At 71.5% G+C, this 113,659-nt stretch carries 101 protein-coding genes and 1 riboswitch (2 of these 102 only partly in view); of the genes, 30 read left to right on the top strand and 71 right to left on the bottom strand.

All coding sequences use genetic code 11. The annotated features are described in order from the left end of the window. The 4 genes from ACIQK6_RS17360 to eccD all read right to left on the bottom strand — a co-directional run. On the bottom strand, nt 1–1,022 hold the 5' portion of the coding sequence (locus ACIQK6_RS17360) for a pitrilysin family protein (protein ID WP_329098762.1). It extends 358 nt beyond the left edge of the window; 1,022 of the gene's 1,380 nt are visible here — the first part of the coding sequence; its start codon is at nt 1,020–1,022; its stop codon lies beyond the left edge, outside the window. Continuing rightward, entirely contained in the window at nt 1,019–3,241 is a 2,223-nt protein-coding gene (locus ACIQK6_RS17355) for a polyribonucleotide nucleotidyltransferase (protein WP_329107595.1), read from the bottom strand. The genes ACIQK6_RS17360 and ACIQK6_RS17355 overlap by 4 nt, the downstream gene beginning before the upstream one ends. A 304-nt stretch (nt 3,242–3,545) precedes the next feature. Next, complete coding sequence (gene rpsO / locus ACIQK6_RS17350; RefSeq protein ID WP_030011220.1) at nt 3,546–3,833, bottom strand: 30S ribosomal protein S15; 288 nt, start codon at nt 3,831–3,833, stop codon at nt 3,546–3,548. 185 nt (nt 3,834–4,018) lie between these two features. After that, on the bottom strand, nt 4,019–5,527 hold the full coding sequence (gene eccD, locus ACIQK6_RS17345) for a type VII secretion integral membrane protein EccD (RefSeq protein ID WP_402695022.1): 1,509 nt from the start codon (nt 5,525–5,527) through the stop codon (nt 4,019–4,021). A gap of 197 nt (nt 5,528–5,724) precedes the next feature. Between eccD and eccCa the strand changes: the two genes are divergently transcribed. Both eccCa and ACIQK6_RS17335 read left to right on the top strand, forming a co-directional pair. Further along, nucleotides 5,725–9,681 carry a type VII secretion protein EccCa gene (gene eccCa, locus ACIQK6_RS17340; RefSeq protein ID WP_329098764.1) on the top strand — a complete coding sequence of 1,319 codons (3,957 nt, stop codon included), beginning with the start codon at nt 5,725–5,727 and terminating at the stop codon, nt 9,679–9,681. A gap of 166 nt (nt 9,682–9,847) precedes the next feature. Continuing rightward, complete coding sequence (locus ACIQK6_RS17335) at nt 9,848–10,096, top strand: DUF397 domain-containing protein (protein WP_329098765.1); 249 nt, start codon at nt 9,848–9,850, stop codon at nt 10,094–10,096. 81 nt (nt 10,097–10,177) lie between these two features. Here ACIQK6_RS17335 and ACIQK6_RS17330 read toward each other — a convergent pair whose 3' ends face one another. From ACIQK6_RS17330 to eccB, 4 genes are all read right to left on the bottom strand, one after another. After that, the gene (locus tag ACIQK6_RS17330; protein WP_030009524.1) at nt 10,178–10,483 is read right to left on the bottom strand and encodes a WXG100 family type VII secretion target; all 306 of its coding nucleotides are present in this window, start codon (nt 10,481–10,483) and stop codon (nt 10,178–10,180) included. Nucleotides 10,484–10,527: 44 nt separating this feature from the next. Continuing rightward, nucleotides 10,528–10,866, bottom strand: a complete 339-nt coding sequence (locus tag ACIQK6_RS17325; RefSeq protein WP_329098766.1) for a WXG100 family type VII secretion target — start codon at nt 10,864–10,866, stop codon at nt 10,528–10,530. Nucleotides 10,867–11,078: 212 nt separating this feature from the next. Next, nucleotides 11,079–12,365: a type VII secretion-associated serine protease mycosin gene (gene mycP / locus ACIQK6_RS17320; RefSeq protein ID WP_329098767.1), complete on the bottom strand. Its 1,287-nt coding sequence runs from the start codon at nt 12,363–12,365 to the stop codon at nt 11,079–11,081. Nucleotides 12,366–12,376: 11 nt separating this feature from the next. Further along, nucleotides 12,377–13,954, bottom strand: a complete 1,578-nt coding sequence (gene eccB / locus ACIQK6_RS17315; protein ID WP_329098768.1) for a type VII secretion protein EccB — start codon at nt 13,952–13,954, stop codon at nt 12,377–12,379. Nucleotides 13,955–14,212: 258 nt separating this feature from the next. Here eccB and eccE point away from each other — a divergent pair, with 258 nt between their 5' ends. The 3 genes from eccE to ACIQK6_RS17300 all read left to right on the top strand — a co-directional run bounded on the left by eccE (nt 14,213) and on the right by ACIQK6_RS17300 (nt 18,681). After that, nucleotides 14,213–15,487 carry a type VII secretion protein EccE gene (gene eccE, locus ACIQK6_RS17310; RefSeq protein WP_329098769.1) on the top strand — a complete coding sequence of 425 codons (1,275 nt, stop codon included), beginning with the start codon at nt 14,213–14,215 and terminating at the stop codon, nt 15,485–15,487. Further along, nucleotides 15,484–16,182 (top strand): hypothetical protein, encoded by a 699-nt coding sequence (locus ACIQK6_RS17305; protein ID WP_329098770.1) that lies wholly within the window; start codon nt 15,484–15,486, stop codon nt 16,180–16,182. The genes eccE and ACIQK6_RS17305 overlap by 4 nt, the downstream gene beginning before the upstream one ends. 105 nt (nt 16,183–16,287) lie before the next feature. After that, nucleotides 16,288–18,681 carry an SCO5717 family growth-regulating ATPase gene (locus ACIQK6_RS17300; protein ID WP_329098771.1) on the top strand — a complete coding sequence of 798 codons (2,394 nt, stop codon included), beginning with the start codon at nt 16,288–16,290 and terminating at the stop codon, nt 18,679–18,681. 63 nt (nt 18,682–18,744) lie between these two features. Here the strand turns inward: ACIQK6_RS17300 and ACIQK6_RS17295 are convergent, their stop codons facing one another. From ACIQK6_RS17295 to rimP, 10 genes are all read right to left on the bottom strand, one after another. Next, nucleotides 18,745–19,701, bottom strand: a complete 957-nt coding sequence (locus ACIQK6_RS17295) for a bifunctional riboflavin kinase/FAD synthetase (protein WP_327382977.1) — start codon at nt 19,699–19,701, stop codon at nt 18,745–18,747. 126 nt (nt 19,702–19,827) lie between these two features. Then, a complete protein-coding gene (locus ACIQK6_RS17290; protein WP_402695021.1) occupies nt 19,828–20,307 on the bottom strand; it encodes a hypothetical protein in 480 nt (159 codons plus the stop codon). A 58-nt stretch (nt 20,308–20,365) separates the two neighbouring features. Continuing rightward, on the bottom strand, nt 20,366–23,473 hold the full coding sequence (locus ACIQK6_RS17285; RefSeq protein ID WP_402695020.1) for a serine protease: 3,108 nt from the start codon (nt 23,471–23,473) through the stop codon (nt 20,366–20,368). A 243-nt stretch (nt 23,474–23,716) separates the two neighbouring features. After that, the gene (gene truB, locus ACIQK6_RS17280; protein WP_202199460.1) at nt 23,717–24,625 is read right to left on the bottom strand and encodes a tRNA pseudouridine(55) synthase TruB; all 909 of its coding nucleotides are present in this window, start codon (nt 24,623–24,625) and stop codon (nt 23,717–23,719) included. After that, entirely contained in the window at nt 24,622–25,074 is a 453-nt protein-coding gene (gene rbfA, locus ACIQK6_RS17275) for a 30S ribosome-binding factor RbfA (RefSeq protein WP_030161465.1), read from the bottom strand. Before rbfA ends, truB begins: the two co-directional genes overlap by 4 nt. Before the next feature lie 28 nt (nt 25,075–25,102). Beyond that, on the bottom strand, nt 25,103–25,396 hold the full coding sequence (locus tag ACIQK6_RS17270) for a DUF503 domain-containing protein (RefSeq protein WP_150259788.1): 294 nt from the start codon (nt 25,394–25,396) through the stop codon (nt 25,103–25,105). Between the two features lie 160 nt (nt 25,397–25,556). Beyond that, complete coding sequence (gene infB, locus ACIQK6_RS17265; RefSeq protein ID WP_329098774.1) at nt 25,557–28,676, bottom strand: translation initiation factor IF-2; 3,120 nt, start codon at nt 28,674–28,676, stop codon at nt 25,557–25,559. 149 nt (nt 28,677–28,825) lie between these two features. Then, nucleotides 28,826–29,113 carry a YlxR family protein gene (locus ACIQK6_RS17260; RefSeq protein WP_329098775.1) on the bottom strand — a complete coding sequence of 96 codons (288 nt, stop codon included), beginning with the start codon at nt 29,111–29,113 and terminating at the stop codon, nt 28,826–28,828. 145 nt (nt 29,114–29,258) lie between these two features. Next, complete coding sequence (nusA, locus tag ACIQK6_RS17255) at nt 29,259–30,269, bottom strand: transcription termination factor NusA (RefSeq protein ID WP_329098776.1); 1,011 nt, start codon at nt 30,267–30,269, stop codon at nt 29,259–29,261. A gap of 2 nt (nt 30,270–30,271) precedes the next feature. Continuing rightward, a complete protein-coding gene (rimP, locus tag ACIQK6_RS17250) occupies nt 30,272–30,784 on the bottom strand; it encodes a ribosome maturation factor RimP (protein ID WP_402695019.1) in 513 nt (170 codons plus the stop codon). 167 nt (nt 30,785–30,951) lie between these two features. Between rimP and ACIQK6_RS17245 the strand changes: the two genes are divergently transcribed. Genes ACIQK6_RS17245 through ACIQK6_RS17230 form a run of 4 tightly spaced genes read left to right on the top strand, consistent with a single transcriptional unit; the run spans nt 30,952 to nt 33,915 of the window. Continuing rightward, the gene (locus ACIQK6_RS17245) at nt 30,952–31,494 is read left to right on the top strand and encodes a hypothetical protein (protein ID WP_329098777.1); all 543 of its coding nucleotides are present in this window, start codon (nt 30,952–30,954) and stop codon (nt 31,492–31,494) included. Next, nucleotides 31,491–31,958: a ferritin-like domain-containing protein gene (locus tag ACIQK6_RS17240; protein ID WP_402695018.1), complete on the top strand. Its 468-nt coding sequence runs from the start codon at nt 31,491–31,493 to the stop codon at nt 31,956–31,958. The genes ACIQK6_RS17245 and ACIQK6_RS17240 overlap by 4 nt, the downstream gene beginning before the upstream one ends. 16 nt (nt 31,959–31,974) lie before the next feature. After that, nucleotides 31,975–32,877 carry an aminoglycoside phosphotransferase family protein gene (locus ACIQK6_RS17235; protein ID WP_402695017.1) on the top strand — a complete coding sequence of 301 codons (903 nt, stop codon included), beginning with the start codon at nt 31,975–31,977 and terminating at the stop codon, nt 32,875–32,877. Between the two features lie 42 nt (nt 32,878–32,919). Next, entirely contained in the window at nt 32,920–33,915 is a 996-nt protein-coding gene (locus ACIQK6_RS17230) for a slipin family protein (RefSeq protein ID WP_402695016.1), read from the top strand. 176 nt (nt 33,916–34,091) lie between these two features. Here the strand turns inward: ACIQK6_RS17230 and ACIQK6_RS17225 are convergent, their stop codons facing one another. The 11 genes from ACIQK6_RS17225 to ACIQK6_RS17175 form a co-directional block, all read right to left on the bottom strand. Continuing rightward, nucleotides 34,092–35,789, bottom strand: coding sequence for a proline--tRNA ligase (locus tag ACIQK6_RS17225; protein ID WP_329098781.1), 1,698 nt, complete (start codon nt 35,787–35,789; stop codon nt 34,092–34,094). A 42-nt stretch (nt 35,790–35,831) separates the two neighbouring features. Continuing rightward, nucleotides 35,832–36,374, bottom strand: a complete 543-nt coding sequence (locus tag ACIQK6_RS17220; RefSeq protein WP_329098782.1) for a GNAT family N-acetyltransferase — start codon at nt 36,372–36,374, stop codon at nt 35,832–35,834. Between the two features lie 87 nt (nt 36,375–36,461). Further along, on the bottom strand, nt 36,462–37,304 hold the full coding sequence (locus ACIQK6_RS17215; RefSeq protein WP_329107597.1) for a GNAT family N-acetyltransferase: 843 nt from the start codon (nt 37,302–37,304) through the stop codon (nt 36,462–36,464). 159 nt (nt 37,305–37,463) lie between these two features. Next, on the bottom strand, nt 37,464–38,621 hold the full coding sequence (gene ispG / locus ACIQK6_RS17210; protein ID WP_030651122.1) for a flavodoxin-dependent (E)-4-hydroxy-3-methylbut-2-enyl-diphosphate synthase: 1,158 nt from the start codon (nt 38,619–38,621) through the stop codon (nt 37,464–37,466). 175 nt (nt 38,622–38,796) lie between these two features. Then, a complete protein-coding gene (locus ACIQK6_RS17205; protein ID WP_329098783.1) occupies nt 38,797–40,098 on the bottom strand; it encodes a site-2 protease family protein in 1,302 nt (433 codons plus the stop codon). Beyond that, nucleotides 40,095–41,348, bottom strand: a complete 1,254-nt coding sequence (dxr, locus tag ACIQK6_RS17200; RefSeq protein WP_328788498.1) for a 1-deoxy-D-xylulose-5-phosphate reductoisomerase — start codon at nt 41,346–41,348, stop codon at nt 40,095–40,097. Before dxr ends, ACIQK6_RS17205 begins: the two co-directional genes overlap by 4 nt. Nucleotides 41,349–41,368: 20 nt before the next feature. Then, nucleotides 41,369–42,694, bottom strand: a complete 1,326-nt coding sequence (locus ACIQK6_RS17195; RefSeq protein ID WP_402695015.1) for a hypothetical protein — start codon at nt 42,692–42,694, stop codon at nt 41,369–41,371. An 89-nt stretch (nt 42,695–42,783) separates the two neighbouring features. Further along, nucleotides 42,784–44,718 (bottom strand): acyl-CoA dehydrogenase family protein, encoded by a 1,935-nt coding sequence (locus ACIQK6_RS17190; RefSeq protein WP_329098785.1) that lies wholly within the window; start codon nt 44,716–44,718, stop codon nt 42,784–42,786. A gap of 342 nt (nt 44,719–45,060) precedes the next feature. After that, the gene (locus ACIQK6_RS17185; protein WP_402695014.1) at nt 45,061–46,506 is read right to left on the bottom strand and encodes an aldehyde dehydrogenase family protein; all 1,446 of its coding nucleotides are present in this window, start codon (nt 46,504–46,506) and stop codon (nt 45,061–45,063) included. Between the two features lie 157 nt (nt 46,507–46,663). Beyond that, nucleotides 46,664–48,250, bottom strand: coding sequence for a PucR family transcriptional regulator (locus ACIQK6_RS17180; protein WP_329098787.1), 1,587 nt, complete (start codon nt 48,248–48,250; stop codon nt 46,664–46,666). A gap of 135 nt (nt 48,251–48,385) precedes the next feature. Continuing rightward, the gene (locus ACIQK6_RS17175) at nt 48,386–50,749 is read right to left on the bottom strand and encodes an ATP/GTP-binding protein (protein WP_402695013.1); all 2,364 of its coding nucleotides are present in this window, start codon (nt 50,747–50,749) and stop codon (nt 48,386–48,388) included. A gap of 252 nt (nt 50,750–51,001) precedes the next feature. On the opposite strand from ACIQK6_RS17175, the gene gabT reads away from it, so the two are divergent. Then, nucleotides 51,002–52,348: a 4-aminobutyrate--2-oxoglutarate transaminase gene (gene gabT / locus ACIQK6_RS17170; protein WP_030012869.1), complete on the top strand. Its 1,347-nt coding sequence runs from the start codon at nt 51,002–51,004 to the stop codon at nt 52,346–52,348. 142 nt (nt 52,349–52,490) lie between these two features. After that, a complete protein-coding gene (locus ACIQK6_RS17165) occupies nt 52,491–53,309 on the top strand; it encodes a phosphatase PAP2 family protein (RefSeq protein ID WP_402695012.1) in 819 nt (272 codons plus the stop codon). Here the strand turns inward: ACIQK6_RS17165 and ACIQK6_RS17160 are convergent. The 8 genes from ACIQK6_RS17160 to ACIQK6_RS17125 all read right to left on the bottom strand — a co-directional run bounded on the left by ACIQK6_RS17160 (nt 53,294) and on the right by ACIQK6_RS17125 (nt 63,093). Then, nucleotides 53,294–55,087 carry a chitinase gene (locus ACIQK6_RS17160; protein WP_402695030.1) on the bottom strand — a complete coding sequence of 598 codons (1,794 nt, stop codon included), beginning with the start codon at nt 55,085–55,087 and terminating at the stop codon, nt 53,294–53,296. The genes ACIQK6_RS17165 and ACIQK6_RS17160 overlap by 16 nt on opposite strands. A gap of 45 nt (nt 55,088–55,132) precedes the next feature. Then, a complete protein-coding gene (locus ACIQK6_RS17155; RefSeq protein WP_402695011.1) occupies nt 55,133–55,633 on the bottom strand; it encodes a hypothetical protein in 501 nt (166 codons plus the stop codon). A gap of 151 nt (nt 55,634–55,784) precedes the next feature. Further along, nucleotides 55,785–57,203 (bottom strand): FAD-dependent oxidoreductase, encoded by a 1,419-nt coding sequence (locus ACIQK6_RS17150; protein WP_329098792.1) that lies wholly within the window; start codon nt 57,201–57,203, stop codon nt 55,785–55,787. Nucleotides 57,204–57,245: 42 nt separating this feature from the next. Continuing rightward, nucleotides 57,246–58,052 carry an ABC transporter permease gene (locus ACIQK6_RS17145; RefSeq protein WP_030718627.1) on the bottom strand — a complete coding sequence of 269 codons (807 nt, stop codon included), beginning with the start codon at nt 58,050–58,052 and terminating at the stop codon, nt 57,246–57,248. Further along, a complete protein-coding gene (locus ACIQK6_RS17140; protein WP_329098793.1) occupies nt 58,052–58,981 on the bottom strand; it encodes an ABC transporter permease in 930 nt (309 codons plus the stop codon). The genes ACIQK6_RS17145 and ACIQK6_RS17140 overlap by 1 nt, the downstream gene beginning before the upstream one ends. After that, on the bottom strand, nt 58,978–60,126 hold the full coding sequence (locus ACIQK6_RS17135; RefSeq protein WP_329098794.1) for an ABC transporter ATP-binding protein: 1,149 nt from the start codon (nt 60,124–60,126) through the stop codon (nt 58,978–58,980). Before ACIQK6_RS17135 ends, ACIQK6_RS17140 begins: the two co-directional genes overlap by 4 nt. Before the next feature lie 129 nt (nt 60,127–60,255). After that, entirely contained in the window at nt 60,256–61,506 is a 1,251-nt protein-coding gene (locus tag ACIQK6_RS17130) for a spermidine/putrescine ABC transporter substrate-binding protein (protein WP_329098795.1), read from the bottom strand. 69 nt (nt 61,507–61,575) lie between these two features. Beyond that, nucleotides 61,576–63,093: a gamma-aminobutyraldehyde dehydrogenase gene (locus tag ACIQK6_RS17125; RefSeq protein WP_329098796.1), complete on the bottom strand. Its 1,518-nt coding sequence runs from the start codon at nt 63,091–63,093 to the stop codon at nt 61,576–61,578. A gap of 194 nt (nt 63,094–63,287) precedes the next feature. On the opposite strand from ACIQK6_RS17125, the gene ACIQK6_RS17120 reads away from it, so the two are divergent. Beyond that, nucleotides 63,288–63,842 (top strand): NADAR family protein, encoded by a 555-nt coding sequence (locus tag ACIQK6_RS17120; RefSeq protein ID WP_329098797.1) that lies wholly within the window; start codon nt 63,288–63,290, stop codon nt 63,840–63,842. A 515-nt stretch (nt 63,843–64,357) separates the two neighbouring features. Then, nucleotides 64,358–65,947 carry a TROVE domain-containing protein gene (locus ACIQK6_RS17115; protein WP_329098798.1) on the top strand — a complete coding sequence of 530 codons (1,590 nt, stop codon included), beginning with the start codon at nt 64,358–64,360 and terminating at the stop codon, nt 65,945–65,947. A 9-nt stretch (nt 65,948–65,956) separates the two neighbouring features. Here ACIQK6_RS17115 and ACIQK6_RS17110 read toward each other — a convergent pair whose 3' ends face one another. Further along, complete coding sequence (locus ACIQK6_RS17110; protein ID WP_329098799.1) at nt 65,957–66,682, bottom strand: DUF4190 domain-containing protein; 726 nt, start codon at nt 66,680–66,682, stop codon at nt 65,957–65,959. A 110-nt stretch (nt 66,683–66,792) separates the two neighbouring features. Between ACIQK6_RS17110 and ACIQK6_RS17105 the strand changes: the two genes are divergently transcribed. The 5 genes from ACIQK6_RS17105 to ACIQK6_RS17085 all read left to right on the top strand — a co-directional run bounded on the left by ACIQK6_RS17105 (nt 66,793) and on the right by ACIQK6_RS17085 (nt 71,721). Next, complete coding sequence (locus ACIQK6_RS17105; protein ID WP_329098800.1) at nt 66,793–67,818, top strand: adenosine deaminase; 1,026 nt, start codon at nt 66,793–66,795, stop codon at nt 67,816–67,818. A gap of 36 nt (nt 67,819–67,854) precedes the next feature. Continuing rightward, nucleotides 67,855–68,544, top strand: a complete 690-nt coding sequence (locus ACIQK6_RS17100; protein ID WP_329098801.1) for a glycerophosphodiester phosphodiesterase — start codon at nt 67,855–67,857, stop codon at nt 68,542–68,544. 86 nt (nt 68,545–68,630) lie between these two features. Then, entirely contained in the window at nt 68,631–69,707 is a 1,077-nt protein-coding gene (locus tag ACIQK6_RS17095) for a histidine kinase (protein WP_329107600.1), read from the top strand. Then, nucleotides 69,704–70,372, top strand: a complete 669-nt coding sequence (locus ACIQK6_RS17090; RefSeq protein WP_329098802.1) for a response regulator transcription factor — start codon at nt 69,704–69,706, stop codon at nt 70,370–70,372. The genes ACIQK6_RS17095 and ACIQK6_RS17090 overlap by 4 nt, the downstream gene beginning before the upstream one ends. Before the next feature lie 149 nt (nt 70,373–70,521). Beyond that, nucleotides 70,522–71,721, top strand: a complete 1,200-nt coding sequence (locus tag ACIQK6_RS17085; RefSeq protein ID WP_329098803.1) for a serine hydrolase domain-containing protein — start codon at nt 70,522–70,524, stop codon at nt 71,719–71,721. Between the two features lie 3 nt (nt 71,722–71,724). On the opposite strand, the gene ACIQK6_RS17080 is transcribed toward ACIQK6_RS17085, so the two are convergent. The 3 genes from ACIQK6_RS17080 to ACIQK6_RS17070 form a co-directional block, all read right to left on the bottom strand. Next, nucleotides 71,725–72,189, bottom strand: coding sequence for a hypothetical protein (locus ACIQK6_RS17080; protein WP_329098804.1), 465 nt, complete (start codon nt 72,187–72,189; stop codon nt 71,725–71,727). 79 nt (nt 72,190–72,268) lie between these two features. Continuing rightward, nucleotides 72,269–73,447 carry a spermidine/putrescine ABC transporter substrate-binding protein gene (locus ACIQK6_RS17075; RefSeq protein WP_329098805.1) on the bottom strand — a complete coding sequence of 393 codons (1,179 nt, stop codon included), beginning with the start codon at nt 73,445–73,447 and terminating at the stop codon, nt 72,269–72,271. A gap of 92 nt (nt 73,448–73,539) precedes the next feature. After that, nucleotides 73,540–74,979, bottom strand: coding sequence for a gamma-aminobutyraldehyde dehydrogenase (locus ACIQK6_RS17070; RefSeq protein WP_329098806.1), 1,440 nt, complete (start codon nt 74,977–74,979; stop codon nt 73,540–73,542). A gap of 168 nt (nt 74,980–75,147) precedes the next feature. On the opposite strand from ACIQK6_RS17070, the gene ACIQK6_RS17065 reads away from it, so the two are divergent. The 10 genes from ACIQK6_RS17065 (at nt 75,148) to ACIQK6_RS17020 (ending at nt 84,988) form a co-directional block, all read left to right on the top strand. Beyond that, the gene (locus ACIQK6_RS17065) at nt 75,148–75,651 is read left to right on the top strand and encodes an Lrp/AsnC family transcriptional regulator (protein ID WP_007266859.1); all 504 of its coding nucleotides are present in this window, start codon (nt 75,148–75,150) and stop codon (nt 75,649–75,651) included. A gap of 3 nt (nt 75,652–75,654) precedes the next feature. Then, complete coding sequence (locus ACIQK6_RS17060; RefSeq protein WP_030008595.1) at nt 75,655–77,016, top strand: aspartate aminotransferase family protein; 1,362 nt, start codon at nt 75,655–75,657, stop codon at nt 77,014–77,016. Nucleotides 77,017–77,201: 185 nt separating this feature from the next. Next, nucleotides 77,202–77,987, top strand: coding sequence for an ABC transporter ATP-binding protein (locus ACIQK6_RS17055; RefSeq protein ID WP_402695010.1), 786 nt, complete (start codon nt 77,202–77,204; stop codon nt 77,985–77,987). Next, nucleotides 77,969–79,042: a hypothetical protein gene (locus ACIQK6_RS17050; RefSeq protein WP_329098808.1), complete on the top strand. Its 1,074-nt coding sequence runs from the start codon at nt 77,969–77,971 to the stop codon at nt 79,040–79,042. Before ACIQK6_RS17055 ends, ACIQK6_RS17050 begins: the two co-directional genes overlap by 19 nt. A 26-nt stretch (nt 79,043–79,068) precedes the next feature. Beyond that, nucleotides 79,069–80,160, top strand: coding sequence for an LOG family protein (locus ACIQK6_RS17045; protein WP_402695009.1), 1,092 nt, complete (start codon nt 79,069–79,071; stop codon nt 80,158–80,160). Between the two features lie 80 nt (nt 80,161–80,240). Next, a complete protein-coding gene (locus ACIQK6_RS17040; RefSeq protein WP_329098810.1) occupies nt 80,241–81,146 on the top strand; it encodes a hypothetical protein in 906 nt (301 codons plus the stop codon). A 100-nt stretch (nt 81,147–81,246) separates the two neighbouring features. Continuing rightward, nucleotides 81,247–81,888 (top strand): hypothetical protein, encoded by a 642-nt coding sequence (locus tag ACIQK6_RS17035; RefSeq protein WP_329098811.1) that lies wholly within the window; start codon nt 81,247–81,249, stop codon nt 81,886–81,888. Nucleotides 81,889–82,010: 122 nt separating this feature from the next. Then, nucleotides 82,011–82,274 carry a ferredoxin gene (locus ACIQK6_RS17030; RefSeq protein ID WP_030016402.1) on the top strand — a complete coding sequence of 88 codons (264 nt, stop codon included), beginning with the start codon at nt 82,011–82,013 and terminating at the stop codon, nt 82,272–82,274. Beyond that, on the top strand, nt 82,271–83,674 hold the full coding sequence (locus ACIQK6_RS17025) for an NAD(P)/FAD-dependent oxidoreductase (RefSeq protein ID WP_402695008.1): 1,404 nt from the start codon (nt 82,271–82,273) through the stop codon (nt 83,672–83,674). The genes ACIQK6_RS17030 and ACIQK6_RS17025 overlap by 4 nt, the downstream gene beginning before the upstream one ends. Nucleotides 83,675–83,740: 66 nt before the next feature. Further along, a complete protein-coding gene (locus ACIQK6_RS17020; RefSeq protein ID WP_329098813.1) occupies nt 83,741–84,988 on the top strand; it encodes a cytochrome P450 in 1,248 nt (415 codons plus the stop codon). Between the two features lie 177 nt (nt 84,989–85,165). On the opposite strand, the gene ACIQK6_RS17015 is transcribed toward ACIQK6_RS17020, so the two are convergent. From ACIQK6_RS17015 to rpsB, 10 genes are all read right to left on the bottom strand, one after another. Next, nucleotides 85,166–85,462, bottom strand: a complete 297-nt coding sequence (locus tag ACIQK6_RS17015; RefSeq protein ID WP_329098814.1) for a hypothetical protein — start codon at nt 85,460–85,462, stop codon at nt 85,166–85,168. A gap of 157 nt (nt 85,463–85,619) precedes the next feature. Next, complete coding sequence (locus tag ACIQK6_RS17010; protein WP_329098815.1) at nt 85,620–86,660, bottom strand: ABC transporter ATP-binding protein; 1,041 nt, start codon at nt 86,658–86,660, stop codon at nt 85,620–85,622. After that, nucleotides 86,660–88,276 carry an iron ABC transporter permease gene (locus ACIQK6_RS17005; RefSeq protein WP_329107602.1) on the bottom strand — a complete coding sequence of 539 codons (1,617 nt, stop codon included), beginning with the start codon at nt 88,274–88,276 and terminating at the stop codon, nt 86,660–86,662. The genes ACIQK6_RS17010 and ACIQK6_RS17005 overlap by 1 nt, the downstream gene beginning before the upstream one ends. Before the next feature lie 95 nt (nt 88,277–88,371). After that, entirely contained in the window at nt 88,372–89,472 is a 1,101-nt protein-coding gene (locus ACIQK6_RS17000) for a thiamine ABC transporter substrate-binding protein (protein WP_329098816.1), read from the bottom strand. Nucleotides 89,473–89,557: 85 nt separating this feature from the next. Then, nucleotides 89,558–89,667, bottom strand: a riboswitch (TPP riboswitch). A 58-nt stretch (nt 89,668–89,725) separates the two neighbouring features. Continuing rightward, complete coding sequence (gene rlmN / locus ACIQK6_RS16995; protein WP_329098817.1) at nt 89,726–90,838, bottom strand: 23S rRNA (adenine(2503)-C(2))-methyltransferase RlmN; 1,113 nt, start codon at nt 90,836–90,838, stop codon at nt 89,726–89,728. 93 nt (nt 90,839–90,931) lie between these two features. After that, a complete protein-coding gene (locus ACIQK6_RS16990; RefSeq protein ID WP_329098818.1) occupies nt 90,932–92,008 on the bottom strand; it encodes a phosphatidate cytidylyltransferase in 1,077 nt (358 codons plus the stop codon). Further along, on the bottom strand, nt 92,008–92,565 hold the full coding sequence (gene frr / locus ACIQK6_RS16985) for a ribosome recycling factor (protein WP_030016386.1): 558 nt from the start codon (nt 92,563–92,565) through the stop codon (nt 92,008–92,010). The genes ACIQK6_RS16990 and frr overlap by 1 nt, the downstream gene beginning before the upstream one ends. A 94-nt stretch (nt 92,566–92,659) precedes the next feature. Beyond that, a complete protein-coding gene (gene pyrH, locus ACIQK6_RS16980) occupies nt 92,660–93,439 on the bottom strand; it encodes a UMP kinase (RefSeq protein ID WP_329098819.1) in 780 nt (259 codons plus the stop codon). 162 nt (nt 93,440–93,601) lie between these two features. Continuing rightward, entirely contained in the window at nt 93,602–94,438 is an 837-nt protein-coding gene (gene tsf / locus ACIQK6_RS16975; RefSeq protein WP_030016382.1) for a translation elongation factor Ts, read from the bottom strand. Nucleotides 94,439–94,573: 135 nt separating this feature from the next. After that, the gene (gene rpsB, locus ACIQK6_RS16970) at nt 94,574–95,458 is read right to left on the bottom strand and encodes a 30S ribosomal protein S2 (RefSeq protein WP_329098820.1); all 885 of its coding nucleotides are present in this window, start codon (nt 95,456–95,458) and stop codon (nt 94,574–94,576) included. A gap of 249 nt (nt 95,459–95,707) precedes the next feature. On the opposite strand from rpsB, the gene ACIQK6_RS16965 reads away from it, so the two are divergent. Beyond that, complete coding sequence (locus ACIQK6_RS16965; protein ID WP_329098821.1) at nt 95,708–96,175, top strand: M23 family metallopeptidase; 468 nt, start codon at nt 95,708–95,710, stop codon at nt 96,173–96,175. Between the two features lie 36 nt (nt 96,176–96,211). Here the strand turns inward: ACIQK6_RS16965 and ACIQK6_RS16960 are convergent, their stop codons facing one another. The 18 genes from ACIQK6_RS16960 to proS all read right to left on the bottom strand — a co-directional run bounded on the left by ACIQK6_RS16960 (nt 96,212) and on the right by proS (nt 110,714). Beyond that, entirely contained in the window at nt 96,212–96,769 is a 558-nt protein-coding gene (locus ACIQK6_RS16960) for a TetR/AcrR family transcriptional regulator (RefSeq protein WP_030012407.1), read from the bottom strand. 52 nt (nt 96,770–96,821) lie between these two features. Further along, nucleotides 96,822–97,658 (bottom strand): RNA polymerase sigma factor WhiG, encoded by an 837-nt coding sequence (whiG, locus tag ACIQK6_RS16955; RefSeq protein ID WP_328788535.1) that lies wholly within the window; start codon nt 97,656–97,658, stop codon nt 96,822–96,824. Between the two features lie 209 nt (nt 97,659–97,867). Further along, entirely contained in the window at nt 97,868–99,043 is a 1,176-nt protein-coding gene (gene dprA / locus ACIQK6_RS16950) for a DNA-processing protein DprA (protein WP_329098822.1), read from the bottom strand. Then, complete coding sequence (locus ACIQK6_RS16945) at nt 99,040–100,674, bottom strand: YifB family Mg chelatase-like AAA ATPase (protein ID WP_329098823.1); 1,635 nt, start codon at nt 100,672–100,674, stop codon at nt 99,040–99,042. The genes dprA and ACIQK6_RS16945 overlap by 4 nt, the downstream gene beginning before the upstream one ends. Next, complete coding sequence (locus ACIQK6_RS16940; RefSeq protein WP_329098824.1) at nt 100,674–101,045, bottom strand: YraN family protein; 372 nt, start codon at nt 101,043–101,045, stop codon at nt 100,674–100,676. Before ACIQK6_RS16940 ends, ACIQK6_RS16945 begins: the two co-directional genes overlap by 1 nt. A 126-nt stretch (nt 101,046–101,171) precedes the next feature. Beyond that, complete coding sequence (locus tag ACIQK6_RS16935) at nt 101,172–101,480, bottom strand: DUF2469 domain-containing protein (RefSeq protein WP_329098825.1); 309 nt, start codon at nt 101,478–101,480, stop codon at nt 101,172–101,174. A gap of 55 nt (nt 101,481–101,535) precedes the next feature. After that, entirely contained in the window at nt 101,536–102,042 is a 507-nt protein-coding gene (locus tag ACIQK6_RS16930) for an NUDIX hydrolase (RefSeq protein ID WP_329098826.1), read from the bottom strand. Continuing rightward, nucleotides 102,032–102,814: a signal peptidase I gene (gene lepB / locus ACIQK6_RS16925; protein ID WP_402695007.1), complete on the bottom strand. Its 783-nt coding sequence runs from the start codon at nt 102,812–102,814 to the stop codon at nt 102,032–102,034. Before lepB (ACIQK6_RS16925) ends, ACIQK6_RS16930 begins: the two co-directional genes overlap by 11 nt. A 43-nt stretch (nt 102,815–102,857) precedes the next feature. Next, nucleotides 102,858–103,757 carry a signal peptidase I gene (gene lepB, locus ACIQK6_RS16920; protein WP_329098828.1) on the bottom strand — a complete coding sequence of 300 codons (900 nt, stop codon included), beginning with the start codon at nt 103,755–103,757 and terminating at the stop codon, nt 102,858–102,860. A gap of 112 nt (nt 103,758–103,869) precedes the next feature. Beyond that, nucleotides 103,870–104,745 (bottom strand): signal peptidase I, encoded by an 876-nt coding sequence (gene lepB / locus ACIQK6_RS16915; RefSeq protein ID WP_402695006.1) that lies wholly within the window; start codon nt 104,743–104,745, stop codon nt 103,870–103,872. Further along, nucleotides 104,738–105,475, bottom strand: coding sequence for a signal peptidase I (gene lepB, locus ACIQK6_RS16910; protein WP_402695005.1), 738 nt, complete (start codon nt 105,473–105,475; stop codon nt 104,738–104,740). The genes lepB (ACIQK6_RS16915) and lepB (ACIQK6_RS16910) overlap by 8 nt, the downstream gene beginning before the upstream one ends. A gap of 44 nt (nt 105,476–105,519) precedes the next feature. Further along, nucleotides 105,520–105,870 (bottom strand): 50S ribosomal protein L19, encoded by a 351-nt coding sequence (gene rplS, locus ACIQK6_RS16905; protein ID WP_030011886.1) that lies wholly within the window; start codon nt 105,868–105,870, stop codon nt 105,520–105,522. A 133-nt stretch (nt 105,871–106,003) separates the two neighbouring features. Then, complete coding sequence (trmD, locus tag ACIQK6_RS16900; protein ID WP_329098830.1) at nt 106,004–106,825, bottom strand: tRNA (guanosine(37)-N1)-methyltransferase TrmD; 822 nt, start codon at nt 106,823–106,825, stop codon at nt 106,004–106,006. Next, nucleotides 106,825–107,394, bottom strand: a complete 570-nt coding sequence (rimM, locus tag ACIQK6_RS16895) for a ribosome maturation factor RimM (protein WP_329098831.1) — start codon at nt 107,392–107,394, stop codon at nt 106,825–106,827. Before rimM ends, trmD begins: the two co-directional genes overlap by 1 nt. Before the next feature lie 125 nt (nt 107,395–107,519). Next, nucleotides 107,520–107,759 (bottom strand): RNA-binding protein, encoded by a 240-nt coding sequence (locus ACIQK6_RS16890; protein WP_030011889.1) that lies wholly within the window; start codon nt 107,757–107,759, stop codon nt 107,520–107,522. A gap of 2 nt (nt 107,760–107,761) precedes the next feature. Further along, entirely contained in the window at nt 107,762–108,199 is a 438-nt protein-coding gene (gene rpsP, locus ACIQK6_RS16885) for a 30S ribosomal protein S16 (protein ID WP_266605403.1), read from the bottom strand. Between the two features lie 277 nt (nt 108,200–108,476). Beyond that, nucleotides 108,477–109,073: a hypothetical protein gene (locus ACIQK6_RS16880; RefSeq protein ID WP_329098832.1), complete on the bottom strand. Its 597-nt coding sequence runs from the start codon at nt 109,071–109,073 to the stop codon at nt 108,477–108,479. A gap of 228 nt (nt 109,074–109,301) precedes the next feature. After that, complete coding sequence (proS, locus tag ACIQK6_RS16875; RefSeq protein WP_266605399.1) at nt 109,302–110,714, bottom strand: proline--tRNA ligase; 1,413 nt, start codon at nt 110,712–110,714, stop codon at nt 109,302–109,304. Between the two features lie 131 nt (nt 110,715–110,845). On the opposite strand from proS, the gene ACIQK6_RS16870 reads away from it, so the two are divergent. Beyond that, nucleotides 110,846–111,544, top strand: coding sequence for a methyltransferase type 11 (locus tag ACIQK6_RS16870; protein ID WP_329098833.1), 699 nt, complete (start codon nt 110,846–110,848; stop codon nt 111,542–111,544). A 9-nt stretch (nt 111,545–111,553) separates the two neighbouring features. Here ACIQK6_RS16870 and ftsH read toward each other — a convergent pair whose 3' ends face one another. Next, a complete protein-coding gene (gene ftsH / locus ACIQK6_RS16865) occupies nt 111,554–113,494 on the bottom strand; it encodes an ATP-dependent zinc metalloprotease FtsH (protein ID WP_329098834.1) in 1,941 nt (646 codons plus the stop codon). 130 nt (nt 113,495–113,624) lie between these two features. Continuing rightward, nucleotides 113,625–113,659, bottom strand: the end of a protein-coding gene (gene ffh, locus ACIQK6_RS16860) for a signal recognition particle protein (protein WP_402695004.1). It continues 1,537 nt past the right edge of the window; the window shows 35 of its 1,572 coding nt (coding positions 1,538–1,572); the start codon falls outside the window, past its right edge; the stop codon is at nt 113,625–113,627.

Raw genomic sequence — 113,659 nt, 5'->3', positions numbered from 1 at the left:
TACACGCCGAAGAGGCCGGTGTCGGCGAAGCCGGAGGTGTACGAGTACACGCTGTAGGCGAGGCCGCGCTTCTCCCGGACCTCCTGGAAGAGTCGCGAGGACATGCCGCCGCCGAGGGCGGTGTTCAGCACGCCCAGCGCCCAGCGGCGCTCGTCGGTCCGGGCGAGCCCCGGCATGCCGAGGACCACGTGGGCCTGCTCGGTCCTGCGGTTCACCAGGTCGACGCGGCCGGCGGTGCGGATGCGCTTCGTCCCGGAGCGCGGGCCGATCGGTTCGGCGTCGGTGCGGGTCAGCGCGCCGGCCTTCTCGAAAGCGGCACGGACCTGGCGCACGACCTTGTTGTGGTCGACGTTGCCGGCAGCAGCCACGACCAGGTGCGTCGGGTCGTAGTGCTTCTTGTAGAAGCGGCGGATCCGGTCGGCGCCGAGCGCGTTGATCGTGTCGACGGTGCCGAGGACCGGACGTCCCAGGGGGGTGTCCCCGTACATGGTCTGCGCGAACAGGTCGTGCACCATGTCGCCCGGGTCGTCCTCGGTCATCGCGATCTCTTCGAGGATGACGCCGCGCTCAGCGTCCACGTCCTCCTCGCGGATCAGCGAGCCGGTGAGCATGTCGCAGACCACGTCGATGGCCAGCGGCAGGTCGGTGTCGAGCACCCGGGCGTAGTAGCAGGTGTACTCCTTCGCCGTGAAGGCGTTCATCTCGCCGCCGACCGCGTCGATCGCGGAGGAGATGTCGAGGGCACTGCGCTGGTGCGTGCCCTTGAAGAGGAGATGCTCCAGGTAGTGCGTGGCGCCGTTCAGGGTGGGCGTCTCGTCACGGGAGCCGACGTGCGCCCAGATGCCGAACGTGGCGGAGCGGACGGAGGGCAGCGTCTCGGTGACGATGCGCAGTCCGCCGGGCAGCACGGTGCGCCGGACGGTGCCGATGCCGTTGCTGCCCTTGAGGAGGGTTTGGGTACGGGCGACGGCCCGCCCCTCCGAAGAGGGGCGGGCCGTCACACGGGAACTACGCGACATCACTTGTCGGAGTCGTCCTTGTCAGCGTCGTCACCGGCGGTCTCGCCGTCGATCACGGGGACCAGCGAGAGCTTGCCGCGCTGGTCGATCTCGGCGATCTCGACCTGGACCTTGGTACCGACCGCGAGCACGTCCTCGACGTTCTCCACGCGCTTGCCACCGGCGAGCTTGCGGATCTGCGAGATGTGCAGCAGGCCGTCCTTGCCGGGCATGAGGGAGACGAAGGCACCGAAGGTGGTGGTCTTGACGACCGTACCCAGGTAGCGCTCGCCGACCTCCGGCATGGTCGGGTTGGCGATCGAGTTGATCGTGGCGCGGGCGGCCTCGGCGGCCGGGCCGTCGGAGGCACCGATGTAGATGGTGCCGTCGTCCTCGATCGTGATCTCGGCGCCGGTGTCCTCCTGGATCTGGTTGATCATCTTGCCCTTGGGCCCGATGACCTCACCGATCTTGTCCACCGGGATCTTGACGGTGATGATCCGGGGGGCGAACGGGGACATGGCGTCCGGCGTGTCGATCGCTTCCATCATCACGTCGAGGATGTGGAGGCGGGCGTCGCGGGCCTGCTTGAGGGCCGCGGCCAGGACGGAGGCCGGGATGCCGTCCAGCTTGGTGTCGAGCTGGAGGGCGGTGACGAACTCCTTGGTGCCGGCGACCTTGAAGTCCATGTCGCCGAAGGCGTCCTCCGCACCGAGGATGTCGGTGAGGGCGACGTAGTGCGTCTTGCCGTCGATCTCCTGGGAGATCAGGCCCATGGCGATACCGGCGACGGGGGCCTTGAGGGGCACACCGGCGTTCAGCAGCGACATGGTGGAGGCGCAGACCGAGCCCATGGACGTCGAACCGTTGGAGCCGAGGGCCTCGGACACCTGACGGATCGCGTACGGGAACTCCTCGCGGGTCGGGAGGACCGGCACGATCGCGCGCTCGGCGAGCGCGCCGTGGCCGATCTCGCGGCGCTTCGGCGAACCGACGCGGCCGGTCTCACCGACGGAGTACGGCGGGAAGTTGTAGTTGTGCATGTAGCGCTTGCGGGTCACCGGGGAGAGGGTGTCCAGCTGCTGCTCCATGCGGAGCATGTTGAGGGTGGTGACGCCCAGGATCTGGGTCTCGCCACGCTCGAACAGCGCCGAGCCGTGCACGCGCGGGATGGCCTCGACCTCGGCGGCGAGGGTACGGATGTCCGTGATCCCGCGGCCGTCGATGCGGACCTTGTCCTTGATGACGCGCTCGCGCACCAGGGCCTTGGTCAGGCTGCGGTAGGCGGCGGAGATCTCCTTCTCGCGGCCTTCGAAGGCCGGGAGGAGCTTCTCGGCGGCGATCTCCTTGACGCGGTCCAGCTCGGCCTCGCGGTCCTGCTTGCCCGCGATGGTCAGCGCCTGGGAGAGCTCGCCCTTGACGGCGGCCGCGAGGGCCTCGTACACGTCGTCCTGGTAGTCCAGGAAGACCGGGAACTCGCCCTCGGGCTTGGCGGCCTTGGCGGCCAGGTCCGACTGGGCCTTGCAGAGGACCTTGATGAAGGGCTTCGCGGCGTCCAGACCGGCGGCGACGATCTCCTCGGTCGGCGCCTCGGCGCCGCCCTTGACGAGGGCGATGGTCTTCTCGGTGGCCTCGGCCTCGACCATCATGATCGCGACGTCGCCGTCCTCGAGGGTGCGACCCGCGACGACCATGTCGAAGACGGCGTCCTCGAGCTCGGTGTGCGTCGGGAACGCGACCCACTGGCCGCGGATCAGCGCGACGCGGACGCCGCCGATCGGGCCGGAGAAGGGCAGGCCGGCCAGCTGGGTGGACGCGGAAGCGGCGTTGATCGCCACGACGTCGTACAGGTGGTCGGGGTTGAGGGCCATGACCGTCGCGACGACCTGGATCTCGTTACGCAGGCCCTTCTTGAAGGACGGGCGCAGCGGGCGGTCGATCAGGCGGCAGGTGAGGATCGCGTCCTCGGAGGGGCGGCCCTCACGGCGGAAGAAGGAGCCGGGGATCTTGCCGGCCGCGTACTGCCGCTCCTCGACGTCCACCGTCAGGGGGAAGAAGTCGAGCTGGTCCTTGGGCTTCTTCGACGCGGTGGTGGCGGACAGCACCATCGTGTCGTCGTCCAGGTAGGCAACGGCGGAGCCGGCGGCCTGGCGGGCCAGGCGGCCCGTCTCGAAGCGGATGGTGCGGGTGCCGAAGGAACCGTTGTCAATGACGGCCTCGGCGTAGTGGGTCTCGTTCTCCACTAGCGTTTTCTCCATTTTCGTCGTCTCCGTCCGCCGCCCGTGTGGCGGTGGACGGTTGCGGAGAAGCGCTCCTGGCGTGCGGGCCGGTCTTCGATCGAAGCACCCGGTTCGTTGCCCTTGGGGGCATTCCGGGTGCCACTACCGAGGACCGGCGGCGTGGGAGGGCGCTCCTCCTCTTCAGTTGTGCGCGTCTTCCTCAGACGCGCACGTGCGTCCGTTCCAGACTACAAAGGGTCCGGTCCGTCCCGCACGTACAGCAAAGGGAGCGGCCCCCGGATGTGGGAACCGCTCCCTTCACAGCGCTTTACTTGGCGCCGGCCGCACCGCGGCGGATGCCGAGGCGCTCGACCAGCGTACGGAAGCGCTGGATGTCCTTCTTGGCCAGGTACTGCAGCAGGCGGCGACGCTGGCCGACCAGGATCAGCAGACCACGACGGGAGTGGTGGTCGTGCTTGTGCGTCTTGAGGTGCTCGGTCAGGTCCGAGATGCGGCGGGAGAGCATCGCAACCTGGACCTCGGGGGAGCCGGTGTCGCCCTCCTTGGCACCGAACTCGGTGATGATCTGCTTCTTCGTAGCGGCGTCGAGCGGCACGCGTACTCCTCGTTTTAGGTCTTCGTTGCCACCGAGTGCCCCAGGTCTGAGTCTCTGGGGAGCTTCCGTTACTCGGGAGGCGGGGTCCGCTGAGCGCAGTCCGTAGACCCTCTCGTCGAGGAATCCGGGGGACGCGTACACAAACGGCCGTCACACAGCGTACCAGGCCGCCGCTCCGCCACGTCTCAGCTGGTGAGAGACCTGGCGCGGGAGTACACGTCCAGCACGGCCAGGGTGAGCGGCACGAGGCTGAGCAGGACCGCCGCCTCGGTGAGGTCGAGCAGCCGCCCCCAGAAGGGTGACAGACCCTTGCGGGGAATGACCAGCGCAATTCCGGCGAGGAGTGCCGCGCCGGCCGCGACGGCGGCGGTCAGCCAGATGGTACGGAGGTCCAGGCCGCTGCTGTCGTGCTCCCGCAGGAGCGCTTCGAGCAGGTCGGTCGGCGGGTGCAGGGCCATGCCCAGGATCAGCAGCGCGATGGCGACGAGGCCCGCGGTCAGGACGCAGACCACCTGGGAGGTGTAACGGAAGAGGCGGGCGCGCAGCAGCATGGCGAGGCCGGTGGCGAGTGCCAGCAGGCGGCCCCAGGTGTTCTCGGAGAAGCCGAGGACGGCAGCGGCGCCGACGGCGACCGCGGCGCAGCCGCCGACCAGGCCGAGCAGCATCTCGTGGCCGCGGCGGGCCTGGGCGGCGATGGCCTCGGCGTCGAGCGGGGCGGCGCCCGGCTCGTGCTGGTCGGAGCCGGGCTGCTCACCGTACGGCTCGGTCTCGTAGCGGTCCGGGGTCTCGTAATCCTCGGTGGCGCTCTGCGGGGCGGCGTAGCCGATGGGCAGGCGGGCGAAGCGGGCGGAGAGGCCGGGGAGGAAGGCGACGAGGCCGATGGCGACGGGGGCGCAGACGGCGGCAGTGTGAGTGGCGGAGGCCTCGGTGGCGATGGCCACGAAGGTGGCGAGGGTTCCGGTGGCGGCGACGAAGGTGGCCGCGACGAAGGGGGCGTCGCCGCTGGGGGTGAGCGCGACCAGGGCGACGGAGGCGATCAGGGCGCAGACGCAGCCGAGCAGGAACTGCAGGCGCCCCGGTCCCTGGCCGACGGCCGGGGCGATGATCCCGGAGCCGGCGATCATCAGGTGCGGGAGGGCGCCGAGGCCGAGGGCGACGGCGGAGAGGCGGTCGCCGTAGACGCGGGCGCGCACTCCGGCGACGGCGGTGAGCAGGATGCCGACGGCGCCCGCGATGATCCCGGGCAGGCCGTGCATGTCGTGGCGCAGCGGGTCGGCGTACCAGAGGACGAAGCCCAGCATGACGAGCAGCACGGCGGCGCCGGCCAGGCCCGCGCCGCGCAGCATGTCGTCGCTCCAGCGGTGCCGGTCGCGGACGACGGCGGAGGCGACGGCGTCGGACACGTCGTCGAACACGGCCGGCGGCAGGGATTCGGCGAAGGGGCGCAGGCTCAGCACCTCGCCGTCGAGGACCTGCTGGCCGGCGAGGGTCCGGGCGCCGTCGAGGACGGTGCCGGAGCGGCGTACGAGGTGGAAGCCGGTCGGGGCGCCCACCGGCTGGGTCTGGCCGGTGAGGCGCAGCAGCTCGGGGTAGACGTCGGCGACGGCGATGTCCTCGGGGAGGGCGACGTCGATGCGACTGTCGGGAGCCACGACGGTGACCCTGCAGAATCCCGTCGTCCCGGCCGTACTCACCTGTGTGACCCCCCTGGTTGGCGCCCGCACCGGCGGACTGATTCGCGGATGCGCATGCTGCGCGCGCCACCCTACCGGGCTAATGACCGACTGTCGGCAAGTAGGATCACCGTCGCGCGGGGGAGACCCCCTTCGCGCCCGGGACTTGGGGGCGCCGGTTGCGACGTCCCAGCCGTTTTCGAGGGATTGATGCTCCGGTGAGCCAGATCGTCGTCAAACGCCCGCCGCGGTCCCTGCCGCCCGAGGTTCCGGCGGAGGAGCTGCGGCTGGAGGCTCCGCCCGAACTTCCGCGCGGGCAGCAGGAGGGCATGTTGATGCAGCTCCTGCCGATGCTCGGCATGGGCTCCTCCGTCGTCTTCTTCTTCATGCCGGGCGCGGCCCCCTTCATGCGCATCATGGGTGTGCTGATGCTGACGTCGACGGTGGCCATGGTCGTCGCCCAGTTGGTGCGCCACCGGCGCGGTGCGCAGGGGCAAATGGCCGATGTGCGCCGGGACTACCTCAAATATCTGGCACAGACGCGTCGTCAGGTGCGCCGGACGGCGCGGGCGCAGCGGGACGCGCAGCTGTATCTGCACCCGGCACCGGAGCAGTTGTGGTCGGTGGTGGCGGAGGGCTCCCGGCTGTGGGAGCGGCGGGTCGGCGACCAGGACTTCGGGCAGGCGCGGCTCGGGCTGGGCGCGCAGCGCCTGGCGACCCCGCTGGTGGCGCCGGACACCGCTCCGGTGGACGAGCTGGAGCCGCTGACCGCGGGCGCGATGCAGCGGTTCCTGAAGGTGCACTCCTCGCTGGACGGGCTGCCGATGGCGCTGTCGATCCGCGCCTTCTACCACGTGACGGTGTCCGGGGAGCCGGAGTCCGCGCGCAGTACCGCGCGGGCGATGGTGGCGCAGCTGGCGACGTTGCACTCCCCCGAGGACCTGATGGTGGCCGTGGTGGCGGCGCCGGGTGCGGTGCCCTCGTGGGACTGGACGAAGTGGCTGCCGCACGCGCAGGTCCCCGGGCAGGTCGACGGGGCCGGTACGAAGCGGCTGTTCGGCGATGACCTCGCCGAGCTGGAGGGGCTGCTGGCGTCCAGGTTGGAGGGCCGGCCGCGGTTCAGCCGCGAGGTGTCCCCGGTGCTGGACCAGCCGCACCTGGTGGTCGTGCTGGACGGTGGCATGGTGCCGCCGGACTCGGTGTTCGCGGCGGCCGAGGGCCTGCAGGGCGTCACCATCGTCGAGGTGGTCGCGGGCGAGCTGGACGAGCCGCGCGGCGGGCTGTCGGTCGTGGTGCGGCCGGGCCGGCTGCGTCTGGAGTCGGGCGCGGGGGTCGCGTACGAGGGCGTGCCGGACGCTTTGTCGCTCCCCGCGGCGGAGGCGCTGGCCCGGCAGTTGGCGCCGATGCGCACGGGCGGCGGGGACGACGACGAGCCGCTGCTGGCCAATCTGGACTTCACCGACCTGCTGAACCTGGGCGACGCGGCCGCGGTCGACGTCGCGCGGACCTGGCGGCCGAGGTCGGCCGGCGAGCGGTTGCGCGTGCCGATCGGTGTCGGTGAGGACGGCGCTCCGGTGATGCTGGACCTGAAGGAGGCCGCGCAGGAGGGCATGGGGCCGCACGGTCTGTGCGTGGGTGCGACCGGTTCCGGCAAGTCGGAGCTGTTGCGCACGCTGGTGCTGGGGCTCGCGGTCACGCACACGTCGGAGACCCTGAACTTCGTGCTCGCCGACTTCAAGGGCGGTGCGACCTTCACGGGCATGGGGCAGATGCCGCACGTCGCGGCGGTGATCACCAACCTGGCCGACGACCTCACGCTCGTGGACCGGATGGGCGACTCGATCCGCGGTGAGCTGCAGCGACGTCAGGAACTGCTGCGTTCGGCGGGCAACTACGCGAACATCCACGACTACGAGAAGGCCCGCGCGGCGGGTGCCCCGCTGGAGCCGCTGGCCTCGCTGGTGCTGGTCATCGACGAGTTCAGCGAGCTGCTGACGGCGAAGCCGGACTTCATCGACATGTTCATCCAGATCGGCCGCATCGGCCGTTCGCTGGGCGTGCACCTGCTGCTGGCCTCGCAGCGCCTGGAGGAGGGCAAGCTACGCGGGCTGGACACGTACTTGTCGTACCGGATCGGTCTGCGGACCTTCTCGGCGGCGGAGTCGCGGACGGCGATCGGCGTGCCGGACGCCTACCACCTGCCGTCGGTGCCGGGTTCGGGCTATCTGAAGTTCGGTACGGACGAGATGACCCGCTTCAAGGCGGCGTACGTCTCGGGCACCTACCGCTCGGGCGGGCCGGACCTGTCGGTGGGGCAGTTCCCGGTGGAGCGGCGGCCCGCGCTGTTCACGGCGGCCCCGGTGCCGGTGGTGTACGCGGCCCCGGATCCTGCGTACCTCGCGGCGCAGGCGCCGCGGGAGGACGACGCGCTGGCGGACACGGTGCTGGACGTGATCGTGAGCCGGCTGGAGGGGCAGGGGGTGCCGGCGCACCAGGTGTGGTTGCCGCCGCTCGACCAGGCGCCGCCGCTGGACCAGCTGCTGCCGGCGCTGGCGCCGAGCCCGGAGCGCGGGCTGCACGCGGACGGGTACACGCGGCCCGGCGGGCTCGTCGTGCCGCTCGGCCTCATCGACAAGCCGTTCGAGCAGCGGCGCGAGGTGCTGTACCGGGACTTCTCGGGTGCGGCGGGCCACATGATGGTGGTCGGCGGTCCGCAGTCGGGCAAGTCGACGCTGATGCGGACGCTGATCTCCTCGTTCGCGCTCACCCACACCCCGCGCGAGGTGCAGTTCTACGGGCTGGACTTCGGTGGTGGCAGCCTGTCGTCGATCGCCGAACTGCCGCACGTGGGCGGGATCGCCTCGCGCCTGGACCCGGAGCGGGTCCGGCGCACGGTCGCGGAGGTGGTGGGCATCCTCAACCGCCGCGAGGAGTTCTTCCGCTCGAACAACATCGACTCGATCGGTACCTACCGGCGCCGTCGGGCGGCCGGTGACCTGCCGCACGAGCCGTGGGGCGACGTGTTCCTGGTCGTCGACGGCTGGGGCAACTTCCGGGGCGAGTACGAGGGCCTGGAGCAGATCGTCACGGACATCGCCTCCCGCGGTCTGGGCTACGGCATCCACGTGGTGATCACCGCGGCGAGGTACATGGAGGTGCGGGCCGCGCTCAAGGACCAGATGCTCAGCCGGCTGGAGCTGCGCCTCGGCGACACGATGGACTCCGAGTTCGACCGCAAGGTCGCGGCGAACGTCCCCACGGGGATGCCCGGCCGCGGCCAGGTCGCGGAGAAGCTGCACTTCCTGGGCGCGCTGCCGCGGATCGACGGTTCGCACGAGGCCGCCGACCTGTCGGAGGCCACGACCTCCTTCGTGACCGCGGTGAAGGAGAGCTGGGCGGGGCAGGCGGCTCCCGGCGTACGGCTGCTGCCGCGGCTGCTCCGTTCCGACCAGCTGCCGAAGGGCGGGGAGTACCCCGGCCGCGGGATCGCGATCGGCATCGACGAGATCGACCTGGAGCCGGTGTTCGTCGACTTCGAGTCCGATCCCTTCCTCCTCGTCTTCGGTGAGAGCGAGTCGGGCAAGACGAACCTGCTGCGGCTCATCGCCAAGCAGATCTCCGAGCGCTACACGCCGGACCAGGCGCGTCTGGTCGTCGGCGACTACCGGCGGAGCCTGCTCGGGGCGCTGCCGGAGGAGCACCTGCTGGAGTACGCGCCGATGGCGAGCTCCCTGCAGATGCACATGGAGGCGCTGGGCGGGGTGTTCTCGCGGCGGCAGCCGCCGACCGACGTCACTCCGCAGCAGCTGCGCGACCGCAGTTGGTGGACGGGCCCGGACGTGTTCATCATCATCGACGACTTCGACCTGGTCTCCACGAGCCAGGGCAATCCGCTGGCGCCGCTGGTGGAGTTCCTGCCCTTCGCCCGCGACACGGGCGTCCGCTTCATCATCGCGCGCAACTCGGCGGGTGCCTCGCGTTCGCTGTACGAGCCGTTCATGCAGCGGATCAAGGAGCTGGGCGCGCAGGGTCTGGTGCTGTCCGGCGACCCGTCCGAGGGGGATCTGGTGGGCACGGTGCGGCCGCGTCCGATGCCGCCGGGCCGGGCCAGCTTCGTCTCGCGCAGGCGGGGGACGTCGCTGGTGCAGCTCGGCCGGATGCCGGGCGGCATGTGAGCCGTCCGTCCGGTGGCCGGCGGCATCGCCGCCGGCCACCGGAGGATCGGAACTTCGGGGCTTCGGGGCATCGGGGCATCGGGGCATCCGGGGAAAGCTGTCCCGGCCGGTGGCGCAACCCCGATAATCGGCCGTGAAGACCGCGTCACCGAGGGAAAGGCCGCCCATGGGCACCCAGCAGGAGAAGGACGAGCTGTACGCGCTCGACATCAGCGGTGTGGAGTGGGAAGGGCCGCCCGGGACCAGCCCCGACGAGGAGCGGGTCGAGATCGCCCGGCTCCCCGAGGGCGCGGTGGCCATGCGGTCCTCGCTGGACCGGGAGACGGTGCTGCGGTACACGGCCGCCGAGTGGGAGGCCTTCGTGCTCGGGGCCAGGGACGGCGAGTTCGACCTCGACCGTCCACAGCCTGAGTGAGGGTCCTGGAGCACACGTCGAAGGGGCGCGCCCGGTGCGGGCGCGCCCCTTCGGCACGTACGGACCCTCACGGGTCCCGGCTCAGTACGCCTCGGTGAACAGGCGCGAGGCCTTCACGTCGGTGGCGCGGTAGTCGCCCTTGCCGCGCTCGATCAGCTGGGCCACGTGCTCCAGCTGCTTCTGCATGCTGTCCGCCTTGCCCTTGTACTTCGTCTGCAGCTGGACGTACTGCTCGTGCGCGGTACCGTCCCAGGTGTCGGTGACGACCTTCAGGGCCGAGTCCATCTCCTCGAGGTCCTTGAGGATGTTCTTGGAGACGGTGCGGATGCGGTCCGCCATCTGCTGGACCGTCTCGTACCGGACCCGAGTGTGCCCGTCGTTAGCCATGTTCTTCTCCTTGTCGGTGCGGCCGGGTGGTGAAGGGCCCGATGTCAGACGCTGTTGAGGCCGGAGCTGTTGCCGGACTGGCTCTGAACGGCCTTGAACGCGGCGCGCACCTCGTCGTCCTGGGCGTTGCTGAGGTTCTTGGTCTGCGCCACGGCGTTGTGCAGGACGCCGAGCATCCGGCGGATCTCGTCGTGGTCCTCGTTGACCATGGTCTGCGCGGACGTGAAGCCCGAGGCACCCACACCGGTCCAGCCGGCGCTCACGGTGGCCAGGATGTCGGCCAGCTCGCGGGCCTGCGTGGTGACGGCGTTGGCCGTCTGCTCGATCTTGTTCTTCGCCTGGACGACCGGATCGTCTGCAAGTCCGAAGGTGTTCGTGCTCATCGAAGCTCCTCACTTCTCAATTCGCCGGCAGCACCGGCGGATTGCGCAGCGGAGCGGACGTGCCCGGCGCGGTTGTGAACCACGCGCCCGGGCCTTCCCCCTCCGCTTCACGCGATCCCCCGATCACACTCGTGAAGCCTGGTGCCACTCTAGCCAGTTCACTGCCCGCCCCCAACACCGGTGGGGCGCTTCCGTAGATGAACTGTGACCGTTCACTGCAAACGGCGTCGGCGGCCGCGGGCATCCCGGACGACCGTCGCGGTACCGGCGATGACGGCGATCAGGATCGCGCCGATGCCGAGAGCGTACGTGCCGAACCGCTCCTCGCGCTCCTGTGCCGTCTCGGTGAGTCGCAACGGCGCCGCCTCGGGGGCGGCCGCCGGGGGCGGTCCGGGGTCGGGGACCGGAGCCTTCGGGGCCTCCTGGTCGCGGGAGAGCGCGCGCACCGGGTCGACGACGCCCCAACCCACGTAGTCGTCATGACCGTTGACCGCGCGTTCGGCGGTGTTCTGGATCTGCCAGACGATCTGCTGCGCGGACCAATCCGCGTGCTCGGCGCGCAGCAGGGCGGCGACGCCGGCGACGTACGGCGCGGAGAAACTGGTGCCGTTGTCGATGCACTGGCCGAAGCCGGGAACGGTGGAGACCATGTCGACGCCGGGCGCCGCCACCCCGATGAAGTCACCGGGCTGGGAGAATCCGGCCCGCTCGTTGTTGCGGTCCGAGGCTGCCACGGCGAGCACGCCGGGGAAGGCCGCCGGGTAGGTCTTGCGCTTCTCGCCGCTCAGGCCGTCGTTGCCCGCCGAGGCCACCACCACGACGTTGGCGGCGATGGCCTTCTGGACCGATTTGCCGAGATCGGATTCGGCGGACAGCTGTGCGTCGGTGTCCTGGGAAATGTTGATCACTTGGGCGCCCTTGGCCACCGCGTGGTCGATGGCCTGGCTCAGGTTCGCGGCGTTGCCCTTGCCCTGCCCGTCGTTCTGCCGGATCGGGATGATCGTGGATTCCGGGGCCAGGCCGACGAAGCCGGTGCCCTGCTGGGGGCGGGCCGCGATCAGCCCGGCGACCTTGGTGCCGTGGCCGATGGTGTCGACCGTGCCGTCGCCGCCCTTGGGGTCGACGAAGTCCTTGCCGGCTCCGGTGTCGATGGCCGCGCTGAGTTGCGGGTTCGCCCGGTCCACGCCGGTGTCGATGACCGCGACGCGGACGCTGTTGCCCTTCTTGTCCTTGCCCTTGGTCTGCGCCCACAACTCGTCGAGCAGCAGTCGCTGGAGGGACCAGGGCCGGTCCTCGATCTGCTTCTTCATCGGGAAGGTGCACTCCCCCGCGCCGTCGAGGCCGAGTGCGTGCGGGAGTTGCCCGGAGGGCACGGGTGCGTACGGGGACTGCGGCGCGGTGGATCCGGCCGCGGCGGCCGTGCCCGTGCCGCCCGGGGCCAGGGTGAGGACGAAGGCAGCAGCCAGGAGGGCCCGCCGGGGCGCGTGGGTCAGGGTCATCGCCGGCTTCCTCACGAACCCTGGGGCTGACGGGCGGAGTTGGTGTCCAGGCGCGGCCCCTTGGAGAGGAACTCCGACCAGGCGATGGGCACCATGGCCGGGCTGATGCCGCCGTAGCCGAGCCGGACCTGCGCCTGGCTGGCCTCGGGGCGGCCGTCCGCACCGGCCTTCGACTGGTCGGGAGCACCGATCTTCGACTGCTCGGCGTCGCTGTCGCCGTTGGCCTGGACGGCGTACCGCAGCCCGGTGTCGGTGACCAGGAAGAGGGAGCCGCCGGCCGTGGTCTGCTTGCCCTGGACCTGGGTGTACAGCAGGCCCGAGCCGGGCGTGACGTACGCGCTGGTGCCGCTGGCGGTGATGTCGATGGGGAAGCCGGTGCCGGCCCACGTGCTCAGGGTCTGGTTGCCCTGCCCGTCGACCGAACGCAGGACGCTGCAGACCGTGTCGCGGTTGTTGGCCCCGCCGGTCTGGTTGCCGGCGGGCGGCGCCGTCTGGTTGATCCGTTCGGTCTTCTTCTGGGGCCACTTGATGTCGCCAGCGAACGGGGCGGCGTCCGGGTTGATCGACTGGAGGTCGACCTCGCGGGGCTTGCCGTGCATGTTGAGGCCGTCGGTCGCGGGAGCCGAGATCAGCAGCCAGGCGACGAAGTCGGAGACCGGTGCGACCTTCCCGGGCAGCACCACGTAGTGCTGTGCGCCGGAGCCGGTCTGCGCCTTGAGCACCATCCCGACCTTGTTGTCGGCGGTGCCCAGCCCCTTGACCCCGGCGTCGGTGTTGGCCTTGCCGGGCAGCTGCGGGAACGACAGGTCGTCGCCGGAGTTGAGGGTCCCCAACCATTCCGGACTGACCTGTTGGGGGGTGGCGCCCGTGCCGACCAGCGCATTGGTCATCGTCCCGGCGGCCGGGGTGCCCTCCGGGAACTTGTACTTCGTACCGGCCGCGTCGACCAGGTAGCGCTCCTGGCCGGCGGCCGTGCTCTGCACGTACAGCGCCTGGGTGTCGGTGAGCCTGCGGGTGTCGTCCGTCTTGGCCGCCTCGCGGTCGGCGAGGACGAAGGTGGCGGTCTGCACGCCCCGGCCGTTGCCGCCGGGCTGCTGGCAGACGGCCCAGCGCTTGGCCTTGCCCGCGTCGTCCTTGGAGGGGAGTCGGTCCGGGGCGTATTGGATGCCGATGATGGGGCCGCGCGGCGGCTTGCCCGCGTCGAGGACCTTGTCCTCGACCTGGATCACCTTGAACTTCGAGGGATCCAGCAGGAGTCGGGCGGAGGCCAGGTTCAGGACCGGGTGCAGCCGCGTCTGATCCTTGCCGCCCACCTTCGTCGTCAGGACCACGTACCGCGTCGTCGAGTCCTTGCCGACGATGACCCTGGTCCCCGGTTCCGCCCAGCCCTTGGGGGCGGTCGGCTTGAACATGCCCCAGGCGCCGAATCCGGCGAGCACGAGCGCGCCCACGATCAGCCCGGGAAGGACCGCGCGCAGCGGGCGCGGCGCGCCCTCCTCGGTGCCCGTGGCGGATGGCTGGAGGAACGCGGCCACCGTGCGCCGCTTCGCAAAGGTGTACGCGTTGAGCTCATCACGTCGTGATGCCATGACCGCCTGCTTCTCCCCGCACGGCCCGGCCGGTGAGTACGGTCCCCGGGCCTCGATTGTCGGACCGGGCACCTACTATGCCTCTTGACGGACGGTATGAAGGGGCCGGGTAGGGTGAGGCTGCCGCCCAGCCCCTTCCGCACCGGTTCAATCAGGGCTTGTTGGGGTGGATTGGGGAGATTCCGGGGTCGTGCGGCAGGTGTCGCGCAGTGCCGGAACTCATGGGGTCTGGCCCCGGAAAGGGGAAGTGCGCGAGTGATGGCCACCGCGACGGAGCAGCAGGCCGGAGCGCCCGCACCGGCACGCGTCGGGGTGACGCCGCATCCGAAGTCGAGCCCCGGCCGCTTCGGCCCGTTCCGACTGCAACAGCTCGTGCTGCTCCAAGTCGCGGCAGCCGCACTCCTGGTGGCCTGGGTGGTTGAACCCTTGCTGCTGGTTCCCACCGGTGTGCTCGCACTCGTCCTGGTGGTGCTCGCCGTCGTACGCCGCCACCAGCGCTCCCTGCCGGAGTGGATCGGCGGTGTGCTCGCACTGCGTTCACGCCGGCGCCGGGCCGCCGCCTTCACCGTACCCGCGGGCACGGAGCCGGGGCTGGCGCCGCTGGTCGAGGCCGATCCGGCGCTGCGCACCCTCACCTTCAGCGACCGTGACCGGCGTCCGGTCGGCATGGTCGGCGACGGGACCTTCCTGACCGCGGTCGTCCAGGTGGACACGGACGCCACCGCGCTGCGGCCCGACCGGGCGACGCGGCCGCTGCCGCTGGCCGTCGTGCGGGACATCCTCGAAGTGGACGGCATCCGGCTGGAGTCCGCGCAGCTCGTGCAGCACACCCAGCCGGCGCCGGCCCCGCACCTGCCCGCGCAGTCGATGGCGACCCGCAACTACGCGCCGCTGCAAGCCCGGACGGGCACCCCGGCGGTCCGGCTGACCTGGATCGCCCTCAAGCTCGACCCGGAGCTGTGCCCCGAGGCGGTCACTGCGCGCGGCGGCGGGCTCGCCGGTGCACAGCGCTGCCTGGTGCGCGCGGCCGACCAGTTGGCGAGCCGGCTGGCCGGGGCCGGTTTCACCGCCTCCGTGCTCACCGAGCAGGAACTGACGGCGGCGCTGGCCACCTCCTCGTGCGCGAACCCGATGGCGATCACCCAGGCCGGGCGGTCGAGCAGCACCGGGCGGCGGACCGAGGAGACCTCGCGGACCTGGCGCTGCGACGACCGGCGGCACACGACGTACTGGATAGGTCGCTGGCCGCAGCTGGGCGGCGCCGGTGCGGCGGCGCTGCCGCAGTTCGTGGCGCTCCTCACCTCGCTGCCCGCGCTCGCGACGAACTTCAGCCTGACGATGGCCCCGGCGGAGCGACAGAGCGTCACCTTGAGCGGACACGTACGGGTGACAGGGCGGAGCGATGAGGAACTGGTCGCGGCACGACGGGAGTTGGAGAGGACGGCGCGGGGCGTGAAGACCGGGCTGGTCCGGCTCGACCGGGAACAGGTGCCGGGGCTGCTGGCTTCGCTGCCGCTGGGAGGGGCGCGATGAGGGGCGGATTCGGGCTGGTCGGCCCGCGACGGGAGCGGCACGTGGTCCCCGTCGCGGACCTGGACCTGCTGGCACTGCCCGTCGGGGACGACGGGGTCGTCATCGGTGTGGACGCCGAGGGCCGGTCGGCGGTGCTCGGCATCAACCGGCCGACGCCGTACGAGGTGACGCTGATCGGCGGCCTGTGGACAGCACAGGTGTTGGCGCTGCGCGCGGCGGCCACGGGGGCGCGCGTGGCGGTGGAGACCGGGCGCGGGCGGGCGTGGTCCGGGTTGGCCCAGGCGGCGGGCGGCGGGCAGCAGTGCGTGACCTTGCACGAGGTGGGTCGGATCCCGCCGCAGGGCGCCTCGGCCGGCAGCCCGGTGCTGGTGATCCGTGACTGCGGGATGCGGCCGCCGCGCGGGCGCGTGGTGGCCGGGCCGTGGCAGTCGGTGCTGACCCTGCTGCCGTACCTGAGCCCGACGGCGCCGCGCCTGCTCCAGCAGGCGTCCCTGGTGGGGGTGCAGCGGGTGTCCCCCGACGAGGCGGAGCAGATCGGCAGCCTGATGCGGCTCCCGAGACAGGCGGTGGACTCCCTGCCGACGCTGGGCGACGGGGTGACCCTGTGGTGCACGCCGCGGGACCGACAGTTCGTGATGACGCAGGGGACGGACGCGGAGACGGGCCTGCTCGGCGGGGCCCGGCGCATCGACTGACCCGGCTCCCGAGGGGGGCGGACAGTGGTGTCGGGGCGCGATTAGGCTGGGTCCGGGCGCGGCGAGGTGGGCGCCGGACCAGTGTTCGACAGACCAGGAGGACCAGTGAGCGGCGATCGGAACGAGAGGCGCGGCGGGACGTGGGACGTCCCGACGGACGATCAGTCCGACGCGGAGCCCGAGGTGACGGGCGAGTTCACCATCGACTACACCCCGCCGGCCTGGTACATGCAGGGCGGGACGCCGGCCGCACAGGTTCCGGGCCTCCCCGAGGGCAGCGGCTTCGAGCCCCACCGCCCGTCGGAGCTGGAATCGCCCTCGACCGTGCGGATCGCTCCGCCGGTGCCGCGGACGCCGTCCGACGGTGCGGGCCTGCCGGCGCCCTTCCCACCCGCTCCCGCGGCCCCGGTCGAACCGGCCCCGACGTACCGGGCTCCGGCACTGCCGTACTCGACTCCGGCCCCGGCGCCCGCCCAGGCCGAGGTTCCCGCCCCGGCACCGGCACCGGCACCGGCACCGGCACCGACCGAGGCGTCGACCTCGGTTCCGGTTCCGGCTCCCTTCGAGTCGGCGCCGTCCTACCCGATCGCGGCTCCGACCCCTGCTCCGACGCCGATCGAGCCGCCGGCTCCGGCTCTGGTTGAGGTTCCGGTCGAGGTTCCGGCTCCCGCCGAGAACGCCCCGTCGGGGCTCGAAGCCCCGGCCCCGGTCGAGCCGTTCCCGGCCGCAACCCCGGTCGCCGACGTGCCCGCACCCGTACCTGCGGCCGATGAGGTCGCTCCGGAGCCGGCTCCCGTCGACCCCCCGCCCGTAACGCCGTTCCCCGCGCTGCCGCCCGTCGACGTGGTCACGCCCTACCCGCCCCTTCCATCGGCCCCCGTCGTGGAGCCGGTCGCCGAGCCGGCGGCGGAGGTCCCGCCCGCGCCCTGGGCCGTACCGCAGCGCACTCCCGCCGAGGGAACGCCCGTACTGCCGCCCGCCGAGCAGCCCGTAGTGGCTCCGGCGTCGGAGCCAGAGCCGGAGCCGGTCAGCCCCGCGGACGCGCCGCCGGCCGTCGCGGAAACCCCGTTCGGGGGGCCCGTCGGCGAACTGCTTTCGCCGCCGCCCGCGTTCGGGACCCCGGACGACTACCCGTTCCCGCCCCCGTCTCCCGCTCTGCCGCAGTCCCAGCCACCCCAGCACTACGACCCGCGCACCGTCGGCCAGTGGTCGGCCGGGCCCGGGCAGCAGCAACCCCCGCAGCAGCCCCAACAGCACCCCCAGCCGCAGCCGCAACCGCACGACCCGCGCTACTCGGCCGGCCAGACCGGCGGCGGGGCGCCCCTCGGTTACACCGCCGCCGTCGAGCTGTCGTCCGACCGCCTGCTGCGCAACAAGCAGAAGCCCAAGAACAACAACGGCGTCGGCGGCCTGTTCCGCTTCGGCGGCAAGGCGGCCGAAGCGGAGCGCCAGCGCAAGCTGGAGCTGATCCGCACCCCGGTCATGTCCTGCTACCGGATCGCCGTCATCAGTCTCAAGGGCGGCGTCGGCAAGACCACGACCACCACCGCCCTCGGTGCCACCCTCGCCACCGAGCGCCAGGACAAGATCCTGGCCATCGACGCGAACCCCGACGCCGGTACGCTCGGCCGTCGGGTCCGCCGCGAGACCGGCGCCACCATCCGGGACCTGGTCCAGGCGATCCCGTACTTGCACTCGTACATGGACATCCGCCGGTTCACCTCGCAGGCGCCCTCCGGTCTGGAGATCATCGCCAACGACGTGGACCCGGCCGTCTCCACGACCTTCAACGACGAGGACTACCGCCGCGTCATCGAGACGCTGGGCCGCCAGTACCCGATCATCCTGACCGACTCGGGCACCGGCCTCCTCTACTCCGCCATGCGCGGCGTCCTGGACCTGGCCGATCAGCTGATCATCATCTCGACCCCGTCCGTGGACGGCGCCAGCAGCGCCAGCACCACCCTCGACTGGCTCTCCGCGCACGGGTACGCCGACCTCGTCTCGCGCTCCCTCACCGTCATCTCGGGGGTCCGCGAGACCAGCAAGATGATCAAGATCGAGGACATCGTGCAGCACTTCGAGACCCGCTGCCGCGGTGTCGTCGTGGTGCCGTTCGACGAGCACCTCGCGGCCGGCGCGGAGGTCGATCTCGACATGATGCGGCCCAAGACGCGCGAGGCGTACTTCAACCTCTCCGCACTCGTGGCCGAGGACTTCCTGCGGGCCCAGCAGCAGGCCCCGCAGGGACACTGGGGTGCGCCGCAGCAGCCCCAGTCTCCTCAGCAGCCCTATGGGCACCAGCCCCCTCAGCAGCCGCAGCCGTACGGCCAGCCCCAGGGCCAGCCCCCGTACCAGCAGCCGCCCCAACCCCAGCCCCAGCCCTACAGCCAGCCGTACCCCCAGCCCGGCCAGCCCTGGCAACAACCCCAGCCCCAGGCCCCGCAACAACAGCCGCCCCAGCCCCAGCAGCCCCCGCGCGACCCGCGCCTCGGCTGACCGGCGACACAGCGAAGGGCCCGTACCACCCCGAGGGTGGTACGGGCCCTTGCGCTTCGTTCGTCAGCGCTTCAAGTCGTACGCGTCCGTCAACACCCGCGCCCGCTTCACGTCGTTCGCGATCGCTTCCAACAGCCCGTCCAGCGACTCGAACTTCGCCATCCCCCGCACGTAGGCGAGGAAGTCGACGGCGACGTGCATCCCGTACAGGTCCAGCCCCACGCGGTCGATCGCGTACGCCTCCACGGTCCGCTCGGTCGCGTCGAACTGCACGTTCGTCCCCACCGAGATCGCCGCGGGCATCCGCTCACCGTCCGCCGTCAGCCAGCCCGCGTAGACCCCGTCCGCCGGGATCGCGGTGTGCGGCTGCGTCTCGACGTTCGCCGTCGGGTAGCCGAGTTCGCGTCCGCGCTGCGCACCGCGCACCACCACGCCCTCGACGCGGTGCGGACGCCCCAGGATCTCCGCCGCGCCGTCCATGTCGCCCTCCGAGACCAGCCTGCGTGCCAGCGTCGAGGAGAACGGCACCCCGCCACCCGCCTCGCCCCGCTCGACCAGGTCCACGACGTCCACCTCGTAGTCGTACGTGGAGCCCAGCTCGCGCAGGAAGTCGACGTTCCCGGCGGCCCGGTGGCCGAAGCGGAAGTTCGGGCCCTCGATGACGGCGCGCGCGTGCAGCTTGTCGACGAGCACCTTCACGATGAAGTCGGCCGGGGAGAGCTGGGAGAACTCCGCCGTGAACGGCAGGATCAGCAGCGCGTCCACGCCCAGCCCGGCCATCAGCTCGGCGCGCCGGTCGTACGGGGCCAGGATCGGCGGGTGGCTGCCGGGGCGGACCACCTCGCTGGGGTGCGGGTCGAAGGTGACCACCACGGAGGGGACGCCGAGCTCGCGCGCCGTGGCCACCGCACGCCCAATGATCAGCTGATGTCCCCGGTGCACGCCGTCGTAGGAGCCGATGGTGACGACGCTGCGTCCCCAGTCCTGGGGGATGTCCTCCAAGCCACGCCAGCGCTGCACTGTGACCGCTCCTCGCCCGAACCCGTTTAGTCCTTGAACTGATTGCCGATTGCAGGTCTAAGACTGCCATGCCGGTGGCCGGTGCCCCGCATCGGCATCTGACTGGACGCGCCACCGTGTCTGTCGTCACGTCACGTCCGCGGCCGCCCTGCTCAGGGTCTCCACCGTCCGCCGGGCGCTCGGCCCGAGCAGGGCCGCGGCCTCCGCTTCCGCCGTCGCCTGCCAGCGGGCCACCAGCGCCCCGAAGGCCGGTTCGGCCCGGGCCAGCTCCACCGTCCGCCGTTCGAAGACCGCCGCCCCGCCCGGGGCCCGCAGCAACTGCCGCCCGGTGCGCCTCAGCAGCTCCCGCGTACGGTCCTCCGCGCGCCCGGAGGCCCCGGCCGCGACGGCTCCGAGGAAGGCGTCGAGGACCTGCGGATCGACCTCCTCGCGCAGCAGGGTGTCGGCCAGTTCCCCGCGCAGCGGGTGCGAGGCCTCGCAGCCCGGCGCGGCCAGTACGACGGCCAGCGCGGACCGCACCACGGCCGGGGCACCGAGGAGCAGCTCCAGGACCAGGGGCCGCACCACCAAGGCGGCGGCGGGGCCCTGGTCGAGCCGCCTGTCCACGAAGAAGGCGGCGTGCGGCGCGTCCCCGGGGTTGCGCGCGAGGTGCTCCCGTACGAGGTCACCGGCGCCGGGCCAGCCCCGGCGTGGTCAGCGCGGCCAGGGCGCGCACCACCTCCCCGTCGGCCCGGGCCCGCAGGGCGGCGAACACCTCGCCCGGATCGGGCAGCACGGGCAGGGCCGCGACCAGCGCCGCCGCGGGCAACCGGGAGCCGATCACGGAATCGCGGAAGCAGGCGAGGGCGTCGGGCAGGTAGCGGCCGCGCGCCTGCGGGTCGCGGAGCAGGATCGCGAGGGCACTGGCGTGCAGGGTGGCGTCGGCGGGGCGGGCGAGCAGCATCTGGGCGGCGTGGCGCAGCAGCTCGCGGTCGCCGGGGGTGCGCACGTGCGGGGCGGTGGCGAGCCCGTAGGTGGCGGCCGCGACCCGCCGGCCCGGGCGTTCGTCGTGCGCCCAGCGGTCTACGGCCCGGCACAGGGCCGAGGGCTCCTCCTCGGCGAGTACGGCGAGCAGCTCGTCGGCGCGCGGGTGCGCGGCGGTGACGAGCGCCTCGGTGAGGTCGTCCACGGCGAGGCCCCGGTGGGTGTGCAGCAGGGCCTGCGCGGCGGTGGCGACGGTGGCCCCGGGCCGGCCGCGCAGCCGGCGCCCGTCGGTGAACCAGGCGCAGAGCAGCGGCTGCGCGCGCTGCGGGTCCCGGGCGAGGCGGCGGGCCGCGGCGTCGAGGTAGCGGTCGCCGGGGACCGCTTCGGCGGGGTCGGCGGGCAGCAGCCGGCGCAGCAGGTCGAGGCGGTCGGGCTCGGGCAGTCGCAGCCGGTTCCAGAACCAGCCGCCGAACTCCCCCGGGCCGGCGCGGGCCACGTGCTCGGCGAGGGCGTGCAACACGGGGAGGTGGGGCCGGGCGTCGGGGGCCCGGAGCAGGGTTTCGCGCAGCAGCCGGGCGGCCCACCAGGCGCGGTCCGGGGTGGCCCGCTCGGGTTCCTCGGTGAAACGGTTGAGCCGGTGGACCAGCCCGGTGAGCTCGCCGCGCAGCCGGTCGGGGGCGAGCCTGCGCAGGGCTTCCAGGACGGGCCCGATGCGGTGCCGGGGCACGGGCGGCCCGGGCTCGGCGGGGCCGTGGACGAGCAGGCCGAGGGCCGTCGGAACGTCCAGGTGGCCGGCCTGGATCCAGTCGGACAGCTCCTCGTGGGCGAAGCGGTAGCCGGGCCCGGCGGGTACGAGCAGTCCCTCGGTGAGCACGGCGGAGGCCCAGCCGGTGCGCCAGGGGAACAGTTCCTCGAAGGAGGCCCGGTCCAGCTGCCCCTGTCCGGGTCCCAGAGCGCGCCGCGCGGCCTCGTGGACCCGACCGGCCACGCGCGCCGCGAGCCGTTTGACCCCGGGCCCGTGCACCTGGGCGCCCCCTGCGTCGGCACCGGCCGCGGCGATGCGGACGGCGGTGCGCAGGCACAGCAGGTCCACGTGCGCGGCGAAGACCTCGTCGCGGCCGGGACGACCGGCGGTGACCTCGGCGGCCCGGACCCCGGCGAGCAGGTGCAGGGTGAGCGGGTGGCAGGCGTCGGCCTCCCGGACGGCGTCCGCGGGGATGCCGAGGCGGGCCCGGGCGGTCTCGGCCTCGGTGGCGTCGAGGTCAGCGAGCGGGAGGGCGGGTGGCAGCCGCCGGGCGGGCCGGGCCGGGGTGTGCAGCGCGGCGGGCGGGTAGAGGGCGCCGGCGCCCTCCCAGTACTCGGGCCGGGCGGCGACGACCAGACGGGTCCCGGTCGCGTGCAGCCACTGGGCCGTGGCGGTGGTCCAGGGTCCGAGCCGGTGGGCGAGCTCCGGCGGCATCTCTTCCGGGGCGTCGAGCACGACCAGCAGGGGGCGGCCGGCGCGGGCGACCACGTGCGCGAGGTGGGCTGCGGCTCCCGACGGTTGGCTGCGCCGCTCGGGCGGCGTGGTTCCGCCGGGGCCGGGCTCCAGCTGGGTGCGCGGCGCGGGCGGGGTTCCAGCGGGGCCGGGCGCGCGCCGGGGCGTCTCCTCGGGCACCGAACGTGACGAGGGGTCGGAAGGTCGGGCGGCAGTGCGTTCGGCGCCCTGCGGGGATCGCCCCGACACGCACCCGGCCCCGCCGGAACCAGCGCGCTGGCCGGCGTCGGGCAGCGAGAAGGGCTCCGGCACCCGGTCAGCCCCGGCGGTGGCCGGGGGCCGCCCCGACACGCACCGGGCCCCGCCGGGGGCGTGGGCAGCCGCGACGATCCGGGCCGCCTCGGTCAGGGCCCGTGTCGCCGCGTCGGCCAGGGAGGTGTCGGTGGCGCGCAGGTCCGCGCCGCGCAGCCACAGGGTCGGCGCCGGGCAGGCACCCCGCGCGCGGCGTACGGCCAGGGCGGCCAGGACCGTGGTGCGGCCCGTGCCCGGGTCTCCCACGAGGCCGAGGACCGGGCGGTCCCCGGTGGTGAAGGCGGCCAGCTCGGCGGAGGTGCCCGGGCGCTCCACGGGTTCCGGCCCGTCCGGGGGGACATGGGCACCGAGCGTGGTCACGGTCAGTTCCAGCGCCCCGGCGAGGTTCAGGTCGGCGCCGTGGCCGGGCACGGTCGCGGCATTGCGCTCCAGCAGTGCGGTCAGGGGGCCGTCCGGGTCGGCGTCGGCCGCTGCCCGCAGGGCCACCGCGAATCCTCCGGAGCGGTGTTCCGCCCGCAGGGCGGTGCCCACCACCGCGAGCACCGCTCCGGTCCCGGCGTCGAGCACCGGGCCCCCGCAGGCCTCCCCTCCCAGCAGCAGTGCGTCCCGGCCGTCGGTGCCGATCGCCAGCTCCACGGCCGCGCCCCCGGGCACCGCGTGGGACCGGTCCGCCGCCAGGTAGCTGACCTGCACGCTTCCCAGTACCCGCGCCTGCCGCCATCCCCGCGCGGGCAGCCGTACGTAGGTACCGGGATCGATCGCCTCGCGCAGCGCCACCGGGAGCGGTCGCATCCCGAGTCCGTCGGTCCGTACCAGCGCCAGCGCGAGCCCCGGCAGGGCGGTCACGTCCGCCGCGTCGGCCAGCCAGGTCCGCCCGGCGGGTCCCGGGGCGCGGAGCACCACCCGGGTCAGCCCGTCGACGGCCTCGTGACCGGTGACCACCGTCCCGCGGTCGTCGGCGACGAATCCGCTGCCGCGCACCCGCCCGGCGGGATCGCAGATTTGGACGAGCTCCGCCATGGCCGCACCACTCCCCGCACTGCTCCCGCGCAACGCCCCGTGCTCACGACGGTAGGCAGGTGAAGATCAGCACGAAAAGCACGCGAGGCGAAAGCGCCCCCTTGCGCTCCCTCCATCACTCCGAGCGCCTGCTCGGACGGGTGAATAGAGGGGCCCGGGTGGATAGAGACCTACCCGAGGGGGGTCGTGGAGCGGTGAGCGGCAGTCCATGTGCGCTCACCGCTCCACGTCAACACCCGGTCGTCAGGCGAAGACCGCGAGGGACTTCGCCTTTCCGTTCTTGTTCTCGACGAGCCCGAGCAGCTGCCCCTGCGGCCCGAAGACCGCGACCGTGCGGCCGGCCTCGTACTCCTGCGGCATGTCGATCCGCACGCCGTTGGCGAGCAGCGAGGCCCGCCGGGCGTCCAGGTCCCAGCGCGGGAAGGCCGCGGCTGCGGCCTCGCCGATGGGCATGACGGTCAGCTCCTCCTGGAGCTGGTCCAGGGTCCGTGCCTTGTCGAGCTTGTACGGGCCCACCCGCGTGCGGCGCAGCGCGGTCAGGTGCCCGCCGACGCCGAGGTCGGCGCCCAGGTCACGGGCGAGGGCCCGGATGTACGTACCGCTGGAGCAGACGACGGAGACGACGAGGTCGACGACCTTCGTGCCGTCCTCGGCCTCCGCCTCGCGCATGTCGTACACCTGGAACGACGAGATGGTCACCGGCCGGGCCGGGATCTCGAAGTCCTCGCCGTCGCGGGCGCGCTTGTAGGAGCGCACCCCCTTGATCTTGATGGCACTGACCTTGGACGGGACCTGCATGATCTCGCCGGACAGCTTGGCGATGCCCGCGTCCACGGCTTCCCGGGTGACCCCGGTGGCGTCCGTGGAGGAGGTGATCTCGCCCTCGGCGTCGTCCGTCAGGGTGTCCTGGCCCAGGCGGATCGTGCCGAGGTACTCCTTCTCCGTGAGCGCGAGGTGGCCGAGGAGCTTGGTGGCCTTCTCCACGCCCAGGACCAGCACGCCGGTCGCCATCGGGTCGAGCGTGCCGGCGTGGCCGACGCGGCGGGTCTTGGCGATCCCCCGCATCTTGGCGACCACGTCGTGCGAAGTGAAGCCGGACGGCTTGTCGACGATGACAAGACCGTCCGGAGTCTTCCCTGCGTTGTTGCTCATTCCGCGGCTGCGTCCTCGTCGTCCTCGTCGCCCGGCTTCTTGTACGGGTCGGCGTCGCCGGCGTACTGCGCGCCGGAGGACACCTCGCGCACCTGGGCGTCGGAGGTCCGCGCCTTTTCGAGGAGGTCCTCGATGGTCTTGGCGTTCTCCGGGAGTGCGTCCGCCACGAAGGTCAGGGTGGGCGTGAACTTGGTGCCCGCCGCCCGGCCGACCGCGGAGCGCAGTACGCCCTTGGCGCTCTCCAGGCCCGCTGCCGCGCTGGCGCGGTCCTCGTCGTCACCGTAGACCGTGTAGAAGACCGTGGCCTCCCGCAGGTCGCCGGTGACCCGGGTGTCCGTGATGGTCACGTGCGTACCGAGGCGGGGGTCCTTGACTCCGCGCTGCAGCTTCTCCGCCACCACCTCCCGGATGAGGTCCGCCAGCTTCTTCGCCCGCGCATTGTCGGCCACTGGTCCGTCTCCTTCTTATGTCTTGCTATCAGTCTTCATCACCGTGGAGGCGCCGTCGTACGGACAGCAGCTCCACTTCCGGACGCGCCGCGACCAGCCGCTCGCAGCGGTCGAGCACGTCCGAGAGGAACCCCGCGTCCCCACTCACCAGAGCGACCCCTACCCGGGCCCTGCGGTGCAGGTCCTGGTCGCCCACTTCAGCCGCGCTCACGGAGAACTTGCGTTGGAGCTCGGCCACGATGGGCCGGACCACGGAGCGTTTCTCCTTCAGCGAGTGAACGTCGCCGAGGAGCAGATCGAAGGACAGAGTCCCCACGTACATGCAGTTCCGGATGTCCCGCCGGTGCGGGTTCGGTGGCCTGCCGGCCGTCGCTCGGCAGGGTCACCAGAACCGTACACGCAACGGCCGGGGCCGATCGACGGATATTCCGCCGACCGGCCCCGGTGTGACGAGCTACGACACGGTGCGATGTGCCCCGCGCTTACGCGCGCGGCTTCTCGCGCATCTCGTACGTCGCGATGACGTCGTCGATCTTGATGTCGTTGAAGGAACCGAGGTTGATACCACCCTCGAAGCCCTCGCGGATCTCGGTGACGTCGTCCTTGAAGCGGCGCAGACCGGAGATGGTGAGGTTCTCGGCGATGACCTTGCCATCGCGCAGGAGCCGCGCCTTGGTGTTGCGCTTGACCTCGCCGGACCGGATGAGGACACCGGCGATGTTGCCCAGCTTGGACGAGCGGAAGATCTCGCGGACCTCCGCCGTACCGAGCTCGACCTCTTCGTACTCCGGCTTGAGGAGACCCTTCAGGGCCGCCTCGATCTCCTCGATGGCCTGGTAGATCACCGAGTAGTAGCGAACGTCGACGCCCTCGCGGTCCGCCATCTGTGCGGCACGGCCGGCCGCACGGACGTTGTAACCGATGACGATGGCGTCGGAGCCCATCGCCAGCGAGATGTCGGACTCGGTGACCGCACCCACACCGCGGTGCAGGACGCGGATGTCGACCTCTTCGCCGACGTCGAGCTGGAGCAGCGAGGACTCGAGGGCCTCGACCGCACCGGACGCGTCGCCCTTGATGATGAGGTTGAGTTCCTGGACCAGACCGGCCTTGAGGACCGAGTCGAGGTCTTCCAGGGACACCCGGCGGACGCGCTTGGCGAAGTTGGCGTTGCGCTCGCGCGCAGCACGCTTCTCGGCGATCTGACGGGCCGTACGGTCCTCGTCCACGACGAGGAAGTTGTCGCCGGCGCCGGGGACGTTGGTGAGACCCAGGACCAGGACGGGGGTCGACGGACCCGCTTCCTCGACGTTGTTGCCCTTGTCGTCGAGCATGGCGCGCACTCGGCCGTAGGCGTCGCCCACGACCATCGTGTCGCCGACGCGGAGGGTACCGCGCTGGACGAGGACGGTGGCGACGGCACCGCGGCCGCGGTCGAGGTGGGACTCGATCGCAATACCCTGAGCGTCCTGCTCCGGGTTGGCGCGGAGGTCGAGCGAGGCGTCGGCGGTGAGGACGACAGCCTCGAGCAGGGAGTCGATGTGCAGACCCTGCTTGGCGGAGATGTCGACGAACATCGTGTCGCCGCCGTACTCCTCGGCGACCAGACCGAACTCGGTGAGCTGACCGCGCACCTTGGTCGGGTCGGCACCCTCGACGTCGATCTTGTTGACCGCGACGACGATCGGGACGCCGGCGGCCTTGGCGTGGTTGAGCGCCTCGATCGTCTGCGGCATGACGCCGTCGTTGGCCGCGACCACGAGGATCGCGATGTCGGTCGACTTCGCACCACGGGCACGCATGGCGGTGAACGCCTCGTGACCCGGGGTGTCGATGAAGGTGATGCGACGGTCTTCGTCGTTGACCTGGGTGGAGACCTGGTAGGCACCGATGTGCTGGGTGATGCCACCGGCCTCGCCCGCGACGACGTTCGTCTTGCGGATGGCGTCGAGCAGGCGGGTCTTACCGTGGTCGACGTGACCCATGACGGTGACGACCGGCGGACGCGGCATGAGGAATTCCTCGCCGCCCTCGTCCTCGCCGAACTCGATGTCGAAGCCCTCGAGGAGCTCGCGGTCCTCTTCCTCCGGGCTGACGATCTGAACCTGGTAGTTCATCTCGCCCGCGAGGAGCTGGAGGGTCTCGTCGGAGACGGACTGCGTGGCAGTGACCATCTCGCCGAGGTTCATCATCACGGCGACGAGCGACGCCGGGTTGGCGTTGATCTTCTCCGCGAAGTCGGTGAGGGAGGCACCGCGCGACAGGCGCACGGTCTCGCCGCCACCGCGCGGCAGCATCACGCCGCCGACGGACGGGGCCTGCATGGCCTCGTACTCCTGGCGCCTCTGACGCTTCGACTTGCGACCGCGACGGGCCGGACCGCCGGGACGGCCGAAGGCACCCTGCGTGCCACCACGGGCACCGGGACCACCGGGACGCCCGCCGAAGCCGGGACGACCGCCGCCACCGGCGCCGGCCGGACCGCCGCCGAAGCCGCCGCCACCGGGACGCGGACCGCCGAAGCCGCCGCCGCCCGCGGGACGCGAGCCGGGACCGGCCGGACGGCCGGCGAAGCCGCCGCCACCGGGACGACCTGCGCCACCGGGACGCGGACCGCCGGCACCGGGACCACGGCCACCGGGGCCGCCACCGGGACGGGGACCGGGACCACCGGCAGCGGGACGCTGCGGCATCATGCCCGGGTTCGGACGGTTACCGCCGGGAGCACCGCCCGGACGCGGGGCGCCGCCCTGCGGACGCGGCATGCCGCCCGGGGTCGGACGGGCGCCGCCGGGACCCTGCGGACGCGGAGCGCCGCCGGGACCACCCTGCGGGCGGGGAGCACCCTGGCCGCCACCGGCACCGGGGGCGCCGGGACGGGGCGCGCCGGCCGGACGGGGCGCCTGGGGGCGCGCCATGCCGGTGGAGCCGCCGGAGGTGAAGGGGTTGTTGCCCGGACGGGGACCCGCCGGACGGGCACCCTGCGGACGCGGCGCCTGGGAGCCGGGGGCTCCGGCGGGACGCGGCGCCTGGGCACCGGGGGTGGCACCGGCCGGGCGCGGGGCGCCGGGACGGGCACCGCCCTGGCCACCCTGGCCCGGACGCTGCTGCGCCGGACGGGGGCCGGGAGCCGCGGCGGGACGCTCGGTGCGCGCCGGGGCGGCCGGAGCCGCCGGAGGCGCGGAGAACTCGGTCGCCACGGGCGCCGCCGGAGCGGGCTTCGGGGCGGCCGGAGCCTTCGGGCCGGGACGCGGGCCGGGGGCGGCCGGAGTCACCGGGGTGCTTGCGGCCGGAGCCTCGGCGACGACCGGCTTGGGGGCCGGTGCACCGGGCTTCGGGGCAGCAGGACGTGCCGCAGCGGCCGGGGAGGGCGCTGCGGGCTTGGCGGGCGCGGCCTTGCGGGGCGCGCCGGGCTTTGCAGCGGACTTGCCGGCGTTGCCGCCGGGCCCCTGCAGTGCGTCAGTCAACTTGCGTACAACCGGCGCCTCGATCGTCGAGGACGCCGAACGGACGAATTCACCGAGTTCTTGGAGCTTGGCCATGACGACCTTGCTCTCCACCCCGAACTCCTTGGCGAGTTCGTATACCCGGACCTTAGCCACTTCGCTCCTTTTAGGTCCGGGTTACGCCGGACCGTCGCTACTTCATGGGCGTACTCATCGCGTACTCATCGAGTGCTCATCGCAATCTCGACCTACTTCCAACTCGCGAGGTACCTGACCGCACGGGGTATCCGTGCCGTACTACTTCTTTACGGTGTGGCCCCGGCCTCACGGGCCACGGCATTGCGCAGGTTCTCCGTGTCGAGCGCTCCGGCGGACCGAAGGGCCCGGGGGAACGCACGGCGGCGAATCGCCTGGTCGAGGCAGACCACGGCGGGGTGCACGTAAGCACCCCGTCCCGGCCGCGTACCGCGTGGATCGGGGACGCATGCGTCCCCGTCCGCCACGACGCGCAGCAGATCGTTCTTGGCCGCTCGCTCCCGACACCCCACACAGGTGCGTTCGGGGCATGCGCGGGCTTGCGTCCGGCCAGACACGCCTAAGTCTACCTCCCCGCACCGACCTCTCCCCCGGCACGTCGCGGGGGAAAGATCGAACGGTTGTCGTGTTGTCTTGTATCCGCTGCCGGAGCAGCGGCCGTGCACCCTGTCTACCCTCCGGGGAAGCCCGGAGGGTACCGGTTTATTCCCCGGCCCGGCCCCGGTCGGCGTCCGGGGACGCCTCGGTGTCGGGACGGATGTCGATGCGCCAGCCGGTGAGCCGCGCGGCGAGGCGGGCGTTCTGGCCTTCCTTGCCGATGGCCAGCGACAGCTGGTAGTCCGGAACGGTCACCCGGGCGGACCGGGAGTCCCAGTCGACGACCTCGACCTTGCTCACCCGGGCGGGTGACAGCGCGTTCGCGACCATCTCCGCCGGGTCGTCCGACCAGTCGACGATGTCGATCTTCTCGCCGTGCAGTTCGGCCATCACGTTGCGCACGCGGCTGCCCATCGGGCCGATGCAGGCACCCTTCGGGTTCAGGCCCGAACGGGTGGACCGGACGGCGATCTTGGTGCGGTGACCGGCCTCACGGGCGATCGCCGAGATCTCGACGCTGCCGTCGGCGATCTCCGGGACCTCCAGCGAGAAGAGCTTCTTCACGAGGTTGGGGTGGGTCCGCGAAAGGGTCACGGACGGACCGCGGACGCCCTTCGCCACCCGCACGACGTACGCCTTCAGGCGCAGACCGTGCGTGTACTCCTCGCCGGGCACCTGCTCCTGCACCGGCAGGATGGCTTCCAGCTTGCCGATGTCGACGAGGACGTTCTTGGGGTCCTTGCCCTGCTGGACGACGCCGGTGATGACGTCGCCCTCACGGCCGGCGAACTCGCCGAAGGTCAGGTCGTCCTCGGCGTCGCGCAGACGCTGCAGGATCACCTGCTTGGCGGTCGTCGCGGCGATCCGGCCGAAGTCCGACGGGGTGTCGTCGAACTCCTTGGGCTCCTGCCCCTCTTCGAGGTCCCTCGGGTCTTCCGTCGCCCACACGACCACGTGACCGTTGGTGCGGTCCAGCACGACGCGAGCGCGGCGGAAGCTCCCCTCGGTCCGGTGGTACGCGATGAGGAGGGCCGACTCGATCGCCTCGACGAGCAGGTCGAAGGAGATCTCCTTCTCCCGGACCAGACCCCGCAGGGCACTCATGTCGATGTCCACGGCTACGCCTCCTCTTCCTTCTTGTCCTTGCGGTTGAACTCGATCTCGACACGCGCCTTGGCGATGTCGGTGAATGCGATGCGGCGGGCGGTCGCCTTGCGGCCCTTCACGCCCGGCACTTCGAGGTCCAGGCCCTCGTCGTCGGCGTCGAGGATCCGGGCGACCAGTTCCCCGGCACCCTTCTCGCCCTCGGCGGACAGCTGGAACTTCACAAGGCGACCGATGGCCCGTACGTAGTGACGGTGCTCGGTCAGCGGGCGGTCGGCGCCCGGCGAGCTGACTTCGAGGACGTACTCGTCCTCACCCATCACATCGGTTTCGTCGAGCTTGTCGGAGACCTCGCGACTCAGCTCGGCACACGCGTCCAGCTCCACGCCCTCGTCGGAGTCCACGATGATCCGCAGCATCCGGCGCTTGCCCGCCCGCGACATCTCGATCTCTTCGAGGTCCAGGCCCTTGGCGGCGACGAGCGGCTCCAGCAGTCCGCGCAGCCTGTCGCTCTGGGTGGTGCTCATCCGGGTGACTCCTCGGCCGCGTGTGCTGTTGTGGTTTCCGTCGTGTGTCAGGTCAAAGGGTATCCGGTGTCGGAGGGTGTTGCCGTCCGCCCTGTGGACAGGGCCCCGGGTACCGTGATCACACCTTGCCCCGCCACCTGCCCCGCCATCACCCGGAGGACGTCGCCGTGTCCTGGACCCCGCCTTCGAGACCCTCGCGCAGGACCCTGCTCGCCGGTGTGGCCGGCGCGGCCGGCGCCGCGCTGCTGACCGGGTGTTCCGGCGACCTCCCGACCGGCGCCGCCCTGACGATTCCACTCGAACGGCGGATGCGGGAGACGGCCGTTCGTGACAGCACGCGGCTGCTGGAACGTTACGACGCCACGGCGGCCGCCCATCCGGCCCTGGCCGCGCGGCTCGCTCCGCTGCGCGCCGCCGTCGCCGCCCACGCCGCGGCCCTGTCCCCCACCCGTACGGCACCGCCGTCCCCCTCCCCGTCCCCGTCCGGCGGTACGGGGGCCGCCGCGCCCGCGGCGAGCGGCGATCCGGTGCCGCCGAAGCCCGACGAGGCCCTGACCGCGCTCGCGGACGCCGAGCGGAGCCTGTCCGAGTCCCGGACCATCGACCTGGCCGGCGCCCCCGGGGAGCTGGCCCGGCTGCTGGCGTCGGTGGCCGCCTGCGGCGCCGTACACGCGTACCTGCTGACCTCGACCCCCGGAGCCACCTCGTGAAGCCCGACCCCTCCCCCGCCGGCCGGGTCCTGGACGCCGCCCAGGCCGCGCTCGCCGCCGAGCACGCGGCCGCGTACGGCTACGGGGTGATCGGTGCCCGGTCCGCCGGTGCCCGTGCCGCGCAGGCCCGGGAGGCGTACGGCGGGCACCTCGCTCGGCGCGACGCGCTCGCCCGGACCGTACGGGAGCTGGGCGGCGCGCCCCGGCCCGCGGAGGCCGCGTACGCCCTGCCGTTCGAGGTCCGCAGCCCGGCCGACGCCGAGCGGCTGGCCGCCGAGATCGAGGACCGGGTGGCCGGCGCGTACTCCGATCTGGTGCGCGCGGCAGAGGGTCCGCTGCGCCGCGAGGCGGCCGACGCGCTGAGCGCGGCGGCAGTGCGCGCGGCACGCTGGCGTGGTGTCGGCGTAGCCTTCCCTGGGCTCACGGAACGCGCTGACGAGGCGCAACGGGCCCAGCACAGCTGAAAGGGACCACGCACGCATGGCTTTCGAACCGCCGCAGCGGCTTGTACGGGCGCTCGGCGAGATGCCGGAATCGGCGCAGGACAAGGACTGGCTGGGGCAGTTGCCCCGACTCGCCGAGGCCGCGCTGTCCCGGCGCGGGGTGGAGGCCCGGCGGGTGCAGGCCCCGGGCGGCCGCAGCAGCCTGGTGGTCCTCGTCACGTACGCCGACGGGACCCCGGCCGCGCTGAAACTGGCCCCGCCGCACGCCCGGCCCGACCGCGAGTTGGCCGCGCTGGCCCACTGGGGCGGTTTCGGGGCCGTACGGGTCCTCGACTCGCGGCATCACGACGACGACGGGGCGCTGCTGCTGGAACGGCTGCACCCCGAGGTGTCCCTGCGGTCCCTGCCGGAGGCGAAGGCCCTGCTGGAGGCGAGCGGCACGCTGCGCCGGCTGTGGGTGGCGCCGCCGGCCGGGCACGGGTGGGAGACGGTGGCGGAGCGCACCGAGTGGCAGTCGGCGGCCCTGCGGGCGGCACCGGCGGAGACCCGGGCCCTGGCGGACACCGCGCTGGCGATGCGGGCGGAGCTGGTGGCGGCCCCGCCGGAGGAGCTGCTGCTGCACGGGAACTTCCGGCAGGGCAAGGTGCTGGCGGGCGAGCGGGCGCCGTGGCTGACGGTGGGCCCCGATCCGCTGGTCGGTGAGCGGGCGTACGACCTGGCGCGGCTGGTCCGCGACCGGCTGGAGGACCAGGTGGCCTCTTCGGCGGGGGCGGCGGGGGCCCGGCGCCGGGTGAACAAGCTGGCGGACGCGCTGGACGTGGACCGGGAGCGGCTGCGGGGCTGGACGCTGTTCCGGGCGGTGGAGTCGGGCAACCGCGCGCTGGCCGTCGGGCGGCGCCGGGACGCGGAGCTGCTGCTGGAGTTCGCGGCCTGGCTGTAGGGCATACCGTAGGTAGGAAGGTATGTCCGGCAGGGGGCCGTCATGGTCGAAGAACTGCTGACAGCGGCCATCGCCACGGGTGTGGGCGTCGCGGTCTACGTGGGCGCCGCGGCCCGGGTGGTGAAGCAGTACGAGCGGGGCTTGGTCTTCCGCTTCGGCAGGCTGCGCGAGGAGGTCCGCGGGCCCGGTTTCACGACGATCGTTCCTTTCGTGGAGCGGCTCCGCAAGGTGAACATGCAGATCGTGACGCTGCCGGTGCCCGCGCAGGAGGGCATCACCCGGGACAACGTCACGGTGCGGGTGGACGCGGTCGTGTACTTCAAGGTCGTCGACCCGGCGAGCGCAATCGTGGCGGTGGAGGACTACCGCTTCGCCGTCTCGCAAATGGCGCAGACCTCGCTCAGGTCGATCATCGGAAAGTCGGACCTGGATGATCTGCTGTCCAACCGGGAGATGCTCAACCAGGGCCTGGAGCTGATGATCGACAGCCCGGCGGTGGGCTGGGGCGTGCAGATCGACCGGGTCGAGATCAAGGACGTCTCGCTGCCGGAGACGATGAAGCGGTCGATGGCCCGGCAGGCGGAGGCGGACCGTGAGCGCCGGGCCCGTGTGATCAACGCGGACGCGGAGCTCCAGGCCTCGCACAAGCTCGCCGAGGCGGCGGAGGTCATGTCGGAACAGCCGGCGGCGTTGCAGTTGCGCCTGCTGCACACGATCGTGGCGGTCGCCGCCGAGAAGAACTCCACGCTGGTGCTGCCGTTCCCGGTGGAGCTGTTGCGCTTCCTCGAGCGCTCGGCCCCTCCGCCTGCGGCGGCGCCCGCGCGGCAGGAACCGGCCCCGGCCGGCCCGGCTTCCGAAGGCCCCGGGCCGGCCGAGGTCGATGACGCGATCGACGGGGCCCCGGCTGCTCCGACCGGGGTCGACGGCGCGGTCGACGCGGCCCCGGCTCCGGACGCGCTCAACGGCGCGGCGGACGGCCTGGACGGCCTGATGCTGGACGCGCCGCCGGAGCAGGAGCGGGACGGGCTGCGCGAGTAGCCGCTGCGCGGAGCCGTCCCCGACCCACCCTTCCGCCGTTCCCCGAGCTCCACCCGCACCCGGTCCTCAAACGCCGGACGGGCTGAAATCGCTCGGCCTCGGCCGAGATCCGGCCTCGCCGGCGTGTGGGGCGCGGGGTCCGGGGCGGAGCCCCGCGAAGCCGGGCCGCTGCCGTGTTACGAGGTCAGGCGGGCGAGGGCTTCGGCCATCGGAAGTTCCTCGCGGGTGCCCGACGCACGGCCTTGGAGTTCGACCACCCCGTCGCCGGAGCGGCGGCCCGCCACCAGGATCCACGGCACGCCGATCAGTTCCGCGTCCGTGAGCTTCACGCCGGGCGACAGGCCGGGGCGGTCGTCCAGCAGCACCCGTAGACCCGCCGCGGCCAGTGCCGTCGCCGCCTCCTCCGCCAGTGCGAGCGGCACCGCCTTGCCCGCCGCCACCACGTGGACGTCGGCCGGAGCCACCGCCGCGGGCCAGCACAGGCCGCGCTCGTCCGCCGTCTGCTCGGCGAGCGCCGCCACCGCGCGGGAGACTCCGATGCCGTAGGAGCCCATCGTGACCCGGACCGGCTTGCCCTCGCGGCCGAGGACGTCCAGCCCGAAGGCGTCCGCGTACTTGCGGCCCAGCTGGAAGATGTGCCCGATCTCGATGGCCCGGTCGAGCTTCAGGCCGGCCCCGCAGGACGGACAGGGGTCGCCCGGCTCCACGACCACCACGTCCAGGTACCGGTCGACCTCGAAGTCCCGCCCGCAGACCACGTTGCGGGCGTGCGTGTCCGCGCGGTTGGCCCCCGTCACCCACGACGTGCCGGGCGCGACCCGCGGGTCGGCCAGGTAGCGGACCTTCTCCAGGCCCTGCGGGCCCACGTAGCCGCGTACCAGGTCCGGGCGGCCCTCGAAGTCCTCGGCCGTCACCAGCTCCACGACCGCCGGGGCCAGGTGCTCGCCCAGCTTGCCGAGGTCCACCTCCCGGTCCCCCGGCACGCCCACGGCCGTGATCTCGCCGTCGACCTTGACCAGGAGGTTCTTCAGCGTCGCCGAGGCGGGCACGCCCAGGTGCGCGGCCAGGGTCTCGATCGTCGGGGTGTCCGGGGTGTCCACCTCCTCCACCGCCGGGTGCTCCGTGGTGATGGGGGCCAGGGCGAAGGTCACGGCCTCCGTGTTCGCCGCGTAGTCGCAGGACGGGCAGTCCACGAAGGTGTCCTCCCCCGCTTCGGCCGGGGCCAGGAACTCCTCCGACGCCGATCCGCCCATGGCGCCCGACACGGCGGACACGATCCGGTGGTCCAGGCCGAGCCGCTCGAAGATGCGGACGTACGCCTCGCGGTGGAGCCGGTAGGACTCCTCCAACCCCTCGTCGGACACGTCGAAGGAGTACGAGTCCTTCATCTGGAACTCGCGTCCGCGCAGCACCCCGGACCGGGGCCGCGCCTCGTCGCGGTACTTGGTCTGGATCTGGTACAGCATGACCGGCAGATCCTTGTAGGAGGTGCACTGGTCCTTCACGACGAGGGTGAAGACCTCCTCGTGCGTCGGCCCGAGCAGGTAGTCCGCGCCCCTGCGGTCCTTGAGCCGGAACAGCAGGTCCCCGTACTCCGACCAGCGTCCGCTGACCTCGTACGGCTCCTTCGGCAGCAGGGCCGGGAGCAGCACCTCCTGGGCCCCGATCGCGTCCATCTCCTCGCGGACGACGCGCGAGACGTTGTCCAGGACCCTCTTGCCGAGCGGCAGCCACGTCCAGACCCCGGCCGAGCTGCGCCGGACGTAGCCGGCGCGGACCAGGAGTCGGTGGCTGAGGGTTTCGGCGTCGGCCGGGTCCTCGCGGAGGGTCTTGGCCATGAGGCGGGACATGCGCTGGACGTGTTGCGTAGACATGTCGGGAGATTACCGGGGGCCCGGAGGCCCGCGGTACGGGTTTCAGGGCCTGCTCAGCGGCAGGGTGGCGCCCATGACGGCGTACGGCATGCTCGCGCTCGGGAAGTGGACCTGGCGGGCGAGGTCGTGGTAGCCGAGGGCCCGGTAGAGGCCGCGGGCGGGGCTCTCGGTGTCGATGGCGGAGAGGATCGAGCGGGGCTCGGCGGCGGCGTCGGTGATGCCGGTGATGAGGGTGCGGCCGACGCCGTGGCCCTGGAAGCCGGGGTGGACGTGCAGTTCGGTGATCACGAAGGATCCGTCGAGCCAGTCGTCGTGCCCGCCGGCCCGCAAGTAGGGCTCGACGATGGTGGACCACCAGTGGCTGCGGTCGTTCGGCATCCCGTACACGAATCCGGTGAGGGCGCCGTCCTCGGCGAAGGCCCCGAGGGCACGGGCGCCGCGGCAGGTCATGTGGCGCTGGACGATGTACCGCCGGATGCCGACCTCCTCCTCGCTGAGGCCGAAGGCGACGGCCTGCACGCGCAGCGCCTCGTCCACGCGGGCGGCGAGGTCGAGGGGACCGATGCGGACTCCGGAAGGCAGCATGCGGCGACCTTACTTCGCGGTACGGGGCTGCCGGAATGCCCCGGCCGAGGTCCGTCGCCCGCCGTCCGGATCAGGTGCGGTCGGGTGTCAGAAGAGCACGCTCATGAACGCACCGACCTCGCGGAAGCCCACGCGGCGGTAGGCCGCCCGCGCGGCGGTGTTGAAATCGTTCACGTACAGGCTGACCACGGGAGCCACGTCCCGCAGCGCGTACTCGACGACGGCGGCCATCCCGGTCTCCGAGTGGCCGAGGCCGCGGAACTCGGGGTCCACCCACACGCCCTGGATCTGGCAGGCGCGGGCGGTGGCGGCGCCGATCTCGGCCTTGAAGACGACCTTGCCGTCGTCGACGCGGGCGAAGGAACGGCCGCTGGCGACGAGTTCGGCGACGCGGGCCTGGTAGAGCAGCCCGCCGTCACCGGCCATCGGCGAGATGCCGACCTCCTCGGTGAACATGGCCACGCAGGCGGGCATGATCAGGTCCATCTCGTCCTTGCGGATCCGGCGGACCTGCGGGTCGGGCTCGACGGTGGTGGACGGACGCTCGATGACCATGAGCGGCTGGTGGGAGCGGATCTCGCGGGCCGGGCCCCAGCTGGGCTCCAGGAGCTGCCACAGCAGTCGGGTGGCTTCGGCGGGGCCGACGATGGAGGAGCAGCGGCGGCCGGTACGGCGGGCCCGGTCGGCGAAGGCGCGCACGGCGTCAGGTCCGGCGCAGACGGGGACCAGGTTGGCGCCCGCGTAGCAGAGCGCGCGGAGCTCGCCGTCGGCGTACCAGCCCCACATCTCGCCGCCCAGGCGCCAGGGGTCGAGTCCGGCGACCTGGACCCGGGAGGTGACGAAAGCGTTCTCGACCGGCTCGCGTCCGAGGATTTCCATCGCGGCGTCGAGATCACTGGGCTCAAGGACCCGGGTGGTGGTCTGCGTCAACACTGGGGCCTCACCATGCGCGTCTACTGATCTCCGCACTGTACCCGGCGGGGCCCGGGGATGCCGCGTCCGAGGTCACGAAAGGGCCCCGGACCGCCCCCGAACTGCGGGAACGGTGCCGGGGCCACTGACGGCGGGGGCCCGGGCCGGGCCGGGGAATCAGACGCCGATGGCGACGGTGGGCTCGCCGCTGGTGATGCCGTCGGCCTCCATCTGCGCCGCGATCTTCATGGCCTCTTCGATGAGGGTCTCCACGATCTTCGACTCGGGGACGGTCTTGATGACCTCGCCCTTCACGAAGATCTGGCCCTTGCCGTTGCCGGAGGCGACGCCGAGGTCGGCCTCGCGGGCCTCGCCGGGGCCGTTGACGACGCAGCCCATGACGGCGACGCGCAGCGGGACCTCCATGCCCTCGAGGCCCGCCGTGACCTCCTCGGCCAGCTTGTAGACGTCGACCTGGGCGCGGCCGCAGGACGGGCAGGAGACGATCTCCAGGCGGCGCGGCTTGAGGTTCAGGGACTCCAGGATCTGGATGCCGACCTTGACCTCCTCCGCCGGCGGGGCGGAGAGGGAGACGCGGATGGTGTCGCCGATGCCCTCGGAGAGCAGCGCGCCGAAGGCGACGGCGGACTTGATGGTGCCCTGGAAGGCGGGGCCGGCCTCGGTGACGCCCAGGTGCAGCGGGTAGTCGCAGGCGGCGGCGAGCTGGCGGTAGGCGTTGACCATGACGACCGGGTCGTTGTGCTTGACCGAGATCTTGATGTCGCCGAAGCCGTGCTCCTCGAAGAGGGAGGCCTCCCACAGCGCGGACTCGACCAGCGCCTCGGGGGTGGCCTTGCCGTACTTCTTCAGCAGCCGGGCGTCGAGGGAGCCTGCGTTCACACCGATGCGGATCGGCGTGCGGGTCTCGTTCGCGGCCTTCGCGATCTCCTTGACCTTGTCGTCGAACTGCTTGATGTTGCCCGGGTTCACGCGGACCGCGGCGCAGCCGGCGTCGATCGCGGCGAACACGTACTTCGGCTGGAAGTGGATGTCGGCGATGACCGGGATCTGCGACTTCTTGGCGATCACGGCGAGCGCGTCGGCGTCGTCCTGGGTCGGGCACGCCACCCGGACGATGTCGCAGCCGGAGGCGGTGAGCTCGGCGATCTGCTGGAGCGTCGCCCCGATGTCGGAGGTCCTGGTGGTGGTCATCGACTGCACGGAGATCTGTGAGTCGCCGCCGACGGCGACCTTGCCGACCTGGATCTTGCGGCTGACCCTGCGGTCGGCAAGCTTCGTCGGCACGGCCGGCATTCCGAGAGAGATGGCAGTCATCTGCTGTGCAACCCCAAGGTGTGGATCAAGGTCCCGAGATCGGCGGGCTCCAGGCTTCGAGATTACGCCAACCCGGGGGCGGGCCGTGCATCCGAGGGGGTGTGGCACCCGAACGTAGGGAGCCGGGCACGATCCGTGCCCGGCTCCGGTACGTCTGGGGTACGACCCCCGCAAACTAGGTGATCTTGATCGGGTTGACCACGTCCGCGACCATCACCAGCAGGGTGAAGCAGATGAACAGGCCCGCGACCACGTACGCGACGGGCATCAGCTTCGCCACGTCGAACGGTCCGGGATCGGGACGCCGGAAGATCCGTGCGACGGTGCGCCGGATCGACTCCCACAGGGCGCCGGCGATGTGTCCGCCGTCGAGCGGGAGCAGCGGCAGCATGTTGAACAGGAACAGCGACAGGTTGAAGCCGGCCAGCAGGTTGAGGAAGAAGACCAGCTGGTGTTGGGCGGGGATGTCGAGGGTGAAGATCTCACCGCTGACCCGCGCCGCGCCGACGACGCCCATCGGGCTGTCCTGCTTGCGCTCGGCTCCGTTGAAGGCCGCGTTCCACAGGTCGGGGACCTTGGTCGGGAGTTCGACCAGCGACTGGACGCCGGCCTGCATCATCTCGCCCATGCGGTCGACGGACTGGCCGAAGGACTGCGGGACGTAGCCGGAGGCGGGGGCGAAGCCGAGGAAGCCCGCGGTGACGTACTCGTCCTTGACGTACCGGCCGTTGCCGTCCGTCTTGGCGACCTTGTTCTCGATCAGGTTCGCCTTGAGGTCCACGCGCTGTCCGGCCCGCTCGACCGTGATCGTGGCGGGGCCGACGGTGGCGCGGATGTTCTTCTGCAGGGCGGACCAGTCGCCGACCGATCGGCCGTTGAAGGCGACGATCTTGTCGCCCGCCTTGAGGCCCGCGGCCTTGGCGGGGGCGGCCGGGTCGCCGGGGGCGCACTTGTCGCGCTTGTCGCTCTGCTGGATGACGCAGTCCGAGACGGTGGCGACCGAGGTGGTTTGAGTGTTGAGCCCGAAGGTCATCAGGGTCGTGAGGAAGATCGCCACGGCCAGGATCAGGTTCATGAACGGGCCGGCGAACATCACGATCACGCGCTTCCACGGCTTGCGCGTGTAGAAGAGCCGGCTCTCGTCCCCGGGCTGGAGCTCCTCGTACGCGGCCGAGCGCGCGTCCTCGATCATCGATCGGAACGGCGAGGTGGAGCGTGCGGTGACCTTGCCGTCCTCGCCGGGCGGGAACATCCCGATCATGCGGATGTAGCCGCCCATCGGGATGGCCTTGATCCCGTACTCGGTCTCGCCCTTCCTCCGCGACCAGATGGTCGGACCGAAGCCCACCATGTACTGCGGCACGCGAATGCCGAAGATCTTGGCCGTGGAAAGGTGCCCCAGCTCGTGCCAGGCGATGGAGACCAGCAGGCCGACCGCGAAGACCACGACCCCGAGCACCGTCATCAGTAGTGTCATGCGCGCGCCTCCACGGCGGCCCGAGCCGCCATCTCCCGCGCCCGGGCCCTGGCCCAGGCCTCTGCTTCAAGGACGTCCTGGACCGTCAGGGAGGTTCCCGACTCAGGCGTCCCGTGCTCGTCGACCACGGCAGAGACCGTATCCATGATTGCTGTGAACGGCAGCCGACCTGCCAGGAATGCTTCCACGCACTCCTCGTTGGCCGCATTGAACACGGCCGGGGCGGTGCCGCCGAGGGTGCCCACGTGCCGGGCGAGGCCGACCGACGGGAAGGCCTCGGTGTCCAGCGGGAAGAACTCCCAGGTGGAGGCCTTGGTCCAGTCGAAGGCGGGGGCCGCGTCCGGGATCCGCTCGGGCCAGCCGAGGCCGATGGCGATCGGGCCGCGCATGTCCGGCGGGGTGGCCTGGGCGAGCGTGGAGCCGTCGGTGAACTCCACCATCGAGTGCACGTAGGACTGCGGGTGGACCACGACCTCGATGCGGTCGAAGGGGATGTCGTAGAGCAGGTGCGCCTCGATGACCTCCAGCCCCTTGTTGACCAGGGTCGCGGAGTTGACCGTGATCACCGGGCCCATGGCCCAGGTGGGGTGCGCGAGCGCGTCCTGGACGGTCACGCTCGCGAGCTCTGCGCGGGTGCGGCCTCGGAAGGGCCCGCCGGAGGCGGTCACCACGAGCTTGCGGACGTCGGCCCGGGTGCCGGCGGCGAGCGCCTGGAAGAGCGCCGCGTGCTCGGAGTCCACCGGGATGATCTGGCCGGGCTTCGCCAGGGCCTTGACCAGCGGGCCGCCGACGATCAGCGACTCCTTGTTGGCCAGGGCCAGGGTCCGGCCGGCCCGCAGTGCGGCCAGGGTCGGCGCGAGGCCGATGGAACCGGTGATGCCGTTGAGGACGGTGTGGCACTCGGAGGCGGCAAGCTCGGCCGCGGCGTCCGGACCGGCCAGGATCTCGGGCAGCGGCTCGGACGGCCCGTACTGGGCGCTCAGCGCCTCTTTCAGGGCCGGTACGACGTCCTCGCGGGCGACGGCCACGGTCTTGACCCGCAGCAGCCGGGCCTGCTCGGCCAGCAGTTCCACCCGCCCGCCGGCGGCGGACAGGGCGGTGACCCTGAACCGGTCCGGGTTGCGCAGGGCGAGGTCGATGGCCTGGGTCCCGATGGACCCGGTGGACCCGAGGATGACGATGTCCCGGAGGCCGGCCGCGGGGTCGAAGAGGAGGTGCGGGTCGGCGAGGGGGGCTGGGCGGTCGCTCATGCCCCCATTGTTGCCGCAAGTCATGAGCGGCCGGACACGGAGCCCCCTTCCGTTACCCGGAGCAGCAGGTGCGGGAGGGTTCCGGCGAACTCCGGGAGCGTCCGGGCGACGTTCCACCAAGCCTCGGGGTCCTCGTCGAGGGCCAGGGCCAGGAGCTGGTCGGCCTCGGCGTGGGAGGCGAGGACGGCCGCGGGGCGGTCGTGCCGGTCGGGATGGTCCACGTCACCGAGCCAGTGGTCCTGGTCCAGGGCCCAGCAGGCCGGCAGCTTGTGCCGGATCACGTCACGGCCGGTGAGCAGGCCGCGGTCGATGCAGTCGCGCACCCAGCGGATGTCCTCGTCGACACGGTCCATCGGCACCGCGAGGCTCGTCAGGGCCAGCTCGCGCTCCACGCCCCCGTACGGCTCGACGGCCGTCGGGGCCAGGTGGCGCACCGCGCGCACCAGGTCGGGGCCCGGCGCACCGGCATCGGCCGCCTCGGGCACGGCGGCGTCGGTCAGGGCGGCGACCAGCGCGGGCAGCGGGCCCCGGTAGCCGGGTGCGTGCCTCAGCAGCTCGGCCCACAGGCGGGGATCGTCCCCCAGCGGGCGCAGGGCCCGCAGGACGGCCGTCTGCATGCCGGCCTGTTCGGGCAGGGTCCAGCGCAGGCCGTGGGTGTCGGGGAGGCGGGCGAGCAGCAGGGTGCGGTGCGCGGGGGCGACGTGCGCGACGAGTTCCTCGTGCGTGACCGCTCCCATCCGCACCGCGCGGACGGCGGGCCGGTGCCAGGAGCGCCCGTGCGGCGGCGCCGGGGCGGCCAGGAACGCGAGGACGGTCTCCAGGGGCAGGTTCGCGACGAGCAGCAGGGCCTCGACCGAGCCGGGCGGCAGTGGCTCGCGGAGGTGCTCGGCGAGCAGCGCCTCCGGGTCCGGCCGGTGGCGCAGCGCCAGGACGTCCAGCGGGACCCGCGGCCCGCGCCTGCCGTGCCGGCGCAGCAGGCCCGCCAGTTCGGCCGCGTCGAGCGGCCCCTCGTCGGGGTCCCTGCCGAGTTCGGTGCGGAGCACCGGCAGGAGTTCGGGCGGTGTGCGGCGGTGGGCGTAGCGGGTGGGTCCGGGCAGACCGGGCAGCGGCCGGCCCACGACCCGGGGGTTGCGCGCGATGAAGGTCCGGTCGGCCGCGCCGCCGTGGCGCAGCAGCAGGGTGACGGTCGAGGCCGACAGCCACTCGTCCCGGCACAGGTACTTGCGGGTGGGCTCGTCCAGCCTGCCGATCATGTCGGTGACGATGTCGTCCGGTGCGTGGCGCAGCAGGTGCGCCACGCACCAGGCCAACCGTCGGCTGGTGCGGTCTTCCTCGGCCGTCGGCATCGTTCGTCCGCCTCGCGCTGTGCTCGTACGGGTACCAGTACTCGTACTCATCCTCGTACGTCTGTCCGACGTCCGGCGATGATCGCAGGTCAGCGGATGGGGCGGTGCACGTTTTTCTGTGTTGAGGGTCCGGGTGTCGCGTCCGCGATCCAGGGGCCCTCGCCGGAGGGGTCCAGGACGCCCTCCTCCAGCCAGGCGTAGGTGCCGGACAGGACGCCCGCGACCACCTTGCGGTCGAGGTCGTCGGTGTTGGACCAGAGCCGACCGAAGAGCTCCTCCACGCGCAGCCGGGACTGCTCGCAGAAGGCGTCGGCCAGCTGGTAGGCCTCGCGGCCGTGGGCGCCGGTGGCCCGCAGGTGCTCGGCGCGGACGCAGGCCGCACTCATGGCGAAGAGCTCGGCGCCGATGTCGACGATCCGGCCGAGGAAGCCCTGTTTGGTCTCCATCCGGCCCTGCCAGCGGGACATGGCGTAGAAGGTCGAGCGGGCGAGTTTGCGGGCGCTGCGCTCCACGTAGCGCAGGTGGGTGGAGAGGTCGGGGTGGCCGCCGGGGTGGAAGGCGCGGTAGGTGCCGGGGACCTGGCCGGGGCCGGTGGCGAGCTTGGGCAGCCAGCGGGCGTAGAACCCGGCGGCGCGGGCTCCCGCCTTCGCCTTGTCGCCGAGTGCCTTCTCGGGGTCGATGAGGTCGCCCGCCACCGAGAGGTGGGCGTCGACGGCCTCGCGGGCGATCAGCAGGTGCATGATCTCGGTGGAGCCTTCGAAGATCCGGTTGATGCGCAGGTCGCGGAGCATCTGCTCGGCGGGGACGGCGCGTTCGCCGCGGGCGGCCAGGGACTCGGCGGTCTCGAAGCCGCGCCCGCCGCGGATCTGGACCAGTTCGTCGGCCATCAGGCAGGCCATCTCGGAGCCGTAGAGCTTGGCGAGGGCGGCCTCGATGCGGATGTCGTTGCGGTCCTCGTCGGCCATCTGGGAGGCGAGGTCGACCACCGCTTCGAGGGCGAAGGTGGTGGCGGCGATGAAGGAGATCTTGGCGCCGACCGCCTCGTGCCGGGCGACCGGCCGGCCCCACTGCTCGCGGACGCCGGACCACTCGCGGGCGATCTTCAGGCACCACTTTCCGGCGCCGACGCACATGGCGGGCAGGGACAGTCGGCCGGTGTTGAGCGTGGTCAGGGCGATCTTGAGTCCGGCGCCCTCGGCACCGATGCGCTGGGCCGCGGGGACCCGTACCCGGTGGAAGCGGGTCACGCCGTTCTCCAGGCCGCGCAGGCCCATGAAGGCGTTGCGGTGCTCGACGGTGATGCCGGGCGAGTCGGCCTCGACGACGAAGGCGGTGATCCCGCCGCGGTGGTGCTCGGACTTCGGGACGCGGGCCATCACGACGAGCAGGTCCGCGACGACCCCGTTGGTCGTCCACAGCTTCACGCCGTCGAGCACGTACGTGTCGTCGCCGTCCGGGACCGCCGTGGTGGCCAGGCGCGCCGGGTCGGACCCCACGTCGGGCTCGGTGAGCAGGAAGGCGCTGATGGCGGTGGTGGCGCAGCGGGGCAGGTAGGCGTCCTTCTGCTCCTGCGTGCCGAACATCTTCAGCGGCTGGGGCACGCCGATCGACTGGTGGGCGGAGAGCAGGGCCCCGATGGCCGGGCTCACCGAGCCGACGAGGGCCAGCGCCTTGTTGTAGTAGACCTGGGTGAGACCGAGACCGCCGTACTTGGGGTCGATCTTCATGCCGAGGGCGCCGAGCTCCTTGAGACCGCGCACGGTCTCGTCGGGGATCTTCGCCTCGCGCTCGATGCGGGCCCCGTCGATGCGGGTCTCGCAGAACTCCCGCAGCCGGGCCAGGAAGGCCTCGCCCCGCCGGACGTCCTCGTCGGCGGGGAGCGGATGGGGGTGGATCAGGTCGAGCCGGAAGCGTCCGAGGAACAGTTCCTTGGCGAAACTGGGTTTGCGCCAATCCTGTTCCCGGGCCGCCTCCGCGACCTGCCGTGCCTCGCGCTCGGTCACCTTGGGCTGTGTTGCGGACATGAGGGGACTCACCTCGCCGCCGGAGTCGGTGGTACCGGCCTACTGGCCGGTGCTACCTGTGAGTCGTACCCTCTCCGGCCCGCCGGGAAAAGCCGGAGCCGTCCGAGCGGGGGAAATCCGGCCCGCCCGCCCGGCTACGCCCGGGCGGGTGAGCCGAGGGGGCGCGCCGGCGAAGGACGGCGCGCCCCCGCAGGAACCGCGAGGAACGAGCGATTCCGAGGACGCACGACGCCCTGGAGCCGGCAGGGGCGCCCCGGAGGCGAACCGAGCCCCGAAGAAAAAGGGGACGGCCGGAGCCCCCGCACAGTGGGCTCCGGCCGTCGGCTTTTGGGCCGTACGAAATCAGATGTCGAGGCCGGTCAGGACCAGGACCCGCTCGTACGTGTAGTCGTCCATCGCGTAGCGGACGCCCTCGCGGCCCACACCGGACTGCTTGACGCCGCCGTACGGCATCTGGTCGGCGCGGTAGGACGGCGCGTCGCCGATGATCACGCCGCCGACCTCGAGCTCGCGGTGGGCGCGGAACGCGGTCTGGACGTTGCGGGTGAAGACGCCGGTCTGCAGACCGAACTTCGAGTCGTTGACGGCGGCGAAGGCCTCGTCGGTGTTCTCGACCTTCTTCAGCGTCAGGACCGGCCCGAAGACCTCCTCGGTGGCGAGCTTGACGCCGTCCGGCACGTGGGCCAGGACGGTGGGCTCGTACGAGGCACCCGCGCGCTTGCCGCCGGTGAGCAGCTTGGCTCCGCCGGCCACGGCCTCGTCGACCCAGGATTCGACGCGCTGGGCGGCGGCCTCGGAGACGAGAGGGCCGACGTCGGTGGCGGAGTCGGACGGGTCGCCGGTGACCTGGGCCTGGACCTTCTCGACGACCTTCTCGACGAGGCGGTCGTAGACGGAGGCGTCGGCAATCACGCGCTGCACGGAGATGCAGGACTGGCCGGCCTGGTAGTTCGAGAAGGTCGCGATGCGGGTCGCGGCCCAGTCGAGGTCGGCCTCGGAGGACCAGTCGTCCAGGACGACGGCCGCGGCGTTGCCGCCGAGCTCGAGGGTGCAGTGCTTGTGGGGCACCGACTGCTGGATGGCGTAGCCGACGGTGTCGGAGCCGGTGAAGGAGATGACGGGCAGGCGCTCGTCCTTCACCAGGGCCGGCATCTTGTCGTTGGCGACGGGCAGGACCGACCAGGAGCCGGCCGGGAGGTCGGTCTCGGCGAGCAGCTCGCCCAGGATCAGCCCGGACAGGGGCGTGGCCGGGGCGGGCTTGAGGATGATCGGCGCGCCGACGGCGATGGCCGGGGCCACCTTGTGGGCGCACAGGTTCAGCGGGAAGTTGAACGGGGCGATGCCGAGGACCGGGCCCTTGACGAAGCGGCGGGTCAGGGCGAGACGGCCGACGCCACCGGCGTCGGTGTCGAGGCGCTGGGCCTCTCCACCGTTGAAGCGGCGGGCCTCTTCGGCGGCGAAGCGGAACACGGACACCGCACGGCCGACCTCACCGCGGGCCCACTTGACGGGCTTGCCGTTCTCGGCGGAGATCAGCTGGGCGATCTCCTCGGTGCGCTCGGCGAGCCGCTTGGACACGTGGTCCAGGGCCGCGGCCCGTACGTGGGCGGGGGTCGCGGAGAACTCCGCCGTCACGGCGTACGCCGCGGCCACGGCCTCTTCGGCCTGCTCGTCGGTGGGTACGCTGACGGCAGCGACCAGGCGGCCGTCCCACGGGGAGTGGACGTCGAAGCTGTCCTCGCCGGTGGCCTGGCGGCCGGCGAGCCAGAAGGCGTGGGTGGAAGTCATGCGAATCCCGGCCCTTCGGAAGTGTGCGGTGGGTCCTGACCCCTCCACCGTAGAACTCCGTCGACGTTTCGGCGTTTGTCCCTGATGGAGCGGCGGGTCGTCGCGCTTCGCCGCTTTGTCACTGTCCGGCCCGCCGGGTGCGCGCTCCTGCCCAGGCCTAGGCCGGGGCCGAGGTCGAGGTCGCCTTGAGGGCGAGCCACAGTTCCATGCGGACGTCCGGGTCCTCCAGGGAGCGGCCGAGGATCTCTTCGACCCGCTTCATCCGGTAGCGCAGGGTGTGCCGGTGGACGCCGAGGTCGGCGGCGGCCGCGTCCCACTGTCCGTGGCGGGAGAGCCAGGCCTGGAGCGAGGCCACCAGGTCGCCGCGCCCGGTCGCGTCGTGCTCCCGCAGGGCGCGCAGGGTGCCGTCCGCGAAGGCCCGTACGGCGTCGTCGGCCAGCAGCGGCAGGACCGAGCCCGCCGCCATGTCCTCGTGCTCCACCATCGGCCGGCCGCGGCGCCGGGCCACGGCCAGGGCCTGGTCGGCCTGCTTGAGGGCGGCTGCCACGCCCCCCGGTCCGGCCGGCGCGGACAGGCCGACCACCAGCTCGTCCGGCTCCGGCCCGGCCGCGTCCCGGCCGCGCCGCGCCTCCAGTGCCTCCGCGTGGTCCGCGCACGCCTGTACGGCCGAGCCGCCGTCGGAGGCCAGGACCACGAGCCGGCCCGCCTCCGGGACGACGAGCAGCGCCTCCCCGGTCCGTGCCGCCGCCGACTCCACCGTGTCGGACAGCAGCGCCAGGCCTTCCGGCTGCGCGGTCCCCGGCAGGGCCGGCTCGGCCACGATGAGCCGGAACGGTGACTCCAGCAGGGCCCCGTACAGGTCGCCGGCCACGGACCGCGCGTGGTCCGCCTCGCCCGCGAGCAGCATCCGCAGCACTGCCGCCCCCAGCCGGGACTCGGCGTCGTGCAGCGAGCGCGAGCGCTCGGTGGTGAGGGTGAGCAGCGCGACCGCGGAGTGGACGGCATACCGCTCGGCCGTGCCCAGCGGGGCCGCTGTGCCGACGGCGAGCGCACCGCGCGCCCGTCGGCCCGTGCCCAGGGACTGAAGTTCCACGCGGTCCTCGGAGCCGCCGACCACGGCGCTCGCGGGGGCCGGGCGTTCCCGCAGCCGTTCCACGTCGGGGGTGAGCCGGGCGGCGCGGCGCGCGGCCCAGTCGGGGGCGGCCGCGACGACGGCGCCCGAGGTGTCGTACAGCGCGGCCCAGCCGTGCACGTGCGCGGCCAGCTTCACGAGCAGCTCCGTGGGGCCGTCGACGGAGAGCGCGGCGCGCGTCAGCTCCCGCTGGGCCTCGAAGCCGGCGGTGACGGCCCGGTACTGGTCCGCCGCGAGGGCAGCGGAGACCGCCTTGCTGATCGCCAGGAAGGGGGTCCGCCGGGGCACCTCCAGCAGCGGCATGTCCTCGGTCCGTGCGGCCTCGACCAGCGCCTCGGGGATCTCCTCGTAGTTGACGCCGATCGCGAAGCCGATGCCGACGACCCCGGCCGCGGCGAGGCGGCGCACGTAGGCGCGCATCTCCTCCGGGTCCCCCGCGTCCAGCTTCATCGCGGTGATCAGGAGCAGTTCCCCGCCCTCCATGTAGGGGACGGGGTCGGCGAGCTCACTGACGTGGGCCCAGCGCACCGGAGTGTCGAGGCGCCCCTCCCCGGCCCGGACGCTGAGCTTGAGCGCCGAGTGCTGGACGAGTGAGGCGAGGGTGAGCGGCATCGGGTACCAGTGGCCTTAGCGGGAGGGGGCGAGGGGGAGGGCCAGCGAGCAGACCGCCCGACCGCCCACGGCTTTCGCCGTGTCGTAGGAACGACTCCCCTCGATTCTGCCACCTCGTACGGGTCGGGGTGCGGGTCAGGACGTTCCGGCCAGGCGGACCAGCAGCGGAACTGCTCGCTCCCCGCGCACCGAGGTCAGCGACAGCACCGCGTGCCCCGGCGGCACGGCGTGCGCCAGGTCCGAAGCGGACCACCTTTCCCGCTCCACCTGGCGCACGGTCACCGCGTCCGTGGTGACCGCCTTGCCGGTGACGAGCTTGCGGAAGGAGTGCATCAGGCGGGTGAGCGGCTGGTCGGCGAAGACGGTGCGGTGGGTGACGTCCCGCGTTTCCACCCACTCGGTGCCCCAGGTCTCGGCGAACCGCTTGCCGTCCCAGGTGGCGACTCCGGAGAAGGCCATCCGGCAGCCGACCGCCCCGAGCAGGGGTGTCCGGAGCGCTTCCGGTACATCGTCCAGCGTGCGCAGCGTGAGCAGGACGCCCGCATGCGCCGAGCGCAGCCGCTGGACGCCCCGCACGGTCTCGGCGGTCAGGGTGTGGGAGGCGTCGTCGAAGGCGAGGAAGGCGAAGAGGGAGCGGTCGGTGCGGGCGGCCGCGGCGGCGTTGAACTGGGCGAGCAGCAGCCGGGCCAGCATCCGGGAGGCGTCGGCGTGCCCGCGCTCGGGCAGGTCCACGCGGACACGGACCGGGTGCTCCAAGGCGCGCAGCGAGAACGGCCGGCCCTGGCCGGTGGTGTCGAAGAAGCCGGCGAAGGTGGGCCGGTCCAGCAGGGCCACCCGGTCGGCGAGGGCGGGGCCGGGGTCCGCGGGGGCGCCGTGCTGGCGGGTCCGGGCGTCGAGTTCGCGCAGCATGGCGTGCTGTCCGGCGAGGTCGCGGCGCAACGCGTCGAAGGCGGTGGGGACCTGGTCGAGCAGCTCGCGCAGTTCGGGCACGGTCGGGAAGCGGTCGTACGCCGCCCGGAACGGCCCGAGGAGCTGAGCGAGGGCGGTCGCGGCCCGGCGTACGTCGATCCCGGGGACGTCCCCGACGAAGGCCTCGGCGAGCAGGGTGGCGGCCTCGTCGGGGTCGGTGGCGCCGCCGTAGAGGTCGAGGTCGTAGACGGAGGCGGGATCGCCCACCCGGACCACGACGTCGAAGGCGTCGTCCGGCCCGAGCTGGGCGCCGGCCGCTCCGACGGCGACGACGGCAGCCTGTCCGGCGAGGGCCTGGAGCGACAGCGACTCGACGACGGGCCGCACCAACCGCCGGGTCTTGCCGGTGCCGGAGGGCCCGACGGCGAGCAGGGAGGTGCCGAGCACGTCGGGGTCGAGGGCGAGGGCGGTACCGCGGCGGGAGTAAGGGTTGCGGACGCCGTCCTCCACGGTGCCCAGCAGCACCTGCCGGGCCAGCAGATCGTGCCGGGCGGTCCGCACGGGCAGGTCCCGCGCCCCGGACGGGTGCACACAGGCCCCAGCGCCCTTGTCGCGCACGGCGTCGGCGAAGGCCTGCATCCGCGAGGGGTCGACGCGCACGGAGTCCCACGCCCGCCGGATCCGGGTGTAGTCCACGTCGTTCATCCGCCCGCCCCCGGCTTCCGCCTCCAGCCGCTCGGCAGCATCCGCCAAGCCGGCGGCCCGCAGCTGGGGCCAGCGCGCGGGGTCGTCGGGGGTGCCCGTCTGGGGGTGGGCGGGGGTGACCGCCGCAGCGGTCGCCAGCGATGCGGAGCGGCCGCGCGGACCCCGCCACCCCGCCAGCCGGAGGAAGAGGTAGACGACGGGTCCGTACAGAAGCACTTTCAAAAGGCCGGCGGCGAGCATGGCCACGCTCCCCATCTCGCCGTAGGGAAGGTGACTGAAGAGCAGGCGGTCTGCGGGCAAGGCGTTCGTCGCGATGAGCATCGCGACGAAGAGGGCTGCGGCTGCCGCGCCTGCGACACGGGCGCCGGGTCCGCGTGCCGCGACGAGCCTCTCGAAGGCCAGGCCCCAGGAGCCCAGCCGGCTGAACCAGAAGACCAGCGCTCCGGTCAGCAGCAGCTCGTAGGCCTGCAGTGCCGCCCGGCCCCGGTGGTCGACGGCTTTGCCGCCAAACTCCCACCAGTCCCGGGGGGTGAAGAGCTTCAACGGGACGTCGACGTGGGGGACGTAGTTGTTGGTCAGCAGGGACCAGAGCAGTACACACGCCAAGAACGAGATGACCGCGCCGATCAGCAACGACCGGTCGGTGGCGGCCTCCGCCTCCTCCCCCTTGCGGGGTTCGTGCCCGAACCGCCAGACGCCTGGTTCTGCGTGCGGCCGCGGGGCACGGGCCCAGTCCGCAATCGTGGGGCCCGCGGCCGGTGCGTGGACCGGCTTCGGAGGGACTGGAGGTAGGGGGACGTGCGGGGGGACTGGGGGTGGGGCGGTCGGCCTGGGCACGTGGCCTCGATGCGTCGCCTGGCCGTCGTGCATGCCGTTGGTGTCCATGAAACCCCTGCCCCCTGCCCGTGCCTGCGCTGCGTCGCTCAATGTAGTTGCCCGGCGTCGGCCGTGGGCCCCTACTGGCTCTCCCGTTCGCCGTGCCGTCCGCAGGACCCGCGCTCGTGTCCTTCCTATGGCCGTCACGGACAAGGACACGCGGTGATCACTACCGAACGGAGCATGCAGGACCCCCGCTCCCGGGCCTAGCCTGCGGACAAAGAGACAAGTGCGTCCGAAAACACCCCCCAGGAGCCCCCTATGACCGCTGTTCCGCAGGAGCGCAAGATCGTCACCGCGATCCCCGGCCCCAAGTCGCAGGAGCTGCAGGCCCGCCGCCTCCAGACCGTGGCCGGTGGCGTGGGCTCCGTGCTGCCCGTCTTCACGGCCCGCGCGGGCGGCGGCATCATCGAGGACGTCGACGGCAACCGCCTGATCGACTTCGGTTCCGGCATCGCCGTGACCTCGGTCGGCGCCTCCGCCGAGGCCGTGGTGCGCCGCGCCTCCGCGCAGCTCGCCGACTTCACCCACACCTGTTTCATGGTCACCCCGTACGAGGGCTACGTCGAGGTCTGCGAGGCCCTCGCCGAGCTGACCCCGGGCACCCACGCCAAGAAGTCGGCCCTGTTCAACTCCGGTGCCGAGGCCGTCGAGAACGCCGTCAAGATCGCCCGTTCGTACACCAAGCGCCAGGCCGTCGTCGTCTTCGACCACGGCTACCACGGCCGTACGAACCTCACCATGGCGCTGACCGCGAAGAACATGCCGTACAAGCAGGGCTTCGGTCCGTTCGCCCCCGAGGTCTACCGCGTCCCGGTCGCCTACGGCTACCGCTGGCCCACCGGTGCCGAGAACTGCGGCCCCGAGGCCGCCGCCCAGGCGATCGACCAGATCACCAAGCAGATCGGCGCCGAGAACGTCGCCGCGATCATCATCGAGCCGGTCCTCGGCGAGGGCGGCTTCATCGAGCCGGCGAAGGGCTTCCTGCCCGCGATCGTGAAGTTCGCCAACGACAACGGCATCGTCTTCGTCGCCGACGAGATCCAGTCCGGCTTCTGCCGCACCGGCCAGTGGTTCGCGTGCGAGGACGAGGGCATCGTCCCGGACCTGATCACCACCGCCAAGGGCATCGCGGGCGGTCTGCCGCTCGCCGCCGTGACCGGCCGCGCCGAGATCATGGACGCCGCGCACGCGGGTGGCCTGGGTGGCACCTACGGCGGTAACCCGGTGGCCTGCGCCGGTGCGCTCGGCTCCATCGAGACCATGAAGGAGCTCGACCTCAACGCCGCGGCGAAGAAGATCGAGTCCGTCATGAAGGCCCGCCTGACGGCCATGCAGGAGAAGTACGACATCATCGGCGACATCCGCGGCCGCGGCGCCATGATCGCGATCGAGCTGGTCAAGGACCCGGTGTCCAAGACCCCGTTCCCGGAGGCGGCCGGCGCGCTCGCCAAGGCCTGCCACGCCGAGGGCCTGCTCGTCCTCACCTGCGGCACCTACGGCAACGTGCTCCGCTTCCTCCCGCCGATCGTCATCGGCGAGGACCTGCTGAACGAGGGCCTGGACCTCATCGAGGCCGCGTTCGCGGCCATCGGCACGGCCATCTGATCGAACGGCTAGAACGTTCGCACGCAGCGACCGGCCCCTACCGGTGGTAACGGGCGGACGCTGTGAAGAAGGTGTGGGGGGCCGATGGCGGGAGCGCGTTCCTGCTGTCGGTCCCCCTTCCACTGCCGTACGGTTTCTGCAGATGAGTGAGACACCCCGCTCCAGGGATTCCGGGGGCGACACCAGTACGGGGCTTCCCCAGCACCGTTCTGGGCATGCGTTCGCGCACACTCCTCACCGATCGGACGGCCGTTCGCCCCAAACCCCCCGGGGCGCCCGGCAACCCGATCTGGGCGGCCGTCCCGGAACCATCCCCCCTGTTCCGGGACGGCCGGCCACTCCTCTCCTGATCGCCGCGCTCTGCGGTCTCTTCTTCTCCCTGGTCACCTGGCAGGTGCTGGTCTCCGGCCCGCTGCTGACCCCGGACCACGCGCTGAGCCGCACCCTGGTGCGCACGGTCCCGGATTCCGTCACCGAGCGCCTCTCCGACCTCGGCGACATCCCGGTCGCGGTGCCCGTCCTCATCCTGGCCATGGCCTACTCCGCACGGCGCGGGCGGGCGCTGGCCGCCGGGGCCGCGGGCCTGGCGATGGCCCTGGTGCCGGCCCTGGTCATCCCGTTCAAGGCGTGGACCGCCCGGCCCGGCCCCCTGGAACCCTGGGCCGCCGGCTACTTCCCCTCGGGCCACACGGCCACCGCGGCCGTCGCCTACCTCGGCGCGGCCCTGCTCGTGCGCCCGTACGCCCGCCGGGCATGGCCGACGGCCGCCGCCCTGGTCCTCACGGGGGCGACGGCCGTCGGGCTGGTCCTGCGGGGGTGGCACTGGCCGCTGGACGTACTGGCCAGCCTGCTGCTCTGCACTCCCCTGCTGCTCGGCGTGGCGTGGGCCGTCCGGAGGGGCCGGACGGATCAGCCGGGCCGGACGGGGCAGCCGCCTCGGCCGTATCAGCCGCCGAAGTAGGCGTCGAAGTTCCGGCTGAACTCCCAGCCTCCGAAGCGGTCCCAGTTGATCGACCAGGTCATCAGGCCGCGCAGCCCCGGCCAGGTGCCGTGGGTCCGGTAGGTCCCGCAGTCGGTCTTCTTCGTCAGGCAGTTCAGCGCCCCGGTCACTTCCGCGGGCGGGGTGTGCCCGTTGCCCGCGTTGGTCGTGGCCGGGAGGCCGATGGCGACCTGGTCCGGACGCAGGGCCGGGAAGACCCGGGCCGTGTTCCCGGCGACCGGGAAGCCGGTGAGCAGCATGTCGGTCATGGCGATGTGGAAGTCCGCGCCGCCCATGGAGTGGTACTGGTTGTCCAGGCCCATGATCGGTCCGGAGTTGTAGTCCTGGACGTGGAGCAGGGTGAGGTCGTCGCGCAGGGCGTGGATGACCGGGAGGTACGCGCCGGCGCGCGGGTCCTGGCCGCCCCAGGGACCGGAGCCGTAGTACTGGTAGCCCAGCTGGACGAAGAAGGTCTCCGGGGCCATGGTCAGGACGAAGTCCGGGCCGTACTTGGCCTTCAAGGTCTTCACGGCCGAGATCAGGTTGACGACGACCGCGGTGGTGGGCGCCCGGAAGTCGGTGTCCCCGGTGGCCAAGGACAGGGAGTGGCCCTCGAAGTCGATGTCCAGGCCGTTGAGGCCGTACTCGTCGATGATCTTGCTGACGGAGGAGACGAAGGCGTCCCGGGCGGCCGTGCTCGCCAGCTGGACCTGACCGTTCTGGCCCCCGATGGAGATCAGCACCTTCTTGCCGGCCGCCTGCTTGGCCTTGATCGCGGCCTTGAACTCCCCCGCGGATTCGACGTTCGGGCATTCCGCGACCGGGCAGAGCCGGAAGCGGATGTCGCCCGAGGTCACCGAGGTCGGTTCGCCGAACGCGAGGTTGATGACGTCCCAGGATTCGGGCACGTCGGCCATCCGGACGTATCCGGAGCCGTTGGCGAAGCTCGCGTGCAGGTATCCGACGAGCGCGCGGGCGGGGAGGCCGCCACCGCCGCCACCGCCACCGCCGGGCGTGGTCGCGGAGGCGGGCGCGCTCTGCGGGGACTCGCCCGCCGCGTTCACCGCGCTGACCCGGAAGGTGTACGTGGTGGCCGCGGCGAGGCCGGTCACGGCCGCCGGGGCGGAGGTGACGCTCAGGGGCGCCGCGCCGTCCCGGTGCACGGTGTACGAGGTGGCGCCCGGGACCGGCACCCAGGACAGGGCGACCGAGGTCGAGGAGGTGGCGGAGGCGGTCAGGCCGGTGGGGGCGGCCGGAGGTCGGGGCTGCCCGGGACCGCCGGGGTCCGGGCCGACCAGGGTGAGGTCGTCGGTGACATGGGCGGGCTGGCCGTACCAGCCGTGGGTGTGGACCGTCACCGAGGTCGTGGCCGGGCCGGTGCGGAAGGTGGCGGTCAGCTGCTTCCAGGCCCCCGGGGACTGCGTCCAGGTCGACACGTCGGTGGTGCCGGTGCCGGTCGCGCCGAGGTAGACGTACGCGCCCTGCACCCACGCGCCGAGCGTGTACGTGGAGTCGGGCTTGACGGTGACGGTCTGGGAGCAGCGGGCGTTGTCCTGGCCGACCGGGGTGGCCCGTAAGGCGGAACTTCCGCCGTGGACGGGTGTGGTGACGACGGCTCCGCTGCCGCCCGGGCAGCTCCAGCCGTCGAGGCCCGCTTCGAAGCCTCCGTTGCGTACGAGGTCGGCGTCGGCCGCCGCGGCCGGCGGGCCCGCGGCGAGGAAGCCGGCCACCGCGAGGGCGGCGGCCGTGAGGACGGATATGGCTCTGCGCACAACTGCCTCCGGTACATGGGGGGATGGAGGGGGTCAGCGGCGCCCAAGATGGTCCAGACCAATACCCTTGTCAAGGCTTCCGGTCACCTCCGTCAGCACGCGCGCGGCCGCCTCGTGCATCGCCAGCTCCAGCACGGCCGGATCGGTGAGCGTCCCTTCGCCGTCCGGGAGCACCAGCCAGCGCACCCCGCCGGTCGCCCGGCCGGGATACGGGACCACGATCCAACTCCCTTGCCCGGCACTGCGCACGCCCGTGCCGAGCCACCCCGACGCCGTGCCGGCCGGTACGAAGAAGCCCAGCCGGGAGTCGTCCGCATCGGCGAACACCGGGCCGGGCCGGTCGAGCAACAGGCCGAGTACGTCAAGGGTGGGCCGCCCCAGCTCCCCGGGCAGGATCAGTACGTCCCAGCCGCGGCCGGCGGGCAGCAGGGCGACCCCGAGGGGGTTGCGCTCCCACTCCCACCGACAGGCGTCCGGATCCGGCGCCACCGATACCAGCCATTCCACCGCCGCTTTGGCCCCCGGGATCGTCATCGCCCGGCCTCCGTTCCCTGTAGGTGAGGGGTTCTCACCTGGAGAGAGCGGGGCCGGGCGCAGGTATGACGCGGGTTCCGTTACCCCGTGGCAGTGAATCGGGTCACACGGTGACCGCCGGTCGGACGCCGGGGGTACGCGCTCAGGAGGCCTAGCTGTCGAAGCCGAGGCCGAAGCGGTCCAGCGTCTTGAGCCACAGGTTCCGGTGTCCGCCGCGGGCGTCCGCGCGGGCCAGCGACCACTTGGTCAGCGCGATCCCGGTCCAGGCGAAGGGCTCGGGCGGGAACGGCATCGGCTTGGACTTCACCATCTCCAACCGGGTGCGCTCGGTGGAGAGCCCGTCCAACAGGTCCAGCATCACGTCCGCCCCGAAGCGGGTGGCGCCCACGCCGAGGCCGGTGTAACCGGCGGCGTAGGCCACCTTCCCCGAGTGCGCCGTGCCGAAGAAGGCGGAGAAGCGCGAGCAGGTGTCGATCGCACCGCCCCAGGCGTGGCTGAACTTCAGCCCCTCCAGCTGCGGGAAGGCCGTGAAGAAGTGCTCCGCGAGCTTCAGGTAGGTCTCGGGGCGGTGGTCGTACTCGGAGTCGAGCTTGCCCCGGTAGGGGTAGATCGCGTCGTAGCCGCCCCACAGGATCCGGTTGTCGCGGGTGATCCGGAAGTAGTGGAACTGGTTGGCGCTGTCGCCGAGCCCCTGGCGCCCCTTCCAGCCGATCGCGGCCAGCTGGGCCTCGTCGAGCGGCTCGCTCATCAGCGCGTAGTCGTAGACCGGGACGGTGAACGGGCGGACCCGGCGGACCAGCGAGGGGAAGATGTTGGTGCCGAGGGCGACCCGGCGCGCGAGGATCGTGCCGTAGGGGGTCGTCACGGTCATCCCGGAACCGGCCGCGGCCAGCTTGAGGCCGCGGGTGTTCTCGTAGATCCGCACCCCGAGCTCCAGGCAGGCCCGCTTGAGGCCCCAGGCCAACTTCGCCGGGTTGAGCATCGCGACGCCGTTGCGGTCCCAGAGGCCCGCGAGGAAGGTCGGCGAGTCGACCTCGGCGCGCACCGCCTCGCCGTCCAGCCATTCCGAGCCGTCGGCCAGCCCCAGGCGCAGCGCCTCCTCGTGCAGTTCGCGCAGCTCCTCGACCTGGTGCGGTTCGGTGGCGACGTCGATCTCGCCGGTCCGTTCGAAGTCGCAGTCGATGCCGTAGCGGGCGACGGCCTCCTCGATGGCGTCGAGGTTGCGGGCGCCCAGCTCCTCCAGCTTGGCCAGCTCGCCGGGCCAGCGGGCCAGCCCGTTGCTGAGGCCGTGGGTGAGGGAGGCGGCGCAGAATCCGCCGTTGCGGCCGGAGGCGGCCCAGCCCGCCTCCTTGCTCTCGATCAGCACGACGTCCCGTTCGGGGTCGCGCTCCTTGGCGATCAGGGCGGTCCACAGTCCGCTGTAGCCGCCGCCGATGACCAGCAGGTCGCAGCGCTCGTCAGAGGTGAGCGCCGGCTCGGCGGCGGGCTTGCCGGGGTCGTCCAGCCAGTACGAGACCGGCTTCGCTTCGGAAAGTGATGCAGCAACACTACGCATGGCGACTGGGGCCATGGCTTCCAACTCCCTACGGAACTGATGACGTGCTTTCCCGAATTACTTCGGTTGCGCCTTCTTGCGGCGGTTGCCGACCATCTGGCCGGCGAGGACCACCAGCACCGCGATGACGAACATCGCCGTACCGATGACGTTGATCTGCACGGGCGTACCGCGTTGGGCCGATCCCCACACGAACATGGGGAAGGTGACGGTGTTGCCCGAGTTGAAGTTGGTGATGATGAAGTCGTCGAACGAGAGCGCGAAGGAGAGCAGCGCGCCCGCCGCGATACCGGGTGCCGCGATCGGCAGGGTGACCCGTACGAAGGTCTGCACCGGGCCGGCGTAGAGGTCGCGGGCGGCCTCCTCCAGCCGCGGGTCCATGGACAGGACGCGCGCCTTGACGGCGGCGACGACGAAGCTGAGGCAGAACATGATGTGCGCGATCAGGATCGTCCAGAAGCCCAGCTGGATGCCCATGTTAAGGAAGAGCGCGAGCAGCGAGGCCGCCATCACGATCTCGGGCATGGCCATGGGCAGGAAGATCAGCGAGTTGACCGCCCCGCGCGCCCGGAAGCGGTAGCGCACGAGCGCGAAGGCGATCGCGGTGCCCAGCGCGGTCGCGACCAGGGTGGACCAGAGGGCGATCTGGAGCGAGAGGGACAGGGAGCCGCACATGTCGGCGACCCCACAGGGGTCCTTCCACGCGTCGAGGGAGAACTCCTGCCAGGCGTAGTTGAACCGCCCGGTGGGGTTGTTGAAGGAGAAGACGGTGACGACGACGTTCGGCAGGATCATGTACGCGAGCGTGCCGAGGCCCGCGATGACGACCAGGTTGCGCCGGAGCCAGGTGAGGGGATTGCGCATCAGACCAGGTCCTCCGTCCCCGCTCGGCGGATGTAGATGGTCACCATGATCAGCACGATGGCCATGAGAATGAAGGACAGCGCGGCCGCCGTCGGGTAGTCGAGGATCCGCAGGTACTGCGACTGGATGACGTTGCCGATCATCCGGGTGTCCGTGGAGCCGAGCAGCTCGGCGTTCACGTAGTCACCGCTCGCCGGGATGAAGGTGAGCAGGGTCCCGGAGACCACGCCCGGCATCGAAAGCGGGAAGGTCACCTTCCGGAAGACCGTGGCGGGGCGGGCGTACAGGTCCCCGGCCGCCTCGTGGAGTCGGGTGTCGATGCGCTCCAGCGAGGAGTACAGCGGCAGGATCATGAAGGGGAGGAAGTTGTACGTCAGGCCGCAGACCACCGCGAGCGGCGTGGCCAGCACCCGGTCCCCCTCGGTCATGCCGAGCCAGCTGGTGACGTCGAGGAACCCGATGTTGTTGAGGACGGCGACCACCGGGCCGCCGTCGGCCAGGATCGTCTTCCAGGCCAGCGTGCGGATCAGGAAGCTGGTGAAGAACGGGGCGATCACCAGGACGAGCAGCAGGTTGCGCCAGCGGCCGGCCTTGAAGGCGATCAGGTAGGCCAGCGGGTACCCGAGCAGCAGGCACAGCGCGGTCGCGGTGCCCGCGTAGAGCAGGGAGCGCAGGAACTGCGGGTAGTACTCGGTGAAGGCGTCCCAGTAGGTCCCGAAGTGCCAGGTGACCTGGAAGCCCTCTTCGAGGGAGCCGGTCTGCACCGAGGTGGAGGCCTGGTAGACCATCGGCAGGACGAAGAACACCAGCAGCCACAGGATGCCGGGGAGCAGCAGCCAGTACGGGACCAGCCGCTTGCGCAGGGACGCCTTGTGCACCGGGGGTTCGGTGGAGGCGGGCGCCTGGGGCGGCGCCGCGGTGGTCGTCATGCGCCCTCCTCCACCGTCTCGATGCCCGCGTCGATGTCCTGGGCCGCGTCGAGGCCGAAGGTGTGCTCCGGGTTCCAGTGCAGGACCACCTCGGCGCCCGGGACCAGGCGGCCGTCGCGCTCGATGTTCTGGACGTAGACCTCGAGCTCGGGGCAGACGGGGCTGTCGATGACGAACTGGGTGGAGACTCCGATGAAGGAGGAGGCGGCTATGCGGCCGGTGACCTTGTTCCGGCCCGTCGCTATGGTGTCCTCCTCCTCGGCCGGGACCAGGGACACCTTCTCCGGGCGCACACCGACCAGCAGCTTCCCGCCGGCGCGGGGCGTGGTCGAACATCGGGCGGCGGGCAGCCGGAGGGTGGCACCGGAAGCGGAGACGACGACCTCGGATCCGGCGGATTCCACCGAGGCCTCGATCAGGTTCGAGGTGCCGAGGAAGTTGGCCACGAAGGTGGTGCCCGGGTTCTCGTAGAGCTCGGCGGGGGCGCCCAGCTGCTCGACGCGGCCGCCGTTCATCACGGCGACCGTGTCGGCCATGGTCATGGCCTCCTCCTGGTCGTGCGTGACGTGCACGAAGGTGATGCCGACCTCGGTCTGGATCCGCTTGAGCTCCAGCTGCATCTGGCGGCGCAGCTTGAGGTCGAGGGCGCCGAGCGGTTCGTCGAGGAGGAGCACCTGCGGGTGGTTGATCAGCGCGCGGGCCACGGCGACGCGCTGCTGCTGGCCGCCGGAGAGCTGGTGCGGCTTGCGCTGGGCGAACTGGCCGAGCTGGACCAGCTCCAGCATGTCGTCGACCTGCTTCTTGACCGACTTGATGCCGCGGCGGCGCAGCCCGAAGGCGACGTTCTCGAAGATGCTCAGGTGCGGGAAGAGCGCGTAGCTCTGGAAGACCGTGTTGACCGGGCGCTTGTACGGCTGGAGGTCGGTGACCTCCCGGTCGCCGAGGTGCACCGTGCCGGTGGAGGGCTCCTCCAGGCCGGCGATCATGCGCAGCGTGGTGGTCTTCCCGCAGCCCGAGGCGCCGAGCAGGGCGAAGAAGGAGCCCTGGGGGATGGTCAGGTCCAGCGGGTGCACGGCGGTGAAGGTGCCGTAGTGCTTGCTGATCCCGGAGAGGCGGACATCGCCGCCCGCGGTCTTGTCAGTCATGGATGGTCCCGGGGTTGGGTGGGGCAAGGGGTCGAAGGCTCGGCGGAGCGGTCCGGGCCGGGCCGCCGCCGGAAGGGTCCGGCGGGCGGCGCCGCGGTCCGGCGGGATCGGCTCGCCGCAGGGCGTGCGTCAGGCGCCGATGAGCTTGGCGAACTTCTCCTCGTACGCCGTCTCTTCCTCGCTGGTGAGGGAGCGGAAGGCGTGGGCCTTGGCGGCCATCGCCTTGTCCGGGACGATCAGGGGGTTGTCCGCGAGCGCGGGGTCGATCTTGGCCAGCTCGTCCTTGACGCCCTCGACCGGGCAGACGTAGCTGATGTACGCGGCCAGCTGGGCGGCGATCTCGGGCTCGTAGTAGAAGTCGATGAGCTTCTCCGCGTTGGCCTTGTGCCGGGCCTTGGCGGGGACCAGCAGGTTGTCGCTGGAGGTGATGTATCCGGGGGCCGGGATGGCGTACTTGATGTCCGGGTTTCCGGCCTGGAGCTGGATGACGTCGCCGGCCCAGGCGAGGCAGGCGGCGAGGTCGCCCTTGTCGAGGTCGGAGGTGTAGTCGTTGCCGGTGAAGCGGCGTATCTGGTTCTTGTCCACGCCCTTCTGGAGCCGTCCGATGGCCTCGTCGAAGTCGGCGGTGGTGAAGGTCGCCGGGTCCTTGCCCTGGTCGAGCAGGGTCATGCCGACGCTGTCGCGCATCTCGGTGAGGAAGCCGACGCGGCCCTTGAGGGAGGGGTCGTCGAGCAGTTGGGTGACGGAGTCGACCTTCTTGCCGCCGGTCGCCTTCTCGTTGTAGGCGATGACGGTGTCGATGCCGGTCCAGGGGTAGCTGTAGGACCGTCCCGGGTCCCAGTCGGGGGTGCGGAACTGCGGGATCAGGTTGGCGTAGGCGTGCGGGAGGTGCGCGGGGTCCAGCTTCTGCGCCCAGCCGAGGCGGATGATGCGGGCGGCGAGCCAGTCGGTGACGACGATCAGGTCGCGGCCGGTGTCCTGGCCGGCCGCGAGCTGGGGGCGGATCTTGCCGAAGAACTCGACGTTGTCGTTGATGTCCTCGGTGTACTTGACCTTGATGCCGGTCCGCTTGGTGAACTCCTCCAGCGTGGGACGGCTCTTCTCGTCCTCGCTGGTGTCCATGTACTCGGTCCAGTTGGAGAAGTTGATCTCCTTCTCCCGGTCCGAGTGGTCGTCGGAGGCCACGGCCGCGTCGCCCTCGCGCTTGGCGGGCGGGATCCCGCACGCGGTGAGGGCGGACAGCCCTCCGAGGGTGAGCGCTCCGACTCCGGAGGCGCGCAGCAGCGAGCGGCGGGTGAGGGCCCCGCGCCCGCTGGTGAGGCTGCGCCGCATCGCGGCGAGTTGCGCCGCTGAGAGGCGGTCGGGCTCGAACTGCTCCATGCGCTGTGCCCTTTCGGGAGGTGTACCGCTGGTCAGGCGGTGGGCCCACGCGGCGTCGGCCGCGGATGGTTACGGACGGTCCCCGAAGATCGTGCGGTGCCAGTCCTTCTCGGCTACCGCGGTGTTGTCGTACATCACGTGCTTGACCTGCGTGTACTCCTCGAAGGAGTAGGTCGACATGTCCTTTCCGAAGCCGCTGGCCTTGTAGCCCCCGTGGGGCATCTCGCTGATGATCGGAATGTGGTCGTTGACCCAGACGCAGCCCGCCTTGATCTCGCGGGTGGCCCGGTTCGCCCGGTAGAGGTCACGGCTCCAGGCGGAGGCCGCGAGTCCGTACGGGGTGTCGTTGGCGAGCGCGAGGCCCTCGTCGTCGGTGTCGAAGGGCAGGACGACGAGGACCGGGCCGAAGATCTCGGACTGGACCACCTCGCTGTCCTGGGCGGCGCCGGCGATGAGGGTGGGGCGGTAGTACGCGCCCTCGGCGAGGTCCCCGGCCGGGATCTCGCCGCCGGTGACGACGGTGGCGTAGGCGCGGGCGCGCTCGACGAAGGCGGCCACCCGGTCGCGCTGGGCGTGCGAGACCAGCGGGCCCAGGTCGGTGGTGGGCGCGAAGGGGTCGCCGAGGCGGACGCCCTCCATCAGCTCGGCCACCCGGGCGACGAAGGCGTCGTACAGGGGGCGCTGGACGTAGGCACGGGTGGCGGCCGTGCAGTCCTGGCCGGTGTTGATGAGGGAGGCGGCGACGGCGCCGTGCGCGGCGGCCTCCGGGTCGGCGTCGTCGAAGACGAGGAAGGGGGCCTTGCCGCCGAGCTCCAGGTGGAGCCGCTTGACGGTGGCGGTGGCGATCTCGGCGACCCGCTTGCCGACGGCGGTGGAGCCGGTGAAGGAGGTCATCACCACGTCGGGGTGGCCCACCAGGTGCTCTCCGGCCTCGCGGCCGGCACCGGTGACGATGTTGATCACGCCGTCGGGCAGGCCCGCGTCCTTGGCCGCCTGCGCGAACATCAGGGAGGTCAGCGGGGTGAGCTCGGCGGGCTTGAGGACGATGGTGTTGCCCGCGGCGATCGCCGGAAGGATCTTCCAGGCGGCCATCTGGAGCGGATAGTTCCAGGGCGCGATCGAGCCGACGACCCCGATGGCCTCGCGGCGTACGTAGGAGGTGTGGTCGCCCGAGTACTCGGCGGCCGCCTGCCCCTGGAGGTGGCGGGCGGCGCCCGCGAAGAAGGTGGTGTTGTCGATGGTGCCCGGTACGTCGAACTCCGTGGACAGCTTGATCGGCTTGCCGCACTGGAGGGATTCGGCGTACGCGAAGTCCTCCGCCTGCTCGGCCAGTACGGCCGCCAGCCGGTGCAGGGCGTCCGAACGCTCGCCGGGGGTGGCGCCGGACCAGCCCGGGAAGGCCCTCTTGGCGGCGGCGACGGCCTCGTCGACGTCCGCGGTGCTCGCGAGCTCGTAGGTCAGGACCTCGTCGCCGGTCGCCGGATCGACCACGGTGTGTGACTGTCCGGAGGTGCCGGACCTCAGCCGCCCGTCGATGTACTGCGCGCCGTCCGCGAAGCGGTCCTTGACCTGGAAGCGGTTGCCCATAACGCTCTCACGCTCTCCGTAGCTACAGTTCGAGCTACAGCTCGAATTGAGTGCCGATCCTGGCAGAGGTGACGCCCTCGGCCAAGTGATTCCGTTGTTGCCTTTTGATTACGCGACGGAATCGGTCGACCATGTGTCGAGGCACACCGAAAATCCCGTACGAAGTGTCAGTGGCGACTGCCAGACTCGCGTGCATGGAGATGATGGACGAACTGATCAAGCAGGTCAGCCGTGGTGAACGGGTGAAGTACCTGCCGTTCTGGGGGCACCGGCCGCAGCCGGACGGCAGGCTCGGTCCGAGCTGCCTGAGCCAGTGGTGGCCTGCTTCCTTCACTGTCGGTGACGTCCGTTATGCGACTGCGGAGCACTGGATGATGGCCGGCAAGGCCCGGCTGTTCGGGGACCCCGAGGCGGAGCGCGCTGCGGTGGAGGCGAAGAGCCCGGCCCAGGCGAAGAAGATCGGGCGCCTCGTGCGCGGCTTCGACAACGCGATGTGGGAGCGGGAGCGGTTCGCCCTGGTCGTGGAGGGCAGCGTGCACAAGTTCGACTCCGACCCGGCGCTGCGCGGGTACCTGCTGGGCACCGGGAACCGGGTGCTGGTGGAGGCGAGCCCGATGGACCGGATCTGGGGCATCGGCCTGGCTGCCGACGACGAGCGCGCCCTGGACCCGGCGCGCTGGCGCGGGCTGAACCTGCTGGGCTTCGCCCTCATGGAGGCCCGCGAGCGGCTGCGCGAGACGGCCGCATGACGCTGCGGGTGACGCAGCGGCGGCGCGGGGCCGGGGAAAATGCGTGGCGGCGGCCCGTACGGGCCGCCTAATGTGATCAACGTCCAGGTGCGAAGGCGAGACCTACTTCGACTCATAATCGGGCGGCCGCGGGTTCGAGTCCCGTCACCGGCTTCAGGCCGGTGTAGCTCAGCTGGTAGAGCACCTTGCGGTTTCGCCGACTTCGATCTCTGGACACCTACGTCACGCACCTCCCGGTGCGCAGGCTGCGGCTCCTTCTTTTGCAAAGACACCCAGGCCGCCGCCACCTTGATCTCGGGAGGCCGGCGTGGGGGATGCCCGGTGCGCAGGCGACGGTTACTTCTGGGGACCCGGAGGTCGTGGGTTCGAATCCCACCCGGCTCGTCACCCGCAAGGGAACGGGCCGGTGGAGCAGCCAGGTAGCTCGCCGGGCATAAAGTCCGCCGCCGACTCCCGATCTCGGGCATCCCCCACGCAACGCCTCCCCCGCTTCCATCGAATTCGGGGGGATTCTCATGGCTCGCTTCAACCAGCGCGCGTCCAAGTCGGCGCCCGCCTCAACCACTTCGCCGGTGCGCTCCACCGGCCCCGCCCGCACCGCTCAGGGCGGCCCGGGCCACCTGCGCGACCCGCGCTCCGAGCTGTTCCTGCTCGCCGTCGCCAACTTCGTCACGCAGCGGACCGCCTACGAGGGCGGCGGGGCGCGCGACGACCGGTTCGCGGCGCTCGTGCGCACCCTCGCCGTCGAGGATCCCGCCTGGACGGCCGGCCTGCTGGGCTGGCTCCGCGGGGACGCGAACATGCGGACCGCCTCGCTCGTCGGCGCCGCCGAGTACGTGAAGGCCCGGCTCGACGCGGGCGCCACCGACGGGCCTTCGAACCGCCAGGTGGTCGACTCCGTCCTGCGGCGCGCGGACGAGCCCGGCGAACTGCTGGCCTACTGGACGGCGACGTACGGGCGCAACGTGCCCAAGCCCGTCAAGCGCGGCATCGCCGACGCCGTGCGCCGGCTGTACTCCGCCGCCTCGCTGCTGAAGTACGACACCGACTCCAAGGCCTTCCGATTCGGTGACGTCCTCAACCTCGTGCACGCCGCTCCCGACCCGGCCAAGGCCTGGCAGGGCGAACTGTTCCGGCACGCCCTCGACCGCAGGCACAATCCGGAGGGCGCCGAGGTCCCAGCGGGCAACCGGACCCTCGCGGCCCACCGGGCGCTGATGGAGCTGCCGGTCGCCGAACGGCGTGCCGTGGTCCTCGCCCCGGACGGGGTCGAGCGGCTCGCGGCGGCGGGCATGACCTGGGAGGCGCTGGCCGGTTGGCTGCAGGGGCCGATGGATGCGGCCGCCTGGGAGGCGGTCATCCCGTCCATGGGTGCGATGGCGCTGCTGCGCAACCTGCGCAACTTCGACCGGGCCGGGGTCTCGGACGCGGTGGCCGCGCAGGTCGCGGCGAGGATCTCCGACCCGGAGGTCGTCGCCCGGTCCCGGCAGTTCCCCTTCCGCTACCTGGCCGCCTATCAGCACGCGCCCTCGCTGCGCTGGTCGTACCCGCTGGAGCAGGCGCTCGGCCACTCGCTGGCCAACGTACCGGCGCTGCCGGGCCGCACCCTGGTCCTCGTCGACCGGTCGGGGTCGATGTGGTCCCCGCTGTCGGACCGCTCCGAGCTCAACCGGGCGGATGCCGCGGCGATCTTCGGAACGGCGCTTGCACTGCGGGCGGAGCGGGCCGATCTGGTGCAGTTCGGTACGACCAGCGAGGTCGTCCCGTACGACCGCGGCGAGTCCGTGCTGAAGGTGCTGGAGCGGTTCGGGGACCTCGGCGGGACCTACACGGCCAAGGCGGTGAAGGAGCACTACGACGGTCACGACCGGGTGTTGATCGTCACCGACGAGCAGGCCGCCTCGTACGGCTACGGCGGCGATCCGACCGCCGAGGTGCCGCCCGCGGTTCCGGTCTACACCTGGAACCTGGCCGGCTACCGGGTCGGGCACGCGCCGTCCGGTACCGAGAACCGGCACACCTTCGGCGGGCTCACCGACGGGGCCTTCCGGATGGTGTCCCTGATCGAGGCGGGCCGCGACGCCGACTGGCCGTGGGTCTCCTGAGGCGGCGCGTCAGACCTTCTCGCGCACCTGGGAGTTGTCATAGGGGCTGCCGTAGGGCGAGTCGTCGACGGACCCCCGCTCCATGAAGTCGGCGAATATGAGCACGATCATCACGGCACCCAGCAGGGCGCCGATCGAGCCCAGGATGATGCCGGCGAGCGCCATCCCGCCGTTGTTCGCCTCGCCCCGGCTCGCCTTGCCGCGGCCCAGCGCACCGAAGACGATCGCGGCCGCCCCGAGCACGACCGCGAAGAAGCTGGTGATGCAGCCGACGACCGCGAGGATCCCGAGGACGAGCGCGGTGATGCCGAAGCCGTTGCTGGGCTGCACCCCGTAGGGCGGGTACCCGCTCTGGCCCGGGTACCCCGGGTACCCGCCTTGGCCCGGGTACCCCGGGTACCCGCTCTGGCCCGGGTATCCGGTCTGCCCGGGGTATCCGGCGTCGCCGGGGTATCCGTAGCCGGGCTGGGCCGGGTACCCGTACGCAGCGGACGCGGGCGGACCGGTCATCGGCGTCGGCGTCGGCGTCGGTATCGGAGCCTGGATCGGGGTCGGCGTCGGCGCGGACGGGGTGAACTGGTCGCCCGGCATCCCGGCGAGCGTCGGCTGGTCGTGCACGGACGGCGGGCCCGACACGCCCGGCGTCCCCTGCCCGCCCTGCGGCTTGCCCAGCTCCACCGCCGGCCGCTCCAGCGGCGCCCACGGGTCTCGCGGCTCGGGACTGCTGTCGGTCATACGGCGCCCCCCTCTCGTACAGCCATGCTAAGCGCTGCCACCGACAGTCACGGGCGTGCCTACGATGAATCCCGACCTGCCCGCACCCGCGTCCTCCCGGAGGCACCCCCATGACCGACCTGCACCCCTTCATCGCGGGACTGCCCAAGGCCGAACTCCACGTCCACCACGTCGGCTCGGCATCCCCGCGCATCGTGGCCGAGCTCGCCTCCCGGCACCCCGACTCGAAGGTCCCCACCGACCCCGAGGCCCTCGCCGACTACTTCACCTTCACCGACTTCGCGCACTTCATCGAGGTCTACCTGTCGGTGGTCGACCTGGTCCGCACCCCGGACGACGTGCGCACCCTCACCTTCGAAGTCGCCCGCGACATGGCCCGGCAGAACATCCGCTACGCCGAACTGACCATCACCCCGTACTCCTCCACCCGCCGCGGCATCGACGAGAAGGCCTTCATGGAGGCCATCGAGGACGCCCGCCGGGCCGCCGAGACCGAACTCGGCGTCATCCTGCGCTGGTGCTTCGACATCCCCGGCGAGGCCGGCCTGGAGGCCGCCGCCGAGACCGCCCGGCTCGCCGTCGACCACCGCCCCGAGGGCCTGGTCTCCTTCGGCCTCGGCGGCCCCGAGATCGGCGTCCCGCGCCCGCAGTTCAAGCCGTACTTCGACGCCGCCCGCGCCGCCGGTCTGCGCAGCGTCCCGCACGCCGGCGAGACCACCGGCCCGGAGACGATCTGGGACGCCATCCGCGAGCTCGGCGCCGAGCGCATCGGCCACGGCACCAGCGCCACCCAGGACCCGGAACTGCTGGCGTACCTCGCCGAGCACCGGATCGCGCTGGAGGTCTGCCCGACCTCCAACATCGCGACCCGCGCGGTGACCGACCTCGACCGGCACCCCGTCAAGGAGATGGTCGCGGCGGGCGTGCTCGTCACCATCAACAGCGACGACCCGCCGATGTTCGGATCCGACCTGAACAACGAGTACGCCGTGGCCGCCCGCCTCCTCGAGCTCGACGAGCGCGGGCTCGCGCAGCTCGCCAAGAACGCCGTCGAGGCCTCCTTCCTGGACCCGGCCGGCAAGGCCGCGTTGAACGCGGAGATCGACGCGTACACCGAGGAATGGCTCGCGCGCTGACGCGTTCCCGGCAACTGTGCCCCTGAGAATGGGAACATGAGCACTCTGACTGCCGTCGGTCACCGCGGCGATCCCTACCGTGTCCGTGAGAACACCCTGGCCTCGATCCGCTCCGCCTTCGCGCGCGGGGCGGACGCCGTCGAGATCGACGTACGGCTGACCCGGGACGGGGTGCCGGTCCTCCTCCACGACGAGACGCTCCAGCGGCTGTGGGGCCACGACGTACGCCTCGACGAGGTCACGGCCCCACAGCTGAAGGGACTGACGCTGGGCGGCGTCCCCACGCTGCGCGACGCCTTGGCGGCCGCCGGGTCGGGCCGGCTGATGCTCGACCTGCCCGGCGCCACGCCCGAGGCGGTGCGGATCGTCGTGGGCGAGGTCCGCGAGTGCGGGGCGCGCGAGCGGACGTACTACTGCGCGGGCCCGAACACGATGCTGGCGGTCCGCGCCGCCGATCCGGGCGCGGAGATCGCACTGACCTGGACCTCGCTGTCGCCGCCGCGGCGGGCGCTGATCGATGCCGTGGCACCGCGCTGGCTCAACTACCGCTTCGGACTGGTGAGCCGGGAGCTGGTGGACGCGCTCCACCGGGACGGCCTGCTGGTATCGGCCTGGACCGCGGACACCAAGCGGACGATGAAGGGCCTCGTCGCGGCGGGGGTCGACTCGATCACCACGAACCGGCTGGACGCGCTGACGGCGGTACGGACCGGGCTCGGGCGGTGATACGGGCCTTCCGGGAGGGCGTCCGCGGCACCGATCCGCGGTGGCAGGACCTGGGCCTGACCCTGCTGGTGCAGTTGGCCGTCACCATGCCGTTCGTCGTGCCCCGGTCACCCGATCTCCCTCCCGTGAGCTGGCTCTCGTACGCGATGACCACGGCCGGCGTGCTGCCCCTGATCTGGCGCCGCCGGGCGCCGGTGGCGGTGCTGGCGGCGATCCTGGCCGTCGGGGGGATCTACAAGGTCACCGTTGACGGGCCGGGCCAGCCGCTGCCGTACGCGGGCCTCATCGCCTTCTACACGGTCGCCCTGCAGTGCACCCTGCGGGTGCGCGCCGCCGTGGGGCTGGCCACCGTGATGGTGGTGGCCGCGTCAGTGGGCTGGGAGACGGGAACGGCGCGAGAACTGCTGTTCACGCTCTTCGTCTCGGCGGCGGCCTACGCCCTGGGACGGCTCCAGCACGCGCGGCAGGCCCACACCGAGGCCGCCCTGGCCCGCGCCGCCGAGCTGGAGCGTGCCAATCGGATCGAGGCGGAGCAGGCTGCCGCACGCGAACGGGCCAGGATCGCACGGGAGATGCACGACGTCCTCTCGCACGCGGTCAGCATCATGATCGTGCAGGCGGAGGCCGGACCGGTGGCCGTGCGCAGGGCCCCGGAGCGGGCCGAGGCGGCCTTCGAGGCGATCGCGGAGACGGGGCGGGACGCCATGGCACAGCTGCGCGCGATGCTGGGTGTGCTGCGCACCGAGGAAGCCGCGCCCCGGAGCCCGCAGCCGGGGATCTCCGGGCTGGCGGAGCTGGTGGACCGGGTGCGGGCCAGCGGACTGCGGGTGGGGTACGGGCGGAGCGGCGCGGTGCGCGAGCTGCCGGCCGCGTTGGAGGCGACCGTGTACCGGGTGGTGCAGGAAGCCCTGACCAACGTGGTCAAGCACGCCGGGGCTTCGGCGGCGGACGTCACGCTCGTGTACGGACCGGGAACGCTCACGGTGACGGTCACGGACGACGGCCGGGGACCCGGTGACGCCTCGGGCGGGCACGGGCTGATCGGGATCCGCGAGCGGGCGGCGGCCCATGGCGGTACTGCCGAGTCCGGCCCGGGTCCGGACGGGGCCGGGTATGCGGTGCGGGTGTCCCTTGTAACCTCGCGCCTGGAGGTGGGCAATTGACGATCCGTGTGGTGGTGGCCGATGACCAGGAGCTGGTGCGCAGCGGCTTCGCGATGATCCTCGGCGTCCAGGAGGACATCGAGGTCGTGGCGGAGGTGGGGGACGGTGCGGCGGCGGTAGAGGCGGTGGCCCGGCTCGCGCCGGACGTGGCACTGCTGGACATCAGGATGCCGGTGCTGGACGGGATCGAGGCGTGCCGGACGATTTCGGCGGGGAGCGCGTGCCGCACGGTGATGCTCACGACTTTCGACTCGGACGAGTACGTGTACGAGGCCCTGCACGCGGGGGCGAGCGGGTTCCTGCTGAAGGACGTGCGGCGGGACGACCTGGTGCACGCGGTACGGGTGGTGGCGGCGGGCGAGTCGCTGCTGGCGCCGTCGGTGGCGCGGCGGCTGATCGAGGAGTACACGACGGCGACGGCGCGGCCCGCCCTTCCGGCGGACCGGCTGGAGGTGCTGACGGCGCGGGAACGGGAGACGCTGCTGCACCTGGGGCGGGGCCTGTCCAACGCGGAGATCGCGGCGTCGCTGGTGGTGAGCGAGCACACGGTGAAGTCGCACGTGGGGAACGTGCTGGCGAAGCTGGGACTGCGGGACCGGATCCAGGCGGTGATCTGCGCGTACGAGACGGGCCTGATCGCGGCGGGTACTCCCTCTGGGGAGTGAGGGGACGGCGTGTCGCCTCCCCCGGGCCGGCTAGTTGTCGTACCGGTGAAAACCCCTCTGGATGGTGATCCGCAACTACCCCTCTGACCTGGAGCATTGAGGTCATCGGGGCAGACGGCTCCGATGCATCACAGGGGGAGCACACCACCATGAATGCACGTACGCGCACGCTGATCGCAGCCGCCCTGGTCCTGGGGATCGCGTCCGGTCCGGCCGTCGCGCACGCCGCTCCGGTCCCCGCGCCGGCGGCGGCCGCAGCGGGCCTCTACACGCCCCTCGTTCCGACCCCGCCGAATGCGGCGGTACTGGAACGGGCGATGGCCGGTCTCGGGGCGGAACACAAGGACGCGACCGCCGCGCTGGTCCGCGTCGGGGGTACGAGCGGCAGCTGGCGGGGCAGTTCCGGTGTCGCGGACGTCGCCACTGGGCGGGCGGCCATCGACCAGGGGAGGTTCCGGGCGGGGTCGGTGACCAAGACCTTCACCGCGGCGGTGGTCCTCCAGCTGGCGGCCGAGGGTCGGGTGGACCTGGACCGGCCGGTCCGGCGGTACCTGCCCGGGACCGTCCCCGATGCCTACGGCGCGGTCACCGTACGGCAGTTGCTCAACCACACGAGCGGCATACCGGCGGCGGACGGCCCGGGCGACTCGTTCGAGGCGCAGTGGGAGCACCGCTTCGATGTGACCGACCCGCGAGACCAGCTGGTCAATGCCCTCGCGAAGAAGCGGGAGTTCACCCCGGGCTCGGCCCAGCACTACCTGAACATCAACTACACCTTGCTGGGCGTGCTCGTCGAGAAGGTGACCGGCACCTCGTACGAGGAGGCGGTCGGCCGGCGGATCCTGAGGCCGCTCGGTCTGCATCAGACCTCGTTCCCGTCCCGGACGCAGACGAGGATCCCCGGCCCGCACAACCGTGGTTACCAGGCGATAGCCAAGGTGGACGGCTCCCGGGAGCTGCGGGACGTGACCGAGTGGAACTCCTCGGACCGCTGGGCGGCGGGGGACATCATCTCGACCACGGCCGATCTGGAGCGGTTCACCAAGGCCCTGTTCAGCGGGCGGGTCGTACCGGCGGCCCAGCTGGAGGAGATGTTCACGGTGCCCGATGTGAAAACCTTCGGCAACGGGAAGGCCGCCGAGATGACGGCGGGAATGTCCAGGGTCACCCTGCCGGACGGCACGGTGCTGTGGGGCAAGTCCGGTGGCCGGCACGGGTACAGCACCGGCATGGGCGCGACCCGGGACCTGTCCCGCACCTTGGTCTACTCGGTCAACGCCACGAACGCCAAGGGCGAGGAGACGAACCCGGTGGTCCTGGGGATCGTGATGGCGGCCTTCGCCCGGTAGGCATCAGGCGGGCATCGCCTCAAGTCGCTTGATCATCCGGCGGAGCACCAGCAAGGGAATCACCCCGAAGACTCCGAACGACATGTCGATGACGCTCCACCAGATGGGGATGCCCCGGATCGGGCCGCATATCAGGGCCAGTGGAATCACTCCGGCGCAAGCGATCATGCCGGCTTCGATGATCCAGATGTTGCGGACCGGGTCGCGGTGGACCCCGTAGAAGAAGACGGCGATGACGAGGTGGGCGAAGGCGAGCCAGTCGGTGCCGTAGAGGAGGAAGGGGTAGTCGGCGTCGGCCCGATCCAGCCCGTCGCCCACACGTCGTAGCCACTCGTTGTCGATCAGCGCATTGGCCCAACGGAGTTCGCTGACCAGGGGGAAGGCCGTGAGGCCGCTGAGTACCAGGCAGATCAGGAACAGGGTCAACCAGGCACGGATCCGCCGCTCAAGGGCGCTTCTCTCGCTCATGGAAGGAAGCCTACGCCCATTTCTGAACACGTTCAGCCAGATTGCTGAACGTGTTCAATACCTGCCGTCGGGTGCGCGGTCAGAGTCCGACGATCGCGTTCCAGCGCTTGGCGAGGGAACGGCGTTCGGCCGAGGAGATGTCCCGGGCCACGACCAGCCGCTTGCGCATGTCATCGTCCGGGAAGATCAGCGGGTTCTCGGCCAGTTCGGCGGTCTCCTGGTCGTCGGAGGCGGCCAGGACCTCGCGGGCGGCCGGAACGGGGCAGACGTAGTTGACGGAGGCGGCGAGCGAGGCGGCCACCTCGGGCGCGTAGTAGTAGTCGATGAGGGCCTCGGCGTTCGCCTTGTGCCGGGCCAGGTTGGGGACGAGCAGGCTCTCGGCCCAGAGTTCTGCCCCTTCCTCCGGGACGACGAACTCGATGTCCGGGTTGTCGGCCTGGAGCTGGATGGCGTCACCGGAGTAGGCCTGGCAGGCGAGGACATCGCCCTTGCTCAGATCGGAGGTGTAGTCGTTGCCGGTGAACCGGCGGATGTGCTTCTTCTTCACCATGTTCTCGACCTGGTCGCACATCCGGTGGAAGTCGGACTCGGTCCAGCGGGTGACGTCCACACCGTTGCCCTGCATGAGCAGCGCGAAGGACTCGTCGAGTCCGGAGAAGAGGGTGACCTTGCCCGCCAGGTCCGGCTGCCACAGGTCCTTGATCGACTTGATCTCCCGCCCCAGGGCCTTGCGGTTGTAGGCGATGCCGGTGATGCCCGACTGCCAGGGGACGGTGTGCAGGCGACCCTCGTCGAAGGCGGGGGAACGCAGTTGCGGGTCGAGGTGCCGGGCCACGTTGGGCTGGGCCGACCGGTCCAGCTTCTGGGCCCAGCCCAGGTGGACGAAGCGGGCGGCCATCCAGTCGCTGACCACGATCAGGTCGTGGCCGGTCTCCTGGCGGTTCATCAGGGCCGGGCTGACCTTGCCGAAGAACTCGTCGTTGTCGTTGATCTCCTCGGTGTACCGGACCTCGATGCCGGTCCGCTCCGAGAAGGCCTCCAGCGTCGGGCGGCGCTCCTCGTCCTCCTCGTCGGTGTCGATGTACAGCGGCCAGTTGGAGAACACGACGCTGCGGTCCCGCTCCGAACGGTCCGGACCCTCGCGCCCTTCCTCGGGAACGTAGGCGGCGGGCACGCCGCAGCCGGTGAGGGCGGCCGTGAGGCCCGCGGCACCGAGGCCGTACAGCGCAGAACGGCGGGAGAAGGCGAGTTCGGGCATGGGCACAGCCTCGGCGAACGCGAGGGGGCGGGCAATAGACATGTTGTCTACTGCCCGCCCCGTCAACGCTGTGCTGTGATCGATGCGGCCGATCAGCCGTCGAGCGAGGTCATCACGTGCTTGATGCGCGTGTAGTCCTCGAAGCCGTAGGCGGAGAGGTCCTTGCCGTAGCCGGACTTCTTGAAGCCGCCGTGCGGCATCTCGGCGACGAGCGGAATGTGGGTGTTGATCCACACGCAGCCGAAGTCGAGGTTCTTGGACATCCGCATCGCGCGGCCGTGGTCCTTGGTCCAGACGGAGGAGGCGAGGGCGAACTCGACGCCGTTCGCGTACTCCAGGGCCTGACCCTCGCTCGCGAAGGACTGGACGGTGATGACGGGGCCGAAGACCTCGTTCTGGATGATCTCGTCGTCCTGCTTGAGGCCGGAGACCACGGTCGGGGCGTAGAAGTAGCCCTTCTCGCCGACCTGGTGGCCACCCGCCTCGACCTTGGCGTGAGCGGGGAGGCGCTCGATGAAGCCCGCGACCTGCTTGAGCTGGTTCGGGTTGTTCAGCGGGCCGTACAGCACGTCCTCGTCGTCCGGCTGGCCGGTCTTGGTGTCGGTGGCGGCCTTGGCGAGCGCGGCCACGAACTCGTCGTGGATCGACTCGTGCACGAGCACGCGGGTCGCAGCGGTGCAGTCCTGGCCGGCGTTGAAGTAGCCGGCGACCGCGATGTCCTCGACGGCCTTGGCGATGTCGGCGTCCTCGAAGACCACGACCGGGGCCTTGCCGCCGAGCTCCAGGTGGACGCGCTTGACGTCCTTGGAGGCGCTCTCGGCGACCTGCATGCCCGCACGCACCGAGCCAGTGATGGACGCCATCGCCGGGGTGGAGTGCTCGACCATGGCCTTGCCGGTCTCGCGGTCACCGCAGACGACGTTGAATACGCCCTTGGGCAGCACGGAGTCGATGATCTCCGCCATCAGGACGGTGGAGGCCGGGGTGGTGTCCGAGGGCTTGAGCACGACGGTGTTGCCCGCCGCGATGGCCGGGGCGAACTTCCACACGGCCATCATCATCGGGTAGTTCCACGGCGCGACCTGGGCGCAGACGCCGACCGGCTCACGGCGGATGATCGAGGTCATCCCCTCCATGTACTCGCCGGCCGAGCGGCCCTCCAGGAGCCGTGCGGCACCCGCGAAGAAGCGGATCTGGTCCACCATCGGGGGCAGCTCCTCGCTGGCCGTGAGGGCCAGCGGCTTGCCGGTGTTCTCCGACTCGGCGGCGACGAGCTCGTCCGCGCGCGCCTCGAAGGCGTCCGCGATCTTCAGCAGGGCCTTCTGGCGCTCCGCGGGGGTGGTGTCGCGCCAGCCCGGGAAGGCGGCCGCGGCAGCGGCCATGGCGGCGTCCACATCGGCCTGGCCCGAGAGCGGGGCGGTGGCGTACACCTCGCCGGTGGCCGGGTTGACCACCTCGGTGGTCCGCCCGTCGGCGGCGTCCTTGAACTCCCCGCCGATGTAGTTGCGCAGACGACGCAGTTCGGTGGTCACTACAGCCACACTCCTGATCACATGTCCAACGATTGAGACGAATACCAAGCCTAGCCTCTCGGCGGAGGCTTTCGACAGGCCCAGACACCACCAACTACGAAATCGGTGAGATCAGAGTCTTCAAACAACGGATTTCATCGATTCCGTCTTGCGGAACAGACGACCCTCGTGCACAGTGAGGTCGTGGTCAGTCGAAGCGCAGATTCCAGGAACAGACAACCGTCCCCTTCGGTCGATGCTGTGTCCCTGGCGATCATCGAGCAACTGCAGGAGGACGGTCGCCGTCCCTACGCCTCGATCGGCAAGGCCGTGGGCCTCTCCGAAGCCGCTGTGCGCCAGCGGGTGCAGAAGCTGCTCGACCAGGGCGTCATGCAGATCGTCGCCGTCACCGACCCGCTCACCGTGGGCCTGCGACGCCAGGCCATGGTCGGCATCAACGTCGAGGGCGACCTCGATCCGGTGGCCGACGCTCTGACCGCCATGGCCGAGTGCGAGTACGTGGTCATGACCGCAGGTTCGTTCGACCTGATGGTGGAGATCGTCTGCGAGGACGACGACCACTTGCTCGAAACGATCAACAAGAAGATCCGCACGCTCCCCGGCGTGCGATCAACCGAAAGCTTCGTTTATCTGAAGCTGAAGAAGCAGACCTACATGTGGGGAACTCGATAGCCCGTGAGCCAGGACCTCTCCAAGACCGCATACGACCACCTGTGGATGCACTTCACCCGCATGTCGTCGTACGAGAACGCACCCGTCCCCACCATCGTGCGTGGTGAGGGCACCTACATCTTCGACGACAAGGGCAAGCGCTACCTCGACGGTCTCGCCGGACTGTTCGTGGTCAACGCAGGTCACGGCCGCAAGGAACTGGCCGAGGTCGCCTACAACCAGGCTCAGCAGCTCGCCTTCTTCCCCGTGTGGTCGTACGCCCACCCGAAGGCCGTGGAACTCGCCGAGCGCCTCGCGAACTACGCCCCGGGTGACCTGAACAAGGTCTTCTTCACCACCGGTGGCGGCGAGGCCGTCGAGACCGCCTGGAAGCTCGCCAAGCAGTTCTACAAGCTGCAGGGCAAGCACACGAAGTACAAGGTCATCTCGCGTGCGGTCGCCTACCACGGCACCCCGCAGGGCGCCCTGTCCATCACGGGTCTGCCGGCCCTGAAGGCTCCTTTCGAGCCGCTGGTGCCCGGCGCGCACAAGGTGCCGAACACCAACATCTACCGCGCCCCGATCTACGGCGACGACCCGGAGGCCTTCGGCCGCTGGTGCGCCGACCAGATCGAGCAGGAGATCCTCTTCGAGGGCGCCGACACCGTCGCGGCCGTCTTCCTGGAGCCGGTGCAGAACGCCGGTGGTTGCTTCCCGCCGCCGCCCGGGTACTTCCAGCGCGTCCGCGAGATCTGCGACGAGTACGACGTGCTGCTCGTCTCCGACGAGACGATCTGCGCGTTCGGCCGCCTCGGCACGATGTTCGCCTGTGACAAGTTCGGCTACGTGCCGGACATGATCACCTGCGCCAAGGGCATGACCTCGGGCTACTCCCCGATCGGTGCCTGCATCGTCTCGGACCGCATCGCGGAGCCGTTCTACAAGGGCGAGAACACCTTCCTGCACGGCTACACCTTCGGCGGACACCCGGTGTCCTCGGCGGTGGCGATCGCCAACCTCGACATCTTCGACAAGGAAGGCCTCAATCAGCACGTGCTGAACAACGAGGACGCCTTCCGCACCACGCTGGAGAAGCTGCACGACCTGCCGATCGTCGGCGACGTCCGCGGCAACGGCTACTTCTACGGCATCGAGCTCGTTAAGGACAAGGACACCAAGGAGTCCTTCACGGACGAGGAGACGGAGCGCGTGCTCTACGGCTTCCTCTCCAAGGCGCTCTTCGAGAACGGCCTGTACTGCCGGGCCGACGACCGCGGTGACCCGGTCATCCAGCTCGCGCCGCCGCTGATCGCCGACCAGGGCACCTTCGACGAGATCGAAGGAATCCTGCGCTCGGTGCTCACCGAGGCGTGGACCAAGCTGTAACCGGGGCCTGAGCCGACCGAGCCGCAGTAGTCCGACCACACGGCCCGGATCCTCCGTTCGAGTGAGAACGCGGGGGTCCGGGCCGTGTGCTGTCACCATCCAAGACGTTCATCTCTTTACATCTCACTGTGGCGCCAGTGACTTCGACCGGCTCCGCTTCGTTCCCTCGGACGGAGGTGTACGCCATGGTGGCTCCACCGGACAATGCCCCGCCTGACAATGACGTCCTGTGGGCTCGGTCCCTGCACTACTCCCACGGGGGGTCCCCCCGGACGAAGTCCGGAGGAGGCGCCCCCGCCCTCGTCGAGATCTCCGTCGGTGTCCGTCAGGGCGAGATCCTCGCCCTGACCGGTCCCCGCGGCAGCGGCAAGACCACTTTGCTCCGCTGTCTGTCCGGGCAGCTGCGGCCCCAGCAGGGCGAGGTCTGGTTCAACAGCGTCCCCGTGCACACCATGAGCGCGGTCGTCCGCGAACGGCTGCGCCGCGACCGGTTCGGCTGGATCGGCCACGAGCCCCAGCTGCTGCCCGAGCTGAAGGTCTGGGAGAACGCGGCCCTGCCCCTGCTGCTCGCCGGAGCCTCCCACCGCAGCGCCCGCACGGCCGCCTGCGAATGGTTGGACCGCCTGGACATCGCCGGCTCCGCCCGAAAGCGCCCCGGCGCCCTGACCCGCGCCGAGTGCCAGCGGGTCGCGCTCGCCCGGGCGCTGGTCAACGAGCCCGCCGTGATCTTCGCCGACGAGCCCACGGCCCCGCTGCACCGCACCGAGCGGGCCCTGCTGCTCCGCACGCTGACCACCGCGGCCCGCTCCCACGACATCACCGTGCTGCTGGCCACCCATGACGAGGCCACCGCGGCCGTCGCGGACCGTCGGATCGACCTGCTCGACGGCCGCCTCGCGGGGGCCGCTGCCGCCGCCTCCCCCGTCGCCGACACCACGGAGGACCAGGCCGCGTGCTCGCTCTCCGCCTAGCCCGTGGTTCCCGGCCGCTCGTCCAGCTGCGGCGGCTCCTCGTCGCCGCGGCTTCGGCCGGAACCGGATTCCTACTCCTCTATGTACTCGCCGGTGCCGTGGCCCGGCCCGCCGGATCGTTCCCTCGCCTGCTGTGGGCCCTGATCCCGCTGGCCGTCACCGTGCACTTCGCCGTCGTCGTGGCCCGGTCCGACCCCGCGACCCAGCCCCGCGAGGGACTGGACGCCGTCGGGCTGGGACCCGTCCGGCTCATGCTGGCCGCCGCGATCTCCACCGCCGTCGCCTGCACCCTGGGCAGCGCCGTGGCCCTGGCCGCCTTCCTCCACTTGCGCGGCGAACTGGCAGGGCTGCCGTTCGACGGGACCGGGGCCGAGCTGCTCCACGCCGACCAGCCGCTGCCGGTGGCGGGCGCCCTCACCCTGTTGGCCCTGATCCCGCTGACCGCCGCGGCCGCCACTGCCCTCGCGCTGCGCCCGCACCCGCCGCTGGCCCCCCAGACCGGACTGCCCTGGGGCATCGCACTGACCGCCTGCGGGCTCGCCGCCTCCGCGTACGCGGGCCGGGGCGGTGCCGGGGCGCTCATCGGTTGGTCGCTGACCGCGGTCGGGCTCGCCCTGGCCGGGCCGGGACTCGCCTACGCCTGCGGGAGCCTGGTCCAGGCCGTGCGCCCGGGAGCGCTGCGGCTGCTGGCCGGGCGGACCCTCCAGGAGGAGGCCCCACGGATCGGCCCGCCGCTGGGAGTGCTCTGCTCGGTGGCCGCAGGTGCCCTGACCGCGTTCGCCCTGCGCGACCGGGGCGGGCTGCCCGTCCCGCTGGGCCCGCTGACCTGGCCGGCCGTCGCCCTCGTGACCCTGTGCGCCGCCGCGACCCTTCTCACATCCGTGGTGGAGGCCCGCCGGGGCCGGCAGCCCGGACGCACGGCCCTGCTCGACCTCGCTGCCCCGTCCAACGTCCTGCGCAGCGCCGCGAGTCTGCGGGCCACCGCCCTCCTGGCAGTGTGCGTACCGCTCAGCTGGGGTGTGGCGCAGCTGACGTCGTTGGCATTGACCCGCTGATCCGACCAGCCCTTAGGGTGGGCCGAATGGTCAACCCAGACATCGAGATCGAGACGCTCGCCGAATTCGACCAGGTGGTGGCCCGCGGCTCGCTCAGCGGCTACCGGATCCAGTCGGTCAACCTGCTGGAGCGGACCTTCGCGCTGCTGGCCTCCGACACCTCGGCGGCCGTGTTCCTGGGCTGCGCGATGGAGCCCGACGCGGCGGCGAAGGTCCGCGCCGACGGCGCGCTGGTCTTCCCGCCCGTACCGGACCTGCCGTTCGACCCGTACCGGGGCCTGCTCTACACGCCCGAGGAGCTCTTCACCGGGCTGCCCGACGGGTACGAGGCCACCCCCGACGCCGAGGCGTACGCCTGGTTCCAGGAGACGAAGTCCGACGGCGATGTCTTCTCCTCGATGCTCCGTTCCGTCCATGACGACGCCATCTCCGACGCCCTCGACGAGCACCTCTGCGGTGTCCGGGTCGTCGGTGTGATGGGCGGCCACGCGATGAGCCGCGGCGGTACGGACTACCGCGGCGCGGCGGAGCTGGGCCGGGCACTGACCCGGTCCGGGTTGACGGTGGCCACCGGCGGTGGCCCCGGCGCGATGGAGGCTGCCAACCTCGGCGCCTACCTGGCCCCGGCCCCGGACGAGGCCCTCGCGGAGGCCCTGGAACTGCTGGCCAAGGCCCCCTCCTTCACTCCGTCGGTGTCCGACTGGGCGCGCGCCGCCTTCGCCGTGCGCGAGCGCTTCCCCGCCGGCGGCGACTCGGTGGGCATCCCGACCTGGTTCTACGGGCACGAACCGCCGAACGCCTTCGCGGGCCACATCGCGAAGTACTTCGCGAACGCCACCCGCGAGGACGGGCTGCTGGCCCGCTCCACCGCGGGCGTGGTCTTCCTGCCCGGCGCGGCGGGCACCGTCCAGGAGATATTCGACAACGGGACGCCGAACTACTACGAGTCCCGGGGCGAGCCGGCCCCGATGATCCTGGTCGGCCGCACCCACTGGACCGAGCACCTTCCGGCCTGGCCCCTGCTCCGGGCACTGGCGCGGGGCCGCGCGATGGAGTCGCGGATCGCGCTCGTCGATTCGGTGGACGAGGTCCCCGGCGTCCTCGCTTCGATGGGCTGAGCTCCGGAAGCAACTTCCCGGCCCGTTCTGACGTCTGGCAGAGGTACCGCAAAACCTGCCAGACGTGAACGGAGCCCTTGGTGCTCATAGGCCTGCTGACCGCTGTTGCGGCGTCCATCTGCTACGGCACGGGATCCGTGCTGCAAGCCGTCGGATCGCGCCGCGCCGCACGCATGTCCCCGACCGCCGCCGGGGTGACCGCCCACGGCGGTCCCAACCTGTCGTCCACCGCGAAAGCGGCGATGACCTGGGAGTTCATCGTCGGCACCATCTTGGACTTCGTGGGCTTCGGACTCGGCGCCCTGGCCGCCCGGCTGCTTCCCCTCTTCCTCTCCCAGACGGTGATCAGCGCCAACCTGGTGATCACGGCCGTGCTGAGCGTGAAGATGCTCGGCATCCGGCTGAGCCGGAAGGAATGGACCTCGATCGGGGTCGTCTGCACCGCGCTGGTGCTGCTGGCGACGGCCGCGGGCCACGAGGGCGGCCACCACGCGCCGATGTCCACGCACTGGTGGCTGCTGGGGATCACCCTGCTGCTGATGGTGGGCGGCACGGTGGCCGTGCGCCTCCTCGGCGGCAGCGCCGCGATCCTGGCGGGCCTGCTCTCGGGCCTCGGCTTCGGCGCGCTCGGCGTCGGCGTCCGGATCCTGAACGGCGTGGACCCGTTCGACCTCGGCACCTTCCTCACCGACCCGGCCCTCTACGCCATCCTGGTGGCGGGCATCGGCGGCATGTACCTGCACACGGTCGCCCTCCAGATCGGCTCGGTGAACGGCGCCACGGCGGCCCTCGTCGTCGGCGAGACGGTGCTGCCGGGCGCGATCGGCGTCCTGTGGCTCGGCGACGCCTCCCGCCCCGGCCTCGCCTGGCTCGCGGTCCTCGGCTTCGTCATGGCCGTCGCCGGAGCGGTGGCGGTCGCCTGGTACGGCAAGCACGAGGGGGCCGACGAGGGCGCCGCGGACCCGGTGCCGGAGCCGGTCGGCTGACCCCCCGGCCGGCCGGGCTCCCTCACCCGGTCGGCCGCCCCCCGGTGGTGGCGCGGCGATGACTGCCGCTTGCTGGACCAGGGGAGAGAGTGAGGGGTTCGTGAGTTCCACGACCGATCGGCTCTACACGCCACGCGCGGCCGGGATGGCCGGAATCGCCTTCGCCCTGCTGCTCGGGGCGGCGATCGTGCTGATGCGGATCGCCGTCCCGTCGGGCAACGCCGCCGACCTGCCCGTCGACCCGGACAAGCGCTGGGCGGTCAAAGTGGCGCTGGAGATCGTGCCCTTCGCGGGCATCTTCTTCCTCTGGTTCATGGGCGCCCTGCGCGCGCACACGGGCGCGGCCGAGGACCGGTTCGTCGCCACCGTGTTCCTCGGCAGCGGATTCGTCTTCGTGGCGACCCTGTTCGCCTCCGCGGCGGCGGCGGGCACCGTGCTGGCCGAGGGCTCGCCCTCCGATTTCGGCCGCCACTTCGCCTACACCCTCCTCGCGACGTACGCCATGCGGATGGCTGCCGTCTTCGTCCTCGCGACCTCGACCATCGGTCGGATGCTCGGCGTCTTCCCGCGGCCACTGGCCCTGCTGGGCACGGTCGTCGGCCTGGTCCTGCTCGTGGTCGGTTCCGGAGTGCCCTGGTCCGAGATGGTGTTCCCGGCCTGGGCCCTGATCCTCAGCCTGTACATCCTGCGTGTCCGGCGCGGCACCGCCCGCCGGCCTCCGACCCCCACCGAACCGCCCTGACCTGGGGATCCTTACTCCGGCAGGCGGCCTGTGAGTGCCGCGTGCATGCTGGTGGGAAGGGGAGGACCCGGGGGCTCCGGGGGGTGACGGGGAGGGACGGCCAAGGGAAAGGCAGAACCGCCATGAGGCTTGTCGTCGACCTCAACCGCTGCCAGGGATACGCCCAGTGCGCATTCCTCGCTCCCGATGTCTTCGCCATGCACGGCGACGAGTCGCTGCTCTACAACCCGGAAGCGGATCCGGCGCAGCGCGAGGACGTGATGCGTGCAGTGGCCGCCTGTCCGGTCCAGGCCATCCTTCTGGAGATCACGGACGAGGACATGGCGAACATGGTCGCCCCGGACGCCGTGGCCGGCGCCGGATCTCCATCCGGAGGCGCGCGGTGACGAGTACCGGAACGCACGACGGATCCCTGGAGCAGCTCAAGCGCGAGGGCCGCATCGTCGTCGTCGGCGCATCCCTGGCCGGCCTGCGGGCCGCGGAGACCATGCGTGAGAAGGGTTTCGCCGGTTCGCTCACGATGATCGGCGACGAGCCCTACGAACCGTACGACCGCCCCCCGCTGTCCAAGCAGGTCCTGCTGGGCAACGCGGTCGCCGACCACACGGCACTCCCCCGCCGCCGGGCGATCGATGCCGACTGGCGCCTCGGGGTCCCGGCCACGGGCCTGGACATGGCCGCCCGCCGGGTCGAGCTCGGCAACGGCGACGCGGTCGAGTACGACCGGCTCCTGATCGCCACCGGCGTACGCGCCCGGCCCTGGCCCAACGCGGAGGAGGGCGCCCTCAAGGGCGTCTTCGTGCTGCGCACCCGCGATGACGGCGAAGGGCTGCAACGGGCCCTGGCCGCCGGTCCCCGCCGGGTGCTGGTCATCGGAGCCGGGTTCACCGGGTCCGAGATCGCCTCGGCGTGCCGGGAGCGCGGCCTGGACGTCACCGTCGCCGAACGGGGCGACGCTCCGCTGGTCGGTGCTCTGGGCGGGGTGATCGGCGCGGTGGCGGCCGAGATGCACCGCGAGAACGGCGTCGACCTGCGCACCGGAGTCATGGTGACCTCGTTGGAGGGGGACCCCTCCGGGCGGGTCCGCGCCGCGCACTTCTCCGACGGGTCCACCGTGGAGGCGGACGTGGTGGTCGTCTCGCTGGGCGCACAGCGCAACACCGAGTGGCTCTCCGGCTCCGGGCTGGGTGCGGGGCCGCGGGGCATCGCCTGCGACGCCGGCTGCCGGGCCTTCGACGTCCGGGGCATCGTCACCGACGACATCTACGTGGCGGGTGATGTGGCACGTTCCCCGCACGCCCTGTTCGGCTACCAGTTCCTGTCGCTGGAACACTGGGGCAACGCCGTCGCCCAGGCGGACACCGCCGCGCACAACATGCTCAGCGTGAGCGCCGACCGCCGTCCTCACCTGTGGGTTCCGGCGTTCTGGTCCTCCCAGTTCGGCGTGAACATCAAGTCGGTCGGGGTGCCGCCGATGGGGACCGAGATCCTCATTACCCAGGGCTCGCTCGCCGAGCGCCGGTTCGCGGCCGCGTACGGGTACCAGGGGCGGCTGATCGCGGCCGTCACCTTCGACAACTGCCGGTGGCTGCCGTTCTACGAGCAGCAGATCGAGGCCACCGCGCCGTTCCCGCCGCCGTTCTCCACGGTGGACCGCAGGCCCGAGGGGACCAAGCCGATGCCGGCCGACTTCCCCGACCCCTCCGTCCCGACCCACGGGCCGACGATCACGCTGAGCGGCTACTCGCCGGCGGACCGGAAGATGACCTTCACCCCCGGTAGATGACCTTTCCCCCGCGCACCACCGGCTGCGCCGCACCGCGCCCTCCCCCGAGGATCACGAGGACCCGTCATGACACAAGCCCTGCTGCGGGAGATCATCGACTACGCGAACCGCGCGAATCCCTACCCCCTGTACGAGGAACTCCGCAAGACCCCGGTCTCCCACGACGGGGACGGCCCGTACGTCGTCAGCACGTACTACGAGATCCACAGCCTCCTGCACGACCCGCGGATCAGCTCCGACGCCAAGAACCTGAAGGCGACCGGGGACGACCTGCTGGGCGAGCAGTCCGACGAGGAGGGCACGACCCTGCCGCCGTCGTTCCTCAAGCTCGACCCGCCCGACCACGACCGGCTGCGGCGGATGACGAACCGGCCGTTCGGTCCGCCGCACGCACCCCGCCGGGTGCACGACATGCGCGACGAACTCGGCACCCTCGTCTCCGGGCTGATCGACGGCATCGTGGAGACCGGACAGCTGGACCGGATCGATCTCGTCGACCAGTTCGCGTACCCCTTCCCGGTCTCCGTCATCTGCCGGCTGCTCGGCATCCCCCGCGAGGACGAGCCCCGCTTCCACGTGTGGGCGGAGGCCCTGGCCGCCAGCCTGGACCCCGACCCGGACGCGGACCCCACGAAGCGCGGCCAGGGCGCGATGGACGCCCGCATGGAGCTGGGCATGTACCTGGCCGGGCTGATCGAGGAGCGCCGCAAGAAGCCGGGCGACGACATGCTGTCCCAGCTGGCGACGGCGGACGGCCCGGACGGCGCGATGACCACGATGGAGGCGCTCAGCACCTCCGCGCTGCTGCTGATCGCGGGTCACGAGACGACGGTCAACCTCATCACCAACGGGATGCTGACGCTGCTGCGCCACCCGGAGGTCCTGCAGCGGCTGCGCAACGACCCCGACCTGGCGATCCCGATCGTCGAGGAGCTGCTGCGCTACGAGCCGCCCGTACAGTTGCTGCCCCAGCGCACCACCCTCTCCGACATCGAGGTCGCCGGGGTCACCATCCCCAAGGGCGCGTCCGTGTGGCTGATGCTGGCCTCCGGAAACCGGGACCCGAAGCGTTTCGAGAACCCGGACCGCTTCGACCCCGACCGCGAGGACATCCAGCACCTCGGCCTCGGCAGCGGCATCCACAGCTGCTTCGGGGCGCCGTTGGCCCGGCAGGAGGCCCAGCTGGCCCTGAGCGAACTGGCCCGCCGACTGGAGAACCCGCGGCTGCTGGAGGACCCGCCCCCGTACCGCCAGAATTCGGTCCTGCGCGGCCCGCGCCACCTTCCGATCGCCTGTGACGGCATCCGCCCCTAAGGGCTGTCCCGTCACGATCATCATCCGGCCCGGGTGAGGTCTTCCATCCAGGGCGACGCCCGACGCCCGTTCGCCCCCTCCGGTTCTGCCGGAGGGGGCGAAGGAGTTTCCACGGCATGCCCGGGTGACCCCGATCGGCCCGGACGGCAAAGGTTGGCGCGGGAGCCCCTTTGAGGGTCAGGTACCAGAGTTGTCGACGAACCCCACGACATCGAAGTATTCAACCTTGGGCGGGACGCCGTAAATCTCCGTCACCTTGCCGACGATCTCCTCCGTAAAGAATGCACGAGCTTTCTCCTCGTCATCCCACACGTAGAAGTTCCTTGCCCAACCGCTGTCTTCGTCGACCATGAAGCTCTTGAAGCGGAGACCGGCCATTCCCTCGAACGGCCCTCGGAGTTCGCCGGCAATCTTTGAGAGAGCCGAACGATCGAACTTTTCGGTCTGCGCAAAAGTAACGAGCACGCCGATCATCAGGCTTCCTATCGCTTGGGGGAGCAATGGTCGATCGAGTGATGCTAGCGGCGGATCCTAATACACACGGCCGGAAATTCTGGTCGTTGGGCCGCGCGTCGGCGGTTCGGCTCGCGGTAGGCCAGGACCTGCCGATGACCGCGACTCGATGCACGCACTACGGCACGGCTCCTTCAGGCAGTACGACCACCTCGGCGGGGGTGAACGTCGCCTCGACCCGGTCCCCCACGGCCGGCGCCCCCGCCAGTCCGCACTCGGCCTCCAACAACGGTCCCGTCTCGGGCCGCAGCACCAGCGCGACGTGCGTGCCGCGGAAGGTGCGGGAGGCCACCTCGCACCGCAGGCCCGCCGCGCAGAGCACCACGCCGGCCGGGCGGATCAGCAGCCGCTGCTCCCCCTCAGGGGATCCGGCCGGTACCGGGACCTTGCCCCACGCGGTGGCGGCCCACGTGCCCGAGACCACGGCCGGCACCACGTTCTCGAAGCCGAGGAACCGTGCCACGAACTCCGACGCGGGCCGCTGCCAGACCTCCAGCGGTGTCCCGGCCTGTTCGATCCGGCCGTCCCGCATCACCACCACCCGGTCGGCCAGGGCGAAGGCCTCGCCCTGGTCGTGCGTGACGGCCAGCACGGTCGTGCCCAGCCGGGAGAACAGCCCCCGCAGCTCCACCACGAGCCGCTCCCGCAGCCCCCGGTCGAGCTGCCCCAGCGGTTCGTCGAGCATCAGCAGCCGCGGCGACGGTGCCAGCGCCCGGGCCAGCGCCACCCGCTGCTGCTCGCCGCCCGACAGGGAGGCCACCGCCCGACCCTGGGCCCCGGGGAGCCCGACCAGTTCCAGCAGTTGCGCTACCCGGTCCGTGGACGAGGCCCGCCCGGCTCCCCGCATCCGCAGTCCGAAGGAGACGTTCGCGCCGACGTCGCGGTGCGGGAAGAGCTGGTGGTCCTGGAACATCAGGCCCACGCCCCGCCGGTGCACGGGGACGTCGGCCTGGTCGGCCCCACCCAGCAACACCCGGCCTGCGGAAACCTGCTGGAGTCCGGCGACGACCCGCAGCAGCGTGGACTTGCCGCTTCCGCTCGGCCCCAGCACGCACACGACCTCGTGCTCGGCGACCGCGAGGTCCACGCCGTCCAGGGCGTACGGGGCCGCGCGCTCGCCGAAGCGGACCGACACCCCCTCCAGCTGAAGCAGTGTCATCAGAACTCTCCGGAGGTCTTGTCGGGCCGCAGTCGCTCCAGCAGCAGCAGGGACACCGCGCACACCAGCATCAGAATCGTGCTCAGGGCCATCGCCTGGCCGTAGTTCAGCTCTCCGGCCCGCCCCAGCAGCCGCGCCACGGCCACCGGCAGCGTCGGCCGGTCCGCCCGCGCGATGAACACGGTCGCACCGAACTCCCCCAGGGACACCGCGAAGGCGAACCCGGCCGCGATCAGCAGCGCCCGCCGCACCAACGGAAGGTCCACCTCCCGCCAGGCCCGCAGCGGCGACGCGCCGAGCACCGCGGCGGCCTCCCGCAGCCGCCCGTCCACCGCGCGCAGCACCGGCAGCATGGTCCGTACGACGAAGGGCACGCCCACCAGGGCCTGCGCGAGCGGCACCAGGATCCACGAGGTCCGCAGATCCAGCGGCGGCTCGTCCAGGGTGATCAGGAAGCCGAAGCCCACGGTCACGGCGGACACCCCGAGCGGGAGCATGAGCAGCGCGTCGAAGCCGCGTACGAAACGACCCCCGCGCCGGGTCAGCGCCGCGGCCGCGAGTCCGCCGATGACCAGGGCGATCGCGGTGGCGGCGAGCGCGTACTGCAGGGAGTTCCAGATCGCCTCCAGGGGCGCCACCAGGAAGGTCCCGCCACCGGCGCCCGCGTCCTGCAGGGCCCGGTAGTAGCCGAGTCCGTAGCCGCCGGGGGTGTCGAAGGACCGCTCGACCAGCACGCCCAGCGGCGCCGCGATCAGCAGCGCGACGGTCAGCAGCACCCCGCCCAGCAGCGAGCGCTGCGCCCAGCCGCGCGGCCGGTGCGTGGTGCGGCCCGGATCGACCAACCGCAGCGCGGTCTCGCGCTTGCGCACGGTCCAGGCGTGCACGGCGAGGATCGCGCCGATGGCGGCGAACTGCACCATCGTCAGGACGGCCGCCGTCGGCAGGTCCAGGAGCTGCGCGGTCTGCCGGTAGACCTCCACCTCGAGGGTGGAGTACGCGGGCCCGCCGAGGATCAGTACGACGCCGAAGGAGCTGAAGGTGAACAGGAACACCATCAGTGCGGCGGCGGCCACCGCCGGGGCGAGCGCGGGCAGCGTCACCCGCCGCCAGGCGGCGAACCGCCCGGCGCCCAGCACCCGGGCGGCCTCTTCCTGGCGCGGGTCCAGTTGGGCCCACAGCCCGCCGACCGTGCGGACGACAACGGCGTAGTTGAAGAAGACGTGCGCGAGCAGGATCGCCCAGACGGTGGTGTCGAGCCGGACGCCCACCAGTTCGTCCAACAGTCCGCCCCGCCCCAGCAGCGCGAGGAACGCGGTGCCCACCACCACGGTCGGCAGCACGAAGGGAACGGTCACCACGGCGCGCAGCAGCTGCTTGCCCGGGAACTCGAAGCGCGCGAAGACGTACGCGGCGGGGAGCGCGATCAGCAGGGTGAGCAGGGTGGAGGCGAACGCCTGCCAGGTGGTGAACCAGAGCACGTCGGCGATGTCGGGCCGGGCCAGCACCTCCGCGAACCGGCCGAACTGCCACCCTTCGTCGGTCTTCAGGCCGCGCCCGACGATCGCGGTGACGGGGTAGGCGAAGAACAGCCCGAAGAAGGCGAGGGGGACGGCCATCAGGGCGAGCCGCACGACGGTCGCCCGCGCCCCCTCGCGGGGGCCGGAGCCGGGCGCGGCATCCCCCGACGCCGCGCCCGGCTCCTTGGTACCGCTTACTTCACGACGAGCGCGGTCCATGCCTTGACCCACTGCTCACGGTTCTTGGCGATGGTCTCCGGGGCAACGTTCTCCGGCTTCTCGACGACCACGCCGTGCTTGGTGAACAGCTCCGGCAGGACGGCGTCCTTCGTCACGGGGTTCACGAACATCTGGAGCGGCATGTCCTCCTGGAACTTCTTGCTGACCAGGAAGTCCACGAGGGCCTTGCCGCCCTCCTCGTTCTTGGCGCCCTTGAGCAGGCCCGCGAACTCGATCTGGCGGAAGCAGGTGCCGGTGGAGACGCCCGTGGGGGCCTCGGCCGGCTGGGGCTCGCCGTACAGGACCTCGACCGGCGGGCTGGAGGCGTAAGAGACGACCAGCGGGCGGTCGCCCTTGGCCTTCTTGCCGCCCGCGGATCCGGAGAAGCGCTCGTTGTAGGCCTGCTCCCAGCCGTCGACGACCTCGACGCCGTTGGCCTTCAGCTTGCTCCAGTAGTCCTTCCAGCCGTCCTCGCCGTACTTGCCGACGGAGGCGAGGAGGAAACCGAGACCGGGCGAGGAGGTCGCGGCGTTCTCGGTGACCAGCAGGTTCTTGTACTCCGGCTTGATCAGGTCGTCCAGCGTCTGCGGCGGGGCGATCTTCTTCTCGGCGAAGTACGCCTTGTCGTAGTTGACGCAGATGTCACCGGAGTCGATCGGGGTGACCCGGTGCTCCTTGTCGAGCACGTACTCGGGCTTCACCTCGGCCAGGCCCTTGGCCTCGTACGGCGTGAAGATGCCGTTGTCGAGGGCGCGCGAGAGGAGGGTGTTGTCCACGCCGAAGAACACGTCACCGCGCGGTGAGCCCTTGGTCAGGATCTCCTGGTTCAGCGCGGTGCCCGCGTCCCCGGACTTCAGCACCTTGACCGTGTAGCCGCTCTGCTGCTCGAACTCCTTGAGGACCGTGTCGGTCACGTTGAAGGAGTCGTGGGAGACGAGCGTGACGGTCTTGGACTTCGGGGCGTCGCTCGCGCCCGCGGGCTTGTCCTTGGTGTCGCCGCCGCCGCAGGCGCTGAGCGTGGTGACGCCCAGCGCGGCCGCGAGTGCGACGCCCGCCATCTTCTTCGTGGTGCTCATTGGTGAATTCCTCCTGGGATGTCCAGGAAGAGACGCGGCCCTGCCCGGCGCTCTGTAGGAGCGGACGCCGGGCAGGGCGCAACAGCAAGAGTGGTGACCGAACTTCCTACCCCGAATGACCGGGGCGAGGTTCAGAGGGTCTGCGGATGACGGATACCGCACTCTCAGCGCTGTGGCGCTCCCCTGTCGGAATATGAAATTGGTTCGGCCACAGGGTACCCCGTGGCCGAATCACATCGAACAGAAGCGGAATTTAGCGCTCCGAGGCGGCCAGCTGGCCGCACGCACCGTCGATCTCCTGACCCCGGGTGTCCCGTACGGTCACCGGCACGCCGTGCCGGGCGATGGCCTCCACGAAGGCCCTCTCGTCCTCGGGCCGCGAGGCGGTCCACTTGGAGCCCGGCGTCGGGTTGAGCGGGATGAGGTTGACGTGCACGCGCTTGCCCTTGAGCAGCTTGCCCAGGAGGTCACCGCGCCAGGCCTGGTCGTTGATGTCGCGGATCAGGGCGTACTCGATCGAGATCCGGCGGCCGGACTTCTCGGCGTACTCCCAGGCCGCGCCGAGCACCTCGCGGACGTTCCAGCGGGTGTTCACGGGGACGAGGGTGTCGCGCAGCTCGTCGTCGGGCGCGTGCAGCGAGACGGCGAGGCGGCACTTGAAGCCCTCGTCGGCGAAGCGCAGCATGGCCGGGACCAGGCCGACGGTGGAGACGGTGATGCCGCGCTGCGACAGGCCCAGGCCGTCGGGCTCCGGGTCGGTGAGCCGGCGGATGGCGCCGACCACGCGGTTGTAGTTGGCGAGCGGCTCGCCCATGCCCATGAAGACGATGTTCGACAGCCGCGCCGGGCCGCCGGGGACCTCGCCGTCGCGCAGCGCGCGCATGCCGTCGACGATCTGGTGCACGATCTCGGCGGTGGACAGGTTGCGGTCCAGGCCCGCCTGGCCGGTGGCGCAGAACGGGCAGTTCATGCCGCAGCCGGCCTGCGAGGAGATGCACATGGTGACCCGGTCGGGGTAGCGCATCAGCACGGACTCGACGAGCGTTCCGTCGTGCAGCTTCCACAGGGTCTTGCGGGTGGTGTCGTCGTCGCACGAGATGTGCCGGATGACGCTCATCAGGTCCGGCAGCAGCTCCTGCTGGAGCTTCTCCCGCGAGCCGGCCGGGATGTCGGTCCACTCGGCCGGGTCGTGCGCGTACCGGGCGAAGTAGTGCTGGGAGAGCTGCTTGGCCCGGAACGGCTTCTCACCGATCGCGGCGACCGCCTCGCGGCGCTCGGCCGGGGTCATGTCGGCGAGGTGCCGGGGCGGCTTCTTGGCCCCGCGAGGGGCGACGAAGGTGAGCTCTCCCGGAACGGGGCGGGCCATGGCAGGTACTCCTTGTAAGACGAAAGGCGCGCCGCAGAAGCAGCGCGCCTTCCAAGAGTAACCGCCCGGCGTCCTGCGACGCCTTTTCGCAGGTCAGCCGGTGCCCACGAAGGCCGCCAGCAGCAGCCACACCACGGGGGCCGTCGGAAGCAGGGAGTCCAGCCGGTCCATGATGCCGCCGTGTCCCGGCAGCAGGGTGCCCATGTCCTTGATGCCCAGGTCCCGCTTGATCATCGACTCGCCCAGGTCACCCAGGGTGGCGCTGACCGCTACCGCGAGGCCCAGCAGCAGGCCCTGCCACCAGGAGCCGCCGTCGATCAGGAACTCCATGCACAGCGCGCCGGCCGCCATCGCGAAGGCCACCGCACCGAACAGTCCCTCGCGGGTCTTGCCGGGGCTGATGCGCGGCGCGAGCTTGGTCTTGCCGAAGCGCCAGCCGACCGCATAGGCCCCGGTATCGCTGACCACGGTCAGGAGGAGGAAGGTGATCACGCGCTCGGCGCCGTCGTCGGCGGTGAGCAGCATCGCGACGAAGGTGGCCAGGAAGGGCACGTAGAACGCCGCGAAGGCGCCCGCCGTGACGTCCTTGAGGTAGTCCTCGGGCGGTTCGGTCATCCGCCACACCAGGACCGCCAGCACGGTCAGCGCCATGGCGACCCAGGCGCCCTCGGCCCCCCGGACGTATCCGGCGATGACCATGGCGGCGCCACCGACCGCGAGCGGGACCAGCGGGGCCTTGATGCCCTTCTGTTCCTGCAGCCGGGAGGTGAGCTCCCACAGGCCGACGACGACCGCGACGACGACGACCCCGACGAAGACGGCCTTGACGATCAGCAGCGAGGCGAAGATCACCGCACCGAGACCCACGCCCACCCCTATGGCGGCACGCAGGTCCCGACCCGCGCGCTTCTTCGGCGGCGGGGGCGAGGCGTCTTGCGGCTGCTGGGCATGCGGAGGCGGGGGGCTGGGCATGGGCTCCTGCGGCGGCGTATCGGCGCGGAAGAGGGGGCCGCTGTCGGCGGCGACCCCCCGATCGCGTGCTTCCCGGTCGTCGAAGTCACGGCCGGCGGCATCGGGCACGATGGGCATGGGCCGAGTGTGCGGGCCCACCTGCGCATCGTATGCGGGACCCGCCGGAACCGGCTCCGGCTGCCAGGAAGAGTCGTTCATCAGACTTCGAGGAGCTCGGCTTCCTTGTGCTTGAGGAGCTCGTCCACCTGCGCGACGTACTTCGCGGTGGTGTCGTCGAGCTCCTTCTCCGCGCGGCGCACCTCGTCCTCGCCGGCCTCCTTGTCCTTGACCAGCTTGTCAAGGGCGTCCTTGGCCTTGCGGCGGACGGCGCGGAGCGAGATCTTCGAGTCCTCGGCCTTGGTGCGCGCGACCTTGATGTACTCCTTGCGGCGGTCCTGCGTCAGCTCGGGGAAAGTCACCCGGATGATGCTGCCGTCGTTGCTCGGGTTGACGCCGAGGTCGGAGTCGCGGATGGCCTGCTCGATGTTGCGCAGGGCGCTCTTGTCGAACGGGGTCACGATCGCCATGCGCGGCTCGGGCACCGAGAAGGAGGCGAGCTGGTTGATGGGCGTGATGGCGCCGTAGTACTCCGCCACGATCTTGTTGAACATCGCCGGGTGCGCACGGCCGGTGCGAATCGCGGCGAAGTCTTCCTTGGCGACGACGACGGCCTTTTCCATCTTCTCCTCGGCCTCGAGGAGGATCTCTTCGGTCACCACGTGCTCCTGCATGTCAGATATGGATGGTTCAGGCGGGCGGTCGGACCCGGCGGGCCCGGTCAGGGGCCCGCTCGGTCCGGCTGCGGACTGCTCAGGCCCGGGTGTCCTGGTCGCTCACGAGCGTGCCGATCTTCTCACCCTTGACGGCGCGGGCGATATTGCCCTCGGCGAGGAGCTCGAAAACGAGGATCGGCAGCTTGTTGTCGCGGCAGAGCGTGATCGCGGTGGCGTCGGCGACCTTGAGGTCGCGGGAGAGGACCTCGCTGTACTCCAGCGCGTCGAACTTCACCGCGTCCGGGTTCTTCTTCGGGTCGGAGTCGTAGACCCCGTCGACACCGTTCTTGCCCATGAGCAGGGCCTCGGCGTCGATCTCCAGGGCACGCTGGGCGGCCGTGGTGTCGGTGGAGAAGTAGGGCATGCCCATGCCGGCGCCGAAGATCACGACGCGGCCCTTCTCCAGGTGCCGCACGGCGCGCAGCGGGATGTACGGCTCCGCGACCTGGCCCATCGTGATGGCGGTCTGCACGCGGGAGTCGATGCCCTCCTTCTCCAGGAAGTCCTGGAGCGCGAGGCAGTTCATGACGGTACCGAGCATGCCCATGTAGTCGGACCGGGCCCGGTCCATGCCGCGCTGCTGGAGTTCGGCGCCGCGGAAGAAGTTGCCGCCGCCGATCACGACGGCGATCTCCGCGCCGTCGCGGACAACCGCGGCGATCTCACGCGCGATGGCGTGGACGACGTCGGGGTCGACGCCGAGTCCTCCGCCACCGGAGAAGGCCTCGCCCGACAGCTTCAGCATGAAGCGGCGGCCCTTCTTGTCCTGGTCGCTCTTGTCGTCGGATGCGGTGTGGGGGTCCACGCCCTGATTCATGGAGATCTCCTCGTGCACATACGAAGAAGGCCATTGCCGGTGGGTCCTTGCGGTTCCCTCTTCGGCAATGGCCTCCTCGTCAGATCTGCGGTCGCCTCGCGCAAGCGCGGACGACTGCTTCAGACCCTACCGGGGTCCGGTGTCCGTCGCGTACGGACGGACTCAGATGCCGACCTTGATGCGGGTGAAGCGCTTCAGGGTGACACCGGCCTCGTCCAGAACCTTCTGGACGGACTTCTTGTTGTCCAGGGCGTAGGCCTGGCCGAGCAGCGTGGCGTCCTTGAAGAAGCCGTTGACGCGACCCTCGACGATCTTTGCGATGGCAGCCTCGGGCTTGCCCTCCGCGCGGGTGACCTCTTCGGCGATGCGACGCTCGGACTCGACCTTCTCGGCCGGGACGTCCTCGGCGGACAGCCACTGCGGGGCGAACGCGGCGATGTGCTGCGCGACGCCGCGGGCGACCTCGGCGTTCTCCTTGTCGAGCTCGACCAGGACGCCGATCTGGAACGGCAGGTCGGGCATCGTGCGGTGCATGTACGCAGCCACGTAGCCGCCGCTGAACTGCGCGAAGCGGTCCAGGACGATCTTCTCGCCGAGGTTGGCGTTGGCCTCGTCGACGAAAGCGGTGACGGTCTGGCCGGGCTTGATCTCGGACGCGAGCAGCGCCTCGATGTCGGCCGGGGAGGTGGCGGCGACGTGCGCGGCCAGCTCGTTGGCGACGGCCAGGAACTTCTCGCCCTTGGCGACGAAGTCCGTCTCGCACTTCAGCTCGACGATGACACCGGAGGTGTTGTCGTCGGCGATGAGGGAGACGACGGCACCGTTCTCGGCAGAACGGCCCTCGCGCTTGGCGACGCCCTTCTGACCCTTGATGCGGAGGGCTTCCTGGGCCTTGTCGACGTCACCGTCGGCGTCCACGAGCGCGTTCTTGCAGTCCAGCATGCCGGCGCCGGTGAGCTCGCGGAGCTTCTTGACGTCAGCGGCGGTGTAGTTCGCCATGAGTCTGTGATTCTCTCTCGAAGTCGTAGATCTACGGGTGAACGGCGGAGGTGCCGCGCCCCAGGCGCGGCTCCCCCGCCGTCATCGTCCGTGCTGTGAGTGCCCGGCGCGTGAACGCCGGGCGCTCTCAGTGGGTCAGGCCTGCTCGGCGTCGGCGGCCGGGGCAGCCTCGGCAGCCTCGGCAGCCTCGGCGGCCGGGGCGGCGGCCTCGGCCGGGGCGGCCTCGGCGTCGTCGGCCTTCTTCTCGCCCTCGAGCAGGTCGCGCTCCCACTCGGCGAGCGGCTCGGCGGCGGCCTTCTCGCCCGGCTTCGAGTCACCGGTCGCAGCGCCGGAGCGGGCGATGAGGCCCTCGGCGACGGCGTCGGCAATCACGCGGGTGAGCAGGGTGACGGAGCGGATCGCGTCGTCGTTGCCCGGGATCTTGTAGTCGACCTCGTCGGGGTCGCAGTTGGTGTCGAGGATCGCGACGACCGGGATGTGGAGCTTGCGCGCCTCACCGACGGCGATGTGCTCCTTCTTGGTGTCGACGATCCAGACGGCGCTGGGAACCTTCGACATCTCGCGGATACCACCGAGGGTCTTCTCCAGCTTGGTCTTCTCGCGGGAGAGGACCAGGAGCTCCTTCTTGGTGAGACCCGAGGCCGCGACGTCCTCGAAGTCGATCGCCTCAAGCTCCTTCAGACGCTGAAGGCGCTTGTAGACGGTGGAGAAGTTGGTGAGCATGCCACCCAGCCAGCGCTGGTTGACGTACGGCATACCAACGCGCGTCGCCTGCTCGGCGATGGCCTCCTGGGCCTGCTTCTTGGTACCGACGAACATGATGGAGCCACCGTGCGCGACGGTCTCCTTCACGAACTCGTAGGCGCGGTCGATGTACGACAGCGACTGCAGCAGGTCGATGATGTAGATGCCGTTGCGCTCCGTGAAGATGAAGCGCTTCATCTTCGGGTTCCAACGGCGGGTCTGGTGACCGAAGTGGACGCCGCTTTCCAGCAGCTCCCGCATCGTGACGACGGCCATGGCCATCTCCTTGGTTTCTCGGTTTGGTTCCTGACGCCCCTCCGCGCCCTGCCCCCATGAGGGACCGAGAGACGCTGTCACCTGGCTGTTTCAGCCTGGTGCCGGGGCGTGCGAAGTCGACCCGGTGACCCGGATCGCCACAAGAAGTGTACGGGACCCGGCGGTATGCCGGGTGACGCCGTTGTCCACAGCGCCGCGGCCGTCCACAGGCCGGGGCGGCGGTCCGGGCGCAGGCGGGACGCTGGGTCCATGACGACCTTGCTGCTCAGCCTGCTCCTGGCCCTGGCCCAGCCGGCCCTTCCCGGGGTCCGCCCGCTGCCCGCTCCACTGTCGGTGGCCCGCTGGTGGGATCCACCGCCGACCCCCTACGCGGCCGGTCACCGCGGTGTGGACCTGTCCGCGCCGGTGGGCGCAGAGCTCCGGGCGGTCGCGGCCGGCCGGGTCCACCACGCCGGGCCCGTCGCCGGGCGCGGCGTGCTCTCGCTGGCCCTGCCGAACGGGCTGCGCACCACCTACGAGCCGGTCCGCCCCCTGGTCACGGAGGGCGAGCAGGTCGCGGCGGGCCAGGTGGTGGCGGTCCTGACGGACGGCTCGCACTGCCCGGCGTCCTGCCTGCACTGGGGCCTCTTGGCGGGCGAGGTGTACCTCAACCCGCTCGTCCTCCTCCCGCGCCCGACGCCACGTCTCCTACCGGCCGAGCAACCCGCCGACGATTGAGGCACGGGGTCCTTCCGGGGCGCAGCCCCTGGGGCCTCAGCCCCGGACGCCCCGCAGGGCCATGGCGACGGCGGCCTCCGTCACGACGGCGGGATCCTCCGCCGCGCCGAGCTCGATCCGCCGCACAGCAGCGTCCACGACCCCCTGCAACAGCATGGCGGCCAGTCGCGGCTCGGCGTGCCCCAGGCCGCCCAGCGCCTCGACGATCATCGCCACCAGCCCGCCGTGGGCCGCGCGGATCTTCTCGCGCGCCCCGGCGTCCAGCTCGCTGGCCGAGATGGCCACGACCGCCCGGTGCCGCCGGTCGCCCACCAGCCCCAACTGGCTGCGGACGTAGGCCTCGATCTTCGCTTCCGGCGACTGCGCCTGCTCCATCGCCGCTTCGATCTCGGCGGCCCACACGGGGAAGTCCACGGCGCACAGTTCTTCGACCACGGCGGCGCGGGAGCGGAAGTACTCGTACACGGAGGACCGGGCGAGCCCGGTCCGCTCCGCGAGGGCGGGGAAGGTCAGCGCCTCCGTCCCGCCTTCGGACAGCAGGGAACGCGCGGCGTCCAAGAGGGCGCCGCGCTGCATCGACCGGTGCTCGGCCACGGAGGCCGCTCGAATCCTGGGCACGCATCCACTCTACGGAGGTAGCGCAAGCTCACCTCCCCACATCTGCCAACTTTGCGCGCAACTGCAGGACGGACTTGGTGTGGATCTGACTGACCCGGCTCTCGGTGACGCCGAGGACATTGCCGATCTCGGCCAGCGTGAGCCCCTCGTAGTAGTAGAGGGTCACCACGGTCTTCTCCCGCTCGGGGAGCGTGTTGATGGCCCGCGCCAACAGGCGCCGCAGCTCGCGGTCCTCGGCCACTGCCACCGGATTGTCGGCGGCGGTGTCCTCCAAGGTGTCCATCAGCGAGAGGCGGTCGCCGCCCTCCCCGCCGACGTGCAGCAGCTCTTCCAGGGCGACCACGTTGGCCAGCGACAACTGGCTGAAGACGGTGTGGAGATCCTCCACCCCGATCCCCATCTCCCCGGCGACCTCGCTCTCCGTCGGGGTGCGCCGCAGCTGGGCCTCCAGCGTGGCGTAGGCCCGTTCCACGGCGCGCGCCTTCTGCCGGACCGAGCGCGGGATCCAGTCCAGCGCCCGCAGCTCGTCGATCATCGCGCCGCGGATCCGGGTGATCGCGTACGTCTCGAACTTGATCGACCGGTCGACGTCGAACTTCTCGATGGCGTCGATCAGCCCGAAGACCCCGGAGGAGACGAAGTCGGCCTGCTCCACGTTGGGCGGCAGGCCCACGCTGACGCGGCCCGCCACGTACTTCACCAGGGGCGAGTAGTGCAGGATCAGCTGCTCCCGCAGCCGCTCGTCACCCGACTCCTTGTACGAGCGCCACAGCACCTCCAGGGACGAGGGCGCGGTGGACCGCACGCTGCCTCGGGCAGCGGGGGGCACCGCAGCGCGGTCGGACCCTGAGGTGTGCTGGGGCATGCTTCGCCTTTGCCGGAGCCGGATTCCTTGGGAGCGTAGCGTGACGAGATTGTCGCGGTGCGCGAAGAGTACGGGATGGCGCGGGGGCCGGGAGGCGCCCGAACTCACGCGGGCAACCCGGGACCGGCGCCTGGCGCTCGGTCCCGGCGACCGCCACCGGGAAGACCGCGTCTCTCATCGCTTTCACTCTTTCACCGGAACACCCCAGGTCAACGACCGCCTCGCCGGGCAGCTCCGGTTTGTGTGCCTCCTCCAGCCGTTTGTCTGCTCAACTGCCAGCCGTCGCCCTGCCGTTCGACGAACCCCAGAGAGTGAAGTTCGTACAGTCTGCCGATGACTTCATCGGCGCCGGTGCCGGAGGCAAGTGCCAGCTCGGCGACGTCCGCCGGGCGGCCGACGGGCAGCGCTTCGAGCACACGGGCGGCGTCCGGGTCCAGCAGGTCCCGGGCGAACACCGGGCCGCGCCGCTCGGGAGCCAGCTCGCCCATGGCTCCGACCAGCTCGACCACCTCGGCCGCGTCGGTGACGACCACGGCCTCGCCCCGCAGCAGTTCGTGCACCCCGGCCGAGAGCCCGCTGGTGGCGGGCCCGGGCACCCCCATGGTGAACCGCCCCAGGCGCTGCGCCCGCCGGGCCGTGACCAGCGAGCCGCTGCGGTGCGCCGCCTCCACGACGACCGTGCCCCGGGTGAGGGCCGCGATGACCCGGTTGCGCAGGACGAACCGGGTGGGCGTCGGATGGCTACCCGGTGGCAGCTCCCCGAGGATCAACCCCTGCCCGGCGATCCGGCCGAGCAACCCGGCGTGTCCGCGCGGGTAGGCGACGTCCACCCCGCAGGCCAGTACCGCCGCTGTCGCGCCGCCCGAGGCGAGGGCACCCCGGTGGGCGGCGCCGTCGATCCCGAACGCGGCGCCGGACACCACGACCCAACCCCGCTCGGCGAGACCGGCGGCCAGGGTCTGGGCCATGTGCGCGCCGTACGGGGTGCAGGCGCGGGCCCCGACCACGGAGACCGAACGCAGCGCCCAGGTGCGCAGGTTCGGGCGGCCCCGCACCCACAGTCCGACGGGCCGCTCGTCGCCCAGGTCGTCGAGTTGCGTCGGCCACTGCGCCGATCCCGGGTGGACGAACCGGCCTCCCGACTCGGCGGCGTTCGCGAGGTCCCGCTCGGGTTCGGCCAGCGCGGCCCGTCTGCGGTACCCGGCGAGCCGCTCGGGCCCCACCCCGGACAGGGTGTCAGGCTCCGCCCCGGTGGCGGTCAACAGCTGTATCAACCGCACCGCGCCGAACTCGCGCAGCCACCGGCCGCCGTGCGCGTCGCCGGGCTCCAGCACCCGGGTGAGCGCCGCCCGCGCCAGCAGTTCCGCGTCCCCGGAGCCGGTCATGTCCCGGCCCTCGGCAGCGACATCGCCCCGCGGGCGATCCCGGTCCGCAGCTCCAGCGCCACGGCCACGTCCAGCGCCTCGGGCCGGTCCCGCCCCCGTAGGTCGGCCACCGTCCAGGCGACCCTCAGCACCCGGTCCAGCCCGCGCGCGGTGAGCAGCCCGCGTTCCAGATCGCGCTCGGCGGGGGCCAGAGCGCCGGGCCCGGCCTGCCACCGGGTGCGCAGTTCCTGCCCGGGCACTTCGGAGTTGAGCCGCCACGGCGTGTCGGCGAGCCGGGCCGCGGCGCGCTCCCGGGCCTGACGCACCCGGTCGGCGACCACCGCGGTGGGTTCCCCGCGGCCGCCCCGCCCCAGCAGGTCGCTGCGGTTCACCGGCTCGACCTCCACCCTCAGGTCGACCCGGTCGAGCAACGGCCCGGACAGCCTCGCCTGGTAACGGCGGATCACCGAAGGCGGGCATTCGCAGCCGGCTCCGTGCAGGGTGTGGCGCCCGCACGGGCACGGGTTGGCGGCGAGCACCATCAGGAACCTGGCGGGCAGCCTTACCACTCCGGCGGCGCGGGCGATGACCACGTGCCCCGATTCGAGGGGCTGCCGCAGCGCGTCCAGCGCCCGGCTGTGGAACTCCGCGGCCTCGTCCAGGAAGAGCACGCCGCGGTGGGCCAGGGAGACCGCCCCGGGCCTGGGGATCCCGGTCCCGCCGCCCACCAGCGACTGCATGGTCGCCGAATGGTGCGGCGCGCAGTAGGGCGGCCGTGCGACCAGCGGTTCGCCGGGCGGGAGGATTCCCGCGACCGAGTGGACGGCCGTGACCTCCACGGAATCCTGACGGGTGAGCGGTGGCAGGAGCCAGGGCAGCCGTTCGGCGAGCATGGTCTTGCCCGCTCCGGGCGGTCCGCTGAGGAAGAGGTGGTGTCCTCCGGCGGCGGCGACCTCCAGGGCGCGGCGCGCCGTGTGCTGTCCCGCCACGTCGGCGAGGTCGGGGAAGTCCGTGCCGTCCTCCCGGCCCGGCCGGCCCCGGGCGAGGCCCGTGCCCAGTTCCGCCCCGGGGACGAGCAGTCCGGCCAGTATCGGGTCCGGCCTGCCGGGCGGGTCGCCCGGCTCTTCCTCGGGGACCTCCTCGCCGGTCAGGACCGCGATGAGCTGGCGCAGGCTGCGGACGCCGAGGACCGAGACGTCCGGTACGAGCGCGGCCTCGGCCGCGCACTGCTGCGGCACCACCACCTGCCGGTAGCCGGCCTCCGCCGCTGCGAGGACCGCCGGCAGGATCCCGCGGACCGGGCGCACGCGGCCGTCCAGCCCCAGTTCCCCGATCAGGACGAGGTCGGCGATCGTGCCCGGGTCGACCACCTCGGCGGCCCCGAGCACGGCGGCCGCGACGGCCAGGTCGAAGCCGGCGCCGGATTTCGGTACGGAGGCCGGGCTCAGTCCGACCGTGAGCTTCTTCTGCGGCCAGGCGGCCCCCGAGTTGACCACGGCCGCCCGCACCCGGTCCCGGCTCTCGACCAGGGTCTTGTCCGGCAACCCGACCAGGGTGAAGGCGGCCACGCCGGGCTCCAGGTCGGCCTGTACCTCGACCACCACGCCGTCGACGCCGACCAGGGCCACGGAGCAGGCTCGCGCGAACCCCATCAGGCCGCCCCCCTGACGTGTTCCACGAGGGGGGCGCCGCGCCGCGGCAGCAGAACCCCGACGAGGTCGATGCGCACCCCGCCCGGGGGTGGTCCGCCGTGGTCGGCGAGCCAGCGCCCGGCCAGAGTGCGCAAGCGCTCGGCCTTGGCGGGCCGCACGGCGGCCATCGGATGCTCGAACTCGCCCGCCCGGCGGGTCTTGACCTCGCACACGACGAGGGCGTCCCCGTCCCGGGCGACGATGTCGATCTCGCCGCCGCGGCACCGCCAGTTCCGCGCGATCACGGTCATCCCGGCCTCGGTCAGCCGCCGGGCCGCGAGCTCCTCGCCGTACCGCCCCAATGCCTGCTGTGCCACGCCCTTCGCGTTCATCCGGCACCACCTCCGGCACCGACGGTCCCGCACCCCCCGCCCACCTTGTGGATCTTGGTGGACAGTCCGGCCGTTGTGGACGAACGCCTCACCCTTGCGGGTGAGGCGGCTCGGCCGTGCCGGCCCTCAGCTGCCGGGCAGTTCGAGGTCGCTCTTGTTGAGCTCCTCGATGTTCACGTCCTTGAAGGTCAGCACCCGCACCTTCTTCACGAAACGGGCCGGGCGATACATATCCCAGACCCAGGCGTCGGCCATGGAGACCTCGAAGAACACCTCCCCCTGAACCGAATGCACCTGCATCTCATAGTCGTTCGTGAGGTAGAAACGGCGTTCCGTCTCGATCACATACTTGAACAGCCCGACGACGTCGCGGTACTCCCGATAGAGCTTCAGCTCCATCTCGGTCTCGTACTTTTCGAGGTCCTCGGCACTCATGGCATGTTCCCCTTCAGCCGTGCGTCCCCCTATTGTGCGCCAGGCCCCTGCGCCCCTAAACGATTTCCGGGGCCAGGACCACCGGCTCACCCGGAGGACCGTCGTCGAGCAGCGTACGGAGCAGCTCGGCGAGTCTGGTCGGGTACACCGTCTCATGGGCCGCGAGAAGTTCCTCGGAGGTCCACCACCTGGCTCCGGTGACGCTGCGCCGCTCCAGCTCGGTGAGGCCGCCCAGCTCGGTCTCGGTCTGGGCAGTCCGGGCGAGGAAGTACCACTCGTCCTGTTCCCAGCGCCGCCCGTCGAAGGGGAAGGAGCAGTAGCGGTGCCACAGCACCGGGCCCAGCTCCACCTCCGTGATCCCGGTCTCCTCCGCCAGCTCGCGCAGTGCGGCCTGTTCCCGGCTCTCGGTCCCCTCCAGTCCGCCGCCGGGGGTGAACCACCAGTCGTCGCAGGGGTCGGCCGGTTCAAAACCGTGCAGCAGCAGGATCCGGTCCGCCGGGTCCAGCAGGATCACCCGCGACACCTTCCGGCGGCCGTGCCCGGCCGCCGGGTCAGCGGACACCGGCCCGCTCCCGCTGCCGGCCGCGCGCAAGGACCCGTACGACCGGCCCGTACGCGGCCCCCAGCGCCACCAGGACCGCCCCGGCCAACACCGTCACCACCTGGAGGCGCAACGGCCCGGGCCGCGAGATCCCGCCGGGCAGGGCGGCGTAGGTGGCCGGCCGCTCCAGCATCGTCACGGAGGGCCAGGCCAGGGCGTCGACGCGGGCACTGACGGCCGATCGGGGAACGGACCCCTGCCCGGCCTCCTGCAGGTGGGCCCGGGAGTCCAACGAGGCGGACCGCCGGTCGCCCAGCAGGAAGAGGTTGCCTTCGGGGACCGCCACCTCGAAGGGGGTCCCGGTGGGCGCGGTCTGTCCGGGCGGCATGGCCAGGCCCGTCTCCGGCTTGGTGGTGTCGGCGTACGGCTCGTCCAGCGGGGTGCCGTTGACCGTCAGCTCGCCGACCGCGCCGCAGCACTTCACGACGTCGCCGCCGATGCCGACGACCCGCTTGACCATGGGCGAATCGCTCCACTGGGAATCGGTGAAGATGACCACGTCCCCGCGGTGCACGTCGGCGCCGTCGATGCGCTGCGCCAGCACCCGGTCCCCCGGCCGCACCGTGGGCATCATCGAGTCGGTGGGGACCATGTAGGGCCGGTAGACGACCGCACCCCACGCGAAGCCGCCCAGGAAGAGCGCAAAGCCGATGGCCACGGCGATTCCCGACAGCACATTGCCGAGACCACCGCGGCCATCCTTGCCCGTACGTATTGCTTGTGTTCCGCCCATTGCAGCGCCCCCACACTTCGGGATCGTCGACCTGGGCGGCACCCTACCCGCCGGTACGGCCCCTGGTCAGCTTCTGCCTGCGCCACATGACGAGCGGAACGGCTCCCACGAACCCCAGCGCGGCCGGACCGAGCCCGACCGGGGCCAGCCCGGCGGCCCCGAGGCCGAGCGCGGTAGCCGCGGCCTGGTTGCCGATGCCCGGCTGGTCGAAGGTGTCCGGGACCGGCAGGGTGGACCAGCGGGTGATCGGCCACGCGACCACCACGGCCCGCCCGACGACCTTGTCCACCGGGACGAAGCCCTTGGTGGAGTCCTGCTGGTGCCAGCGGGAGTCCTCGGAGTTCTGCCGGTGGTCACCCATGACCCAGATCTTGCCCTTGGGCACGGTGATCGGGCCGAACGGGAAGTCGTCGCACGGGGTGTTGCCGGGGTAGATGTACGGCTCGTCCAGCTCCTTGCCGTTGACGACGACCGGTCCCCCCTTCTTGCACTCGACCGTGTCCCCGCCGATCGCGATGACCCGCTTGATCAGGTCCTTCTCGGAGGGGTCCGGCATGAGGCCGATCTTGCTGAGCACCGTCTGGAAGATGTTCGGCTCGGGGGTGGGCTGCCCGGACAGCCAGTCCGCGGGGTCGTGGAAGACGACGACCTCGCCGCGCTCGGGCTCGGAGCCGAACCACGGGGTCAGCTTGTCCACCAGCACCCGGTCGCCCATCTGCAGGGTGTTCTGCATCGAGGCCGACGGGATCGAGAACGCCTGGAGCAGGAACGTCTTGATCAGCAGGGCCAGCAGCAGGGCGATGCCGATGAGGAGCGGGAGCTCCTTCCAGAAGGACCGGTGCGCATGCTCCTGGGCATCGCCGTCCTCCTCGGCCTCGCGCCCGACGGCGTCGTCCGGCCGCTCCTCGCCTTCGTCGCGTCCGGACCGTGCGCCTACCGCCACGTCCCCCACATCCACTCCTCACTCGCGATTGCCGCCCGCGCCGAACCCGGCACGGGCCCTCCCCTCCCTTAACGAGCGGGAGTTCCCTAAGGCGCGGGAGACCGAGGACACACTATGCGAACGGTGCTCCCCGTCGGCGCCGTCGCCGGCCGCGTCCCTCGCGTCGCGCCTGATCGGGCACCATGCGGAAGGTCGCCGGCTGCTCCAGCTTGGCCCAGTGCCCGTAGGGCCAGGCGATCACGACGGCCTGCCCGACCACCCCGCTCGCGGGGATGGTGCCCTGAAAGCCCTCGTCGAGGTGGAACCGGGAATCGGACGAGTTCGCGCGGTGATCGCCCATCACGAAGAGCCGGCCCTCCGGCACCTGCACGTCGAACGTGATGTCCGAAGGAGTGTTGCCCGGGTTCACGTACGGCTCATCGAGGGGCGATCCATTGACGGTGACCCGGCCCTGGCCGTCACAGCACTTGACGGTGTCCCCGCCGACGCCGATGACCCGCTTGATGAGGTCCTGCTCGTCGGCCGAGGGCAGCAGGCCGATGAAGGTGAGTGCTTGCTTGATCTGCTTGACGACGATGGGGTCCTTGGGTGGACGGGCCGCCTCGCCCTTGAGCCAACCGCCGGGGTCCTTGAACACGACGACGTCGCCGCGCTTGATCTCGGAGCCGAACCACGGCGTCAGCTTGTCCACCAGGACGCGGTCGCCGATCCGGATCGTCTGCTCCATCGAGCCCGACGGAATGAAGAAGGCCTGTACCAGGAAGGTCTTGAGGAGCAGTGCGATGCACAGCGCCACGACCACCAGCAGCGGCACCTCGCCGGCCCGGCGCGTGCGGCGGCGCCGGCGCACCTTGCGGGCCGTCCGGCGCCGTTCGGCCCGGCCGCCTTCCAGCCGGCCCCCCACCAGTGGAGCCGGGGTGGGCTCCGGCTCGGGTTCGGGCTCGAAGTCCCAGTCCCGTCCGCCCCTCTTCCGCCCTCGGCTACCCATGGCCACCGCCGACGCCGTCCCAGCGCGAGAGCGGCCAACCGATCCAGTCGGCCCGCCCGATCACGTTCTCCACCGGCACCATCCCCCCGCCCGGTTCCCCCAGGTGGTCCCGGGAGTCCCGGGACTGGGAACGATGATCACCCATGACCCAGAGGGTCCCAAGCGGTACGACGATCCGGAAGGGCACCGCCGAGGGCGCGTCGCCGGGGTGGAGGTACGGCTCCTCCAGCGGCACGCCGTTGACCGCCACCCGCCCTGCCGCGTCGCAGCACACCACGTCGTCGCCGCCGACGCCCACGACCCGCTTCACGAAATCGGTGTCGGACGGCTCGGCCAGCCCGAGCGCCGAGGCCGCGCCGTGCAGCACGGCGCCGACCGGATTGCCCTCGGGGCGTTCGCGCACGAACGAACCCGTGCCGTCGAACACCACCACGTCCCCGCGCTGCGGCTGCCCGCCGAAGCGGTAGGCCAACTTGTTGACCAGTACCCGGTCCCCGACCTGGAGCGTCGGCTCCATGGAGCGGCTCGGGATCAGGAAGGGCTGGACCACGAAGTTGCTGAACAGCAGCAGGAAGGCGGTGCAGAGCACCCCGAGCGCCCCGGCGCGGCGCCACGTGAGGGGTCGCCCGCCGGCCGTCCGCCCGGTCCGGGAGAACGCAAAACGCGGCCGCCCGTCCCCCTCGAGGGGGGAAGAGTGGCCGCGCTGCGTGTGAGGTGCTTCGGTGTCCATCAAGGGCGAGCCTATCCGGCCGCCTCCGGACTCCGGGAGTGACCTCAGCGGTCGCGCTTCTCCTTGATCTTCGCGGCCTTGCCGCGGAGCTCACGGAGGTAGTACAGCTTGGCGCGGCGAACGTCACCGCGGGTGACGAGCTCGATCTTCTCGAAGATCGGGGAGTGGACCGGGAAGGTACGCTCCACGCCGACGCTGAAGGAGACCTTGCGCACGGTGAAGGTCTCGGAGACACCGGCGCCCTGGCGGCGGATGACTACGCCCTTGAACTGCTGGATACGGGAGCGGTTGCCCTCGATCACGCGGACGTGCACGTTGATCGTGTCACCCGGGCGGAAGGCCGGGACGTCCGAGCGGAGCGTGGCGGCGTTGACGCCATCGAGCAGGTGAGACATGTTCTTCGTCTGCTTTCTTCGCATGACGCCACAGGTCGCCAGTGCGGGTTTCCGTAGAGAATTCGGGAGCCGTGGGACTCGGCGGACGACGGTCCCCCTGTGGCAGGGGCGCCCGCGAGGACACAGCAGCCGCCTATTCTTCCACGGCCCGGGCCCTGCGCCAAAATCGGCCGTCGGCGGTCGGCTGCCAGCCCAGGATGGAGAGGATCTCCCGGTCCTTCTTGTCGAAGCCGGCGGCCTCGCAGCGCTCGATCAGGTCGGGGCGGTTCTGCGCGGTCCGACGGAAGGCCTCGTCCCGGCGCCACCGGGCGATCTTCCCGTGGTGCCCGCTGAGCAGGACGTCGGGAATGTCCCGGCCGCGCCACACCGGGGGCTTGGTGTAGACGGGCCCCTCCAGCAGGTTCGCCATCTCGCCCGGTGCGAAGGAGTCGTCGCGGTGCGATTCGGCGTTGCCGAGCACCCCGGGCAGCAGCCGCGCCACGGCCTCGGTGACCACCAGCACGGCGGCCTCGCCGCCCGCCAGGACGTAGTCGCCGATGGAGACCTCGTACACCGGCATGCGCGTGGCGTACTCGTCCATGACCCGGCGGTCGATGCCCTCGTACCGGGCCGGCGTGAAGATCAGCCAGGGCCGCTCGGAGAGTTCGACGGCCAGTTCCTGGGTGAAGGGGCGGCCGCTGGGGGTGGGCACGACCATGACGGGACCGTGCGCGCCCGCCTCGTAGCCGTCGGCCAGCGCGGAGTCCAGGGCCTCGCCCCACGGCTCGGTCTTCATGACCATGCCGGGACCGCCGCCGTACGGGGTGTCGTCCACCGTGTTGTGGCGGTCGTACGTCCACTGCCGCAGGTCGTGCACGTGTACGTCGAGCTGCCCGCGGGCACGCGCCTTGCCGACGAGGGAGACGTTCAGCGGTTCCAGGTACTCGGGGAAGATCGTGACGACGTCGAGCCGCATCAGGCGTCGTCCCCGGAATCCGTGGCGTCCTCGTCCCGGGTCGAGACGATGACGGCGTCACGCTCGTCGATCAGCCCGGGCGGCGGGGTGATGACGCAGCGCTGCTCTTCCAGGTCGATCTCGGCGACGATCTCCTCCACGAAGGGGATCATCACCTCGGAGCCGTCCGGCCGCTCGACGATGAAGAGGTCCTGGGAGGGCAGGTGGGAGATCTCGGTGATCCGGCCAATCTCGGTGCCGTCCTCCAGCACCACGTCCAGGTCCATCAGCTGGTGGTCGTAGTACTCGTCCTCCTCCTCCGGCAGCTCGGAGGGGTCCACCTCGGCGATCAGGAGGGTGTTGCGCAGCGCCTCGGCTCCGGTGCGGTCCTTGACGCCGGCGAAGCGGAGCAGCAGGCGCCCACTGTGCACGCGACCCGTCTCGATCGTCAGCGGTCCCGCCGTCGCGGGCTCCGTCTTGAGCACGGCGCCGGGACTCAGTCGCAGTTCCGGCTCGTCGGTGCGCACCTCGACGGTGACCTCACCCTTGATGCCGTGGGCGCGGCCGATCCGCGCGACTACCAACTCCACTGTGCTCTTCCCTTACTGCGGCGTGGTTGCTCACATCAATGGTCACTCCTGCCCGGGGGCAGAAACGACACGGGCCGGGGCGGGCGAACTACGCCCTCCCCGGCCCGTGCCGGTGAATCAACTGCTCAGCGGACCTGGTCCACGTCGACGAGGTCGACGCGGATCCCCCGGCCGCCGATGGCGCCCACGACGGTACGCAGAGCACGTGCGGTGCGGCCGTTGCGGCCGATCACCTTGCCGAGGTCGTCGGGGTGAACCCGGACCTCGAGCACCTGCCCGCGGCGCAGGTTGCGCGAGGCGACCTGCACTTCGTCGGGGTTGTCCACAATGCCCTTTACGAGGTGCTCAAGAGCCTCCTCGAGCATGCTCAGGCCTCGGTCGACTCGGCGGCGGCGTCAGCCTCGTCCGCCTTCTTGTCGGCCTTCTTCTTCTGCGTGATGGCCTCGCCCTTGCCCTCGCCGATGCCCTCGAGGGCCTTGGCGAACTCGTCGAAGGAGCGACGCTTGCTCTCCTTCGTCGCCGGCTGCAGGAGCGGCGCCGGGGCGGGGAGACCCTTGTGGGCCTGCCAGTCACCGGTCAGCTTCAGGATGGCGAGCACAGCCTCGGTGGGCTGGGCGCCGACGGACAGCCAGTACTGCGCACGCTCGGCGTTGACCTCGATGCGCGACGGGTTGTAGGTCGGGTGGTAGATACCGATCTCTTCGATCGCGCGACCGTCCCGGCGGGTGCGGGCGTCGGCGACGACGATGCGGTAGTGCGGCTGGCGAATCTTGCCGAGGCGCTTGAGCTTGATCTTGACTGCCACTGGAGTGGTGTCTCCTGAACTTGACGTGGTTGGGCACATGAGATGCCACGTGGGGTTGCGGTACTCGGGTGCCCGATGGACGCGTCAGCCGGAGGAGAGAGGGGTCCTATGCGACTGTCGAGTACAGCTAGTCATTGTGCCATACGCCTGCGGCACGCTCAGCCGGACGGGTAGGACCGGCGCCCGCCGGCCGGACGGGCCACCGGCTGCGCGCGCCGGGGACGGTGACCCGGCGCCCGCTGCGCCATGGTGGCCCCGGCGCCGACGCGGACGGCGGTCAGGAGGCCGCGGCGATGGCCACGTCGGGGATGCGGAAGGGCTTCATGCAGCCACCGCACACGATCGGCGCCTGGGCCAGCACGGAGGGGACCACCCGGACGTTGCGCCCGCAGTCACAGACGGCCTTGACGCGCACGCCGCCACCGGAGGAGCCGTGCCGGGCCGCCGGGCCGCGGAAGCTGCGCTTGGTGTCCGCCGCGGTGGCGACCGTGTGCGCCTTCAGCGCGCGCTGCAGCCGCTCGATGGTGGGACGGTAGCGCCGCTTCGCCTCCGGATTGAGCGTGACCAGGGAGAAACCGCTGCTGGCGTGCGGCTCCTCGGAGTGGTCCAGCCCCATTTCCTCGGCGATCGCGAGGAATCTGCGGTTGTGGTAGCGGCCGGCGCGCGAGGTGTCGCGGACACCGCGGGCGGCGGCGATGCCGTGGACTGCCTCGTGCAGCAGTCGCTCGAAGGAGAGCTCGGCGCCACAGGCGGACGAGGACTCTCCGATCAGGGACTCGGGCGCGGCAAGGTCAGGCAGCTCGGGGTGGTACCGCTGAATGTCGGCCCACGCCTGCGCCAGCTCTGCGGCGAGAACAGGTGGTGTCGTGCTCACGTCGTGACAACGAGCCGAGGTGCCCGGGTGTTCCGATTCCGGGCCATTCCAAATTTTTTGCACGTACCAGTCAGTTCACTCTGATGCGTCCTGACGAGGACGGGTGCGCCAATCTCAGGAGGAGTCGGTACGTAACGTCGACCAAAACCTCCCGCTCGGCCGACACGAACCGGCCCCGGCGCGCGGCACGAGCCGCACGCCGGGGCACGAGAGGGCCGGTCGGCCCGGTCAGTACGAGCGCGCGACGATCGCGAGCGTACCGGGGGCGTCGTCCGCCTCCGGGACCGACCCGTCCTCAGCGATCAGGCAGCGCACGGAGACGGCCTGCTCGGCCAGCTTCGCCTCGCCCTCCGGACCGAGGTCCGCCCACGGGATCCGCGCCCAACCACCGGCGACGGCGGCCTCGGCGGCCTCCCCGATCGTCGTGACGTCGGAGGTGCGGGCCAGCCGGCGCTCGCGGGACTCGCGCAGCAGCTGCGCCTGGTCCTCGTCCAGCACCTTGGGCAGCAGGTCGGCGAGGGCGTCGATCTGCACGGGGGTCTTCCCGCCCGGGATCCGGCGGGCGAGCATCGCGGTGCCGGCCTCCAGGTCACGGGGGCCGATCTCGATGCGGACCGGTACGCCCTTGAGCTCCCAGTCCACGGCGCGGCGGCCGAAGGGGGTGTCGACGCGGTCGTCGACCTGGACCCGCAGGCCGGCGGCCTTCAGCTGGGCACCCAACTCACGGACCTTGGCCACGGCCTCGTCGCCCTTGATCGCCATGACGACGACCTGGACGTGCGCGAGGCGCGGCGGGACCCGCAGGCCGTTGTCGTCGCCGTGGGACATGATCAGGCCGCCGACCATGCGGGTCGAGACGCCCCACGAGGTCTGCCAGACGAGCTCCTGCTTGCCTTCCTTCGACAGGTACTGGGTGTTGAAGGCCTTGGCGAAGTTGGTGCCGAGCTCGTGGCTCGTGCCCAGCTGCAGGGCCTTGCCGTCGCCCATCATGCCCTCGAGGGTGAGGGTGTTGATGGCGCCGGCGAAGCGCTCCTTGGCGGTCTTGCGGCCGAGCACGACGTCGATGCCGAGCACGTTCGTCATGAAGTCGCCGTAGACGTCCGTGTGGATGCGGGCCGCGTAGTCGCGGGCGTCCTCGTACGTGGCGTGGGCGGTGTGGCCCTCCTGCCAGAGGAACTCGCTCGTACGGAGGAACACGCGCGGGCGCATCTCCCAGCGGACCACGTTGGCCCACTGGTTGATCAGCAGGGGCAGGTCGCGGTAGCTCTGGACCCACTTGGAGAAGTAGTCGTTGATGATCGTCTCGGACGTGGGCCGGACGACGACCGGCTCTTCCAGTTCCTTGCCGCCGCCGTGCGTGACGACCGCGAGCTCGGGGGCGAAGCCCTCGACGTGCTCGGCTTCCTTCGTCAGGTACGACTGCGGGATGAAGAGCGGGAAGTACGCGTTCTGGGCGCCCGCGTCCTTGATGCGCGCGTCCATTTCCTGCTGCATCCGCTCCCACAGGCCGTAGCCGTACGGTCGGATGACCATGGTGCCTCGGACCGGACCGTTGTCGGCCAGCTCGGCCTTGTTGATCAGATCCTGGTACCAGCGGGGGAAATCCTCCGCCTGCGGGGTGAGAACGGGTGCCTTTGCCATGCCGCGAATCGTACGGCGCCCGGCACACGATGCGTGAATCGGGTGCCGCGCTCCTCTGGACGCGGGGGCGAATGGGGAGTTCTCTGGCAACGGGGGCAAGGGGGCGAGACGGAATCAGGAGCGCTCTTTCGATGACACCGACGGCCACGCTCGTCGCCCGGGACTGGGCGGAGATCCAGGAACGGATGCTCGTACCGCTGTACGAGGCGGTCTACGACCGACTGGAGGTCGGGCCGGGCGACCGGCTGCTCGACCTGGACTGCGGGGCCGGGCTGCCCCTGTTGCTGGCGGCCGGGCGGGGAGCCGTGGCCACCGGCGTGGAGGCGGATCCGGCCCGGCGGGCGCTGGCCCGCGAGCGGCTGCTGGAGGTCCTGGCGGCTCCGCCGGAACCGCCGGCCCCGCCCCGCCCGTACGACGCCCTGCTCGCCTTCTCCCCGGCTCCCGCAGCCCTGGCCGCGGCCCTGCCCGCGGTCCGCCGCGGCGGGGCGGTGGTCCTGGCCGACTGGGGGCCCGCGGAGCGCTGCACCGTGCCCTCGGTCCTCGGCGGCGGGCCCGCGCCGCGGGACCTGGACGCGCTGGTGGAGCGGGCCGGGCTGAGACCGGACGGTTCCGGGCGGGTGTTCTGCCCGTTCGGGTACGCGGACGTGGACAGCGCGGTGCGCGGACTGCTGTCGACCGGGCTCTACGACGCCACCGACGATGCCGACGGCGCGGCCGATCCCGTGCTGGCGGAGAAGGAACTCGCGGAGGCGCTTCACCCGTTCGAGCGGTCCGACGGCGCCGTGTGGCTGCCGAACATCTTCCGGTACGTGATCGCCCGGGTGGACTGACGGCGCTCCTCAGTCGGTGCCGTGCCCCTTCGTCAGCCGCGTGATGCCCGCGGCGGCGTAGGCGGCCGGTTCGTCCAGGGTCTCGCTGGCGAGGAGGGCCTCGGCCAGGGCGTCCAGCTGTGGCCGGTGGTCGCGCAGCAGGCGGCAGGCCTCCAGGTAGCACTCGTCCACGATGCGCCGCATCTCGTGGTCGACAGCGTCGAGGGTGGCGGGGGCGGCCGAGAGTCCGTAGGGGCTCTGCCCGTCGGAGGGGATCGCGGTGAGGCGGCCGATCCGCTCGCTCATGCCCCAGCGGCCGACCATGCCGCGGACGATGTTGGTGACCTGCTCCAGGTCGTTCTCGGCGCCGGTGGTGATGACCTCGTAGACGACGTGCTCGGCCGCCATGCCGCCGAGCGCGCCGATGATGCGGCCGCGCAGGTACGGCTCGGTGTAGGCGTACCGGTCCGCGTCCGGGGTCGAGAGGGTGACGCCCAACGCGCGGCCGCGGGGCACGATCGTGATCTTGCGGACCGGGTCGGCGCCCGGCTGGAGCATGCCCAGCAGGGCGTGGCCGCTCTCGTGGTAGGCGGTGCGGCGGCGTTCCTCCTCCGGCATGACCAGCGGCCTCTCGGCGCCGAGCTGGACCTTCTCCAGGGCGTCCGACAGGTCCGCCCGGGTGACCTGGGTCTGCTGGCGCTTGACGGCCAGCAGTGCGGCCTCGTTGGCCAGGTTGGCCAGGTCCGCTCCGGTCATCCCGGGGGTGGTGCGGGCCACGTGTGCCAGGTCGACGCCCTCGGCGAGCGGGATGTCCCGGGTGTGGATGCGCAGGATGGCCTCGCGGCCGGCCCGGTCGGGCGGGGAGACGACCACCATGCGGTCGAAGCGGCCGGGGCGGGTGAGGGCGGGGTCGAGCACGTCCGCGCGGTTGGTGGCCGCGAGGACGATCACGCCCTCCGAGCCGGAGAAGCCGTCCATCTCGGTGAGGATCTGGTTGAGGGTCTGTTCGCGTTCGTCGTGGCCGCCCATGGCACTGCCGCCGCCGCGGGCCCGTCCGATGGTGTCGATCTCGTCGATGAAGATGATCGCGGGGGCCACCTTGCGCGCCTCGGTGAACAGTTCGCGCACCCGGGAGGCGCCGACCCCGACGATCATTTCGATGAACTCGGAGGCGGAGGCGGAGAAGAAGGGCACCCCGGCCTCGCCCGCGACCGCGCGCGCCAGCAGGGTCTTGCCGGTGCCGGGCGGGCCGGAGAGCAGGACTCCGCCGGGCATCCGTGCGCCCATCTTCCGGTACGCCTGCGGGTTCTTGAGGAAGTCGACGACGTCGTTGAGCTCCCCCTCGACCTCGTCGATGCCCGCCACGTCCTCGAAGGTGGTGCGGCGGGCGCCCGTCTCCAGCTCGACCGGCTTGGGCGGGGCCTTGCGGCCCAGCGCGCCCGTGCCGCCCATCCCGGAACCCATCCGGCGGGCGATCACCACCCACAGGAGGACCAGCAGCAGCATCGGGGCGAGGGAGAGCAGCAGGTTGGCGAGGAAGCTGCGCTGCACGACGACCGGGGAAGCCGTGACGGTCACGTTCTGCTTGGTGAGGTCGGCCCACAGCGCGTCGTCGGCGAAGGCGGGGCGTTGGGTGACGAATTTCGTGTAGTCGCCCTTGTCGCCGTCGGGCAGCGGCTGCTTCGTCTTGAGCTCGCCCTGGATGGCGTCGCCCTTGGAGTAGATCTTCTCGACGTTGCCCGCGGCGACCTGCTTGCTGAACTCGGTGTACGAGATCGTCGGCTCGTCCCCCTCGTTGAAGAAGGACAGCACGAGGTTGGCCACGAGATAGACGATCAGGGCCGCGAGGATCAGCCCCCGCCAGCCGCCGGGCAGCCCCTTCTTCTTCGGTGGAGGACTCGGCGGGGCGCCTTCCGAGCGCCAGGGGGTGTCGGCCCTGTCGCGGGGAGGTACGGGGGTGGGGCTGGGCACGGGGCGCCTCCTTCTGCCATCCTCCCGGCCGACCATAAGGGATATGTCGGGCCACCGCTCCGGTGGAGAAGCAGGAGGGCCCCGACCGTGCGAACACGGCCGGGGCCCTCCTCACCCACCTGCGCGGGTGCTACTTCATGAACTTCTTGAACTCGTCCGGAAGGT

The sequence above is a fragment of the Streptomyces sp. NPDC091682 genome (genome assembly GCF_044756625.1).
Lineage (GTDB): Bacteria > Actinomycetota > Actinomycetes > Streptomycetales > Streptomycetaceae > Streptomyces.
The sequence above is the reverse complement of the archived record's forward strand: the minus strand, read 5'-3'. Positions and strand labels throughout refer to the sequence as shown.

Bases quoted from the DNA above. Each gene is read 5' to 3' on its own strand.
- ACIQK6_RS17285 (WP_402695020.1), bottom strand. From the start codon at position 23,473: ATGGCGGAGCTCGTCCAAATCTGCGATCCCGCCGGGCGGGTGCGCGGC.
- ACIQK6_RS17335 (WP_329098765.1), top strand. From the start codon at position 9,848: ATGGGCACCCAGCAGGAGAAGGACGAGCTGTACGCGCTCGACATCAGC.
- ACIQK6_RS17105 (WP_329098800.1), top strand. From the start codon at position 66,793: ATGACCGACCTGCACCCCTTCATCGCGGGACTGCCCAAGGCCGAACTC.
- ACIQK6_RS17155 (WP_402695011.1), bottom strand. From the start codon at position 55,633: ATGACGATCCCGGGGGCCAAAGCGGCGGTGGAATGGCTGGTATCGGTG.
- ACIQK6_RS17120 (WP_329098797.1), top strand. From the start codon at position 63,288: ATGGAGATGATGGACGAACTGATCAAGCAGGTCAGCCGTGGTGAACGG.
- lepB (WP_402695005.1), bottom strand. From the start codon at position 105,475: ATGGACACCGAAGCACCTCACACGCAGCGCGGCCACTCTTCCCCCCTC.
- ACIQK6_RS17075 (WP_329098805.1), bottom strand. From the start codon at position 73,447: ATGCCCGAACTCGCCTTCTCCCGCCGTTCTGCGCTGTACGGCCTCGGT.
- ACIQK6_RS17150 (WP_329098792.1), bottom strand. From the start codon at position 57,203: ATGGCCCCAGTCGCCATGCGTAGTGTTGCTGCATCACTTTCCGAAGCG.
- ACIQK6_RS17325 (WP_329098766.1), bottom strand. From the start codon at position 10,866: ATGAGCACGAACACCTTCGGACTTGCAGACGATCCGGTCGTCCAGGCG.
- tsf (WP_030016382.1), bottom strand. From the start codon at position 94,438: ATGGCGAACTACACCGCCGCTGACGTCAAGAAGCTCCGCGAGCTCACC.
- lepB (WP_402695007.1), bottom strand. From the start codon at position 102,814: ATGGGCGGAACACAAGCAATACGTACGGGCAAGGATGGCCGCGGTGGT.
- ACIQK6_RS17140 (WP_329098793.1), bottom strand. From the start codon at position 58,981: ATGACGACCACCGCGGCGCCGCCCCAGGCGCCCGCCTCCACCGAACCC.
- ACIQK6_RS17135 (WP_329098794.1), bottom strand. From the start codon at position 60,126: ATGACTGACAAGACCGCGGGCGGCGATGTCCGCCTCTCCGGGATCAGC.
- eccB (WP_329098768.1), bottom strand. From the start codon at position 13,954: ATGGCATCACGACGTGATGAGCTCAACGCGTACACCTTTGCGAAGCGG.
- eccE (WP_329098769.1), top strand. From the start codon at position 14,213: ATGGCCACCGCGACGGAGCAGCAGGCCGGAGCGCCCGCACCGGCACGC.
- ACIQK6_RS17020 (WP_329098813.1), top strand. From the start codon at position 83,741: ATGACACAAGCCCTGCTGCGGGAGATCATCGACTACGCGAACCGCGCG.
- rplS (WP_030011886.1), bottom strand. From the start codon at position 105,870: ATGTCTCACCTGCTCGATGGCGTCAACGCCGCCACGCTCCGCTCGGAC.
- ACIQK6_RS17045 (WP_402695009.1), top strand. From the start codon at position 79,069: ATGGTCAACCCAGACATCGAGATCGAGACGCTCGCCGAATTCGACCAG.
- ACIQK6_RS17005 (WP_329107602.1), bottom strand. From the start codon at position 88,276: ATGGCCGTCCCCCTCGCCTTCTTCGGGCTGTTCTTCGCCTACCCCGTC.
- dxr (WP_328788498.1), bottom strand. From the start codon at position 41,348: ATGAGCGACCGCCCAGCCCCCCTCGCCGACCCGCACCTCCTCTTCGAC.
- ACIQK6_RS17185 (WP_402695014.1), bottom strand. From the start codon at position 46,506: ATGACTTCCACCCACGCCTTCTGGCTCGCCGGCCGCCAGGCCACCGGC.
- ACIQK6_RS16935 (WP_329098825.1), bottom strand. From the start codon at position 101,480: ATGAGTGCCGAGGACCTCGAAAAGTACGAGACCGAGATGGAGCTGAAG.
- ACIQK6_RS17230 (WP_402695016.1), top strand. From the start codon at position 32,920: ATGGTCGAAGAACTGCTGACAGCGGCCATCGCCACGGGTGTGGGCGTC.
- rimP (WP_402695019.1), bottom strand. From the start codon at position 30,784: ATGAGCACCACCCAGAGCGACAGGCTGCGCGGACTGCTGGAGCCGCTC.
- mycP (WP_329098767.1), bottom strand. From the start codon at position 12,365: ATGACCCTGACCCACGCGCCCCGGCGGGCCCTCCTGGCTGCTGCCTTC.
- ACIQK6_RS17270 (WP_150259788.1), bottom strand. From the start codon at position 25,396: ATGTACGTGGGGACTCTGTCCTTCGATCTGCTCCTCGGCGACGTTCAC.
- ACIQK6_RS17175 (WP_402695013.1), bottom strand. From the start codon at position 50,749: ATGGACACCAACGGCATGCACGACGGCCAGGCGACGCATCGAGGCCAC.
- rlmN (WP_329098817.1), bottom strand. From the start codon at position 90,838: ATGGCCCGCCCCGTTCCGGGAGAGCTCACCTTCGTCGCCCCTCGCGGG.
- gabT (WP_030012869.1), top strand. From the start codon at position 51,002: ATGACCGCTGTTCCGCAGGAGCGCAAGATCGTCACCGCGATCCCCGGC.
- ispG (WP_030651122.1), bottom strand. From the start codon at position 38,621: ATGACTGCCATCTCTCTCGGAATGCCGGCCGTGCCGACGAAGCTTGCC.
- ACIQK6_RS16965 (WP_329098821.1), top strand. From the start codon at position 95,708: ATGACGACCTTGCTGCTCAGCCTGCTCCTGGCCCTGGCCCAGCCGGCC.
- rpsB (WP_329098820.1), bottom strand. From the start codon at position 95,458: ATGGCCGTCGTCACGATGCGGGAGCTGCTGGAAAGCGGCGTCCACTTC.
- ACIQK6_RS17130 (WP_329098795.1), bottom strand. From the start codon at position 61,506: ATGGAGCAGTTCGAGCCCGACCGCCTCTCAGCGGCGCAACTCGCCGCG.
- dprA (WP_329098822.1), bottom strand. From the start codon at position 99,043: ATGACCGGCTCCGGGGACGCGGAACTGCTGGCGCGGGCGGCGCTCACC.
- ACIQK6_RS17305 (WP_329098770.1), top strand. From the start codon at position 15,484: ATGAGGGGCGGATTCGGGCTGGTCGGCCCGCGACGGGAGCGGCACGTG.
- ACIQK6_RS16990 (WP_329098818.1), bottom strand. From the start codon at position 92,008: ATGAACGACTCTTCCTGGCAGCCGGAGCCGGTTCCGGCGGGTCCCGCA.
- ACIQK6_RS17010 (WP_329098815.1), bottom strand. From the start codon at position 86,660: ATGACACTGCTTCAGCTGGAGGGGGTGTCGGTCCGCTTCGGCGAGCGC.
- lepB (WP_402695006.1), bottom strand. From the start codon at position 104,745: ATGGGTAGCCGAGGGCGGAAGAGGGGCGGACGGGACTGGGACTTCGAG.
- ACIQK6_RS17055 (WP_402695010.1), top strand. From the start codon at position 77,202: ATGGTGGCTCCACCGGACAATGCCCCGCCTGACAATGACGTCCTGTGG.
- ACIQK6_RS17080 (WP_329098804.1), bottom strand. From the start codon at position 72,189: ATGAGCGAGAGAAGCGCCCTTGAGCGGCGGATCCGTGCCTGGTTGACC.
- ACIQK6_RS17330 (WP_030009524.1), bottom strand. From the start codon at position 10,483: ATGGCTAACGACGGGCACACTCGGGTCCGGTACGAGACGGTCCAGCAG.
- ACIQK6_RS16940 (WP_329098824.1), bottom strand. From the start codon at position 101,045: ATGAACGCGAAGGGCGTGGCACAGCAGGCATTGGGGCGGTACGGCGAG.
- ACIQK6_RS17235 (WP_402695017.1), top strand. From the start codon at position 31,975: ATGGCTTTCGAACCGCCGCAGCGGCTTGTACGGGCGCTCGGCGAGATG.
- proS (WP_266605399.1), bottom strand. From the start codon at position 110,714: ATGGCAAAGGCACCCGTTCTCACCCCGCAGGCGGAGGATTTCCCCCGC.
- ACIQK6_RS17145 (WP_030718627.1), bottom strand. From the start codon at position 58,052: ATGCGCAATCCCCTCACCTGGCTCCGGCGCAACCTGGTCGTCATCGCG.
- ACIQK6_RS17000 (WP_329098816.1), bottom strand. From the start codon at position 89,472: ATGAGCACCACGAAGAAGATGGCGGGCGTCGCACTCGCGGCCGCGCTG.
- ACIQK6_RS17115 (WP_329098798.1), top strand. From the start codon at position 64,358: ATGGCTCGCTTCAACCAGCGCGCGTCCAAGTCGGCGCCCGCCTCAACC.
- truB (WP_202199460.1), bottom strand. From the start codon at position 24,625: ATGAGCAACAACGCAGGGAAGACTCCGGACGGTCTTGTCATCGTCGAC.
- ACIQK6_RS17095 (WP_329107600.1), top strand. From the start codon at position 68,631: ATGCCGTTCGTCGTGCCCCGGTCACCCGATCTCCCTCCCGTGAGCTGG.
- ACIQK6_RS17085 (WP_329098803.1), top strand. From the start codon at position 70,522: ATGAATGCACGTACGCGCACGCTGATCGCAGCCGCCCTGGTCCTGGGG.
- ACIQK6_RS17110 (WP_329098799.1), bottom strand. From the start codon at position 66,682: ATGACCGACAGCAGTCCCGAGCCGCGAGACCCGTGGGCGCCGCTGGAG.
- ACIQK6_RS17015 (WP_329098814.1), bottom strand. From the start codon at position 85,462: ATGATCGGCGTGCTCGTTACTTTTGCGCAGACCGAAAAGTTCGATCGT.
- ACIQK6_RS17100 (WP_329098801.1), top strand. From the start codon at position 67,855: ATGAGCACTCTGACTGCCGTCGGTCACCGCGGCGATCCCTACCGTGTC.
- ACIQK6_RS17195 (WP_402695015.1), bottom strand. From the start codon at position 42,694: ATGCCGACGGCCGAGGAAGACCGCACCAGCCGACGGTTGGCCTGGTGC.
- ACIQK6_RS17205 (WP_329098783.1), bottom strand. From the start codon at position 40,098: ATGACACTACTGATGACGGTGCTCGGGGTCGTGGTCTTCGCGGTCGGC.
- ACIQK6_RS16945 (WP_329098823.1), bottom strand. From the start codon at position 100,674: ATGGGGTTCGCGCGAGCCTGCTCCGTGGCCCTGGTCGGCGTCGACGGC.
- pyrH (WP_329098819.1), bottom strand. From the start codon at position 93,439: ATGAATCAGGGCGTGGACCCCCACACCGCATCCGACGACAAGAGCGAC.
- ACIQK6_RS17180 (WP_329098787.1), bottom strand. From the start codon at position 48,250: ATGCCGCTCACCCTCGCCTCACTCGTCCAGCACTCGGCGCTCAAGCTC.
- ACIQK6_RS17030 (WP_030016402.1), top strand. From the start codon at position 82,011: ATGAGGCTTGTCGTCGACCTCAACCGCTGCCAGGGATACGCCCAGTGC.
- trmD (WP_329098830.1), bottom strand. From the start codon at position 106,825: ATGCGGCTCGACGTCGTCACGATCTTCCCCGAGTACCTGGAACCGCTG.
- ACIQK6_RS16870 (WP_329098833.1), top strand. From the start codon at position 110,846: ATGACACCGACGGCCACGCTCGTCGCCCGGGACTGGGCGGAGATCCAG.
- ACIQK6_RS16890 (WP_030011889.1), bottom strand. From the start codon at position 107,759: ATGCTCGAGGAGGCTCTTGAGCACCTCGTAAAGGGCATTGTGGACAAC.
- ACIQK6_RS17165 (WP_402695012.1), top strand. From the start codon at position 52,491: ATGAGTGAGACACCCCGCTCCAGGGATTCCGGGGGCGACACCAGTACG.
- ACIQK6_RS17225 (WP_329098781.1), bottom strand. From the start codon at position 35,789: ATGTCTACGCAACACGTCCAGCGCATGTCCCGCCTCATGGCCAAGACC.
- ACIQK6_RS17125 (WP_329098796.1), bottom strand. From the start codon at position 63,093: ATGGGCAACCGCTTCCAGGTCAAGGACCGCTTCGCGGACGGCGCGCAG.
- ACIQK6_RS17190 (WP_329098785.1), bottom strand. From the start codon at position 44,718: ATGTCCGCAACACAGCCCAAGGTGACCGAGCGCGAGGCACGGCAGGTC.
- whiG (WP_328788535.1), bottom strand. From the start codon at position 97,658: ATGCCCCAGCACACCTCAGGGTCCGACCGCGCTGCGGTGCCCCCCGCT.
- ACIQK6_RS17220 (WP_329098782.1), bottom strand. From the start codon at position 36,374: ATGCTGCCTTCCGGAGTCCGCATCGGTCCCCTCGACCTCGCCGCCCGC.